Genomic DNA, 115343 nt, shown 5'->3' with positions numbered 1-115343 from the left:
CCTCTCGCGAGGCCGCCATCGCCGCCGCGCGGGAGCAGTACGGGTCCGCCGTCCGCATCATCGGCATCCGCCGGGTGCGCAGCGGCGGGGTCATGGGCTTCTTCACCACCGAGCGCTTCGTCGCCGAGGTGGAGGAGCCCCCGCCGGCCCCGGTCGAGCGCCGCCCGGCGTCCCGGGCGGAGTCGATGGCCCGCATCGAGGCCGCGCTGCGCCGCGACCCGGTGCTGCCCGACCCGGTCGACGAGGTCGCCGACCTGCTCGGCGGCGGCACCGCCCGGCCCGCCGCCGGCGTGTACTCGCGGTCCTCCGCCGCGCGCTCGTCCCGGCCGGCCGCCGGCCGGGCCGCCCGCCCCGCAGCGCAGCCGGCGCCTGCCGCGCGCCCCGCCGTGGCCGACCCGGCGCCGGCACCCGCACCGGTCCCGGAGGCGGCCCTGCCCCCGTCGCCGTTCACCGCCGCGCTGGCCGAGATGGTCGCCCGGGACGTCGACGTGCGCGAGGCGGTGGACGAGGCGATCGCCGCCGTCGCCCCCGCGCCCGCCCCGGTGGCGACGGTCGTCCCGGAGCCGGTCGTGCCCGCGGCGCCGGTCGCCGCCGTCCCGGCGCCCGCCCCGGCCCCGCCGCCGGTGGTCGAGCAGCCGGCCCCTGCACCCGTCCCCGCGGCCGCGGTGGCCGCCGGGTCCGAGGCCGGGGACGCCGGGCTGGACATCCTCTGGGCCCCCGCACCCGTCCCCGCACCCGTCCCCGCGCCGGCCCCCGCCGCCGCTCCCGTGTCGCCCCCGACCGTGGCCGCGCCGGCCGTCACCGTCGTCGCCCCCCCGGTGCCGGCTCCCCGTCCGGCCGCCGTCGCGCCGCCGGCTCCGCCGACGCCGCCGGTCCCGGTGCCCGAGTGGGTGCACGAGCCGGACTTCACCACCGGGCCGATCACCTCCCGGGAGGAGGCGATCGCCGAGGTGCTGCGGGCGGCGCTGGCCCACGACACGTCCGACGCGGCGCTCACCCAGCTGCTGCGCGGCGTGCTCGCCGGCTCCACACCGGCCGCGGACACCGCCGACGGGTGGGACGACGCGGACACCGCCGAGATCCCCGTGTGGGTCGACGCGACCGCCGAGGCCGACGAGTGGGAGGTGGCAGCCGACGTCCTGGCGCCGACCGCCAGCGACCCGGCCCCGCTGCCCGCCGACGCCACCACGGTCCTGCCGCCGCTGTCCCTGCTGCCGCCGCCGGCTCCGGGCACCGCGCTGGCCGTGCCGCCGCTGCTGGGCCGCCCGCCGGTGCCGCCGGCCATCGGCCGGGCCCCGGGGCAGTCGGTGGCCCGCCTGGCGTCGCCGGGCGCGCAGCCGCGGCTGGCCACCGTGACCCGCCTGCCGGTCGACAAGCGCGCCGCCGCCTCACGCCGCTCGGCCCCGATGGTGGTGCCGTCGGTCCGCGGGCGGTCGACGTCCGGCGGGGGCGGCGGGCCCCTGCCCGGCGCCGCCGAGGAGGCGCTCATCGACCGGCTGCTCGGGCTCGGCGTGCCCGAGCGGCTGCTGGGCGCGGAGTTCGCCGCCGAGGTCACCCGCCGGGGCGCCTACGCCGCGCTGACCAGCGCGCTGGCGGCCGGCCTGCCGACCGCACCGGCGGTGCCCAGCGGCGCCGGCGAGGTGCTGCTGGTGGTCGGGCCCGGCGTGGAGACCCTCGCCGCCGCCCGCGCGCTGGCCGCCTCGCTGCGGCTGGACGGCGAGCAGCTGCAGTGGGCCTCCCGCGGCGACCTGGCCGCGCTGGCGCCGCGCGGCAACCGGATCACCGGCATCGACACCGCCCTGGAGCGCCGCCAGGACGCCGACCGGTCCAGCGCGCTGACCATCGTGGCCGTCGACGTCCCCCTGCGCGCCGGCGGCGGGGCGTGGTTGGAGCAGATGGTCGCGGTCTTCGCGCCGGTCGGGGTGTGGGCGGTCGTCGAGGCCACCCGCAAGCCGGAGGACGTCGGCCCGTGGCTGGACGCGCTGCCCCGCGTGGACGCGCTGATGGTGCAGGACACCGACCTGACCGCCGACCCGGCCGCCGTCCTCGGCCGTACCGCCACCCCCGTGGCCCTCCTGGACGGCGCGCGGGCCACGGCGCACCGCTGGGCCTCGCTGCTGTGCGAGCGGCTGGAGGGAGCCGGGGCATGAACCCGCTGCGGTGGGACGTGCTGGCGGTGTCGCTGCTCCTGGCGCTGCCGGTGCTCGCGCTCGGGCTGCGCGGCGACCTGTCCACCGAGGACGTCGTCAGCCGGCTGCCCTGGTGCCTGGCGGCCGGCTGGGGCGCGGTGGCGCTGCTGCGCTGGGCCGCCACCCCGCCGCCGCCGGCTCGCCGCACCCGCCCGGCCCACGCCGACGAGGACGCCACGCCGCCCGCCCCCTGACGCGCCCGGGCCGCCGCGCGTGGGGGCCGCCTGACCGCCGCTGGACGCACTGCCGCGCGGTTGCTGCCGCTCCCACGCTGGTGCACCGGCGCCATCGCGCGGACGACAGCGCGGGAGTGGGCGTCGTCCACAGATCCGGTCGCGGACTCCTGCGGCTCCCTGTGCGAGACCACGATCGGCCGGTGACCGCTCCGGAGCCGGACCAGCCCTTCCTCCTCCGCCGCGCCGACGCGCTGGCCGCCGGCCACGACGACGCGGAACTCGCCCGGATGGTGCGTCGGGGCGAGCTCTGCCGCCTCCAGCGGGGGACGTACGCGCACTCGCCGGCGCAGCTGCCCACGGACGGCGCCGCCCGACACCGCCTGGCGGTGCTCGCCACGGCCGCGGACCTGCGCGCCCCGGCGGTCGTCTGCTCCCTGTCCGCTGCCGTGCTGCACGACCTCCCGGTGTGGGGCGCGCCGCTCGACCGGGTCCACGTGCTCCGCCGTCCTCCGGCGAGCGGTACCGGCAGCACCCGGTTGCGACTGCACGTGGGCCAGGTGGCGGACGACCGGCTCACCACGGTGGACGGCGTCCTCGTCACCGACGTCACCCGTACCGTCGTCGACGTCGCCCGGTCGGTGCCCTTCGAGTCCGCCGTCGTGGTGGCCGACCGCGCACTCCGCACCGGTGGCACCAGCCGGGACGAGCTGGAGCAATGCCTGACCCTGATGGAGCGCGTCCCCGGGGTCCGGGCCGCCGCACGCGTCGTCGCCTTCGCCGACCCGCTCAGCGAGAGCGTGGGCGAGAGCCGCAGCCGGGTGCTGATCCACCGCATCGGCCTGGCCGCCCCCGACCTGCAGGTGCGGGTCCTCCGTGCCGACCGGAGCGTCATCGCGCGGTGCGACTTCGGGTGGGAGGAGCACCGCACGCTCGGTGAGTTCGACGGGCGGGTGAAGTACGGCCGGCTGCTGAGGCCGGGCGAGGGGGCCGGCGATGTCGTCTTCAGGGAGAAGCGGCGGGAGGACGAGCTGCGCGACCACCGCTGGCAGGTGGCGCGCTGGACCTGGAGTGACCTGGACCGTCCGCGGGCGGTCGCCGACCGCCTGCTGCGCGCCTTCGCCCGGGGCCGCCGCTGACTCCCGCGCGGTTCCCCGCACTCCCGCGCCGTTGCACCGGCGAGGAGGTGGGGGGAACCGCGCGGGAGTGGGGCCGGGCGCCGGGACCGGCCGCCCGGGCACCCGGGCTCAGCGCGGGAGGTCCTCCAGCATCTCGGTGACCAGCGCGGCGATCGGTGAGCGCTCCGAGCGGGTCAGCGTCACGTGCGCGAACAGCGGGTGGCCCTTGAGCTGCTCGACCACCGCCGCGATGCCGTCGTGCCGGCCGACCCGCAGGTTGTCCCGCTGGGCGACGTCGTGGGTGAGCACCACCCGCGAGCCCGAGCCCAGCCGCGACAGCACGGTCAGCAGCACCCCGCGCTCCAGCGACTGCGCCTCGTCGACGATGACGAACGAGTCGTGCAGCGACCGACCGCGGATGTGGGTCAGCGGCAGCACCTCGATGAGGTCGCGCCCGGCGATCTCCTCGAGCACGTCCTTGGACACCAGCGCGCCGAGGGTGTCGTAGACCGCCTGCGCCCAGGGCGACATCTTCTCGCCCTCGGTGCCCGGCAGGTACCCGAGCTCCTGGCCGCCGACGGCGTAGAGCGGCCGGAAGACGACGACCTTCGCGTGCGCCCGCCGCTCCATCACCGACTCCAGCCCCGCGCACAGCGCCAGCGCGGACTTGCCGGTGCCGGCCCGCCCGCCGAGCGACACGATGCCGACCTCGGGGTCCAGCAGCAGGTCCAGCGCGATCCGCTGCTCCGCCGACCGGCCGTGCAGCCCGAAGGCCTCCCGGTCCCCGCGCACCAGCCGCACCTGCTTGTCCGGCGTCACCCGCCCCAGCGCGGACCCCCGCGAGGAGTGCAGCACCAGGCCGGTGTGCGCGGGCAGCTCGGCGGCGGCCGGCGCGTAGGCCTCCCCCGTCTCGTAGAGGGCGGACAGCTCGGCGTCGTCGAGGTCGACCTCGGCCATCCCGGTCCAGCCGGCGTCGACGGCGTCCAGGGCCCGGTAGTCGTCGGTGTCCAGGCCGACGGCCGCGGCCTTGACGCGCATGGGCACGTCCTTGGTGATGAGGGAGACGTCGGCGCCCTCGGCGCGCAGGTTGAGCGCGACCACCATGATCCGGCTGTCGTTGCTGTCGTTGCGGAAGCCGGCCGGCAGCACCGACGGGTCGCTGTGGTTGAGCTCCACGTGCAGCGTGCCGCCGTCCTCGCCCACGGGCACCGGCGCGTCGAGCCGGCCGTGCGCCACCCGCAGGTCGTCGAGCATCCGCAGCGCCTGCCGGGCGAACCAGCCGAGCTCGGGGTGGTTCCGCTTGTCCTCGAGCTCCCCGATCACGACCAGCGGGAGGACCACGTCGTGGGCACCCATGCGCAGCAGCGCGCCGGGGTCGGAGAGCAGGACGGAGGTGTCGAGGACGAACGTGCGGCGAGTACTCACGAGTCGACTCCCGTGGGGCGCAGGACGCGCCCCGGCTCGAAGGTGGCCGGGCCCCGGCCGGAGGCCGGGCGCCGGCCCCCCTGGTCGACGAGTTCGTCTGACACCGTCCGGGCCTCCCGTGGACGTCGGGGTGAGCCCGGCGTCCACCTCGGACGGTAGGCGCGGGAGGTGACGGGAGCGTGTCTGCGAGGCAGCGTGTCCCCCCTTAGGGGCACCAGCGGCACCAGCGGTCCCAGCGGCGCTCCTCAGCGGCGGCGGGGCCGCACGGCGACCAGCACCCACACCACCGGCACCAGCAGGACCGGCCACTGCAGCCTCAGGTCGCCCAGCCACCACAGGCCGCCGACCAGCAGCACGGCGAGCCAGCCCGCCGTCCACAGGCCCAGGTCCCGGGCCTCCTCCGGATCGCGGCGCGCCATGCCGCTCAGGCGGCCGGCAGCTCGCCGGCGACCGTCGCCGGGGTGAGGGGCTCGTCGAGCAGCCGGACGAACCGGTCGGCGACCGCCTGACCCGCTGGGCGCGCGTCCAGCCACCGGGCCAGCAGCGCGTGACCCTCCACGTAGGTGGTGGTGTAGGCCCGCCACAGCGGGTGGGTGAGGAAGCGCAGCTGCTGGCGGGCCCGGTCCGGGCTGACCAGCGACCAGCGCTGGATGAACGCGGCCACCTCGTCGTCCGGGGCACCCCGGTCGTGCAGCAGGACGGCGGCGTCCTGGCGCACCCGGTTCAGCGGCGCGGCGGCCGCGGCGATGCGCTCGGCGAGGTGCCCGTCCAGGTGCAGCCCGAGGTCGCCGAGCACCTCGGCCGCCCACGGGCCCCAGCCGTCGCCGATCGCGGCCTGCACGCCGAGGTCGGCCAGCCCCTCGGCCATCAGGCACTCGGGGGTGTTGACCAGGAAGACGGTGTGCTCCAGCCGCGAGCCGCGCTCCACCAGGCCGAGCTCCTTGCGGCAGTGCTCGGTGTGGTGCCCGGGGTAGGACTCGTGGGCGACCAGGTGCGGCAGCTGACCCAGCCGGTGCGGCAGGTCGGCGTTGATCGCGACGCGGGAGCGGTAGTCGCCCTCGTAGTAGTTGAACCCCGACCACGGCTGGTCGGTGACCACCTCGTAGCGGACCGTCTCCACCTCCGGCAGCCCGTACTCGGTGCGCACCCGGTCGCGCAGCGCGCTGGACAGCGCCTGCACGGCCTCGGCCAGCCGCTGCGGCGGGCACTCCTCGCGGCGCCGGTGGGCGGCGTACCGCTCGGCCAGCGGGCCGCTGCCCGGCAGCAACGCGTCGAGTTCGGCGTGCGCGGCGGCGTAGGCGGCCGGGTCGCCCAGGGTGAGGTCGACCTGGAAGTAGCTGCGCACCTCCTCGAGGAAGGGCACCGGCTCGCCGGCCATCCTCCGGGCGGTGCACTCCAGCGCGGTCACCTGGCCGCGGATGAAGTCGGAGCGGTCGGCCGGCAGGTCGGCGGCGGCCAGTTCGCCCAGCAGTGCCCGGGCGCGGTCGCGCAGCCCCTGCGGGGTGGGCGCCGGCTCGTCGGCGACCGCGGCCCGGATGCGCCGGTCGCCGGTGTAGGCGTCGACGAAGCCCGGCTCCAGCCGGTCGAAGCGCAGCCCGAGCCGCACGTACTCCAGGGGGACGTCGGGTGAGCGCGCCATGACCGGCAGTTTCTCAGCCCCCGAACCGGCGGTGGCGGGCGGCGTAGGCGCGCAGGGCCCGCAGGAAGTCCACGCGGCGGAAGTCGGGCCAGTAGACGTCGGTGAAGTGGAACTCCGAGTGCGCGGTCTGCCAGAGCAGGAACCCCGACATCCGCTGCTCCCCGCTGGTGCGGATGACCAGGTCCGGGTCGGGCTGCCCGCGGGTGTAGAGGTGCTCGGCGATGTGCTCGATCTCCAGGACGCCGACCAGCTCGTCCAGCGTCGTCCCCCGCGCGGCGTGCTCGGCGAGCAGCGAGCGGACGGCGTCGGCGATCTCCCGCCGCCCGCCGTAGCCGACGGCCAGGTTGACCTGCGCCCCCGGCCGGCCCCGGGTGGTCTCCTCGGCCTCCTTGAGGACGGCGACCGTCTCCGCCGGCAGCAGCTCCAGGGCGCCCACCGGCCGCAGCTGCCAGCGCCGGTCCGCGGCGGCGAGGTCCTCCGCGACGCCCTCGATGATGCGCAGCAGCGGCACCAGCTCCGGCTCGGGGCGGGACAGGTTGTCGGTGGAGAGCAGGAACAGGGTGACCACCCCGACGCCGGCCTCGTCACACCAGCCGAGGAAGTCCGCGATCTTGTCCGCGCCGCGCCGGTGGCCGGCGTTGGGGTCCTCCAGGCCGATGGCCCGCGCCCAGCGCCGGTTGCCGTCGACGATCACCCCGACGTGCCGCGGGGTGTCCGCGCCGTCCAGCGCCCGGGCCAGCCGGCGCTCGTACAGCTGGGTGAGGACCTCACGCACCCAGCGCCGCACGCCCACGGGGGGTGACCCTAGTTGAAGGACCCCCTGCCCCCCGCCGCCCGCGAGCTCGCGGCGGGCCCATGTCGGGGGCCGGCCGGGACGCCGCAGGTCAACCCGCTCCCGTCGCTGCACCCCCCGGCGCTGCGTAACCTCGCGGGGTATGAGCGTCCCCCCGGCAGAGGGAGAGGCCGTCCGCGTCGAGGCCGACGGCGCCCAGATCGACGCACCGTCCGGGCCGGCCGTGGCCGCCGTCCTGGAGGAGGGCGAGCAGGTCGAGCGGGCCTGGGTCGCCGCGGACTTCGCCGACGGCGACTGGGAGCACCCCGACACCCGGCCGCGGATGCGCGGCTGGCTGCACCTGTTCTCCTTCTTCGGCGCCATCGTCGCCGGCGCGGTGCTCGTACCGCTGGGGTCGGTGCTCGGCGCCCGCGCCGGCTGGTCGGTCGCCGTCTACTGCGTGACGATCTGCGGTCTGTTCGGCGTCAGCGCGCTGTACCACCGGCGCCGGTGGTCACCGCGCGGCTGGAAGACGATGAAGCGGCTCGACCACTCCATGATCTTCCTGTTCATCGCCGGCACCTACACGCCGTTCGCCCTGCTGGCCGTCGACCAGCCCACCGGGTACTGGGTGCTGCTCGGCGTGTGGGCCGGCGCGCTGGCCGGCGTGACGCTCAAGCTGACCTGGCCGACGGCACCGCGCTGGGTCGGCGTGCCGCTCTACATCGGGCTGGGCTGGGTCGCCGTCTTCCTGCTCGCCGACATCCTGCAGATCGCCGGGGTGACCTCGCTGGTGCTGCTGGCCGTCGGCGGGGCGCTCTACACCCTCGGCGGGGTGGCCTACGCGGTCAAGCGACCCAACCCGTGGCCGGGCACCTTCGGCTACCACGAGGTCTTCCACGCGATGACCGTCGTGGCCGCCATCTGCCACTACATCGCCGTCTACTTCGCGATGTACAACTCCCCCTTCGTCTGAGACAGGACCCCGTCCAGAGGCGTGCCTGCGCACGACGGCTCACGGCGTGCCGGGCGCGGGCGGCTCGGACGGACCCGGCGTCGGAGCCGCCGGCGTCGGCACCGGCGTGGTGGCCGGGGCGACGACCTGCCGCTGCGGGTAGGCGTTGGCCGGCCTCGGGGGACCGGGCGCCGGCGGGACCTCGGCCCCCTCGGCGTCGTGGGTCGACAGGTCGTCGACGGGCCGGCCGTCCTGGTCGTAGAGCAGCACGCCGGACAGCGGCTCGCCGTCCGAGGAGTACGGGCGGATGTCGGTGATCGGGGTGCCGTCCCCGTGGGTCAGCCCGCCCGTCCCGAACTGCTCGACGTACACCGGCTCGGCCGAGGCGACCTCGGGGCCGTCGGCCACGGCCACGACCGCGACGGCCGTGAGCAGACCGAGTCCGGCGTTCAGCAGGAGTACCCGCCGGTCCGGCTCGCGGCCGGCGGCGCGCGACCGCAGCCCCAGCCGCACCGACCAGGCGACCGCCAGGGCGGTGACCACCCAGCCGACCGGCCCCAGCCCCAGCGTCGGCAGCGGGAAGGAGGTCCCGCCGACGAAGACGACGTCGACGACGGTCACCGCCGCCCACGCCCGCACGACCCACCACGCGGGCCGCAGCTCGGGCAGGAAGCGCAGCGCCTCGTGTACCCCGGGCCAGGCGCGCGCCCGCCCCAGCCGGTCCACCAGCGCCGCCCCGCGGGCCGGGCGTGCGGGTGGGCCGACCGTCAGGCCGGCCGCCGCGCACAGCTCGCGCGCGTAGTCGGCCGGCGAGCCCAGCCGCGCCTCGAGTGAGCGTCCGTCCTCGGCCGCGACCTCGGCGAGGTGGTCCTCGAGGTCGTCGAGCAGCTCGGCGACGCGGTCGGGCGACAGCGCCGCCAGCTCCGCGCGGACCGCCTGGGCGTAGGTCCGCGCCTCCGCACGCGCCCGCGCCCCGGCCAGGACGCCGCTGTCCGTCGGGCTGCTCATGCCGCCACCTCCGGTTCGTCGGGGAGCAGCGCCGACAGCGTGGCGGCGAACCCCTTCCACGTCTTGGTCGAGACCTCGAGCTGGGCCCGCCCGGAGGCGTTGAGCCCGTAGTACTTGCGGTGCGGCCCCTCCGCGGAGGGGACGACGTAGGAGGTCAGGTGACCGGCGGCGTACAGCCGGCGCAGCGTGCCGTAGACCGACGCGTCGCCGACGTCGTCCAGGCCACCGGCGCGCAACCGGCGCACGACGTCGTAGCCGTAGCCGTCCTCGCCCGACAGGACGGCCAGCACGGCCAGGTCGAGCACTCCCTTGAGCAGTTGTGTCGTGTCCACTGCGCCTCCGTTCCTCACCTGTGCGGTGCACACTACCGCGCACCGCGTACTAGTCAGGACAACGGCGTCGGCCTGCGTGTCGGGGCCGTCCTCAGCCGAACGGTGGCCGGTCGTCGGCGCGCACGGACGCCCGGCCGGCGGCGCGCCAGGCACGGGCGACGAGGTCGCGGTCCTCGTCGGTGACCAGGTTGCCCATCACCCGCAGCGCGACGGTCATCAGCGGGCGCGAGCGCATGCCGACCGGGCCGGCCGCGGGCAGGAAGCGCGGCACGGTGAGCAGCCCGGCCAGCCGGCGGGCGATGGAGAACGCCTCGCCGTAGTGCCGGCGCAGGACCGCCGGCCAGGCGGCCGTCCAGTCGTCCTCGCCGAGGAGCCCGACCAGCTCGCGGCCGGTCTCCAGCCCGTAGTCGATGCCCTCGCCGTTGAGCGGGTTGACGCAGCCGGCCGCGTCGCCGACCAGCGCCCAGTTGCGGCCGGCCACCCCCGAGACCGCCCCGCCCATCGGCAGCAGCGCCGACGCCGGGGCCTGCACCGGGCCCTCGAGCCGCCAGTCCTCCCGGCGCGCGTCGGCGTAGACCTCGATGAGCGCCTTGAGCTGCACCCCGGCCGGACGGCGGGCGGTGGCCAGCGTGCCGACGCCGACGTTGACCTGCCCGGAGGCCGCACCCAGCGGGAAGACCCAGCCGTAGCCGGAGAGCAGCTCCCCCTCGGTGCCGCGCAGCTCCAGGTGCGAGGAGATCCACTCGTCGTCCGCCCGCCCGGAGCGCGCGTAGCCGCGGACGGCGACGCCGTAGGCGGTGTCGCGGTGCCACTCCCGGCCGAGCAGCCGGCCCAGCGGGGAGCGCACCCCGTCGGCCACGACCAGCCTCCGGCAGCCGACGGTGACGGTCTCCTCGTCGGCCAGCTCGAACACCACGCCGGTCACCCGGTCGCCGTCGCGCTCGACGTCGACGGCCCGGGCGCCCTCCAGCGGGACGGCGCCGGCGGTCAGTGCCACCTCGCGGATCCGGGCGTCGAGCTCGGTGCGCGGCACCGCGCTGCCGTGGTCGGGGAAGGCCCCACCGGGCCAGGGCAGCTCCCAGGTGCGCCCGAACCCGGCGGCGCGCAGGCCGCGGTTGCGCGCCCGGGAGCGGGCCCACCCGCCCAGCCCGAGGCGGTCCAGCTCGGCGATCGCCCGTGGGGTCAGCCCGTCGCCGCAGGCCTTGTCCCGGGGGAAGACGGCGGCGTCGGCCAGGACGACGTCGTGCCCGGCCCGCGCCGCCCACGCGGCGGCCGCCGACCCCGCCGGGCCGGCACCGACCACGAGGACGTCGGTGGCGGCGGGGACGGCGGCGCTGGCTGGCACGACCCCAGTGTCCCCGTCCCCAGCCGGACGGCGGGGACCGCCCGGCCGGGCAGGACTCAGTCGACCACCGGGCCGCGCGTCCGGACCTCCTCGACCGAGGCCATCGCCGCGCGCAGCTCCCCCAGCCACGCGTCGGTGTTCTGCGCGACCAGCCGGACGGCCCAGGCCAGCGCCTCGGACCGCGACCGGGCGACCCCGGCGTCCACGAGCGTGTCCAGCACCAGCCGCTCGGGCTGGCGCAGCCGGGTCATGACCGGCACCGAGAGGTTGGTGAACACCTCCCGGACGTCGCCGCAGGTCGCACCCCACGCGACCGAGCGGCCGTAGCGGGCCTGTGCGGCGTCGGCGACGGCCATGCGCTGCTCGCGGGTCTCCTCGCGGAACCGCGCGATCCGGCCGGCCCGCGCCGCCGCGGCGTCCCCCGCGCCGGCGTCCGGCTCGGCCAGGGTGCCGACGACGGTGATCTCGTCGCGGTCGACGGTCAGCTCGGCCGGTCCGGTGAACCAGCCGTCGGGCAGCCGCCCGGCGAACCAGCCGGCGACCTCGGCGCGGTCGACCGGTGGCGGCGCGTCGCCGCCGCGACCGCGACCGCCGGGGCCACGGCCCCGGCCGCCGGGGCCGCGCCACCCGCCGCGCATGCCGCCGGAGGTGGTGTCAGAGGAACGATGGTGGTGTGCGTGCACGACGACCTCCCTGAGGGGTTGATTACACGCTTACACGGTACGTCGATGCGTCGGCGTCCGGGAGCGGTCCGCTTGCGCCGACAGCGGACGGGGCACCTCCTCAGGCCGCGCGGGCCTCCGGCGTGCCACCCTCGCCCTCGTCGGGCTCGCGTTCCTTGCGGCGCAGCAGCAGCGAGGTGATCCCGAGCAGGGCGACCAGCACGCCCAGCACGGCGATCTCGACCATCCGGTCGGTGAACACCGCGCCCTCGCCCACCACGCCGGCCGCCTCGACCGACAGCACGACGATCTCCTTGATCGAGGCGATCACGCCGATGACGAGGAACGGCTCGGCGACCAGCTCGCGCTTCTCCACCGTCGTCCGGACGGCGAACAGCAGCTCGACGACGATGAACACCAGGAGCAGCACGTCGAGCAGCTCCAGCAGCGGCTGCTCGGCGAGGTCGCCGGTCAGGGTCCACGCGGTCCGCCCGGCCAGCACCAGCAGCGCCAGTGCTGCCACCACGAGCAGCAGGGCGATGCCGGCGTAGACGACGTTCTCGGCGATCTCCAGGGCGCGCGTGCCGGCCCGCCCGAACCCCGGCGGGGGCACGTCGCGCTCGGGGTCGTGCCGTCGCTGGGCCATCCCGGCATCCTCACCCGCACGGTGGCGGGCGGTGTCCGGTCGAGGTGGGCGCCTCACCCGGAGGGGTCCGGGGACGCCGCGGCCTGCGAGGGGTCAGTCCCGGGTGGCGTCCGGCTCGCCGTCGTCGCGGCGGGGCCCCTCGATGGCTCGCGGCGCCCGCCGCAGCGTGTCCAGCAGGTCCTGCCCGGGCGCGGGAGGGCCGTCGATGAGCTCGGCCGGGGTGTCCGGCACGACGACCTGCGGCCCGTCGTCCTCGGTGTCGAAGCTGCGCGGCACCCGCTTGAGGTGGGTGGTCATCGACCGCACCAGCAGCAGGATGGCGATGAAGATCAGCACGGTCAGGAGCGCACCGATGGGGCCGGACTTGCCGACGTCCTCGGGGAGCTGCTGCTGCTCCGCGGCCAGCAGGACCAGACCGGTCATCGCACACCCACCTCGCTCCGGACGCCGGCGAACAGGTCGTCCTCGGGGACGGTCGAGTCCACGACCGACCGGGCCAGCTCGTAGTCCTCGGTCGGCCAGACGCGCTGCTGGACCTCCAGCGGGCAGGCGAACCAGCGGCCGGCCGGGTCGATCTGGGTGGCGTGCGCGATCAGCGCGGCGTCCCGGACGGCGAAGTACTCCGCGCAGGGCACCTTCGTGGTCACCCGGTGGGAGATGTCGCGCTCCGGGTCCCAGCCCGCCAGCCACTCGGCGTAGGGCGACTCGGCCCCCGAGGCGAGGATCGCCTCGTGCAGCGCCCGCAGCCGGGGCAGCGAGAAGCTCATGTGGTAGTAGAGCTTGAGCGGCTGCCACGGCTCGCCCAGCTCGGGGTGGCGGTCCGGGTCGCCGGCGGCGTCGAAGGCGTGCACCGAGATCTCGTGGGTCTTGATGTGGTCCGGGTGCGGGTAGCCGCCGCGCTCGTCGTAGGTGGTGATGACGTGCGGCCTGAACCGGCGGATCAGCTCGACCAGCGGCGCCGCCGCCTGCTCGGTCGGGACCAGCGCGAAGCAGTCCTCGGGCAGAGGCGGCAGCGGGTCGCCCTCGGGCAGGCCGGAGTCGACGAACCCGAGGAACTCCTGCTCGACACCGAGGATCTCCCGGGCGCGGGCCATCTCGTCGCGGCGGATCTCCGGCAGCCGCTGCCAGACCTCGGGCCGGTCCAGCGCCGGGTTGAGCACCGAGCCACGCTCGCCGCCCGTGCAGGTCGCCACCAGGACCCGGACCCCCTCGGCGACGTACTTGGCCATGGTCGCGGCGCCCTTGCTCGACTCGTCGTCGGGGTGGGCGTGCACGGCGAGCAGGCGCAACGGGTCCGCGTCGGTCACCGGTCCATCATCCACCGGTGACGGCGGGTGCCGCTTCGCCCGCCGACCCGGGGCGCGTGGCGCTCGTCACGCCACCCTGCGGCCCGCACCGCCGGGTGCGCAGGGCACACCGACCCGGCGGGCGGTGTTACGTTGGACCTTCTGAACGCGGCCGCTCCCCACCGGGGGGCGGCCACCGACTTTTCAGGAGCACTGCCGTGTCCACCCCGACCGACGAGCAGCAGCAGGGCGTCTGGCTGACCCAGGAGGCGCACGACCGGCTCAGGGCCGAGCTCGACCAGCTGGTGGCCGGCCGCCCGGCCATGGCCGCGGAGATCAACGCCCGCCGCGAGGAGGGCGACCTCCGCGAGAACGGCGGCTACCACGCGGCCAAGGACGAGCAGGGCAAGCAGGAGGCCCGCATCCGCCAGCTGGAGGACCTGCTGCGCAAGGCGCGGGTCGGCAACGCCCCCACCACCGCGACGCACGCCGCCACCGGCACCGTGATCACCATCCGGTTCCAGGGCGAGGAGGAGACCGAGAAGTTCCTCCTCGGCTCCCGCGAGATCGCCGGGACGACGGGGCTGCAGGTCTACTCACCGGAGTCGGCGCTGGGCTCGGCCATCCTCGGTGCCGCGCCGGGCTCCACGGTCACCTACCAGGCGCCGAACGGCCGCGACATCACCGTCGACGTCGTCGCCGTCGAGCCGTTCGTCCCCTGACGCGGGCGCGCACGTGACCGAGCGTGCGAGGTCACACCAGAACACAGCACCCTGGGGCACCGGGCCGACGAGCGCCAACGAGGAGGACCGGTGACCCGGCCCGCGCGGTCCCGGCGGGCGGAGAACACCGGCTTCGCCTGCGTGCACTGCGGCTCGGCGGTGCCGGCGAACACCGACGGGCACTACCGCAACCACTGCCCGGTGTGCCTGTGGTCGCTGCACGTCGACGACCTGCCCGGCGACCGGGCCAGCGAGTGCCGGGCGCCGATGGAGCCGGTCGGGCTGGTGGAGAAGTCCGGCAAGGGCTGGCAGGTGGTGCACCGCTGCACGGCCTGCGGCCACCGCCAGCCCAACCGGCTGGTCCGCGAGGGTGAGGCCCCCGACGACCTCGACGCCGTGCTGGGCCTGCCCTGGCTGTGACACTGCGGTCCTACCGGACCGCACCGCGGCCACGTGCCCAGAAGGACCCCCTGCCCCCCGCCACTCGCACGCTCGCCGCGGGACCCTGCAGGGGGCCGACGCAGCGCTGAGCTCACCCGCGGCTCACCGTCCGGAGGCCTCCGGCCCCCACCCGGTGGCCGCATCAGCTGGCGCCGAGCAGCCCGCGGCGGCGCAGCAGCGGGGTCGGGTCGGCGTCGCGGCCGCGGACGGCGCGGAAGGCGGCCAGCGGGTCGACCGAGCCGCCGACGGCGAGCAGTCGGGAGCGGAAGACCTCGCCGTTCTCCCGGCGCAGGCCGCCGTTCTCCCGGAACCACTCCACGGTGTCCGCGTCGAGCACCTCCGACCAGATGTAGGAGTAGTAGCCGGCCGCGTACCCCCCGGCGAAGACGTGCTGGAAGTACGTCGTCCGGTACCGCGGCGGCACCAGGTGGTGGGCGACCCCGGCCGCCTCCAGGGCGGCCCGCTCGAACTCCTGCGCGTCCCCGACCTCGGTCTCCGGGGTGATCCGGTGCCAGGCCTGGTCGAGCAGGGTGGCCGCCAGGTACTCCAGCGTGCCGAACCCCTCGCCCCACAGCTGCGCGCCCTCGATGGCCTCCACCACGGACGCCGGCAGCGGCTCGCCGGTGTCCACGTGACGGGCATAGCCGGCCAGCACCTCCGGCCAGAGCATCCACATCTCGTTGACCTGGCTGGGGAACTCGACGAAGTCGCGGGGCACGCTGGTGCCGGCGAACCGGGGGTAGGTCACCGCGGAGCTCAGGCCGTGCAGCGTGTGACCGAACTCGTGGAACAGGGTGGTGACCTCGTCGAGGGTGAGCAGCGTGGGCTGCCCGTCGGCTCCCCGGGCGACGTTGAGGTTGTTGACCACCACCGGCCGGGTGTCCAGCAGCCGGGACTGGGTGACGAACGAGCTCATCCAGGCACCGCCGCGCTTGCCCTCCCGGGCGAAGAAGTCGCCGAGGTAGAGGCCGATGGTCGCGCCGGCGGCGTCGGTGACCTCCCAGACGCGGACGTCGGGGTGGTAGCCGACCAGGTCCGGCCGCGCGGTGAAGCGGTAGCCGTAGAGCCGCTCGGCGGCGGCGAAGACGCCGTCGACCAGGACCCGGTCCAGCTCGAACCACGGTTTGAGCGCCGCGGTGTCGACGGAGTACCGCTCGGCGCGCACCCGCTCGCTGTAGAAGGCCCAGTCCCAGGGGGCGAGCTCGCCGACGCCGTCGCGGGCGGCCACCTCGCCGAGCGCCGCGGCCTCGGCCTGCGCGTTGGCCACCGACGGCCCCACCATCCGGGCCAGCATCGCGTCGACGGCCTGCGTGCTGCCGGCGGTCTGGTCGGCGAGCACCAGGTCGGCGTGGGTGGCGAAGCCCAGCAACCGGGCCCGCTCGGCACGGACCCGGGCGATGCGCACCGCGACCGGGCCGTTGTCGTGCGCGCCGCCGGACGCCCGGCCCACCGAGGCCTCGAACACCCGCCGCCGCAGCCGCCGGTCGCGCAGCTTGGCCAGCACCGGCTGCCCGGTGGGCAGCAGCAGCGGGAGCAGGAAGCCGTCCACGCCACGGTCGGCGGCGGCGCGGGCCGCCGCGGCGACCTCGGCCTCGGTGAGGCCGTCGAGCTCGGCGGCGTCGCCAACCAGCACGGCCGCCGCCTCGCTGGCCAGCTGCAGGTTCTGCCCGAAGGTCGTCGACAGCTCCGACAGCTCCCGGTTCAGCCCGGTGAGCCGGTCGCGGCCGTCGGCGTCCAGCCGGGCACCGGAGAGCACGAAGTCCAGGTGGTAGCGCTCCACCAGCCGGACGGCCTCCGCGTCGAGGGTCCGGCCCTCTCCGTCGACTCCGTGCCGCTGGGCGTGCACGGCGTCGATGCGGGCGAACAGCTCGGGGTCCAGGCGCAGCGCGTCGGCGTGCGCGGACTCCAGCGGGGCGAGCTCGCGCTCGATCTCCCGCAGCCGGTCGGTGGCGACGGAGGAGGCCAGGTTGTGGAACACCGCGCCGGCGCGGCGGTACAGCCGGCCCGAGCGCTCCAGTGCCACGACGGTGTTCTCGAACGTCGGCACGTCCGGTGCGGTGACGATCGCAGCGACCTCGGCCCGCTGCTCGGCCATCCCGGCCAGCACCGCCTCGCGGCAGTGCTCGAGGGTCAGGTCGGCGAACGGCGGCAGCTGCAGGGGCAGCGGGGACGGCGCGGACAGCGGGTTGTCGGCGGACAGGGCGGCGGAGGCGGGGACGGCGCTCATCGCCGCCCACTGTGTCACTGAGGTGTCGTGCCCGTCGGCGGGCCCAGGCCCCCTGCAGGGGCCCACCGTGAGCGTGCGAGCGGTGGGGGGCAGGGGGTCCTTCTGCCGGCGGGTGCGACGGTGGGGCTCAACGCGCGCCGGGGACAGGTCCTGGCCGCGGTGTCGGCCGGTAGGCCGACGATGTCATCGCGTCGTGGTCCGCTGGTAGAGGCGCACCGACAGCGGCACGAAGACGGCGAGGATGAGCGCGGTCCACAGCAGCGTGTAGAGGACCGGGTTCTGCAGCGCCCACACGTCGGGCACCGGGTAGCCGGGCGGCACGTTGCCGAACAGCTCCCGCGAGGCCAGCGTCACCGCGGACACCGGGTTCCACTCGGCGAACGTGCGCAGCACCGACGGGAAGGTCTCCAGTGGCACGAAGGTGTTGGCCACGAAGGTCAGCGGGAAGATCACGATGAAGCTGGCGTTGTTGACCACCTCCGGCGTCCGGACGAGCAGCCCGACCACCGCCATCAGCCACGAGACGGCGTAGGCGAACACCAGCAGCACCAGGAAGCCGCCGACGGCCTCGCCGAACGACGAGTTGATCCGCCACCCGACCACCAGGCCGGTCAGCGCCATGACCGCGATGGAGATGGCGTTGAGCCCCAGGTCGGCGACCGTGCGCCCCACCAGGACCGCCGAGCGGGCCATCGGCAGGGACCGGAACCGGTCGACGAGCCCCTTCTGCAGGTCCTCCGCGATGCTCGCGCCGGTCGTGGTCGACCCGAAGACGACCGTCTGGGCGAAGATGCCCGGGAGCAGGAACTCCGCGTAGGAGACGCCGGGCGGCAGGCCGCCGATGGCGCCGCCGAACACGTAGCGGAACAGCAGCACGAACATGATCGGCGACAGCGTCGCGAAGACGATCAGGTCGGGCACCCGCCGCACCTTGATCAGGTTGCGCTTGGTGATGACCGCGCTGTCGGCCAGCGTCGCCGCCAGCGAGCTCACCGGGCACCTCCCGCGGGGACCGTCTCGGTGGACGCGCCGGCGGCCGTCCCGTCGTCGTCCTCGGCGGCGTGGCCGGTGAGGGTGAGGAACACGTCGTCCAGGTCGGGGCGGCGCAACCCGACGTCGAGCACCTCGACGCCGGCCGCGGCCAGCTCCCGGAGGGCCTCGGCGAGGGCGTCGGTGCCGCCGCTGACCGGCAGGGACAGCCGCCGCGTCGACCCGTCCCAGCGCGGCTCGTCGACCCCGAGCGGGCGCAGCCGGCGCGCGGCCTCGGCCAGGTCGGCGGCGTCGCGCACGGTGAGCTCCAGCCGTTGGCCGCCCACCTGGTCCTTGAGCTCGTCGGCGGTGCCGCGGGCGATCACCCGGCCCCGGTCGATCACGACCATCCGGTCGGCCAGCCGGTCGGCCTCCTCCAGGTACTGGGTGGTGAGCAGGATCGTCGTCCCGCCGTCGGTGAGGTCGGCGATGAACTCCCACATGCCCAGCCGGCTGCGCGGGTCCAGGCCGGTGGTCGGCTCGTCGAGGAAGAGGATCCGGGGCCGGGCGATGAGTGAGGCGGCGATGTCCAGTCGCCGGCGCATGCCCCCGGAGTAGGTCCTGGCCGGCCGGTCGGCCGCCCCGGTGAGGTCGAAGCGCTCCAGGAGCTCGCCGGCCCGCGTCCGCGCCTCGCGCCGGCCCAGCCGGTAGAGCCGGCCCACCATCTCCAGGTTCTCGGACCCGGTGAGGTACTCGTCGACCGCGGCGTACTGGCCGGTCAGCCCGATGGCGGCGCGCACCGCGTCGGCGTCGGCCACCACGTCGAGGCCGGCGACCTCCGCCCGTCCCGCGTCGGCCCGCAGCAGGGTGGTGAGGATGCGCACCACCGTCGTCTTGCCGGCACCGTTGGGACCGAGCAGCCCGAGGACGGAGCCCTCCGGCACGGTCAGGTCCACCCCGTCCAGGGCCGTGGTCGCGCCGAAGCGCTTCACCAGGCCCTCGACGACCACCGCGTCTCCCATGGCCGGGAAGCTATCGCCCCGGGAGGACACTCCCCGGCCGACCGCCCGGCCCCTCTGCAGGGGCCCGCCGCGAGCATGTGAGCGGTGGGGGGCAGAGGGGTCCTCTCTCAGCCGGCGCTGACCGTGTACCCGGCCCGGTCCAGCCGGGCGAGCAGTTCCTCGGCGTGCTGCGGGCCGCGGGTCTCCAGGACGACGAACACCTCCACCTCGCCCAGGCCCAGGCGGGTGCCGGTGCGCTCGTGCTCGACCTCCAGCACGTTGGCCCCGGCCGCGGCCAGCTCGGCCAGCACCGCGGCCAGCGACCCCGGCCGGTCGGGGACCCGCAGCCGCAGCGACAGGTAGCGCCCGGCCGCGGCCATGCCGTGCTGCACGACCTTGAGCAGCAGCACGGGGTCGATGTTCCCGCCGGACACCACGGCCACCACGGGCGGCGGGAACGCGGCCGGGTCGGCGAGCACGGCGGCGACCGCGGCCACCCCGGCCGGCTCGACGACGAGCTTGGCCCGCTCCAGGCACAACAGCAGCGCCCGGGAGAGGTCCTCCTCGCTGACCGTGCGCACCTCGTCGACCAGGTCGCGGACGTGGCCGAGGGTCAGCTCCCCCGGCGCCCCCACGGCGATCCCGTCGGCCATCGTCGTCATCGCCGCCAGCGGCACGGGCCGCCCGGCGGCCAACGACCCGGGGAAGGCCGCGGCGGCGGCGGCCTGCACGGCGACCACCCGGGCGTGCGGACGGCGGGCCTTGACCGCCGCCGCGACGCCGGACACCAGGCCCCCGCCGCCGGTGCACACGACCACGGTGGCCACGTCGGGGCACTGCTCGACGACCTCCAGCCCGACCGTCCCCTGCCCGGCGATGACGTCCGGGTGGTCGAACGGGTGGATGAACACCGCGCCGGTGCGCTGCGCGTGCTCCGCGGCCGCGGCCAGGGCGTCGGTGAGCGAGTCGCCGCCGAGCAGCGCCTCGGCGCCGTAGCCGCGGGTGGCGGCCACCTTGGGCAGCGGCGCGCTCTCCGGCATGAACACCGTCGCCCGGATGCCGAGCAGCTGCGCGGCCAGGGCCACCCCCTGCGCGTGGTTGCCGGCGCTGGCCGCGACCACGCCCTGCTCCCGCTCGGCCGCCGACAGCCGCGCCAGCCGGGTGTAGGCGCCGCGGATCTTGAACGAGCCGGTGCGCTGCAGGTTCTCGCACTTGAGCCAGACCGGCCCGCCGACCCGGTCGGCCAGCGCGCGGGAGTGCTCCAGCGGCGTGCGGCGGACGACGCCGTCCAGCAGCGCCGCCGCGGCCTCGACGTCGGATCCGCCCACCAGACCGACGCCGTCCCGACGCACCTCGCCAGCCACCATGCGCCGATCCTCCCAGGAGCGGGCTCCGCGCGGCAGCGACCGACGGGTGCCCGCGCGGCCGGTGGCGTCGTACCGTGGCGGGGGTGACGGACCCCGGCGTTCCCGCCTCCGCTCCCCCCGCACCCACGACCCTGGGCGCGCTCCGCGACAGCGGGGCCACCCCCCGGCCGGTCAAGGCCGAGATCCGCGCCAACCTGCTCGCCCGCCTGGCCGCCGGCGAGCCCACCCTCCCCGGCATCGTCGGCTTCGAGGACACCGTCGTCCCGGAGGTCGAGCGCGCCCTCATCGCCGGCCACGACCTGGTGCTGCTCGGCGAGCGCGGCCAGGGCAAGACCCGGCTGATCCGCACCCTGGTCGGCCTGCTCGACGAGTGGACGCCGGTGCTGGTCGGCAGCGAGCTCAACGAGCACCCGCTGGCCCCGATCAGCGTGTGGGCGCACCGGCAGATCGCCGAGCACGGCGACGCCACCCCGGTCGGCTGGCTGCACCGCAGCGAGCGCTTCGGCGAGAAGCTGGCCACCCCGGACACCAGCGTCGGCGACCTGATCGGCGACGTCGACCCGATCAAGGTCGCCGAGGGGCGCACCCTGGGCGACCCCGAGACGGTGCACTACGGCCTGGTGCCGCGCACCAACCGCGGCATCTTCAGCGTCAACGAGCTGCCCGACCTCGCCGAGCGCATCCAGGTGGCGCTGCTGAACGTGCTCGAGGAGCGCGACATCCAGATCCGCGGCTACCGGGTGCGGCTGCCGCTGGACCTGCTGCTGGTCGCCAGCGCCAACCCCGAGGACTACACCAACCGCGGCCGGATCATCACCCCGCTCAAGGACCGCTTCGGCGCCGAGGTGCGCACCCACTACCCGATCGAGCTGGTCGACGAGGTGCGCCTGCTCGACCAGGAGGCCGACACCAGCTGGCTCGGCGACGGCATGGTGGAGCAGCCGCTGGTGCCCGAGCACCTGGTGGAGATCGTCGCCCGGTTCACCCGGCTGGTGCGCGACTCCAGCCACGTCGACCAGCGCTCCGGGGTCAGCGCCCGCTTCGCCATCGCCGGGCTGGAGACGGTGGCCGCCTCCGCCGTCCGCCGGGCCGCCGTGGCCGGGGAGACGCGTCCGGTCGCCCGGGTGGTGGACCTGCCCGGCATCGTCCCGGCCAGCCGCGGCAAGGTCGAGTTCGCCGACTCCGGCTCCGACCCCGACGACGAGCGGGAGACGGAGGTCCTGGAGCACCTGCTGCGCCAGGCGACCGCGCAGACCTTCCGCGCGCGCTGCGCCGGGCTGGACCTGACCGGCCTGCAGGAGCACTTCACCGGCGGGGAGACCGTGGAGTCCGGGGAGCTGGTGCCCGCTGCCGCACTGCTGGGCCAGCTGGGCACCATCCCCAAGCTCGCCGAGCTGCTCGGCCGCCTCGGCGTCCCGGAGGGCGAGCAGTCCGCCGAGCAGGCCGCCGCGGCGGTGGAGTTCGCCCTCGAGGGCCTCTACCTCACCCGCCGGCTGGCCAAGGACACCGACGGCGCCCGCACCGTGTACGGGGCATGACGTGGTGAGGCGGCCCGGGCGGGGCCACCGGTACGGGCGCTGGCGGGGCGGGCCGGACCCGCTCGCCCCGCCCTACGACCTGGGCAGCGCGGTCGACGAGATCGGTGACTCGGTGCTCGGCGGCAGCGGCGTGCGGGAGGCGCTGCGGGAGCTGCTGCGCCGTGGCATGGACGGCCGCCGCGGCCTGGACGAGCTGCGCCGGTCGGTGCGCGAGCGGCTGCGCCAGGCGCGCAACGCGGGGCGGATGGACGGCACGCTGGAGGAGGTCCGCGAGCTGCTGGACCGCGCCGTGGAGGCCGAGCGGCGGGAGCTGTTCCCCGACCCGGACGACATGGCCCGGCTCAAGGAGGCCGAGCTCGACGCGCTGCCGGAGGACACCGCGGGCGCCGTCCGGGCGCTGAAGGAGTACGACTGGCGCTCGGCCGAGGCGCGGGCGGCCTACGAGCAGATCCAGGACCTGCTGCGCCGCGAGGTGCTGGACAGCTCCTTCGCGTCGATGAAGCAGGCCCTGCAGAACGCCGGCGCCGGCGACATGCAGGCCGTCAAGGACATGGTGGCCGACCTGTCCGCGCTCGTGGACGCGCACAACCGCGGCGAGGACACCGACGAGCGGTTCCGCGACTTCATGGAGAAGCACGGGCAGTTCTTCCCGGACGACCCGCAGTCGGTGGAGGAGCTGATCGACTCCCTGGCCCGCCGGGCCGCCGCGCAGGAGCGGATGATGGCCGGCCTGTCGCCCGAGCAGCGCGCGGAGCTCGCCGACCTGATGGCCCAGACGATGCAGGACATGGGGCTGGCCAGCGAGATGGCCCACCTGCAGGACGCCCTGCGTCAGGCCCGGCCGGACCTCCCCTGGGGTCAGCGCGGGCAGGTGCCCGACGGCGAGCAGTCCCTGGGTCTGGGTGACGCCACCAGTGCGGTCGCCGAGCTCGCCGACCTGGAGGCGCTGTCCAACCAGCTCTCCCAGGGCTACGCCGGCGCCTCGATGGCCGACGTGGACGAGGAGCTGCTGGAGCGCGCGCTGGGCCGGCCGGCCGTCGACGACCTGGCCGCGCTGCGCCAGATGGAGCGCGAGCTGGAGCGGCAGGGCTACCTCAACCGCTCCGACGGCCGCCTCGAGCTGTCCCCCAAGGCGGTGCGGCGGCTCGGGGCGACCGCGCTGCGCCGGGTGTTCGCCCAGCTGGACGCGACCGGCCGCGGCGAGCACGACGTCGCCGACGCCGGCGCGGCCGGGGAGCTCACCGGCAGCTCGCGGGAGTGGCGGTTCGGTGACGAGCAGCCGCTGGACGTCGTCCGGACGGTGAAGAACGCCGTCCTGCGCACCGCGCACGTGCCGCGGGCGGACGACGACCACCGGGTGCGGATCGCCGTCGAGGACTTCGAGGTCGTGGAGACCGAGCGGCGCACCGGCGCGGCCGTGGCGCTGCTGGTCGACCTGTCCTACTCGATGGCGCTGCGCGGCACGTGGGGCGCGGCCAAGTCGACGGCGATGGCGCTGCACTCGCTGGTCACCACCCGCTTCCCCCAGGACGCCATCCAGATCATCGGGTTCTCCTCCACCGCCCAGGTGCTGCGCCCGGAGACCCTCGCGGAGCTCAGCGTGGACACGCTGCAGGGCACCAACCTGCAGCACGGGCTGATCCTGGCCCGCCGGTTCCTCGCCCGGCACCACGACGCCGAGCCGGTGGTGCTGGTGGTCACCGACGGCGAGCCGACCGCCCACCTGGAGGACGACGGGACGCCGTTCTTCTGCTGGCCGCCGATGCCGGAGACGATCGCCCGCACCGTCGCGGAGGTGGAGCGCGTCGCGCGCACGGGCGCGACGGTCAACGTGTTCGCCCTGGACCCCGAGCCCGGGCTGGTGCACTTCGTGCACGACATCACCCAGCGGGCCGGCGGGCGGGTGTTCCAGCCCGACGCCGACCGGCTGGGTGAGTACGTGGTGGCCGATTACCTGCGCACCCGGAGGGGGCGGCGTAGCCGTTGAGGCCTGCTCCCGGGGCCCGGCCCGAGCCTGCGAGGGCCGGGGAGGAGCAGGTCCTTCCCCTGCGCACCCGGAGGGGGCGGCGTAGCCGTTGAGGCCTGCTCCCGGGCCCCGGCCCGAGCCCGCGAGGGCCGGGGAGGAGCAGGTCCTTCCCCTGCGCACCCGGAGGGGGCGGCGGGCCCGCTGACCCGGACGGGGTCGCGGAGACTGGTCGGGTGAGCACTCCCGTCACGGTCGCGGAGGTCCCGGCCGACGTCACCCACGACCTGCGCCGCGCCGTACTGCGGCCCGGTGCTGGGGACGTCGCGTGGCCGGGGGACGACGACCCGGACACCGTGCACCTGGCCGCGCGGGCGCCCGACGGCCGGGTGCTCGGCGTCGTCCGCCTCTCCCCCGCCCCCTGCCCGTGGCGGGCGGCCCGCGCCCCGTGGCAGCTGCGCGGCATGGCGACCGACCCCGCGGCCCGGGGCACCGGGGTCGGCCGGTTGCTGCTGGACGCCTGCCTCGCGGCGGTCGCGGAGCGCGGCGGGGACCTGCTGTGGTGCCACGCCCGCACCACGGCGGCCGGCTTCTACGAGCGGTTCGGCCTCACGGTGGTCACCGCCCCCTACGACAAGCCCGGCATCGGCCCGCACGTCGGCATGGTCAGGGAGCTGCGAGAGTCACGGTCCTGACGTGCCGGACGCCGACCCGCCAGTCCCCCGGGAGGAAACCGTGAGCGAGAGACCGACCGTCCCCGGCCCCGCGGAGAGCACCCCCGCCCCCGATCCGCGCCGGGGAGGGACCGACCACCGGTCCCCGGGCGAGCAGGCGCCGGCGGACAGCCCGCGCACCCACCGGATCAGGTGGGCCGGGTTCGCCGGGGGCCTGGTCCTGGCGCTGCTCGTCTACCTGGTCATGCCGCAGGACCTCGCCCACGGCGCCCGGCTGACCGCCGCGACGGCCGTGCTCATGGGCGTGTGGTGGATGACCGAGACCATCCCGATCCCGGCCACCGCCCTGCTGCCACTGGTCGTCTTCCCCGTCCTGGGCGACGCCCCCATCGAGGACGTCGGTGCGCAGTACGGCAACGACATCATCTTCCTGTTCCTGGGCGGGTTCTTCCTGGCCCTGGCCATGCAGCGCTGGGACCTGCACCGCCGCATCGCCCTGCGCACCGTCGGGGTCATGGGGACCAGGCCGGTGCGCATGGTCGCCGGCTTCATGCTCGCCACCGGCTTCCTCAGCATGTGGGTCTCCAACACCGCGACGGCCGTGATGATGCTGCCCATCGGCGTCTCGGTGCTCCTCCTGGCGACCACCATGGGCGAGGACGCACCGCGGACGGGCGGCGGGCCGGCGGGAGGGCCGGTCCAGGACGTCGACCCGGAGAGCGCCGAGGCGAAGGACGCCGTGATCAAATCGGACTTCGGCACCTGCCTGATGCTCGGCATCGCCTACGCCGCCTCGATCGGGTCCCTGGCCACCCTGATCGGCACCCCACCCAACGCGCTGCTCGCCGGCTACCTCGAGGAGGCGCACGGGATCACCATCGGGTTCGGGCAGTGGATGCTCGTCGGCGTGCCGGTCGCCACGGTGATGATGGTGGCCGCCTGGTTCCTGCTGACGAAGGTGCTGTTCAAGCCGGAGATCGCCGAGCTCCCCGGCGGGCGGAGGCTGATCCGCGACCAGCTCGACGCGCTCGGGCCGATGTCGGCCGGCGAGAAGCGCGTCCTCGCGGTCTTCGTCCTCACCGCGGCCAGCTGGGTGTTCCTGCCCGCCCTCGTGGAGACCCCGCCGATCAGTGACGCCGGCATCGCCCTGCTCGCCGGCCTGCTGCTGTTCACGCTCCCCTCCGGCGCCGGGCGGGGGGTGCGGCTGCTGGACTGGGACTCGGCGGTGAAGCTGCCGTGGGGCGTGCTGCTCCTCTTCGGCGGAGGCCTGGCGCTGTCCTCGCAGTTCTCCGACTCGGGTCTGACGGACTGGATCGGCACCCAGGTCGAGGCCCTGGGGACCGTGCCCGTCCTGGTCCTCGTGGCGGCCGTGGCCGGCGGGGTGATCTTCCTGACCGAGCTCACGAGCAACACCGCGACAGCGGCCACCTTCCTGCCCGTCGCCGGTGGTGTCGCCCTCGGTCTCGGGCTGAGCCCCCTGCTGCTCGCCATCCCCGTGGCCCTGGCGGCCACCTGCGCGTTCATGCTCCCGGTGGCCACGCCGCCGAACGCCATCGCCTTCGGCTCCGGCTACGTGACCATCCCGCAGATGGTGAGGGGCGGGCTGTGGCTGAACCTCCTCGGCATCGTCCTGATCACCTCGGCGACCATGACGCTGGCGGTGTGGGTGTTCGGGATCGCCTACTGACGTGCCCAGGCCGGAGCGGGGGTCACCGCCGCTCCGGGTGCGAGCCGCTCGAGCTGATTCCCGGGATCGCCCCGGCGCGGAAGGCGTCCACGAAGAGGCGGAAGTCGGCCTGGGTGCGCCGGGCGTAGGAGTGCGCGAAGTCGACCATGTCGGCGAGGAACTCCTCCTGGCGGTCGCCGACCACCGCCACGACCGCCTCCTCGGTCTGGAAGGGCACCAGCGTGTGGTCGCTGTCGGCGTCCCCGACGCAGTGCACCTTCGCCGTCGCCCGCCCGAGCTGGACCATCACCGGCGCGATCTCCTCCGGCTCGGTGAGGTCCTCCCAGTCCAGGTCCACCTCGTAGGGCGACAGCTCCTGGACGACGAAACCGACCCCGTCGATCTCGGTGTGGCCGAGGAACTGCGAGGCGTTGGCCTGCAGCGCCCGCTGGGAGACCGCCGTCCGGTGCCCCTCGTGCTCGAAGGACGCCCGGATCGCCGGGTCGCGCACCACCCGGCTGGGCGCGGCCACGTTACCCTGCTTGAGGGAGAGGACGACGTCGTTCTCCAGCGCCTAGTCGTAGCCCTCGATCAGCACGGTGTAGGCGGGCAGTCCGGCGCTGCCGATGCCGAAGCCGCCGGTGGCCACCACGTCCTTGACGTCGTAGGCGACGTCGCGGCGGCGCCGGGGCGGGTGCACGGTCTCCCGCCAGCGGTCGAGGGCGGCCAGCACCCGCTCGTGCTCCTCGGCCGCCAGCCGCCGGGTGCGCCGGCCGTCGGCGAAGCGCCGCCGGTGGTCCTCGACCACGGTGATCCGGTCCAGCAGGGCCGCCCGGCTGCGGGAGCTGGTGCGCAGCACCGCGTCGTGCACCGCGCCCTCGGTGTTCTCCCGGACGAGGGCGAAGGAGCGGTCGTCGTCGAGGCGGGTGAAGGCGCGGACCTGGTCCAGGTAGCCGGTGAGGTAGCCGCGCAGCAGGTCGGCGATGACCTCGTCACCGAACGCCTTGCGCCAGGACAGCAGCGCGAAGCTGGCGCAGAACCGGCGCAGGTCCCAGCTGACGTGCCCGACGTAGGCCTCGTCGAAGTCGTTGACGTCGAAGACGATCCGCCCAGCGCCGTCCATGTAGGTGCCGAAGTTCTCCGCGTGCAGGTCACCCTGGATCCACACCCGGCTGGTCCGCTCGTCGCTCCAGCGGTCCTCCATCGCGGCGACGTCGGCGTAGAACAGGCACGCCGTGCCCCGGTAGAAGGCGAACGGGTCGGCCGCCATCTTGCGGAACTTGGTCCGGAAGGCGTCCGCGTCCGCAGTCATCAGCTCGGAGAACGCGTCGACCAGCACGTCGACGATCTGCTGGGTGCGGTCACCGTCAGTGACCCCTGCGAGGGATGAGGACACGGGAGGACGGTAAACGGCGATTAGCCTGCCAGGACAGGTCCACCCACACGACCGACGGGACGGGGCGGCGGTGACTCGAGCGACCACGACGTGGCGGCTGGCGACCGGAGCTGCGTACGGCGGCGGCGGGCTCGGCCTGGCCGGCGCGGGGGTGCTCGCCGTGCTCCGCCAGCAGGCCCGGTCGGCGCGGCGGCACGTGGAGTCGCGCACCGTCCGCGTCCCCCCGCCCGGGGGCGCCGGTGTGTACGGCCGGTGGCAGCGGGGGCGCCGGCGGCCCATCGTGCTCGCCGTCCTCGGCGACTCCACGGCCGCAGGGCTCGGCGTCGAGCGGGCCGCCCAGACCCCCGGGGTGCTGCTGGCCGCCGCGCTCTCCGAACTGGCCGAGCGCCCCGTGCGCCTGGTGCCGCTGGCGGTCTCCGGCGCCCGCTCCAGCCAGCTGGACGCCCAGGTCGAGCAGGCACTGCCCCAGCACCCGGACGTCGCGCTGGTGATGATCGGCGCGAACGACGTGGTCAGCCGCACGTCGCCGACCGTCTCGGTGCGGCACCTGCAGGACGCGGTCGCGCGGCTCACCGAGGCCGGCACGCGGGTCGTCGTGGGCACCTGCCCGGACCTCGGCACCGTGCGCCCGATCGGGCGGCCGCTGCGCTGGCTGGCCCGGCGGTGGAGCCGGCAGCTGGCCGCGGCGCAGACCATCGCCGTCGTCGAGGCCGGCGGGCGCACCGTGTCCCTCGGGTCGGTGCTCGGCCCGTCGTTCGCCGAGGACTCCGACCTGTTCAGCGCCGACGAGTTCCACCCGAGCGCGGCCGGGTACGCCGCCGCGGCCGCCGTCCTGCTGCCCTCGATCGCCGACTCGCTGGGCGTCTGGCCGGCCGCGGCCGACCGGGGGCTGCGCAACCTGCGCCGCGACACCGTCCGCCCGGTGGCCCGGGCCGCGGCCCGCGCGGCCGGCAAGCCCGGCACCGAGGTGCTGCCCACCGAGGTGCGCGGCTCGGACACCGGGCCCCGTGGCCCGTGGGCCCGGCTGCGCCGCCGCCGCCCGCCGGACCTCCCGACCCCCGAGCAGGCCGAGCACGTGGCCGCGGGACCGCCCCTCGGGTGAGCGCGGGGCCCGGACCTACCGGAGAGTAGGTTCCCCGGTGTCCCGACGTCCGGCGACAGGGTCGCCGGATCCCCTCATCGTGGAGGACCCATGCCCGAAGCCGTCATCGTCGCGACCGCACGCTCCCCCATCGGCCGCGCGTTCAAGGGCTCGCTCAAGGAACTGCGGCCCGACGACCTCACCGCCACCATCGTCCGCGCAGCCCTGGACCAGGTGCCCGCCCTGGACCCGACCGACATCGACGACCTGGTGCTCGGCTGCGGCCTGCCCGGCGGGGAGCAGGGCTTCAACATGGCCCGCGTCGTCGCCGTCCTGCTCGGCATGGACCACCTGCCGGGGACGACGATCACCCGCTACTGCTCCTCCTCGCTGCAGAGCACCCGGATGGCGATGCACGCCATCCGGGCCGGGGAGGGCGACGTGTTCGTCTCCGCCGGCGTGGAGATGGTGTCCCGCTTCGTCAAGGGCAACAGCGACTCGCTGCCGGAGACGAAGAACCCGGTCTTCGACGACGCCGAGGCCCGGGTGGCCAAGACCGCCGAGAGCGGCGCGGACTCCTGGACCGACCCGCGCGAGCACGGCGACGTCCCCGACGTCTACGTCGCCATGGGCCAGACCGCGGAGAACCTGGCGCTGCTCAAGGACGTGTCCCGCCAGGAGATGGACGAGTTCGCCGTCCGCAGCCAGAACCTCGCCGAGAAGGCGATCGCCGAGGGCTTCTGGGAGCGGGAGATCACCCCGGTCACCACCCCCGACGGCACCGTGGTCAGCGCCGACGACACCCCGCGGGCGGGCACCACGCTGGAGGCGGTCGCCGGCCTCAAGCCGGTCTTCCGCCCCGACGGCCGGGTCACCGCGGGCAACGCCTGCCCGCTGAACGACGGCGCCGCCGCGGTGGTCGTGATGAGCGACACCAAGGCCCGCGACCTCGGCCTGACGCCGCTGGCCCGCATCGTCTCCACCGCGGTCACCGGCCTGTCGCCGGAGATCATGGGCTACGGCCCGGTGGACGCCTCCAAGCTCGCGCTGCAGCGGGCCGGGATGGCCATCGGCGACATCGACCTGGTCGAGATCAACGAGGCCTTCGCCGCGCAGGTCATCCCCAGCTACCGCGACCTGGGCATCGACATCGACCGGCTCAACGTGCACGGCGGGGCGATCGCGGTCGGCCACCCGTTCGGCATGACCGGCGCCCGCATCACCGGGACCCTGATCAACGGCCTGCAGACCCGGGACCAGACGTTCGGCCTGGAGACCATGTGCGTCGGCGGCGGCATGGGCATGGCGATGGTGCTCGAGCGCCTCTCCTGAACGCACGCCGGCCGTGATCATCGGCAGGTGGTCGCTCGACACGCCGCGAGCCCCAGCGACCTGCCGATGGTCACGGCGACGGAACGGCTCCTGAACAGGCCAGTGGCCCGGCCCCCTCGCGGGGACCGGGCCACCGGTGTGTGGTGCTGTGGTGTGGCCTCGCTGTAGGGGCCCTCCGCCTGCGCGTGCGAGGCGTGGGGGGCAGCGAGGTCCTTCGTCACTCGTCCTGGAAGTAGGACAGCAGCCGCAGGATCTCCAGGTACAGCCAGACGACCGTGACGAGCAGGCCGAAGGCGACGTACCAGGCGAACTTCGCCGGGGCGCCGCGGCGGATGGCCTCGTCGGCCATGTCGAAGTCGAGCAGCAGCGAGAACGCCGCCACACCGATCACGACCAGGCTGAACACGATCGCCAGGGGGCCGCCGTCACGCAGGCCCAGGCCGCCGGGGGTGAAGAAGCTCGCCACCAGGTTGACCAGGACCAGCGCCAGGATCCCGAACATCGCGCCGACGATCCAGCGGGTCAGCTTGGGGGTGACCCGGATGGCGCCGGTCTTGTAGATGACCAGCATGCCGGCGAAGACACCGAAGGTGCCGATCAGCGCCTGCGTGACGATGCCGCTGCCGAACTGCTGGGCGAACACCTCGCTGATGGCGCCGAGCGCGACGCCGTACAGCGCGCCGTAGGACAGCGTGGCGACCGGGTTCGCGATCTGCTTGAACGCGATGACCAGGCCGAGCACGAAGGCGACGAGCACTGCGGGCAGGGCCAGCCCCAGCGCGAGCGACTGCGGGAACACCGCCCAGGTGACGGCGGCCGAGAGGACGGTGACCAGGAAGGACAGGCCCGTCTTCTGGACGACGTCGTCCATCGTCATGTAGCGGGTGGTGGCCGGCGCGTACGGCGACTGCGCGTACGGCGCGGGCGCGGCGTAGGGGTCCTGCGTCCCGTAGCCGTACTGCGGGGCCCCGTACTGCTGCGGCGCGCCGCCCCAGGGGGCGGACTGCTGGCCGGAGCCGGCGCTGGGGATCCCCCGGCCGAACACGGGGTTGTGGCTGGGCATCGTCATCTCCTCGAGGTGACCGGTCGTCGTGGGGCCCACGGTCCTGCACCCCACTCGTCTGAGTCAACGCTCCTGGTGGCCTGCGCGTTCCTGGACGCCGCCGCCACCCCCGGACGGGGGGTGTGACGACCCGCACGGGCGTGCGGACGGTGCCCCCGGTCGGGTTCGAACCGACACTGGGACCCTTTTAAGGGGCCTGCCTCTGCCAGTTGGGCCACGGGGGCGGTGGTCAGCTCGCCCGGAGCCGACCCGACTGCGCCTTGTCCTCCGCCGAGGGCGGCGGCAGCGAGCCGGTGCGGCCGGTGTTCGCCGCCTCCACGAACTCCCGGCGCGGGTCCTGCAGCTGGCCCAGCGAGATGACCTCGCGGCGGAACACCGTGGCCAGCGTCCAGTCCGCGACCACCCGCGCCTTGCGGTTGAAGGTGGGCACCCGGCTGACGTGGTAGGTGCGGTGCATGAACCAGGCCGGCCAGCCCTTGAGCTTGACGCCGTAGACCTGCGCCACCCCCTTGTGCAGGCCGAGGCTGGCCACCGACCCGGCGTAGGCGTGCCGGTAGGGCACCGGCTCCTGCCCGCGCAGGGTCAGCACGATGTTGTCGGCCAGCCGCTTGGCCTGGCGGACGGCGTGCTGGGCGTTCGGGGCGGTGGTGGCGCCGGGGGTCTCCTTGGTGAGGTCCGGGACGGCGGCCAGGTCACCGGCCGACCAGGCGTCGGGCAGCCCGCGCACCTGCAGGGTGGCCTCGCAGACGACCCGGCCGCGCTCGTCGACCGGCAGGTCGGTCTCCTTGAGCATCGGGTTGGGCTTGGTGCCCGCCGTCCACACCAGGGTGTCGCTGGCGAACTCGTCGCCGTCGGAGAGGTGCACCACGCACCCCTCGGTGACCGACTCCAGGCGGGTGTTCAGCCGCACGTCCATCCCGCGCGCGGTCAGCTCCCGGACCGTCCAGGCGGCCATGTCCAGGTCGACCTCGGGCAGGATCCGGCCCATCGCCTCGACCAGCACCCAGCGCATGTCGGACCTCGACAGCCGCGGGTAGTAGTGCGTGATCGCGTAGCGGGCCATGTCCTCCAGCTCGGCGAAGGCCTCCACGCCCGCGTACCCGCCGCCGACGAAGGTGAAGGTCAGCGCGCGGCGGCGGACCTCCGGGTCGTCGGTGGAGCTCGCCGCGTCCAGCCGGGCCAGCACGTGGTTGCGCAGGTAGATGGCCTCGCCGACGTTCTTGAACCCGATGCCGTGCTCGGCCAGCCCGGGGATCGGCAGCGTGCGGGCCACCGAGCCCGCGGCCATGACCAGCACGTCGTAGCCGAGCTCGTAGGGCTCCCCCTCGATCGGGGCGATCCGGGCCCGCCGGCTGGCGTGGTCCACGCCGGTGACCGCGCCGGTGACCACCCGGCAGCGCGGCAGCGTCCGGCGCAGCGGGACCACGACGTGCCGGGGCTCCACCGAGCCGGCCGCCGCCTCGGGCAGGAACGGCTGGTAGGTCATGTGCGGCTGCGGGTCGACGATGACGACCTCCGCCCGGCCGTGCGAGAGGCGCTTCTGCAGCCGCAGCGCGGTGTAGAGCCCGACGTAACCGCCGCCGACGATGAGGACCACGGGTCGCTCTGCCATGGGGAGAGCCTAGAGCCGGGGGCCCGGTCCCGGCACGGTCGCGGCCAGGGCGGTGGCCCGCCCGACGACGGCGTCGAGCATCGGCTCGGTCAGCCGCCCGGTGAAGGTGTTCTGCTGGCTGACGTGGTAGCTGCCCAGCAGGGTGAGCGGACCGCGCGGCCCGCTGAGGTCCACCTCGACGCCGTGCCCGAACGCCGGCCGCGGCCGGGGCAGGGCGTACCCCGCCCGGGCGAGCACGGGCAGCAGCGCCGACCAGCCGAACCCGCCGAGGACGACGGCCACCCGCAGCCGGGGCAGCAGCGCGAGCTCGCGCGCCAGCCACGGCGAGCAGGTGTCCCGCTCCGCGGGCGTCGGGGCGTTGTCCGGCGGGGCGCAGCGGACGGCGGCGCACACGCGCACGTCGGTCAGCTCCAGGCCGTCACCGACGTGCGTGGACGTCGGCTGGCTGGCCAGCCCCGCCCGCCACAGCGCGGCGAAGACCCAGTCACCGCTGCGGTCGCCGGTGAACACCCGGCCGGTGCGGTTGCCGCCGTGCGCGGCCGGGGCCAGGCCGACGACGGCGATGCGGGCGTCGGCCGGGCCGAGCCCGGGCACCGGGCGGCCCCAGTACTCCTGGTCGCGGAAGGCGGCCCGCCGCACCCGGGCCACCTCCTCCCGCCAGGCGACCAGCCGTGGGCAGGCGCGGCAGCCGGACAGCCGCGCGTCGAGCACCGCCAGGTCGCGGGCGCCCCGGGCGGAGCGCACCACCCCGGCCGGGCTCCGGGTGATCGGGAAACCAGCCGCGTCGGTCGCCACGTCTCCAGCAGACCATCCGCCGCGCGCCGCTCCACCGGGGGGCGGGATGATCCCCCGGTGGCACGGACGAAGAAGCAGAAGCCGCCGCTGACCTGGAAGCTGCTCAGCAGCGGCACGGCGATCCCCGCGGGGATCGCCGTCCGCAAGCTCAGCGACGCCGCCTGGTACGCCGTGCGCGGCACCACCCCGCCGAAGAACCCGGCCGCGCCGGGCGTGGGCTGGGGAGAGGCGCTGGCCTGGGCCGCGGTGTCGGGCGTGGCGGTGGCGGCCGGCCGACTGGTGGCCGCCCGCGGGGCCGCCGAGGCCTACCAGCGGCTCACCGGCAAGCTGCCGCCCGGCCTGAACGAGTCCTCACCCTGACCCGCGTCCACGGCTGCGCGCACCTCCCCCCTCCGGGTGTCGTCCGGGCTGCGTCGCCGACCTAGCCTCGGACCCCGGCCAGCGACCCGGGCGCCCGTGCCCCCGCGGCCGACGGGGGAGGGGTGTGCACGTGGACGTGACGACGCCACTGTCCGGAGCCGGTGCCGGCGTCCCGGTCGGCGCGGGTCGCACCGCGCCGCCCGCCTGCACCCGCGACCACGCCGGGTTCGACGCCCTGGCCGACGCCTGGGACGACCTGTGGCGCCGCTCGCCGACGGCGACCGGCTTCCTGACGCACGCCTGGACCAGCGCCTGGGCCCGCGGCTACGTCCCGGACGGGCGGCTGGCCGTCGTCACGGTGTGGGACGGCGACCGGCTGGTCGCCGCCGCGCCGCTGTACCGCCGCCGGCGCGGCCCGGTGCCGGTCCTCGCCCCACTGGGTGGCCCGCTGAGCGACCACACCGACGTCCTGCTGGACCCACGGGTGCCCGACGCCGGGCCGCGGCTGGTCGAGGCGCTCCTGCAGGTACCCGGGTGGCGGGTCCTCGACCTGCCCGAGGTGCTCCCCGGCTCCGCGGCCGCCGCGTGGACACGGACCTGGCCGGGCCGGACCCGCCGGGTCCCCTCCTCGCTGAACCTGCACCTGCCGGTGCTGCCGGTCGCCGACGTCCTGGCGCGGATCCCGGCGAAGACGGCCGGGAAGATCCGCTGGAAGCTGACCAAGATCGACCGGCTGGGCATCGAGCGCACCGAGCTGCTCCCGGTCGCCGTGCCGGCCGCCGTCCGGGAGCTGGTCCGGCTGCACGCGGCCCAGTGGGCCGGCCGGCGGGGGAACCCGGAGCACCTGACCGAGCGGTTCCGGACGTTCTTCGCCGCGGCCCTCGGGCCGATGGTCGACCGCGGGCAGGCCGCCGTCGTCGAGTACCGCCTGGACGGCCGGCTGGTGGCCAGCGAGGTGCACCTCGTCGGTCACCGGCAGCTGTCCTACTACCTCCCGGGGATCGACCCGGAGCTGCGCCAGCACATCGACACCTCGGTGCTGCTGGTCAGCCGCGGCCTGGAGCTCGCCGCCCGGCTGGGCCTCACGGAGTACTCCTTCCTCCGCGGCGGCGAGGACTACAAGCTGCACTGGCGCCCGGAGCACGTCACCGCCGAGCGGGTCCTGCTGGCCCGGCCGGGGCCGCTGGGGTCGGGCGGCTACGTCACCGCCTCGGGCGTCTCGGCCGCCGTCCTGTCCCTGGCCCGGCGGGCGCTGCGCGGACGGGCGCGGGAGGTCGCCCGCACCGTCATGCAGGGGGTCCGCACCCTGCGCGCCCGGGGCTGACCGCTCAGGGGCGCGCGAGCTGCAGGGCGATGCCGTCGAGGATGTCGTGCTCGCTGACGACCACGTCGTCCAGGGCGAACGCGTCCATGAGCACCCGCAGCACCAGCGCGCCGGCGCCGATGACGTCGACCCGCCCCGGGTGCACGACCGCGTACCCGGCCCGCCGCTGCCGGGTGGCGGTGAGCAGCCCGGCGGTCACCGACCGGACGGCGGACACCGGGATGCGCGACCCGTGGATGGCCACCGGGTCGTAGACCGGCAGCCCGAGCGCGAGCGCGGCCACCGTGGTGACCGAGCCGGCCAGGCCCACCAGTGTCGCCGCCTCCCCCACCGGGACCGCGGCGGCGACGTCGGCCAACGCGGCCCGGACGTCGGCCTCGGCGCGCTGGATCTCGTCAGCCGACGGCGGGTCGCCGTGCAGGTGCCGCTCGGTGAGCCGCACGCAGCCCACGTCGACCGAGCGGGCCGCCCGCACGCCACCGGCGTCGCCGAGCACGAACTCCGTCGACCCGCCGCCGATGTCGACGACCAGGTACGGCGGGCGCGGGGCGGGCTGCCCGTGCGCGGCGACCGCGGCGTCCAGCGAGGCGGTGGCGCCGAGGGCGGACAGCCGGGCCTCCTCGTCGCCGGCGACGACGTCCGGCAGCTGCCCCAGGGTGGTGAGCACCATCGACTCGAAGTCGGCGCGGTTGGCGGCGTCCCGGCTGGCGCTGGTGGCCACCATGCGCACCCGGGTGGCGCCCAGCTCGCGGGCCTGGGCGGCGTACTGGGCCAGCACGACGCGGGTGCGCTCGATCGCCTCCGGCGCCAGCCGGCCGGTGGCGTCCACTCCCTGGCCGAGCCGGACGACCTCCATCCGGCGCAGCAGGTCGGTGTGCGGCCCCTCCGGCGGGACGTCGGCGACCAGCAGGCGGATCGAGTTGGTGCCGCAGTCGATGGCGGCGACGCGGGTCACCGGCCCTCCTCCGGGAGCGCGCAGGGGCCGCTCGCCCACCACTCCCCCATCCCGGCCACCGCGCGGTCGCCGAGCGGGTTGACGCCCGGGCCGGCGGCCAGGGCGTGCGCGGCCAGCGCGTGCAGGCACTTGACCCGGTCGGGCATCCCGCCGGCGGTGGTGCGGTTGGGCAGCACGCCGAGGGCGTCCCGCTCGGCCAGGTATGCCTCGTGGGCGGCGCGGTACCCGGCGGCCAGCTCCGGGTCGGTGCCGAGCTCGGCCTGCCACTCGCGCATCCGGCCGGCCGACTCCAGCCGGCTGGCCGCGGCGCTGGCGCGCGGGCAGGTCAGGTACCAGGTCGTGGGGAACGGCGTGCCGTCCTCCAGCCGCGGGGAGGTCTGCACGACGTCGGGCTGGCCGCAGGGGCAGCGGTGCGCGACCGCGCGCAGCGCCCGCGGCGGCCGGCCGAGCTGGCGGGCGACGACCTCGCGGTCGGCGGGGCTCACCTCGGAGCTCACGGACCCTGGCGAGGGACTGGAACGGCCCTGCTGCAGGGGCTCGTCCCGAGCTTGGTGAGGTGCTGGAACGGCCCCTGGCGAGGGACTGGAACGGCCCCGCTGCAGGGGCCCGGGCCGAGCGTGCGAGGGCTGGGGGGCAGCGGGGTCCTTCATCCGTCGGCCACCGCCACCGACTGCAGCAGCGCCTCGTACCAGGGCAGCTCGCCGACCACCGGCTCCGGCACGGTGCCGGCGTCGCCCTCGACCGCCTCGCCGTCGACGACGACCACCAGCCGGTCGCCGGGCAGCACGTAGGCCAGCCGCTCGCGGGCCTGCCGGGCGGTGTAGGCCGGGTCGGCCTGCCGCTCCAGCTGCTGCTGCAGCTGCTCGACCCGCTGGTCGAGCGCGGTGCCCTCGGCGGCCAGCCGGGTCAGCTCCGCGCGACCGGCCAGGAACTGGCGGACCGGGCCGGCCAGCGTCAGCAGCAGGACGAGGACCAGCCCGGCGAGCAGCACCGCCCGGCCGGTGACCAGCGGCCGGCGCGGGGCCCCGCCGGGGGCCGACGGTCGCGGGGGACGGCGGACGGCGCGCCGCGGCTCGGGACGGATGCCGGCGCCCGACCGCGTCCCGGCCGGCACCGGCCGCGACGCGGCGTGCGACAACGGTCGGCCGGTCGATCGCCGCCGGCCCGAGGGTGCCGCGCCCGACCCGCCGCGGCGGCCGCGCGCCGCGCTCATCGGCGGGCGCGGCCGGTCACTCGCCGGCCGCGCTGTCCGTCGCCACGCTGTCCGTTGCCGCAGTGCCCAGCCGCGGGAAGGCGGCCGCACCGGCGTACCGGGCGGCGTCGTCCAGCTCCTCCTCGATGCGCAGCAGCTGGTTGTACTTGGCCACCCGCTCGCTGCGGGCCGGCGCGCCGGTCTTGATCTGCCCGCAGTCGGTGGCCACGGCCAGGTCGGCGATGGTGGTGTCCTCGGTCTCGCCGGAGCGGTGGCTCATCATGGCGCGGTAGCCGGAGCGGTGCGCCAGGTTGACCGCGTCCAGCGTCTCGGTGAGCGTGCCGATCTGGTTGACCTTGACCAGCAGCGCGTTGGCCGCCCCGCGGGCGATGCCGTCGGCCAGCCGGACCGGGTTGGTGACGAACAGGTCGTCGCCGACGATCTGCACCCGGTCGCCGAGTGCGGCGGTCATGGCGACCCAGCCGTCCCAGTCCTCCTCCGACAGCGGGTCCTCGATGGACACGACCGGGTAGGCGTCGACCAGGCCGCGGTAGTAGTCGACGAGGTAGTCCGCCGAGCGGCTCTGCCCCTCGAAGTCGTAGCCGCCGTCGGAGTGGAACTCGGTGGCCGCCACGTCGAGGGCGAAGGCGATGTCCGTGCCGAGGGCGTAGCCGGCCTTCTCCACGGCCTCGGCGATGAGGTCCAGCGCGTCGCGGTTGCTCGGCAGGTCCGGGGCGAAGCCGCCCTCGTCGCCCAGGCCGGTGGACAGCCCGCGGCCCTTGAGCACCGACTTGAGCGCGTGGTAGGTCTCGGTGCCCATGGCCAGCGCCTCGGCATAGGTCGGCGCGCCGATCGGGGCGATCATGAACTCCTGCACGTCGACGTTGCTGTCGGCGTGGGCGCCCCCGTTGAGGATGTTCATCATCGGCACCGGCAGCAGGTGGCTCGCCGGCCCGCCGACGTAGCGGAACAGCGGCAGCCCCGCGGACTCCGCGGCGGCCTTGGCCACCGCCAGGCTCACCCCGAGGATCGCGTTGGCGCCCAGGCGGGACTTGTCCGGCGTCCCGTCGAGGTCCAGCAGCCGCTGGTCGACCAGGCGCTGCTCGCTGGCGTCGAAGCCGACCAGCTCGGGGCCGATGACGTCCAGGACGCCGTCGACGGCCCGGGTCACCCCCTTGCCTCCGTAGCGCTCACCGCCGTCGCGCAGCTCCACCGCCTCGAAGGCACCGGTGGAGGCGCCGCTGGGCACGGCGGCCCGGGTGATCGTCCCGTCGTCGAGGGCGACCTCGACCTCCACGGTGGGGTTCCCGCGCGAGTCGAGGATCTCCCGCGCGCCTACGGCGTCGATGCTGGGCACGGGGGCAGCCTAGCCAGCCCACCCGGTCCGGCTCAGCCGGCCGCGCGGGCTTCCGCCGCGGCGTCCAGCTCGCCGGCGTAGCGGCGCACCGCCTCGCGCAGCGCGTCCTCGGCGTCCCACCCCCGCTGCTCCGCGGCGGCGACGACGGCGAGCAGCCGCTCCCCCAGCTCCTCGGGGGCGGCCGAGGCGAGCTCCGCCGGCTCGGGGGTGGGCAGCCCCGACCGCGCGGCCCGGCGGACCAGCGCCGCGCCCCACGACGCGGCGGGCTGCGACCGGGACACCCCCTCGGTCGGCGAGCGGCGCTGCTTCTCGGCCTTCTTGATCTGCTCCCAGCCGGCCTCCACCTGGGCCACGTCGCGCGGCCCGGCGTCGCCGAAGACGTGCGGGTGCCGCCGGACCAGCTTGTCGACCAGGTCGCCGGCGACGTCGTCCACGGTGAACCGGCGGTCCGGCCCGGCCTCGGCGGCCACGCGGGCGTGGAAGACGACCTGCAGCAGCACGTCGCCGAGCTCCTCGCGCATGGCGACCGGGTCGTCGTCGACGATCGCGTCGTAGGCCTCGTGCGCCTCCTCGAGCAGGTAGCCGCGCAGCGAGGCGTGCGTCTGCCCGGCGTCCCACGGGCAGCCGCCCGGCGAGCGCAGCACGTCCATCACCCGGACGACGTCCAGCAGCCGCGCGCCCGGCGGCGCGGCCGGCTCGACGACCTCGCCGGCGTCGACGTCGGTGCCGGCCGGCACGAGGGCCACCACGCTGTCCGGGCGGGCGGCGGCGGCCGCGGCGTCCGGGACGTCGTCCACCGGCCGGCCCACGGCGCGCAGTGCCTCGGCCACCGCCGCGGCCCCGGGCAGCGCGACGACCGGGCGGCGCCCGGAGACCGCCTGCCACGCGGCCGGGTCGAGCAGGCCGCCGAGGGCGGGGTGGACGACGACGGCGAGGGCGACGGGCACCCGGTCAGTCTCCGGCAGCCGCCGACGCGCTGCCGCCGGCGTCCTCCAGGAGCTCCACCACCCCGTCGTCGGCGGGGACGATCGCCCCCTCCTCCACGGTGCCGAAGCGGGGGTTGACCGTGACGTCCACGCCGGCGCGCACCTCGGCGACCAGCTCCTGCGCGGCCGTGTCGGCCTCGCCGCGGGCGGTCTCCTCCAGCTGCGGGCGGGCCTCTTCGAAGGTCGGCACGACCGGCTGGCCGACGAACACCACGAGGACGCCGGGCAGCTCGGGCGCGGTGAGGGAGGTGGCCGTGTCCGGCGCGGCGGCCGCGACCGTGTCGGCCAGCTGCGGGGGCAGGTCCGCCGGCGCCACCGGGGTCACCTCGGCGAGGGTGGCGTCTCCGGGGTACTGCGCCGCGATCGCGGGGTAGGCGGCGGGGTCGGCCTGCAGCGCGGCGACGGCGGCGTCGGCGGCGGCCTGGTCGGGCACGTTGACGTAGCCCACCCGGGCCTGCGACAGGGAGGGCAGCGCCTCGTCGTACGCGGCGCGCAGCTGCTCCTCGGTGACGCCCTCGACCAGCCCCTCGGACTCGGCCAGCCGCTGGCGCAGCAGCTGCTGGCGGATGGTCTCGAACACGTCGGCCCGGGCCACCCCCTGCGACGCGGCCTGGGCGTAGACGGCCTCGGGGTCCTCCCCTGCCAGGAGCTCGTCCAGCCGCGCCCGCACGTCGGCGTCGTCCGCGGTGACGCCGTAGCGCTGCGCGACCAGGTCGTACACCTCGGCGTTGACCAGCCGGGTCAGCACCAGGCGGGTGAACTCGTCCTCCCGGCCGGCGGCGGCCTGGGCGAGGGCCGGGTCCTCGAGGCGTGAGTCGAGGGCGGTCTGCAGCTCGCCGACGGTCACCTGCTCCTCGCCGACGTAGGCCGCGACGCCCGGGTCGCTGCGGCAGCCGGCCACCCCGGCCAGCGCGACCAGGCCCACGGCCAGGGATGCGGTCAGACGAGGCGTGTGCACGGCTGGCAGCGTGTCACACGGAGCAGCCCACCCCGCGCACCACTCGCGAGCTCGCGGTGGGCCTCCCGGCCGGGCCGGACTACGACGCAGCCGCGGCGACGGGCTGGTCCAGCAGCGCCCGCAGCAGGGAGTGCAGGTGGTCCAGCAGCGCCCCGTCGCGCAGCGGCGTGCGGCGGTCCGGGCCGACCGGCACCTTGAGCGAGACGGTGTCGGCCGCGGCCTTGTAGGTGGCCCCGTCGGCCAGCCGCGCCAGCCGCAGCTGCTTGGACTCCGGCAGCGGGACCGGGCTGATCCGGATCGCCCGGCCCTGCAGGGACACCTCGGTGATGCCCAGGCGCCGCACCGCGGCACGGAAGCGGGCCACGGCCAGCAGGTTGAGCACCGGCGCCGGCGGGGCGCCGTAGCGGTCGGTGAGCTCGTCGAGCACGGCCTGCGCCTGCTCGTCGGACTGCACCGAGGCCACCTTGCGGTAGGCCTCCATCCGCAGCCGCTCGCCGGGCACGTAGTCGTGCGGCAGGTGCGCGTCGACCGGCAGGTCCACCCGGACGTCGGCCGGCTCGGCGGGGGGCTCCTCGCCGGACAGCTGCGCCCGGTAGTCGGTGACCGCCTCGCCGACCAGCCGCACGTACAGGTCGAACCCGACCCCGGCGATGTGCCCGGACTGCTCGCCGCCGAGCAGGTTGCCCGAGCCGCGGATCTCCAGGTCCTTCATCGCCACCGCCATCCCGGCGCCCAGGTCGGTGTTGTGCGCGATGGTGGTCAACCGGTCCACCGAGGTCTCGGTCAGCGGCCGGGACGGGTCGTAGGTGAAGTAGGCGTAGGCCCGCTCCCGGCCGCGGCCGACGCGCCCGCGGATCTGGTGCAGCTGGGACAGCCCGAAGGTGTCCGCGCGGTCGACGACCAGGGTGTTGGCGTTGGGGATGTCCAGGCCGGACTCGACGATCGTGGTGGCGACCAGGACGTCGTACTCCTTCTCCCAGAAGCCCACCATGATCCGCTCGAGCTCGTGCTCCTTCATCTGGCCGTGGCCGACGGCGACGCGGGCCTCGGGCACCAGGCCGCGGATCTTGGCCGCCGCCTTGTCGATGGACTGCACCCGGTTGTGGATGACGAAGACCTGCCCGTCGCGCAGCAGCTCGCGGCGGATGGCGGCGGCCATCTGCTTGTCGTCCCACGCGCCGACGTAGGTCAACACCGGGTGCCGCTCCTCGGGCGGGGTGAGGATGGTCGACATCTCCCGGATGCCGGTCAGGCTCATCTCCAGCGTCCGCGGGATCGGGGTGGCCGACATCGACAGCACGTCGACCGCCGTCCGCATGGTCTTGAGGTACTCCTTGTGCTCGACGCCGAAGCGCTGCTCCTCGTCGACGATGACCAGGCCGAGCTCCTTGAACCGGGTGGTCGGCTGCAGCAGCCGGTGCGTGCCGACCAGGACGTCGACCTCCCCGGCGGCCAGCGCCCGCAGCGTCTCCGCGCTCTCCGCGTCGGACTGGAACCGGGACAGCACCCGCACCGTCACCGGGAACTGGGCGAACCGCTCGGAGAACGTCTTGAAGTGCTGGTTGGCCAGCAGCGTCGTCGGCACCAGGACGGCGACCTGCTTGCCGTCCTGCACCGCCTTGAACGCCGCGCGGACGGCGATCTCGGTCTTGCCGTAGCCGACGTCGCCGCAGATGATCCGGTCCATCGGCACCGGGTTCTGCATGTCGGCCTTGACCTCGTCGATCGCGGCCAGCTGGTCGGGGGTCTCGGTGAACGGGAAGGCGTCCTCCAGCTCGCGCTGCCAGACGGTGTCCGGGCCGAAGGCGTGTCCCTTCGTCGCCATCCGCGCGGAGTACAGCCGGATCAGCTCGGCGGCGATCTGCTTGACCGCCTTGCGCGCCTGCCCCTTGGTCTTCTGCCAGTCCGCGCCGCCCAGCTTGGACAGCGCCGGGGCCTCGCCGCCCACGTAGCGGGTCAGCTGGTCCAGCGCGTCGGTGGGCACGAACAGCCGGTCCGGCGGCTGGTTCCGCTTGCCGGGGGCGTACTCGACGATCAGGTAGTCCCGCTGCCCGCCGTGCACGGTGCGGCTGACCATCTCCACGTAGCGGCCGATGCCGTGGTGCTCGTGGACGACGAGGTCGCCGGGCTGCAGCTGCACCAGGTCGACGGCGTTGCGCCGCCGGGCCGGCATCTTGACCGCGTCGCGCATCGTCGTCCCGCGCGAGCCGGTGAGGTCGTGCTCGGTGAGCAGCGCCAGGCCCACGCCGGGCAGCGCGAAGCCGGCCTCCAGGTCGCCCTGGGTCACGTGGGTCAGCCGCGGCTCCGGCGCGGTCGCGACGTCGGGCACCAGCCGGGCGCCGAGGTCGGCCTCGGTGAACTGGTCGGCGGCGCGCTGCGCGGGTCCGGGGCCGGCGAAGGTGACCACCACCCGCCAGCCGTCGCGGGACCAGGCGCGCAGCTGCTCGATCGCGCGGGGGACGTCCCCGGCGAAGCGCTCGACGGTCGTCGCCGCCAGGGTGACGTGGGTGTCGTCGTCCTCGCTGCTCAGGGTGAACGCGCCGGTGGTCCACCACGGCAGGCCGCGGCCGCGGGCGGCGGCCTCGACGTCGGCGAGGTCGCGGTAGGAGGTCCCCCCGAGGTCGATGGGCGCCTCGCCGGCCTCCGCCGCGGTGGCCCACGAGGCGGCGAGGAACTCCTCGGCGGTGCGCACCAGGTCCGCCGCGCGGCTGCGCACCCGCTCGGGGTCGAGCACCAGCACGTGCGTGCCGGCCGGCACCAGGTCGGTGAGCAGCTGCAGCTCACCATCGACCAGCGCGGGGGTCAGCGACTCCATGCCCTCCACCGCGATGCCCTCGGCCAGCTTGCCGAGCACCTCGAGCAGGCCCGGGTGCGTCCCGGCCAGCTCCGCGGCGCGGGCGCGGACGGCGTCGGTGAGCAGCAGCTCGCGGCACGGCGGGGCCCACAGCCGCTCGGGCCGCTCGTCGAGCGAGCGCTGGTCGGCGGCGGAGAAGTAGCGCAGCTCGTCGACCTCGTCGCCCCAGAACTCCACCCGCACCGGGTGCGGCTCGGTGGGCGGGAAGACGTCGAGCAGGCCACCGCGGACGGCGAACTCCCCGCGCTTCTCCACCAGCTCCACGCGGGTGTAGGCGGCGTCGGCCAGCGCGCGGGCCACGTCGTCGAGCTCGGCGGTGTCCCCGGGGCGCAGCTCCACCGGCACCAGGTCGCCGAGCCCGGGCGCCAGCGGCTGCAGCACGCTGCGCACCGGCGCGACCAGGACGTCGACCGTCCCGTTGGCGCCCGGGTGGGTGAGGTCGCGCAGCACGGCCAGCCGCCGGCCGACGGTGTCCGCGCGCGGGGACAGCCGCTCGTGCGGCAGGGTCTCCCACGCCGGGAAGACCTCGGTGCGCCGGCCGGGCAGGAAGCAGCGCAGCGCCCCGGCGACCGCGTCGGCGTCGCGCTCCCCCGCCGTCACGACGAGGACCGGCACCCCTGCGCCGCCGTGCTGCGCCGCCAGGGCGGCGGCCACCAGCGGCTGGACGGACGGCGGCGCGGTGACCGCCAGCTCCGCGTTCCCGGCCGCGGCGACGACACGGGCCATGCCGGGGTCGGTGAGGACGACGTCGAGCACGCCGCGCAGGGTCACGAACCGGTCTCCTGAGGTCTGCGGCCGCACACGTCGCGCCGGGTGCGCGGGGGGCCCGCCGTCCAGGTTAGTCCGGCGGGACGGGCGCCGCCGCCGGCGTGACGGCGCAGCCGCGCCGTCGCACCACCTCCTTGGGGGGACGGCGTCCGGACGAGCACCTCCCGCGAGCCGGGCTGCTCCCTACTCTCACGAGGTGAAGCGCCGCCACCTCACCGCAGCCGCACTCCTGTCGGGCGCCGCGGTCATGGTCGGCACCGTGCTGGCCGCCGACCTCATCGGCGTCCCGGTCGGCGTGCTCACCCGTGACGCGGTCACGACAGCGGACCTGCCCCCCTACACCGGGGCGGTCAGCGCCTTCACCGCGATGGTCTGGTTCGCCGCCGGGAGCCTCTGCGCACTGGTCGCCTGGCAGCAGGGGCGGGAACGACGCCGACTCGGCCCGCTGGCCGCGCTGCTCTTCGTGCTGGCCGCCGACGACGCCCTGCTGCTGCACGACGTGGTCGGACCTCGGGTGGGCGTGCACGAGGTGGTCTTCTACGTGGTCTACGCGGTGGCCGGACTCGCTGTCGCGAGGTCGATGCGCACGGCGGAGCGGGTGGTCGCCCGCGCGTTCTGGCTCGGTGCTGCCCTGCTCGCCACCTCCGTCGCCGTCGACGTCGGGTTCGTGGGCGCCCACCTCCTCGAGGACGGCGCCAAGCTGCTCGGCGCCCTGGTCTGGGCCACCGTCCCCGTGCTGACCCAGGGCGCACGGCCCCCGGAGCCCGGCGGCCGGGTGCCGGGGACGCAGGCGGAGGTCATGCGCAGCTGAGCCCGCCGTCCCGGCCCGGCCCGGGACCGACCCGCGAGGCGCGGAGCGCGCCTCCCCACCGACCGACCTCCCCGCACCTCCGCACCGGCGGTGGGGCGGGGCCAGCAGAGGAGCCCCAGTCATGTACCACCGGATCGGCTACACCGCGGGCGTGTTCGACCTGTTCCACATCGGGCACCTGAACCTGTTGCAGCAGGCCAGGCGGGAGTGCAGTCACCTCATCGTCGGCGTGACGACCGACGAGCTCTCCCGACGGGCCAAGGGGAAGACCCCGGTCATCCCCTTCGCCGAGCGGGTGCGGGTCGTGGAGAGCATCAAGTACGTGGACGAGGTCGTGGCCCAGGACTCCATGGACAAGATGGCCGCCTGGCGCGACCTCCGGTTCGACGCGGTGTTCGTCGGGGACGACTGGCAGGGCTCCGCCTCGTGGGACCGCCTCGAGCAGGACTTCGCCACCGTCGACGTCGCCATCCGGTACTTCCCGTACACCGGGCACACGTCGAGCACGATGCTGCGGGACGTCCTGCAGCGCCTCTGACCCGAGGCGCCGTCCCCCTCCCCGCAGCGGTGCACGCCACCGCGGGGCCCGCGGCCGCGCGCGTCCGGCGACACCGTGCACGCCGGCAGGCCCGACCCCGCAGCGGTCCCGGTCCGGACATCGACGGCGCTGCGCGCACCTGCCGGACGCGACGGACGGTGCGGCCGGGCGGAGGGTCGTACCGGTGCAGCCGGGCTGGGTGGGCGGCCTCGCGTCCCGCGTCGTCGGCGTAGGGGCGGGCGGAGGCCCATGCCTCGAGCAGGGTGCGGTGGCAGCGTCCGACCTCGCCGTTGGTGGCCGCCGGTCGGGCCGGGTTCGCTCGTGCGCGGTGCCGGCCAGGGCGGCGGCGAAGACGCGGGAGCAGTGGCAGTTGCCGTTGTCGGTCAGCACCCGGGTGACGGTGGTGCCACAGCCGGCGACGTGGGCGTTCGCGCGGGTCCGGAGCGGTTCCCGGACGGCTCCACACCCCACCCGGGGGTCGTCCTCGTGTCACCAGACGCCGTCACCGACGTCCCGTGGTCGGTACAGCTAGGACGTCAGCGCCCCGCGGCGCGCGGCGTGACCGTCCAGCGCGTCCAGCGCCCGGCGCAGCTGGGTGCTGGAGGTGTGCATCGTGTACGGGAAGTAGTGCACCCGGACGCCGACGGCGCCGAGGTCGCGCTCCAGCCGGTCGCCCTTGGGGGTGCCCCGCCAGTCGTCGCCCTTGAAGATGACGTCGAAGCCGACCTGGCGCCAGGTGTCGATCTTCTCCGGCACCGTCTCGGCGTGCACCTCGTCGACGAAGCGCAGGTTGCGGACGATCTCCATCCGCTCGGCGAGCGGCACGACCGGGAGCCGTCCCTTGGTCAGCAGCAGCACCTCGTCGGAGACCACCCCGGCGATCAGCCGGTCGCAGTGCTCGGCCGCGAGCCTGAGCACGTTGAGGTGCCCGATGTGGAACAGGTCGTAGGCCCCTGGCGCGTAACCGACCACCGTCATTGCGAATCCCCCGATTCATCCGTCGAGACGACGTCCAGCCGGCCGTCCGGTGACTCAGCGCGAGGAGCGTGGCCGCCGGACGGCGCGTGGTTGGTGCGTTCTCGGCCGAAGCTAATCGAGCACCGTCACGGACGGTGACATCCGGGCCGGTCTTCACCCGTTTGTGGGGGCCCGCTGCGGCGTCCCGGCGGCGGCGTCCGGAGCGGCTGCCCCGGACGGGTGAGCAGACCCTCGGCGCGGGCCTGGAGTGCCCTCGCGCGCCCCTAGCATCGACCGGTGAGAGGGTCCCCGGCCACCGGCCGGGCCCACGCCCCACCCGCCCGGGCGTGGGCACGAGCAGGGGGAGAGCACCATGGAGCTGCGCGACTACGTGTCCGTGCTGCGCCGGCACTGGGCGGTGTGGGTCGGTTCGACCCTCCTCGGCCTGGCCGCCGCCGTCCTGCTGACCGTCCTGACGCCGCCCACGTACGAGGCCACCGCGCACGTGTTCGTCACCAGCACCGCGGAGGGGACCAGCGGCTCGCAGTTCGTCAACCAGCGGGTGCGCAGCTATCCCGACGTGGCACGCAGCGCCTCGGTGCTGCAGCCGGTCACCGAGGAGCTCGGCCTCACCCGGCCGCTGAACGAGCTGCGGGAGTCGGTGACGGCCAGCAACCCGGTGGACACCTCGCAGGTCGACATCACCGTCACCTCCGGGTCGGCGCAGGAGGCGGCGGACGTGGCCAACGCCGTCGCCGTCCGCTTCGGCGAGGTGGTGGAGGACCTGGAGTCCCCGGGCACGCAGCCCTCCCCGGTGAGCCTGACGGTGACCGATCCGGCCATCGTCCCGCCGGCACCCGTGGCACCGTCCCCGCTGCTGCTCGTCCCCCTCGGCCTGGTCGTCGGCCTGGGTCTCGGACTGGCCCTGGCCATCGCCCGCGGCCGGACGGCCGTCACCCTGGCCGGCGCGGACGACGTCCGCTCGTCCTGGCCGGCCGCGGACGGCGGTGCAGCACTGCCGGTGCTCCACTCCTCGTCCGGCCGCCGGTCGGCCGTCCAGCCGGCGACCCTGCTGGCCCGGCGCCTGGAGCTGCTCGCCGAGGACGGCCCGACGCGCGTCGCGCTCCTCACCCCGGCCGGCGGCTCGCGGCGCACGCTGCACCGGTTCGGGAGGGGCGTCGCCCAGGCCCTCCGGGCGTGGGACCTGCCGACCTCGGTCGTCGACGGCCCGGCCGAGCCCGCGCCCACCGCAGACGGCGCGCGGGTCCGCGTGCGCCTGGAGGTGTGGCCGTCCTCCGTGCCGCTCCAGCGGTGGCGGGACGCGGCCGAGAGCGGGCAGGTCGTCGTCGTCGTGGTCGAGTCGGGCAGGGTGCACGACGCCGAGCTGCAGGAGCTGGCCACCGTCCTGGCCTCGGTGGGCCTCGACCCGGTCGCGGTGGTCGTCGGCCAGCGCCGGGCGCTGACCGCCCGCGGCCGGGTCACCGGCCGCCCGGCGCCCACCCCGCCGGGGGCGCGCACCGTGGCACCGTCGCCGGACGGACCCGAGGCGTCGCGGCGGGGCCCGACCCCGCCGGGACGGGTCGAGCTCCCGACCGGGACCGTCACCACGCGCTGAGCCCGCGCCGGGTGACCCGTCGACGCCGTCACCGGAGGTCGCCCACCCGGTGCCCGGCCCGCCCCGGACGGACCGCCCGGTACCGCGCCGCCGTACCGGCGGCTCCGGCCGGCCCCACGCGCCCGACCGGGCGCCACCCGCCGCCGCACCGACGGGTCGGAGCGACCACCACCGCGGTGCCCGACCCCGGAGGTCGCCGGCACGGCCACGGCCGGGCCCGCCCGGCACCCGGCGCCGTGCGCGGTCCGGACCGGTGCCGGGAGGACCGGTCAGTGCGCGGGCGCGGGAGTCCGGGTCGGGCCGGCGACCGGCGGGACGAGGAGGCCCACCCCGTGACCGGGGATCGCCGCGGCCTCGGCGTGCACGCGCGACCGGGAACCGCCCTCGACCAGCAGGGAGACGGCGATGAAGCACAGGAAGGCGGGGGTGGCGTCGAACAGGCCGCTCTCGAGGACGCTGCGGCCGAGCAGGAAGACGACCAGCCCGGAGAACAGGACGCGGTGCTCGCGGGGGGCGCGCAGCACGCCGCGCAGCACCCACAGCGCCCAGCCGACACAGGTGCCCAGCCCGACCAGTCCCGCCTGCACGAGTGCGGACACCCAGCTGCTGTCGAGCAGCTGCTCGTTCCACCACTGGCCCTCGACCGGGATCAGCTTGACCGACAGCCCGCCGCCGAAGGCCCACTGCCAGGCGGACTCCGCCCACGACCGGGCGGCCGACCAGGCGATGAACCGCGACTCCAGCGTGCTGGTCCCCGCGCCGTCGCGGGACAGGAACCCGGCGACGGCCCCGGTGAGGACCGCGCCCAGCGACCCGAGGGCACCCACGACGAGGGCACCGACGACGAGGCCCACCCGCGCCCGGCGCAGCTGCAGGGCCATCACGGCGACCCCGGCCAGCACGGTGAGCAGCGCCGTGCGCGACTCGGTGAGCCACAGCACGCCGAGGGAGGCGCCGGCCACCAGCGCGTTGCGCCAACGGGCCTCCCCCAGCACGGTGCGCCACGCCGTCCAGAGCAGGACGATCCCGGCGAGCAGCGCCAGCTCGTTGGGGTTCAGCGGCGGCACGCCCCCGAAGAGCCGGCCACCGCTGGAGGAGGGCAGCCCGGTGACGGCCGCGACGGCCGCCACCACGGCGCAGGCCCAGACGATCGAGGCGAGGAACTGCAGGGCCGGGACGACGCGGAGCACGAGCACGACCGTCGCCGTCAGGATCACCAGCCGGACGACGATGACGCCGGTGGCCACCAGGGTGCCGTGACCGAGCGCGCCCAGCAGCGAGGCGGTCAGCAGGACGACCAGGACCCAGAGGGTCCCGGTCCCCAGCCGTCGGGACGACGAGCGCCGGGAGGCCACCATCAGCCAGGCCAGGCCCAGGGCCAGCACGCTCAGGGCGCCCTTGCTGACCACGACCGGGTCCAGGGAGCCGGAGAAGATGTCGCCGCGGCGCCACACCACGGTGGTGACCACCAGGAGCAGGCTGACCAGGCCGGTCCGGACCCTCGGCACGGTCACGCCGCCTCCTGCTCCCCCGGTCGACGGCGCGGTCGACGCCGGGTCGATCCTAGGGACGCCCGGGGGCACGGGCGGTGCTCCCGACCGGGGGCCTCGCCCGAACGGGGGAGGGACGTCGGCACGTCGCGCTGCCCGGTCAGCCGGTCGCCACGAGGGCGCGGGGCCCGGCACCGTCGGCCCGCACCACCGGCAGCAGCACACCCGCCCGCACGGCGACCGCGACCAGGACCGGCCCGAGGGTGAGCGCCAGCGGCGCCCAGCTCGCGCCGCCCTCGACCAGGAGCACCAGGACCAGGACGACGGCCAGCGAGAGGAGCTCCAGCGACCGGAGGGCCAGCACCCGGCGGTGCCGCCGGTGCACCGTCGCCAGCGCCGAGTAGGGCAGCAGCAGCGCGCCCCCGACCGCGTAGGCCGACCAGCCGACCACCGCGCCGACGGGGATGGCGTAGGCGTTCCCGGTGACCACGGGACCGACGAGCGGGAGGGCCAGGACGGTGAGCGCACCGGTGCCCGCCACGGCGAGGGCGAGACCCACAGCGGCGCGGTCGGCGGTCCGCAGCGCGGCCGCGGCCGGTTGCCGGCGCATGGCCACGAAGCGCGGCAGCAGGAAGGACCCGAGGCCGGTGACGAGCACCAGGGTCGGCGCGGTGAGCACCCGGGCGGCCTCGACCGGGCCGTAGGCGGCCGCTCCGGCCACGGCCACGACCAGGAGGCGCAGCGCGGTGAGCAGGGTCGGCCGGATGGTCTGGGCCAGGGCCCGCCAGACCCCGAAGTCGAAGACCGTCCGCCAGGCCGCGGGCCGCCACGGGCCGCGTGGCCGCTCGTCGGCGGGGAGCCGCCACCAGGCGACCAGCGCGGCTCCGGTCTGCCCGACCAGCAGCGCCACCACGAACGACCCGAGGGTGAGGCCGCCCATCGCGCCCACCGCGGCGAGGACGCCCAGGGCCAGCACCAGGCTCGTGCCGTCCACGGCCGGCAGGGACCAGAACCGGCCGGTGGCCATGAGCAGCCGCCGCAGGGTGTCCTCGACGACGAAGGCGGCGGTGGCCAGGCCCGCGAGCAGGCCGGCCCACAGCGGCAGGGCACCGGACAGGGACGCCACGGCCGCACCCAGGAGTGCGGCCGCTCCGGACACCGACGCCGTCCAGCCGAGCAGGGCGGCCCGGACCGGCGGGTCGGTGCGGTCCAGCACGGTCAGCGAGTCACCGACCATGCCGCTGCACACCGCGGTCGCGAGGACCAGCAGCCCGTAGCCCACGGCGAAGACCGCCAGGCCGGCGGCACCCAGGTACCGGGCCGCGGCGACCTGGAGGACCAGTCCCGCGAGGGCCTGGGTGCCCTGACCGAGGACCGCTCCGGCCGCGGGCGTGCGCACCGACGACAGCAGCCTCACCGGACCATCCTCCCCACGGGAACGCCCGGTCCGGCCGCAGCCGGACCGGGCGTCACCCGATCTGAGGTGCTGGAGGTCAGCGCCGGACCTGCACGCCGAACTCGCTCACCCGGAGCGCGACCGGGGAGGTCGCGCTGCCGGAGAGGTAGGCGCCGACGCCCACCCCGCCCGGTGCCTGCAGCGACGCGGTGGCGTCGGTGCGGGTCACCGTGGCCGCCGCCGGCTCCGCGGTGCCGGCGGCCCACACCGTGGCCGCCAGCTCGGTGGTGCCGCTGCCGGAGATCTGCAGCCGCACGTGCAGCGGGGCACCCGCGGTGGAGCTGACCCCCGGGACCACGACCTCCCGGCCGACGAGGACCTCGGTGGAGGACCCGCTGAGCCGGGTGACCGCCAGCCGGACGGTGCCGTCGGTGAGGTACCGCAGACGGGCCCGGTAGAGGTCCGTGGCGCTGATCCGGCGACCGGACACGTAGGCGTACACCCCACCACCGGAGACGGTCCCCTCGAGGGTCAGGGTGGTCCGCAGGTCGATGTCGGCCTGCGACACCTGGCCCAGGTGCGACGCGGTGCTGTTGGACGGCGCGTCCAGGCGCAGCGTGGCCGCCCCGGGGGTGACCGACTGCCTGCTGGCCCCGTACTGCGCCGTCCAGGGCCCGCCCACGTCCGCGGTGCCGAGGCCGCCGGTGACCGTCCGGCCGAAGGCGTCCGCGGCGACCGGCGCACCCGGGTCCACCGGGTCCACCGGGTCCACCGGGTCGGCGGGCTCGGTGACCGTGACCCCGCGGGACGAGGTCGCGGTCGCACCGCCGTCGTCGGTCACCGTGAGGGTCACCGTGTACTCACCCGCGGCGGCGTAGGTGTGCTGCGCGGTCGCCCCGGTGCCGGTCGTGCCGTCGCCGAAGTCCCAGGCGTACCCGGTCACCGTGCCGTCGGGGTCGGTGGAGCCCGACGCGTCGAAGGAGGCACCCAGGTCGGCCACCGAGGACGTGAACGACGCCGTGGGCGCCGCGTTCGGCTCCGGCTCCGGCTGCGGTGCCGGGGCTCCGTTGGGGACGGCGGTGAACGAGTCCACGCTCAGCGCCACGGCCCGCGCGCTGCCGGACAGGTAGGCGAACAGGCCCACCGCACCCGGCGCCTGCGGCGCTGCGGTGCTGTCGGAGCGGGTCACCGTCGCCGTCGCCGGCTCCGCCGTGCCCGCCGCCCACACCGTGGCCGCCAGCTCGGTCGTGCCCACCCCCTCGGCCTGCACGCGCACCTGCAGCGCGGTGCCGGCCGTGTAGGTCAGCCCGGCCACCCGCTGCTCGCCGCCGACGAGCGTGTCGGTCCCCGCACCGGTCACCCGGATGAAGGCGACCCGGACGCTGCCGTCGGCCAGGACCCGCACCCGGGCCCGGTACTCCTGGTTGGCGGCCAGCCGCCGGACCGGGACGTAGAGGTACGCGCCGCCACCGGAGGGCACCTGGGCCAGCGCCATCGTGGTCCGCACGTCCACGCTGGTCTGCGCGACCTCACCCAGGTGCGAACCGGTGTTCGTCCCCGGGGCCAGGGCCAGCACGGCGGCACCCGCCGAGACCGACTGGCGGGTCGCACCCGCCGAGGCCGTCCACGGCCCGCCCACCTCGGCGGTCCCCAGACCGCGGGTCACCGAGCGGTCGAAGGTGTCGGTCACCAGCGGCTCGCCCGTGCCGCCGCCGTCACCGGGGTCGGCCGGGTCGGTCGCCGCGACCACCCGCGAGGAGCTCGCGGTGGCACCGTCGTCGTCCGTGACCGTGAGGGTCACCGTGTACTCACCCGCGGCGGCGTAGGTGTGCTGCGCGGTCGCCCCGGTGCCGGTCGCGCCGTCACCGAAGTCCCAGGCGTACCCGGCCACCGTGCCGTCGGGGTCGGTGGACCCCGACGCGTCGAAGGAGGCCTCCAGGTCGGCCACCGACGCGGTGAACGACGCGGTGGGGACGGCGTTCGGCGGGTCGGTGACGGTCACCGTGCCGGTCTGCTGCGCGGTCGCCCCGGCGTCGTCGGTCACCGTCAGCGTCACGGTGTACGTGCCGGCGGCGGCGTAGGTGTGCTGCGCGGTCGCCCCGGTGCCGGTCGTGCCGTCACCGAAGTCCCAGGCGTACCCGGCCACCGTGCCGTCGGAGTCGGCGGACCCGGAGGCGTCGAAGGACGCGCCCAGGTCGGCCACCGAGGAGGTGAAGGCGGCCGTCGGGGCGGCGTTCACCGGCTGACCGGTCGTCCCGATGCTGAAGTGGTCGGCGACCTGGTCGGCCGACACGGCCGTGGGGTAGACCGCGACCTCGTCGACCTGGCCGGTCCAGTAGTCGGCGCCGACCCAGCCGCGGTCCCCACCGATGCGCCAGTGACCGGTGTAGCTCTGCCCGGTGGTCACGTCGGCGCGGGAGCCGGCGAGGGCCCCGTCGACGTACAGCGCCATGCCGGCCGGGCTGAGGGTGGCCACGACGTGGTGCCACTGACCGTCGTTGTAGCTGCCGGGGGCGCTGACCGACTGGCGGGTACCGGTGTACACGCCGAAGTGCAGGCTGCCGTCGACGTCCATGTAGACGTGCCGGTCGCGGTTGCGGCTGATCCCGTCCTTCGCACTGCCGAAGCCGATGATCTTGCCACCGAGCGTCGTCGTGGTCCTGACCCAGGTCTCGAGGGTGAAGGTGTTCGGCGCGGGGACCGCGGTCTGCGTCGCGAGCAGACCGGCGCTGGTGCCGTCGAACCCGTAGGCGGTGTCCGGGTCGCCGCTGACGGCGCCGGCCTCGCCGGGGGTCACGCCACCGCCCAGCGGCAGGTCGGCCGCCCCGGCGTGGTCGTAGGCCGTCCCACCGGAACGCTCACCGAGCGGCCAGTAGTGCTGCGGACGGTCGGCGCGCACGGCGTCGGAGTAGGTGCGCTGCACGACCGTGCCCTCGGCCACGTCCACCGAGACCCACGGCGAGTTGGCCCGGTTGCCGGCGGCGTCCACCGCGCTCACCCGGTAGGTGTGCGTGCCGGCCGGGACGCCGACGTCCACGAAGCCCATCGACTGGGGCCGCCACCAGAGGGAGGACTGGGTCACCTCGTGGACCGGCGTCCTGGTGTCGCCGTCCCGGAACACCTGGTAGGTGAGGTGCTCGTCGTCCCGGTCGTTGGTCGAGGTCCAGGTGACCCGGGCCATGCCGCCCTGCGGGGAGGCGGCCGCCGGGCGCAGGCCGGCCGCGTCGGGGCCGATCCGGTCGGGGGCGATCGCGGACACCGCGTAGCGCACGAGCCCCTGCTGGCCGGTGCCGTTGACCCGCGGGAACTCGCCGCCGTAGACGAGGTACTGGTCGTTGCCGGTGACGCTCCACCCGGCCTGACCCTGACCGGTGAAGCCGCCCGGGGTCATGGTGGGGAACCAGTTGAGCAGGGACGGGGCGGGCTTGCCCTGCAGCAGGGTCCCGCTGGAGGGGTACCCGGCGGTCTTGTCGTCCTTGTGCACGACGGTCCCGTCGGGCGCCACGCGGCTGTTGAACAGGGTCTCGCGGCCGACCGTGCCGGTGGCCGACAGGCTCAGCGCGGTGCCGTACCGGTGCACCCGCGGGTTGTGCTCGTGGTAGCCACCGATGTTGCTGCAGACGTGCGGGTGACCGGCCATGTACAGCGCACCGTTCATCGGGTGGCTGGAGTAGCTGTCGCCGTGGCAGTCGTTGACCCAGTTCACCGCACCGCCGTCGGCGGACACCGAGAAGGACCCCTCGATGTTGCCGGGGCCGTAGAAGTCGTAGGCGGTGCCGTAGACGTTGGTGCCGTCGGTGGTGAGGCTGAACACGCCGCTGTTGATGCCCTGGTTGGTGATCGAGCGGTTGACCTCGAACGGCCGGGTCTCCCCGGTCACCGCGTCGAGCGCACCGACGCCGGTCGCCTTCACGCCGTTGAGCGTGTCGAAGTGACCGCCGACGACGACCTGCGCACCCCCACTGGTGACCACCAGGGCACGGACGACGTCGCTCGTCGCGGTGCTGCCGTTGCGGTTGAGCAGGGGGCCGGTGCCGGGGACCGGGTTCCACGGCAGCAGCGCGCCGTTCGACGCGGACACCGCGGCCAGGCGGTGCCGGCTCTGCGAGCCGACGGAGGTGAAGGCGCCGCCGAGGTAGACGGTGCTGTCGGTGGCGGCGATGGCCCGCACCGAGCTGGTCACGTTGGGCCGGAAGTCGGCGAGGAGCTGTCCCGTCGCCGTGCTGTAGGCCGCGATCCGGTTGCGGGTCTGGCCGTCCGCCCGGGTGAAGTCACCGCCGACGTAGACCCGGGAGCCGTCCGGGGACGCGGTCACGACCAGCGCCTGGGCGTTCAGGTCGGGCGCGAACGAGGTGATCAGCGCGCCGGTCCGGATGTCGTAGGCGAGCAGGTTGTTCCGCACGGTCTCCTGGGTGCCGGCGGCCGCGCCGGCCGGACGCGCCCGGGTGAACTTGCCGGCGACGTACACCGTGTTGCCCACGACCACCTGCGACCAGACGACGCCGTCGATCTGCACGGTCGGCAGGGCGTCGGCGGTGACGGTGGCCGGCGTCGCCGGGTTGGCCGGGTCCAGCGGTGCGGCGTCGGCCTGCGCGGTCCCGACCAGCAAACCGCCGCAGGCGCCGGCGACCATCAGCGGGCTCAACAGCCCAGCCACGACCGCGCGGACGGCGGCCTTGCGTGCAACCATGTTCGTTCCCCCGTGGTGAGTGCACCGGTCCGCACGTCGGACCGGCCGCAAACACTAAGCGTGACGACGACGCCCGGGGCATCCCCTGATCCGGTGACCCACCGTAGGCAAAGTGCCCCCACGGAGTCGATCGATCACTCTGTGCAACGAGACGAGGCAACTCCGGTCACCGGAGCTGCCCCGTGGACGAGCGGTCGTGTCAGCCGCGCGCGCGACGACGCACGCGGACGTGGTGGCGGGTCAGGCGGGCCACCACGTGCGCCCACCCGTCACGGGGGGCCACGTAGCAGCGCGGCAGGGTGAAGCGGTCCCCCGGGTCGTAGTCACCGGTCACGCAGGCGTGGTCGTACCCCGCCGCGCGGACCGCGTCGGCCGCCGCGCGGTCGAAGCTGCCGTACGGGTAGCAGAAGCCGCGGACCTCCTCCTGGAGCACCTCCTCGAGGACCTGCCGGCTGTCGCGCACCTCGGTGGCGAGCACGGACGCGTCGGCGCCGGCCAGGCGGGCATGGGTCACCGTGTGGCTGCCGACCTCCTGGCCGGTGGCCGCCACGGCACGGACCTGGTCGGCGTCCAGGATGTCGAAGCGGGGCCCGGTGTCCCACTCGTTCTGGCCGCCCAGCCGACCGGCCACCACGTAGACCGTGCCGGTCATGCCGTGCCGCTGGAGCACCGGGACGGCGTGCTCGAGGAAGTCGGTGTAGCCGTCGTCGAAGGTGAGCCCGACCAGGCCGGCGTCCTGCCCCCGGTCGTGGGCGCGGACCAGCTCCCCGAGCGACACGCCCCGCAGACCCAGCCGGCGGAGCAGCTGCAGGTGCTGCGCCAACCGCCGCGGGTGCACCCGCAGCCGGTGCGGGTCGGGCACCGTCGAGGGGCTGATCGAGTGGTACATGAGGACCGGCGGGAGCAGCACCCGTGGCCGGTCGGTCTCCACGGCGGTCACCGGGCGCCCACCCCCTGCGCGACCGGTGCCCCGGTCCGGCCGCTGGCCGACGGGCCCGCGCCGAGGGTCGCCACCTCGGCCACGAGCCGGTCGCGGAACCGCTCGGGCGCGTGCCGCCGCCGGGCCTCGGCCGCGTCCTCGAGCGCGGCGCCGCGGAAGGTCGGCCAGTCCGCGCGGACCCGCTGCACCGCGTCCACCCAGTCGGCCGGTCGCCGCGGGTCGGCGACCTGGGCGCTGGAGTACCCCTCGACGGCCTCCAGCAGGCCGCTGGTCGCGCTGGCCACCACGGGCCGGGCACCGAGCACCGCCTCGACCGCGGTGTTGCCGAAGGACTCCTCGCCCACGGAGGGGACCAGCACGACGTCGGCGTCGGCCAGCAGGGGCCACACGTCGGCCTGGAAGCCCACCAGACGCACCCGGTCGTCCAGTCCGGCGGCCGTCACCTGCTCGCGCAGCTCGGCCTCGAACCACTCGTACCCGGGGAACACCGACCCGGCGACGGTCAGCCGGGCGTCCACCCCCCGGGCGACCAGCCCCGCCAGCGTGGCCACGGCGACCTGGGGCCCCTTCCGGGGCGAGAGACGGCCGACGTAGAGCAGCCGCAGCGGCCCGTGCAGCCGGGCACGGGCGGGCACGGCCTCGGCCGGGCCGCGGACGGCGTTGTGCACCACCGCGGCGCGGCGGCGCACCCGGGGTGCCACCTCGGTCAGGACCTCGAGGGTGAACCGGCTGTTGGCCACCACGCGGTCGCTGAGGGCCGGACACAGCGCCATCCCGAGGCGCAGCAGCCGGGGTGCGGACTGCTCGGCCTCGTGCACGTGGCACAGCGACCGGCGGCCGGCCACGCGCGCGAGCAGCGGCCAGGACGGGAGGGTGAGGGTGTTGACGTAGACGCCGGCCGTCGCGTGCCGGCGCAGGAGCCGCAGCGCCGGCAGCACGCCGCGCACCGCGTCACCGACCAGCCGCAGCGCCCCGCGTGGACGCAGCGCGGAGTTGCGCAGCACCGGCATCGGGCAGGACCGGACCCGGACACCGAGCCGCTCCAACTCGGTGACCAGCGGACCCGGTCCGGGGACGGCGACCGTGACGTCGTGGGACCCGGCCAGCGCCGTCACGGACTCCAGGAGCACCCGGTCGGCGCCGTAGAGCTCGGCCCCCGGGTGGACGACCAGGACGGCGGGCCGCGGTCCGGGGTGGGCGTGCCGCTCGGCCGCGCCGGCGGAGCCGCGGGGTGGGGAGACGGTCACGGCGGTCAGTCGACCGGGCCGGAGAACAGCACCCGCGGCGCGTCCGCCCGTGCGGCGAGCTCCACCGTCACCGCACCCATCGCCTCGCGCGGGACGCTGAACACGTACACGCCCTCGGCCGCCTCGCCCTCGGGCAGCTCGCCGACGAGGGGCTGCCGGGACGGGTCCTCCAACGGCGAGGCGGGGGTGAGCTCGCCCCCGTGGTAGGCGTTCACGGTGACGCCGTCCAGCGGCAGCGGCGCCGGCGAGGTGTTCTGGATCCGGACGGTCACCCGCAGGGCGGGACCGGACACGTTGCCGGGGCCCTGGCCCGTCCCCTCGATCGCCTCGATGCGGGACAGCTCGACGACCAGTCCGTCCTCGACCGTGACGGGGGCGTCCAGCGGCACCTCCGGCAACGCCGGCGGCAGGTCGGCGGAGACCGGCGTCCCCTCCCCCGGGACCGGGGCGGGCGCCGACTCGACGGCTGCCGGTGCCGGTGCCGGTGCCGCCGACGGCTCGCCGGTCGGGGTGGTGGGATCGGCCGTGCCGCCCGCGTCGGTGGCCTCCGCCGGGGTCGACGGCGCGGCCGCGGGGGCGGTGCCGCCGTCCGCGTCGTCGCCCAGCAGCAGCACCAGCGCCACGACGCCGGCGACCACGAGGCCCGCGACGGCGGCCAGCAGGGTCCGGCGGCGGGCGGTGGGGGCGCCGTCGTCGGCACCCCCGGCCGGTCGCCGGGTGTCGGTGTCGTCGGTCGTCATCGGGGCAGCCTGCCGATCTCTCGATACCACTTGATCGAGGCGATGGCGAGGAAGGCCGCCGCCGCCAGGAAGAGGACGGTGTAGGTCGGGACGAACAGCGCGGGCGCCCCGACGAGGACGAAGACGCAGGCCAGCAGGCCGTAGTCGGTGGGGAGGGTGAGCACCGAGCGCCCCACGCCGGGGGGCCGGGCGGTGGGCTGGGACCGGGTGGGGACGCCGTGCTGGGCCCGCAGCGCCTCGTTGAGCATCGTGCCGAAGTAGGTGACGGCGTCGACGAGGCAGTAGCCGATCGGCACCAGCAGCCAGGCGTCCTGGACCACGTCGAACCGGTACCAGCCGACCAGCACGGCCAGGTGCAGGCCGGAGGCCTTGGCGGCGTCCACCATGTGGTCCAGCCACTCCCCGGCCGGGGACCCGCCGCCGCGCAGCCGGGCCAGCTGCCCGTCGGCGGCGTCCAGGCCGTAGCCGAGCAGCAGGCAGCCGGCGACGGCCAGGCCCATCGGCACCGACGGCGGGACGAGGGCGAGCAGCGCGATCCCGGTGGTGGTGAACACCGCGCTGGTCGCGGTGACCGCGTTCGGGGTCAGGCCGGCGTGGAAGGCCAGCGCGGCGAACAGCCGACCCAGGGGCCGGTTGACGAACCGGGAGTACGCCGGCGCGCCGGTGGACCCCTTCTGGGCGACGGCCAGCCGGCGCAGCGTCGTCCGCAGGTCCTCCACGGGCGGGCGCTCCACGGTCGCGGTCACTGCTGGACCGCCCGGAGTCGCTCCTCCGCGGGGACCGCCGCGGGGGCGGGCACCGGGACGGCCGGTCGGGGCGCGAGCGGAGGGCCGTCGGCCGCGGTCGGCCGGCGCCGTCCCGAGGGCCGGCGGGGGGCGAAGCGGCGCCCGGCGAGCACGCGCGCGAGCTCCTCGTACCCGGCCGCAACGGCGTCCCAGTCGTAGCCGCCGGCCCGCTCCCGGGCACGCGCTCCGGCGCGGGTGACCCAGTCCGGGTCGGCCTCCACGGCGGCGACCTCGCGAGCCACGTCGGCGGGGGTGCGGAAGAACCGGCCGGCGTCGGCGACGACCTCGCGGTTGAAGTCGACGTCGAAGGCGGTGACCGCCGCGCCGGCACCGATGGCGCGCAGCAGCGAGGGGTTGGTGCCGCCCACGGAGTGCCCGTGCAGGTAGGTCGTGCAGTTGGCGTAGAGCTGGTCGAGCAGCTCCTGGTCCCAGACCCCGCCCAGGAAGCGCACCCGGTCGTCGGCCAGCGCGTGCACCCGGGCGGTGTACTCGTCGGCGTAGGGCGCCGAGCCGACGACGACCAGCGGCTGGGCGGCGGTGCTGGCCGCGTAGCCCTCGACGATCACGTCGACGTGGTTCTCCGGCTCGAAGCGGGCCACGACCAGGTGGTAGCCGCGCGGCTCCAGGCCGAGCTCCGCGAGGCGGTCGGTCCCGGGCCGGATGAGCGGGGCGCCGTAGGTGAGCAGCGTGGTCGGGGCGGCGAAGGCGTCGCGGTAGTAGTCGGCGATGCCCTGCGCGTCGGCGATGAGCACGTCGGACCAGCGCACGGCCAGCGCCTCGGCCGCGCGGTAGTAGCGCCGGCCCGTGCCGCCCCACTTGGCACGCTTCCACTCCAGCCCGTCCACGTGGGTGGCGACGGGGATGCGGGCGGCGCGCAGTGCCGGGAGCAGCGGCGCGTTGGCCGCGTTGAACACCATCGCCACGTCGGTGCGGTGGGTCAGCAGGTGCCCGAACGACAGGGCGGTGTGGCTCAGCGTCTCCAGCGACCGCCGACGGGTGGCCGGCAGGTGCACCAGCTCCATGCCCAGGTGCGTGGCCGGCGGCTCCTCGACGGTCCCCGGCACGGTGCGGCAGTAGACGACGACCCGGTGTCCGGCGTCGGCCAGCCGGCGCCCGATCTCCTCGACGGCGGTCTCGAAGCCGCCGTACCGGGCCGGCACGCCGCGCGTGCCGACCATCGCGATGCTCAAGCGGTCCATCGGGGCCTCCGTCTCGCGTCCGAACAGGCGGACGAGGTGTCCGTACCGGACGTACGTGTCTCGTCGCCCCGGGTGAGCTTCGAACGGCCGGGGCCCGACAGGGGAGGTCTGCGCGGGCGACGTCACCCGCACGGGGCACCGGCGCACTGGTGAGGTGCTGGAACGGCCCCGTCCCGGGTCCCGCGCCGAGCCCGGTGACGTGCTGGAACGGCCACCCCTCAGGAGCCCGCGCCGAGCCTGCGAGGCGTGGGGGGAGGGGTGGTCCTTGCTCAGTACGCCCCGGAGCTGGTGAGCACGGCGCGCACCGTCTTGGCGAGGATCAGCGCGTCCAGCGCGAGCGACCAGTTCTCGACGTAGCGCAGGTCTAGGCGCACGGCCTCCTCCCACGGCAGGTCGCTGCGGCCGGAGATCTGCCACAGGCCGGTCAGCCCGGGCTTGACCAGCAGCCGGCGGCTGACCGAGGTGTCGTAGCGGGCGACCTCACCGGGCAGCGGCGGGCGCGGACCGACCAGCGACATCGAGCCGCCGAGGACGTTGAGCAGCTGCGGCAGCTCGTCCAGCGACAGCCGGCGCATCACCCGGCCGACCGGGGTGACCCGCGGGTCGACCCGCATCTTGAACAGCAGCCCGTCGGCCGTGCTCTGCGCGCGCAGGGCGTCGAGCTGGCGCTCGGCGTCCATCACCATGCTGCGGAACTTGAGCATGGTGAAGGCCTGACCGTTCAGCCCGACCCGCTCCTGGCGGTAGAGCACCGGGCCGGGGCTGGTGACCTTCACGGTGACGGCGATGGCCAGCAGCGCCGGGGCGAGCACGAGCAGGGCCAGCGCGGCGACGGCGCGGTCCAGGCCGCCCTTGACGACGCGCTGCCAGCCCTCGAAGCGCGGCTGCTCCACCGACAGCAGCGGCAGCCCCTCGAACGGGCGGATGTGCAGCCGTGGGCCGGCCACCTCGACCAGACCGGGGGCCACGAGCAGCTCGATGCCGGTGCCCTCCAGCTGCCAGGACAGCGAGCGCAGGTACTGCGCCGCGGTCTCGCTGGCCGACGTCACCGCGATGGTGTCCGCGCCGAGCGTGCCGACCAGCGACAGCACGTCGTCCAGCCCGCCGACGGGGACGCCGGCCACCCGGGTCACCCGGTCGCGGTCGGCGGAGGTCACGCAGGCGGCGACGACCTCCAGCCCGGCGAACCGCTCCCGGCGCAGCCGGTCGACCAGCTCGAGGACCGCGGTCCCCCGGCCCACGACGACGACCCGCTTGGCGCAGTGGCCCTGCGCGCGCAGCCGGCGCAGCGCGCAGCGGGCGGCGAAGCGCCCCAGCAGGGTGCCCAGCGTCAGCGCCGGGACGGCGCCGACCACCAGCGCCCGGCTCAGGTCCAGCTCGGCGGCGTAGGAGACGAACCCGGCGACGGCGAGCAGCCCGAACCCGGCCCTGCCCACCGCGCGGTACTCGTCGCTGCCGGAGCCGAAGACCCGCTCGGCGTGGGCGCCGGTGGCGTGCAGCAGCACCGGCCAGACGACGACGAGGGCGACGCTGGCCCAGAACAGCGAGGTGCCCGGCGAGGCGCCGGGGTGCGTGCCCAGCACGGCCACCGCGGCCACCGTGGCGGCCGTGAGCTCGAAGCCGGTGAGCGTGCGGGAGTACCGGGCCACCCAGGGCGCCCGCCCGGCCCGCGGGCGGGGCCGGCGCTGCACGCTCGGCGTCCCCCGGAGCGCGCGGGACGCCGTCCCGAGACGGGCGGTGGAGTGGTCGAGCAGCACGGTTTCCCCCGGACGCACGTGACGACGTGTGGTCGGCACCACGCGTGCACGGGACGACTGTTCGCCTGTGAGCAGGGCGTTCGTCCGGGCACGGTGTCCGACGTCGGACGACCATCACACTGCGTCACGGGCGGGTCAACGCGCGGCGGGCCCCTTCACCCGTTGGTGACGGCGACTCACCCACCCGGGGACGCCCGTCAGGTTCGGGGGTGGACCACGTTCTGCGCGGCCTCGAGCCCGCGGGCGAGCAGCTCCTCGGCGGCGTCGGCGGCCTCGGCGACGAGCAGGTCGAGCTCCTTGCGCTCGGTGGCCGAGAAGTCCCGGAGCACGAAGTCGGCCGGGTCCTGGCGGCCCGGCGGGCGGCCGATGCCGACGCGCACCCGCAGGTAGTCCCTCGTCCCGGTGGACCGGGAGATCGACCGCAGGCCGTTGTGCCCGCCCTCCCCGCCGCCGCGCTTGAGCCGCACCGTGCCGAAGGGGACGTCGAGCTCGTCGTGCAGCACCACCAGGTCGGTGGCCGGGATGGAGTGGTAGTCCAGCAGGCCGCGGACCGGGCCGCCGGACTCGTTCATGTAGGTGGTGGGCCGGGCCAGCACGACGCGGCGGCCGGCCAGCCGGCCCTCGCCGACCTGCGTGCGGGCCCGCTTGCCCTTGCCCGGGGAGAGCCGGGTGCCGGCCCGGGCGGCGAGCTCGTCGAGCACCACCACGCCGACGTTGTGCCGGTTGCCGGCGTAGGAGGGACCGGGGTTGCCCAGCCCGACCACCAGGAAGGGCCCCTCGGACACGGCCGCGGGGGCGCCGACGTCGTCGGCGCCCCCGCGGGTCGAGCCCTGGGTCAGGACGCTCAGCCCTTCTCGGCGGAGTCCATCGACTCGCCGCTGCCCTGGTCCTGCGGCTCGGAGACGACGTCGCCCTGGCCGACGCCCTCCTCGGCGGCTGCGGACTCCTCGCGCTCGATGCCGGCCTCGGCCTCGGCCTCGGCGAGCTCGGCCTCCAGCGCCTCGGCGGTCGGGGCCCCGATGAAGCCGATGACGAGCGCCTCGGGGTCGGTGACCAGCACGGCGCCGGCCGGCAGGGTGATGTCGCCGGCGTTGATGCCCTGGCCGGCCGTGCGGCCGGTCACGTCGACCTCGATGGTCTCGGGCAGGTTCGTGGCGTCGGCCTCGATGGACAGGGTGTTCAGCTGGTGGTTCGGGATCGAGTCGATGCCCGGCTCACCGACGACGAGGACCGGGATCTCCACCGTCGTCCGCTCGCCACGGCGCACGACGAGCAGGTCGACGTGCTCGTGGGCGCGGGTCAGCGGGTCGCGCTGCACCGCCTTGGTGAGGGCGAGCTGCTCCCGGCCGTCCAGGACGACGGTGAGCAGCACGGTGCTGCCGCCGTTGCGCAGCGCCGCGGCGAACTCGCGGGCCGGCAGCGACAGGTGCACGACGTCCTGGCCGTGCCCGTAGAGGACGGCGGGGACGCGGCCGGCCCGGCGGGTGCGGCGGGCGCTGCCCTTGCCGAACTCGGTGCGGGTCTCGGCGGCGAGGCGGAAGTCGGCCACGGTGGTGTGCTCCTCAGCAGGTGGATCGGGTCGGTGGCCGGCGGACGGCGCGGCACGCCCGGCCGGGGGGGCAGACCCCCGCGAGGAGCGCAGCACGTCGATCACGGAGTACGGGCGGGCCGTCTCCCTCGCCGGGCAACTCCTCGAGGATACCCGGTGCCCGGGACGGCTCCCCCGCCGGGCCGGGGCCGTGCCCCCGGCACGCCGACGGCGTCCTACGCGGGTCCCGCGCCGGCCGGCCCCGGGGCGGCGAGGACGGCGTCGAGCACCAGGCGGGCGCACGCGTCGACGTCCCTGCCCGTCGTGTCGACGCGGACCTCGGCGTCGGTGGGGACCTCGTAGGGGTCGCTGATCCCGGTGAACGCCGGGATCTCGCCCCGCCGGGCCCGCGCGTACAGCCCCTTGCGGTCACGGGCCTCGCACTCGGCGAGCGGGGTGGCCACGTGCACCAGCACGAAGCCACCGGGCCCCGCCTGCTCCTCGGCCTCCCGGCGCACGTCGGCGCGGACGGCGGCGTAGGGGGCGATGGGTGCGCACACGGCGGTGCCGCCGTGCTTGGCGATCTGCGCGGCGACCCAGCCGATCCGGCGGACGTTGGTGTCCCGGTCGGCCCGGGAGAAGCCCAGCCCGGCGGACAGGTGGGAGCGGACCTCGTCGCCGTCGAGCAGGGTCACGCTGCGGCCGGTCTCCAGCAGCAGCTCGACGACCCGGGCGGCGATGGTCGACTTGCCGGCGCCGGACAGCCCGGTGAAGAACAGCACCCGCCCGCCGGTGCGCGCCGTCCCCGGGTCGACGCGGCTGCCGGCCAGGGTCGCGCCGTAGACGGCCGCCAGCCGCGGCCAGCCCACCTCCGGCGCGGCCGCGGTCACCGGGACGCACACCAGCTCCACCTCGCGGCCGCCGGACCGGACGCCGGCCCACGCGGCCGCGGCGGAGGAGACCACCGCCGCGTCGACGGGCGCCCCGGCCACGGGCAGGAGCACGAGGACCCGCGGCGGCAGGTCCTCGACCGCGGCCGGCGGCCACCCCACCCAGGCGGCGGGGTCGGACCACCCGCGCTCCCGCAGCCGGCGGGCCACGTCGGCCGGCGGGCGCCAGCGTGGGACCTCGACCACCCGGAGCCCCTCGGCCTCGCGCACCGCCACGAGGACCCCCTGGGCGTCCTCGAACCCCTCGGCCGGCGGGAGGTCGGGGACGGCACCCAGTCCGAACCGGTGGCGGGCCAGGGCGGCGACCTGGGCGTCGGTCAGTCGGGTGCGGGCGGCCACCCGGTCAGGAGGCCCCGTCGAACAGGCTGGTCACCGAGCCGTCCTCGAAGACCTCCTTGATCGCCCGGGCGAGCAGCGGGGCGATGGAGAGCACGGTCAGCTTGTCGAACCGGCGGGCCGGCTCGATGGGCAGCGTGTTGGTGACGATGACCTCGCTGACCCGGCTGTTCTTCAGCCGGTCGACCGCGGGGCCGGAGAGGACGGCGTGGGTGGCGCAGACGATGACGTCGGCCGCGCCGGCCTCGAACAGCGTCTCGGTGGCCTTCACGATCGTCCCGCCGGTGTCGATCATGTCGTCGACGAGGATGCAGGTCCGCCCCTCGACCTCGCCGACGACGGCGTTGGCGACGACCTCGTTGGGCCGCAGGGGGTCGCGGGTCTTGTGGATGAAGGCCAGCGGGGTGCCGCCGAGCTTGTCGGTCCACCGCTCGGCGACCCGCACCCGGCCGGAGTCCGGCGACACGACGGTGATGTCCCGGTCGCCCCACCGCTCGCAGACGTGCGCCACGAGCAGGTCGAGGGCGAAGAGGTGGTCGACCGGGCCGTCGAAGAAGCCCTGGATCTGCGCGGTGTGCAGGTCGACGGTCATCAGCCGGTTGGCGCCGGCGGTCTTGAACAGGTCGGCGACCAGGCGGGCGGAGATGGGCTCGCGGCCGCGGTGCTTCTTGTCCTGCCGGGCGTAGGGGAAGAACGGGGCGACCACGGTGATCCGCTTGGCCGACGCCCGCTTGAGCGCGTCCACCATGATCAGCTGCTCCATGAGCCAGGTGTTCAGCGGCGCGGTGTGGCTCTGCACCACGAAGGCGTCGCAGCCGCGGACGGACTCCTCGAAGCGGACGAACAGCTCGCCGTTGGCGAACTCGTAGGCCGCCGTCGGCGTCGGGGTGACCCCGAGGTGCCCGGCGATCTCGTCGGTGAGCTCCGGGAAGGCCCGGCCGGAGAACAGCATCAGGCTCTTGCTCGGTGTCTGCCGGATGGCGCTCATCGGCTGGTCAACCCCTGGTCCTCGCGTCGTCGGGCCGACTCACCGCCTACCCGGAAGCCTCCGGGCGGGTGTCGGCCGCCGACTCGGCCCCTGGATCCCCGGCCGCCTCGGCGGCCTGCGCGGCGGCCGTCCCGGGACGGCGGCGCCGCACCCAGCCTGCCACATTGCGCTGGCGGGCCCGCGCGACGGCCATCGCCCCCGGGGGGACGTCGGTGGTGATGACCGAGCCGGCCGCGGTGTAGGCGCCGTCCCCGACGGTGACCGGGGCCACCAGCATGGTGTCCGAGCCGATCCGCACGTGGTCACCGACCTCGGTGTGGTGCTTCTGGACCCCGTCGTAGTTCACGAACACCGTGGCCGCCCCGACGTTGGAGCCGCGGCCGATGGTGGCGTCGCCGACGTAGGACAGGTGCGGCACCTTGGAGTCCTCGCCGACCTGCACGTTCTTGGTCTCGACGAAGGCGCCGACCTTGGCGCCGGCGGCCAGTCGGGTGCCCGGCCGCAGGTAGCTGAACGGGCCGACGGTGGCGCGCGGGCCGACGTCGGCGCCGAGGACGTGCGAGCGCAGCACGCTGGCGCCCTCCCCCACCGCGGTGTCGACCAGGGTGGTGTCCGGGCCGACGACGGCGCCGGTGGCCACCGACGTCGTCCCCCGCAGGTGCACGCCGGGCTCGAGCAGCGCGTCGGCCGCGACGGTGACGGTCACGTCGACCCAGGTGGTGGCCGGGTCCACGACGGTGACGCCGGCGCGCATGAGGTCGTCGAGCACCCGGTCGTTGAGCGTGCGCCGGCGAGCGGCGAGCTCCCGGCGGTCGTTGCAGCCCAGGACGTCGTCGGGGTCCCCGGCCCGGACGGCGGCGACCGGCGCCCCGCCCTCGGCCAGCGGGGCGAGGGCGTCGGTCAGGTACTGCTCGCCCTGGGCGTTGTCGGTCGCCAGGCCGCCCAGCACCCGGCGCAAGGTGGCGGCGTGCGCCACGTAGACCCCGGCGTTGACCTCGCGGATCGCCCGCTGCTGGTCGGTGGCGTCCCGCTCCTCGACGATGGCGCGCACCTCGCCGCCGGCGCCGCGGACGATCCGCCCGAGCCCCGTCGGGTCCTGCACCTCGGAGGTGAGGACGGTGAACACGCTGCCCGCCTCGCGGTGGCCGTCGACGAGCGCGGCCAGCGTGCCGGCGGTCAGCAGCGGGGCGTCGCCGTTGACGACCAGCACCGGGCCGTCGAGGTCGGGGACGGCGGCCAGCGCGACCGCCGCCGCGTGCCCGGAGCCGCGCTGCTCGGCCTGCAGCACCGGCCGCGCGCCCGGGGCCTCCCGGGCCAGGTGCTCCTCGACGGCCTCCCGGCCCGCGCCGACGACCACGAGGGTGTGCCGCGCGGCCAGCGGGTCGGCCGCGGCCAGGACGTGGCCGAGCATGCTGCGCCCGCCGAGGGGGTGCAGCACCTTGGGCAGCGCGGACCTCATGCGGGTGCCCTGGCCGGCGGCGAGGACGACGACGGCGGCGACCCCGCCCTCGGGGACGGCACCGGGCTGGCGCGGTTCGGACACGGGTCTCCTCGACCTCGGCGGCAACGGCCTGCTGGGGGACAACGGCTGCTGGGGACAACGGCTGCTGGGGGACTCGGACTCGAACCGAGACTTCCCGGCTCCAAAGGCCGGCGGGCTGCCGATTACCCCATCCCCCACTGCGGGCGCCGCCGGAGGACGGCGCGGACGCCGCGCGGACGTCCCCCGGCAGCCTAGGCGCCCGCCCGGCCGGTGCCGCGGTGCCGCCCCAGGACCCGTCGGGCGGTGCCCTGCGCGGTGACGTAGCTTACGGACCCGTAGGGGTGCGGCGGTCAGACCGGACCGCACCGCGCCCCACGGAGCGCCCTGGAGGCCGCTTGTCCGCTCCCGCCCCGACGCGCCCCACGGCCCCGGCCCCCCGGCCGGCCGACCCGGACGCCGGGCTCCCGCCCACCGCCTTCGGCAAGGAGAAGGGGCTGGTCGAGCAGGTCACGCTCTACGTCTTCGTCGTCGTGCCCTTCCTGGCCCTCGCCGCCGTCGTCCCCGCCGTGTGGGGGTGGGGGCTGTCCTGGCTCGACGTCGGGCTGGCGGTCGGCCTCTACTCCCTCACGCTGCTGGGCATCACCGTCGGCTACCACCGGCACTTCACGCACGGCTCGTTCAAGGCCGCCCGCCCGCTGCGCATCGCGTTGGCCGTGGTCGGCTGCATGGCCGTCCAGGGGCCGGTGGTGCAGTGGGTGGCCGACCACCGCCGGCACCACGCGTTCTCCGACCGCGAGGGCGACCCGCACTCGCCGTGGCGCTACGGCACCGATGCCCGCGCGCTGCTCCGGGGGATGTGGCACGCGCACCTGGGCTGGTTGTTCGACCGGCGGCAGACCAACGCCGAGCGGTACGCCCCCGACCTGCTCAAGGACGCCACGCTGCGGCGCACCAGCCGGCTGTTCGTGGTCTGGGCCTTCCTCAGCCTCGCCCTTCCGGCAGTCGTGGGCGGCCTGGTGACGGGCAGCTGGGTCGGCGCCTGGACGGCGTTCTTCTGGGCCGGGCTGGTGCGGGTAGCCCTGCTGCACCACGTGACCTGGTCGATCAACTCTGTGTGCCACGTCGTGGGCGACCGGCCCTTCGTCTCCCGGGACCGCGCCACCAACTTCTGGCCGCTGGCGATCCTGAGCGCCGGGGAGTCGTGGCACAACCTGCACCACGCCGACCCGACCTGCGCCCGGCACGGCGTGCTGCGCGGGCAGGTCGACATCAGCGCCCGGGTGATCTGGGTGTTCGAGAAGCTGGGCTGGGCGCACTCGGTGAAGTGGCCGGACCCCGTGCGGCTGGCCGCCAAGCGCCGCCCACCGGCCACTGCTGTCTAGGCCCCTCGCAGGGTCCCGCCGCGAGCTTGCGAGCGGTGGGGGGCGAGGGGGTCCTCTTTCAGCCGACCAGGCGGGCGCCGGGGACCGGGCCGTGCACGGCGCGGACGGTGCGGTAGACGCCCTCCCCGGCCAGCGTCGCGGCCATCCGCACCGCCGCGTCCTCGTCCGTGGCGAGCGCGGCCACCGTCGGGCCGGAGCCGCTGACGATCGCTGCGGCGGCCCCGGCACCCCTCGCGGCCCGCAGCGCGCGGCGCAGGTCGGGCCGCAGGGACAGCGCCGGTGGCTGCAGGTCGTTGGCCAGCGCGGTGGCCAGTGCCGGCACCGGCCCGCTGCGCAGCGCCGCGATCACCGGGTCCGACGAGGCGTGCACCTCGCCGTTGGGCACCCGGCCCTCGGCCCGCAGCCGGTCCAGCTCGGCGTAGACGGCGGGGGTGGACAACCCCTCGCCGGCGATGCCGAGCACCCAGTCCCAGCGGCGGCGGGCCAGCACCGGGGACAGCTGCTCGCCGCGGCCGGAGCCCAGGGCCACCCCGCCCACCAGGCTGAACGGGACGTCGCTGCCCAGCCGGGCGGCGAGTGCGGTGAGCTCGCCCCGGGTGGCGTGGGTGCCCCACAACGCGTCGAGGGCGACCAGCGCGGCCGCGGCGTCCGCGCTGCCCCCGGCCAGCCCCGCCGCCGCGGGGATCGACTTGTCGATGGTGATGGCGGCGTCGGCGGGCACCCGGGCCCGCTCGGCCAGCAGCTCGGCGGCCTGCCACACCAGGTTGCGCCGGTCGGTCGGGACGGCGTCGGGCCCGCTGCCCGTCGTCCCCTCGCCGGTCACGGTGAGGGTCAGCCCGGTGCCCGGGCGCACCGTGACCGTGTCGAACAGCGACACGGCCAGGTAGACGGTGCGCAGCTCGTGGTACCCGTCCGGGCGCAGCGGCCCGACGGCGAGGTGCAGGTTGACCTTGGCGGGGGCCCGGGCCACGACCGCGCCGCCCCCTGCCAGCCGGCCGGGCCCGCCGGAGGAGGCCCAGCTCACGGCCGGGGCTCCGTCGCCGCCAGCCGGGCGAAGTCGGCGACCGAGAGCTGCTCGCCGCGGGTGGCCGGGTCGATGCCCGCGTCCCGCAGCCGGGCCTCCGCGGCGGCCGGGCCGCCGGCCCACCGGGCCAGCGCGGCCCGCAGCCCCTTGCGGCGGGTGGCGAAGGCGGCGTCCACGACGGCGAAGGTGGCGGCGCGGTCGCCCGGCGGCGGGGGACGGCGGTCGAGGGCGACCAGGCCGGAGTCCACGTTGGGCTCGGGCCAGAACACCCGGCGGCCGATGCTGCCGGACCGGCGGACCTCGCCGTACCAGGCGGCCTTGACCGACGGGACGCCGTAGGCCGGCGCGCCCGGGGCGGCGGCCAGCCGCTCGGCGACCTCGGCCTGCACGAGGACCAGCCCGCGGCGCAGGGTCGGCAGCAGCTCCAGCAGGTGCAGCAGGACGGGCACCGCCACGTTGTACGGCAGGTTGGCCACCAGCGCCGTGGGGGCCGGCCCGGGCAGCTCGCGCACCCGGAGCGCGTCGGCCTCGACCACGGTGAGCCGGCCGGCGAGGCCGGGCGCGCGCCCGGCCACCGTGCGGGGCAGCAGCTCGGCCAGCCGGGGGTCGATCTCGACGGCGGTGACGTGCGCGGCGACCGGGAGCAGCCCGAGGGTGAGCGAGCCGAGCCCGGGCCCCACCTCCAGGACGACGTCGTCGGGGTCCAGCTCGGCGGTGCGCACGATCCGCCGGATGGTGTTGGCGTCGTGCAGGAAGTTCTGCCCGAGGCTCTTGGTCGGGCGCAGCCCGAGCTGCCGGGCCAGGTCGCGGATGGCGGCCGGGCCCAGCAGCCCGTCGGTCTGTCCGGGTGGGGTGCTCAGGGGGCTCCGTTCAGAGGAGCTTGCCGCAGTGCGGCCACTGGCCGGCACCGGAGCGGGCGTAGAGCATCTGCGCCCGCTTGGTCTGCTCCTCGGCCGAGGCGGCGGCCGGGTCGCCGCTGCCACCGACAGCGTTCCAGGTCGACTGGGAGAACTGGTACATGCCCCGGTACTTGCCGGTGCCGCTCACCGCGTCGGGTCGGCCACCCGACTCGCACCTGGCCAGCGCGGCCCAGTCCAGCCCGTCGGCCGTGGCGGGGACGGCGCTCGAGGCGGCCGGGCGGGGCTTGGTGCCGACGGTGACCAGCTCGTCGACCGGCGCCCGGGTGACGGTGGTGGCCAGCTGCTCGCGGCCGGTCTCCACGCCGTCGGTGACGGTGACGCGGAAGGTGGTCACCTGCTCACCCACGACGCCCTCCTGGGTGACGGTGTCGTCGCCCGCGAAGGCGGTGGGGTCCCCGGTCTCGACGGTCCCGTGCTCCAGCGGCGAGGCGACGGGCACCTCGCTGACCTGCACGCGGAAGACCTGCAGCCGCATCTGCGACAGCAGCGCCTGGTCGGGGTAGAGGCTGGTGCGGTCGGCCGGGCCGAGCGCGACGCCCTGCTCGGCCAGGAGGTCACTCGCGGTGGCCGCGGTGGTGGTGACCACGCGCTGCTGCCCGTCGACGACGAGGGTGACGTCCTTGGGCGTGCTGATCGACAGCGCCATGCCGTCCAGCGGGAGGCGCTCGCTGCGGCTGGCGGAGACGACGAGGTCCTCGGCGCGGTACCCGAGCTGGGCCAGTGCCTCGTCGACCGACAGCGCGGTCACGTACACCTCGCTGCTCACGCCGTCCACGGTGAGGGTGAGCGGGCGCGCCCGGTTGAGCACCACGGTGTCGCCGTCGGCGACCGGGGCGGCGGCGTCCGGGAGGACGACGTCGTGCGACTGCGGCCGCAGACCCTCCCCCTCGAGCACCTCGCCGACGGTGTCGGCGTAGGTGCGCAGCTCGCGGGCCTGCCCGTCGACGGTCAGCGTCACGGACTTCTGCGCGACGAAGAAGGCCAGGGAGCCGCCCACGAGTCCGATCAGGACGAGGGCGAGGAGGACGGACTTCAGCGGTCGGGGCACGGCTCTTCCAGAGTGAGGAGATCCCGGGTGGAGGCGCGCGCGGGCACTCGCCGGCAGGGCGGGTACCGAGCGCGACCCGGCTCGGACGGCAGGCGACGGGGAGGCGGAGCCCCTGGTCGCGGTGCCGTCCGGGTCGGTCCCCACCCCGGCTGGTCACGACACGATAACGAGGACGGTGCGTCTGGCAACGGTGCGCGTCGAGTAGACCAGCGGGGCGACGTGTCGACCTGTGGACGCGCCGACACGGTGAGTGAGCGACGCGCCGGGCGGGACGGGTGTGACGGGTGCGCAGCGTGAGCTCGGTGGGGTGATCAAGACCACGGCCCCGCGCCCAGGCGAGCCGCCCCGCGAGGCGGTCGCGAGGAGCGGGACCGGGAGGGTCCCCGACGAGTGGCCGGGTGGGGCTCAGCGCCCGCCGGGTACGGCGCCTGGTCGCGGTGCGGTCCGGAGGACCGCGATGTCCTGGATCACACCGTCAGCGCACGGTCGTCGACCCGGACTGGCCGCAGCCAGGTGACCAGGAAGACGGCGAGGGCCAGCCCCGCGGCCAGCCCGGCGAAGCCACCGGCGACCAGGGCCACCGGCAGCAGGTCGATCCCGTCGGTGACGCGGCCGCCGAGGTCGATGCCGGCGGTCAGCAGCAGCGCTCCCAGCGGCAGCAGGGCGAGCACGCTCACCGCGGCGGCGACGAGGTGCGCCGTCCAGGTGCGCAGCGCCTCGTCGACCGGCACGTCGGCGCCCTCGGCGGGCAGCGGGCGCAGCAGCGCGCGCAGCAGCGCGGCCTCGGCGAGCACCCAGGCGAGCAGCGGGACGGCGAGGGCGACGGCGCCGACGCTGTCGGGCAGCTCGCCGCGCCGCCACATGAGGACGGCGGTGAGCAGCTCGGCGGCGACGACGGCGCGGGTGGCCCACAGCAGCCCGAGGGAGATCAGCTCCGACTGCCGGGGCCGGCGGGCCGGGGAGCTGGTGCGCCAGCGCGGCCGCGGGCGGGTCGCCTCGGCGAGCACGATCCCCAGCAGCAGCCCGATGACCAGGGCCGGCAGCCAGAGGAACACCGACGCCTCGGCGAACACCGCGATGCTGACGGCGATGGCGACCACGCCGAGCAGGAAGCCCAGCTGCCGGACGCGCCGTCCGTGCTGGGCCTGCCGGCGCAGCACGGCGAGCCCCTCGGGGGTGGGGGTGGTGAAGCCGACGGCCGCGGCGGCGACGGCGCGGCGGCCCGCGGCCAGGGCCCACGCGCGGGCGAGCAGGACACCGGGGACCAGGACGGCGATGAACAGGACGACGGCGATGAGGCGGCCCACGCGGCCAGTGTCCCCCGGAATCCCGCGCGGAGGGGCGGCCGGTCCAGCCCGTCCGCGACGATCACGCGATCCGGGGACCGACACGCCGCGGCCCGTCGGCGCGTCGCTCCCCGGACGTCATGATCGCGGAGGAGGGGGCGCGTCCCAGGGGCCGAAGACGCGCTCGGCGGTGGCGGTGAGGTGGGCGCCGAGCTCGGCGAGCGGCACGCCGGTGACCTCGGCCAGCGCACGCACCGTGTGCGGCACCAGCCGGGAGCCGTTGGGCCGGCCGCGGTGCGGGACGGGGGTGAGGAACGGCGCGTCGGTCTCCACCAGCAGCTGGTCGACCGGGGTCAGCGCGGCGGCCTCGCGCAGGTAGCCGGCGTTGGCGAAGGTGAGCGTGCCGGCGAAGGACAGCACCCAGCCCCGCTCGACGCAGGCCCGGGCGAACGCGGCGTCGCCGGAGAAGCAGTGCATCACCACGTGCTCGGGGGCGCCCTCGTCGTCGAGCACCCGGAGCACCTCGGCGTGCGCGTCGCGGTCGTGGACGACCAGCGCCACCCTGTGCTCGGCCGCGATGCGGGCGTGTGCCCGGAAGGACGCCTCCTGCGCCGCCCAGCCGTCGGGGCCGGTGCGGTAGCGGTCCAGGCCGGTCTCCCCCACCGCCCGCACCCGCGGCAGGGCGGCCAGCCGGTCGATCTCGGCCAGGGCGTCGTCCGTCGCCGCGCCGGCGCCGGCCTCGTTGGGGTGTACGGCGACGGCGGCCAGCACGCGCGGGTGCCGGGCCGCGAGCTCCGCCGACCACCGCGAGGAAGGCACGTCGACGCCCACCTGCACCAGCCGGGTCACGCCGACGGCGACGGCGGCCGCGACCTCGTCGTCCACGGCCGCGTCGTCCGGCCGGCGGTCCCCGTCGAGGGTGATGTCCAGGTGGGTGTGGCTGTCGACCGCGGGCGACGGCAGCGGCTCCGGGGACGGCGGCGGCTCCCCCCTCCGGTTGGCGCGCGAGGCGGCCGACCGGCTCACGCGCCGCCCCGTCCCGCCAATATCGCGGTATCGGCGGTCACGGGGCGCCGTCCTCGAGCCGGGCCAGCTCCTCGGCGACGATCGACTCGTCGAGCTTGCGGAACACCGGGGTGGGCGGTGCCAGCGGCGTCCCCGGCGGCAGGGGGCGGGAGGCCCACACCGCCTGCCCGTCGCCGTGGTCGCCGGTGATGATCGGGTAGGGCGAGCCGTCGTCGAGGTCGGTGACCTCCTCGATCCGCGGCGCCGGTGACCACACCCCGGTGCCGCCGAGCAGCTCGTGCACCTTCTGCGCGGAGTGCGGGAGGAACGGGGTGAGCAGCGCGTTGCAGTCGCTGACCGCCTGCAGCGCGGTGTGCAGCACGGTGTCCCGGCGGGCCGGGTCCTCCTTGAGCTTCCACGGCGCCTGGTCGGACAGGTACTTGTTCGCCTCGCCCACCACCCGCATCGCCTCCGCGGCCGCGGCCTTCTGCCGGTTGCGGGCCAGCAGCTCCCCGACGGGGGCGAACGCGCCGCCCGTCGTCCCCAGCAGCGCCCGGTCGGCGTCGGTCAGCTGCCCGGGCGTCGGGACGGCGCCGACGTTCTTGGCCGCCATCGACACCGTGCGGTTGACCAGGTTGCCCCAGCCGGCGACCAGCTCGTCGTTGTTGCGGCGCAGGAACTCCGCCCAGGTGAAGTCGGTGTCCTGGCTCTCCGGGCCGGCCGCGGCGATGAAGTAGCGCAGCGCGTCGGCGTCGTAGCGGGCCAGGAAGTCGCGCACGTAGATGACCACCTGGCGGGAGGAGGAGAACTTGCGCCCCTCCATGGTGAGGAACTCGCTCGAGACCACCTCGGTGGGCAGGTTGAGCCGGCCCAGCGACCCCGGCGTCCCCCCCTTGTCGCCCTCGCCGTCGTAGCCGAGCAGCTGGGCCGGCCAGATCTCGGCGTGGAAGACGATGTTGTCCTTGCCCATGAAGTAGTAGGCCTCGGAGTCCGGCGTCTGCCACCACTGCCGCCAGGCCTCGGGGTCGCCGCTGCGGCGGGCCCACTCGATGGACGCGGACAGGTAGCCCACGACGGCGTCGAACCACACGTAGATGCGCTTGTCGGGGCGGTCCCGCCAGCCGTCCAGCGGCACCGGCACGCCCCAGTCGATGTCGCGGGTGTAGCTGCGCGGCTTGAGGTCGGTGAGCAGGTTCCGGGCGAAGTTCAGCACGTTGGGGCGCCAGCCGTTGCGCGTGGCCAGCCAGTCGCCGAGGGCCCGGGTGAACGCCGGCAGGTCGAGGAAGTAGTGCTCCTCCTCGACGAACTTCGGGGTCTCGCCGTTGATCCGGCTCCGCGGGCCGATCAGGTCGACCGGGTCGAGCTGGTTGCCGCAGTTGTCGCACTGGTCGCCGCGGGCGCCGTCGTAGCCGCAGATCGGGCAGGTGCCCTCGATGTAGCGGTCGGGCAGCGTGCGCCCGGTCGACGGGCTGATCGCGCCGAGCGTCGTCTTCGGGAACACGTAGCCGTTCTTCAGCAGGCCCAGGAAGATCTCCTGGCTGACCGCCGCGTGGTTGGCCGTCGTGGTGCGGGTGAACAGGTCGTAGGACAGCCCGAGGGACTGCAGGTCGCCGACGATGACGCGGTTGTTGCGGTCGGCGATCTCCCGCGGGCTGACGCCCTCGGCGTCGGCGGCGACGGTGATCGGCGTCCCGTGCTCGTCGGTGCCGCTGACCATCAGCACCCGGTCGCCCACCATGCGGTGGTAGCGGCTGAAGACGTCGGAGGGGACGCCGAAGCCGGAGACGTGGCCGATGTGCCGCGGGCCGTTGGCGTAGGGCCAGGCCACGGCGGTCAGGATGTGCCGGTCAGTCACGGGCTCACCCTACGGAGCGCCGTCCAGCGGGTTCAGTGCTGGCCGGTGCCCGCCGTGGCCGGGACGTCGGGGGCCGCGCCGGGTGCCGGGACGGCCAGCGCGACGGCGACCAGGGCCAGCCCGATGACGGCGAGGGTGGCCGCGCGGGTCCACGGGCCGGCCGCGGCCGGCTGCGGACGGCGCTGCGGCGTGCGCGGCCCCTGGGCGACCCAGGCCAGGACGGACGGCGCGCCGACCAGCAGCAGCTTGCCCACGGGCAAGCCGAGCACCAGCAGCGCCAGGGCCGGCAGCGGCAGGCCGACCGGCAGCGCGTCGACCAGCGGGGAGGTCAGCGCCACCGCGAACAGTGCCCCGACGAGGGCGACCTCGGCGGTGGCCACGGCGGTGTAGAGGCGCCGTCCCGACCGGTCCAGCAGCGCGACCCCGCCACCGGCGCAGAGCACCACCCAGCCGGCGAGGAGCAGCAGCAGGCCGGCCACGACCGGGCCGGCCGGGCGCAGCGGCGACAGCAGCAGGCCGTCCAGTCCGGTCAGCCCGCCGGCCAGCAGTGCCACGGCCTGGAGGACGCCGGTGCCCGCGGCGGCCAGCACGGCGGCCGGCGGGACGCGCCGTGGCGGGGACGCCGGACGCGCGGCCACGGGGGCGTCGAGGACGGTGCTCGCCACGGTGCTGCTCTCCCTGACCGGGGACGACGGTCACCGGTCGGGTCGGCGGGGGCAGCGGGCGCCTGGAGAGGCCGCGGGTGCGGCCTCACCCCTGCGAGGGGTCAGCCGGCGGGACGGCGCTCCCCGGTGGCCATCCGGCTGTGCCGGTGGCTGTAGACGAAGTACAGGCCCACACCGAGCGCCATCCAGAGGCCGAAGCGGAGCCAGGCCTCGGTGGGCAGGTTGGCCATCAGCCACAGGCAGGCCGCCGCGGACACCCACGGCAGCACGTTGATGAACGGCACCCGGAAGGACCGCTGCAGGTCCGGACGGGTGCGCCGCAGCCACCAGACGCCGATCGACACGAGGAAGAAGGCGAACAGCGTGCCGATGTTGACCAGCACGGCCAGCTCCTCCAGCGGCACGACGGCGGCGAGGAACGCGACGAAGACGCCGGTGCCGATGGTGATCCGGTAGGGCGTGCCGTAGCGGGGGTGCACCTTGGCCAGGGCCGGGGGCAGCAGGTGGTCGCGGCTCATCGCGAACAGCACCCGGGACTGGCCGAGCATCAGGATCATCACCACCGAGGTGAGCCCGGCCAGCGCGCCGAGGGAGATGACGGTGGAGAAGAAGGTCAGCCCGTTGGCGGCGAAGGCCCCGGCCAGCGGGGCGCTCTCGCTGAGCTCGGTGTAGGGCTGCATGCCGACGACGACCAGCGAGACGGCGACGTAGAGCCCGGTGCAGATGACCAGCGAGCCGATGATGCCGCGCGGCAGGTCGCGGGCCGGGTTGCGGGTCTCCTCCGCGGCGGTGGCCACGATGTCGAAGCCGATGAAGGCGAAGAACACGACGGCGGCGCCGGCGAGGACCCCGCCCCAGCCGAAGGTGCCGGGGCTGAATCCGGTGAGCAGCGAGATCAGCGGGGTGTCCAGCCAGCCGCCCTCGCCCTCGGCCGGGGGCTCGGCCGGCGGAACGAACGGCGAGTAGTTCTCCGCGGCAACGTAGAACAGGCCGACCACGATGACGAGCGCGACGACGGCCAGCTTGATCGCCACGATGACCGCGGTGACCCGCGAGGACAGCTTGATGCCCAGAACCAGCACGGCGGTCATCGCCAGCGCGATCAGCACCGCCGGGATGTTGAACCTCGCAGTCTCCCCCGCGATGGACGTCGGCAGCGCCAAGCCGACGTCGTCCAGCAGCTGGTTGAGGTAGCCCGACCAGCCGACCGACACCGTGGCCGCGCCGAGCGCCAGCTCCAGGACGAGGTCCCAGCCGATGATCCAGGCGACGAACTCGCCGAAGGTCGCGTAGGAGAACGTGTACGCCGACCCGGCGACCGGCACGGTCGAGGCGAACTCGGCGTAGCAGAGCGCGGCCAGCCCGCAGACCACGCCGGCGACCACGAAAGACAGCGCCACCGCCGGCCCGGCCTGGTTGCGCGCCACCACGCCGGTCAGCACGAAGATCCCGGTGCCGATGATCACGCCGACGCCGAACACCGTGAGGTCCAGGCCGGACAGGTTCTTCTTGAGCCGGTGCTCCGGTTCGTCGGTGTCGCGAATGGAGTCCTCGACGGACTTCACCCGGCGGGTGTTGGCGGCCACGACGTCCTCGCTGTCGGCAGGGTCCGGACCCGGGCAGCGTGGCACGGGACCGCTCGCACCGCACGCCTACGCTGTCGCGTCGAGTCGTTCGGGAGAGGAGTGCAGATGCCCGGCACGGAGGTCCCCCGCAGGGGGTCACGCGGGCTCCCGGCGGAACTCCCGTCGACCCGCCCCCGGCCCGAGGGCCGCCCGCGCACGACGCCGTCCCGGCCCGAGGGCGTCGGGCCGATCGTGGACTGCGCCGTCTACGTCGACGGGCGCCGCGAGCCCCCGGTCGAGCCGCACGAGGCGCTGCAGGCGGCGGTGTCCCGCGGCGGCTTCGTCTGGCTCGGGCTCTACGCGCCGACCGAGGAGGAGCTGGGCACCATCGCGGGGCACTACGGGCTGCACCCGCTGGCCGTCGAGGACGCCGTCTACGCCCACCAGCGGCCCAAGCTCGAGCGCTACGGCGACGCGCTGTTCATGGTCCTGACCACCGCGCGGTACGTGAGGCACGACAGGCTCACCGCGACCAGCGAGGTCGTGGACACCGGGGAGGTCATGGTCTTCGTCGGCCCGAACTACGTGATCACCGTGCGGCACGGCGAGCACGGGGCGCTGGCCGACCTGCGGCAGGGCCTGGAGGAGCAGACGGACCTGCTGTGCCTGGGCCCGGCCGCGGTGCTCTACGCGGTGGCCGACCACGTGGTCGACGACTTCGTCGACGTCGCCGCCGCCGTCGAGGAGGACGTCGAGGAGCTGGAGGCCTCGGTGTTCAGCCCGGAGCGCACCGACGACATCGGCCGGCTCTACCAGCTCAAGCGGGAGCTGCTGTCGCTGCGGCGGGCGGTGTCCCCGCTGGAGGTGCCGCTGCAGAAGCTGGCCGAGCGGCAGATCGACCCCGTCCCGGAGGCGATGCGCTCCTACTTCCGGGACGTCGAGGACCACGCCATCCGGGTGCGCGAGCAGGTCGCCGGCCTCGACGAGCTGCTGAGCTCCATCCTGCAGGCGTCGCTGGCGCGAGCCACCCAGGCCGACAACCAGGACATGCGCAAGATCAGCGCCTACGCCGGCATCATCGCCGTCCCCACGGCCATCGCCGGGATCTACGGGATGAACTTCGAGTTCATGCCCGAGCTGACCTGGCGCTACGGCTACTTCACGGTGCTGCTGGTGATCGTGACCGTCTGCTCGCTGCTCTACCGCGGCTTCAAGCGCAACGGCTGGCTCTGAGGCCCGCCCGGTGTGCGCTGGGTGTGGTCTCCCGCCGACCGGAGACGACACTCAGCGCACACCCGCCAGGGCGGCGGCGATGCGCCTCACCAACTCGTCGGCCCGGTGCAGGTCCGCGGCCGTCACGAACACCACTCGCCACCCCGCCGCCTGCAGGCGGTTGAGCCGCTGACGGTCGCGAGCGAACTGCCCGGGCTCGGCGTGCCACGCCCCGTCGTACTCGACCGCGACCCGGAGCCCGGGCCAGGCGAAGTCCACCCGCGCCACGAAGCCACGCGGATCCCGGACGACGTGCTGGGCCACCGGCACCGGGAGGCCACCCCGCCCCATCAGCAGCCGCAGCCGCGTCTCCTGCGGCGACCCGGCGAGCCCGTCGGCCAGCCGGCAGGCCTGACGCGCCCGTGCCGCGCCGGGTCCGCACCCGGTCGTCGCCAGCGCGCGCACCGACGCCAGGTCGGTGAGGCCGGACGTGACGATCCGGTCGACCGCCACGACCGCGTCGTCCCCTGGCAGAGCAGCGGCGACCCGGACCGCTGTCGCCTCGGGCGTCGTCACGGCCACCCGGTGCCGGCGGGCCACCCACCCGTCGGGCAGCCGACTCCGGCGCACGCGCAACCCGGGGACACGCACCGGGTGGTGCCCCGGCGGCACGGTGAGCTCGACGTCGTCATCCCGGCCGGCCAGTTCCAGACCCCACAGCACCGCAGCGCTGCAGCCGGTCACCACGGCCCCCGGAACGAGGAGCGGGCCGGCCGTACGGGCGCGGAGAGCGTGCGTGACCGGGACGTCGCGGTGCACGTACAGATCCGGCCACAGCCTCCGCCACGTCGGGCCGCGCAGCTGGTTGCGGGTCAACAGGCCGCGGCTGACGACCACGGAGCCACGGAAGACGCGGCCCCGGAGCACGTCGGGCACGGAGGGCGGCACGGGCACCGGCGAACCGTGCCGCACGGGACGGCGGGGCCGCGGATCGTCGTCCACAGGGCCACCGCTGTGCACCGATGGTGCCCTCCGGCTGTCGCGAGACCACCGGACGTGCACACCGGGGCCGGGTCAGTCGCCCTTCGCGGCGACGACGGCGTCGTAGACGGTCCGGCGGGGCAGCCCGGTGCGGACGACGACGGCGCGGATGGCGTCCTTGCGGGTGGCACCCGCGGCCTCCTCGCCGGCCACGAGCGCGGCCAGCTCGGCCGGTGACAGCGCCACCGGCTCGACCGGCGCCCCGCCGACCACCAGGGTGATCTCCCCGCGCACCCCGTCGGCGGCCCAGGCGGCCAGCTCCGCGAGGCCCCCGCGCCGCACCTCCTCGTGCGTCTTGGTCAGCTCCCGGCACACCGCGGCCGGCCGGTCCTCCCCCATCGCCGCCGCCGCGTCGGTCAGCGCGTCGGCCAGCCGGTGCGGCGACTCGAAGAAGACCATCGTGCGGCGCTCGCCGGCCAGCCCGGACAGCCGGGACCGGCGCTCGCCGGGCTTGCGCGGCAGGAAGCCCTCGAAGCAGAACCGGTCGACCGGCAGGCCCGAGACCGCCAGGGCGGTGGTCACCGCCGACGGGCCGGGCACGGAGGTCACCTCGACCCCGGCGTCGATCGCCGCGCGCACCAGCGTGTACCCGGGGTCGGACACCGAGGGCATCCCGGCGTCGGTCAGCAGCAGCACGGTGCGCCCCTCGGCGAGGGCGGCCAGCAGCCCGGGCAGCCGGGCGCGCTCGACGGACTCGTGGAAGGTCACCACCTTCCCGGCCGGGCGGACCTCCAGGTCGGCGGCCAGCCGGTGCAGCCGACGGGTGTCCTCGACCGCCAGGACGTCGGCGGTCGCCATCGCCGCGCGCAGCCGCGGGCCGACGTCACCGGGCTGTCCCAGCGGCGCCCCACCCAGCACGAGCCGTCCGACCACCCCGGGAGCCTGTCACGGCGGCCGGCCCGCCACGCGCACATACCCTGGCCGCATGGCGGTGCTGGCTCCCGAGCGCACGGAGCGGGAGCCCGGGAGGCCCGGCCCCGCCCGCACCCGCCGCCTCCCGTTCCCCCGGCCGCGTCGCGACACCACCCCGCCACTGCCCGCCGACGAGCGCACCGCCTGGCTGCTCACCGCCCTGCTGGGCCTGGGCGCCTTCGCCGTGCGGGTGTGGGACCTCGGCTACCCGCCGGAGCTGCTCTTCGACGAGGCGTACTACCCGCCCGAGGCGCGCGAGCTGCTCGAGTGGGGCCACGAGTACAACCGCGGCTACACGTTCATCGTCCACCCGCCGCTGGGCAAGTGGCTGATCGCCGCCGGCATCGGGCTGTTCGGCTACGACTCCTTCGGCTGGCGCCTGCCGAGTGCGGTCGCCGGGACGATCGCCGTCGTCGTCCTCACCCGGCTGGCCCGGCGGCTGACCGGCTCCACGCTGCTCGGCCTGGTCGCCGGGCTGCTGCTGGCGCTGGACGGCCTGGCCTTCACCCTGTCGCGCATCGGGCTGCTCGACGTCTTCCTGCAGGTCTTCGTGCTGTCCGCGGTGGCCTGCCTGGTGGTCGACCGGGACCGGGTGCGCGCGCGGATCCGGGACGGGGTGACCGGGCCGCTCGGCCCGCGGGGGTGGCGGCTGGCGGCCGGGTTGCTCTTCGGCTGCGCGTGCGCGGTGAAGTGGAGCGGGGTGTGGTTCCTCGCCGCCTTCGCGCTGCTGAGCCTGTTCTGGGACCGCGCCGCCTGGCGGGACGCCGGCGCACCCCGCCCGACGCTGGTCACGGCCCGCCGCGGCCTGCCGGGGGCGGTCTGGGCGCTGGCCGCCGTCCCGGTGCTGACCTACCTGGCCAGCTTCACCGGCTGGTTCCTCGGCGAGACCTCGCAGGGCAAGGCGTGGGCGCAGCAGAACCCGGAGACGGCGTTCCCCTGGGTGCCCGACGCGCTGCGCTCGCTGTGGCACCAGCACGCCGAGTGGCTGGAGTTCCACACCGGGCTGTCCACGCCGCACCCGTGGGAGTCCGGGCCGTGGAGCTGGCTGGTCAACGGCCGGCCGATCCTGCTGTGGAACCCGCAGGGGCTCACCGACGCCGCCGGGGAGCAGGTGGTCCGCTACACCCTCATGGTGGGGACGCCGACCCTCTGGTCAGCCTTCGCGCCGGCGCTGGTGTGGCTGGCCTGGCGGGTGGCCGCCCGCCGGGACCCGGCCGCGCTGACCGTCGCCGTCGCGGTGGTCGCCGGCTGGGGCACCTGGCTGCTCAACCCCGAGCGCACGATGTTCGCCTTCTACACCGCTCCGGTGCTGCCGTTCTTCGTGCTCGCCGTCGTCCTGGTGCTCCAGGACGTGCTGGGCCCCCCGGGCGCCTCCCGGTCGCGCCGGCAGGTGGGCCTGGGCGTGGTCGCCCTCTACGTCGGGGTGGTCGCGGCGACGTTCGTGTTCTTCCTCCCCGTCCTCACCGGGCAGCCGCTGTCGCGTGCGGAGTGGCTGGACCGGATGTGGTTCCCGTCCTGGTTCTGACCCGACCCCGACCACGCGGAGGACGACGATGAGCGACCGGCCGGTGCACAGCGACCTCGACGGCGACGTGTGGCGGGTGACCCTGGCCTCGCCGGACACCGGCAACGCCGTCGACCCCGCGATGGCCACGGCGCTGGCCGAGGCACTCCGGCTCCGGCCCCCGGCCGCCCGGGCGGTGCTGCTGCTCGCCGACGGCCCGCGGTTCTGCGTCGGCGGCGACGTGCGCGGCTTCGCGGCGGCGGAGGACCCCGGCGCCGAGGTGGGCCGGCTGGCCGCCGACTGGCACGAGGTGGTGCGCGCGCTGCTGGCCGCCCCGGTGCCGGTCGTCGCCGGCGTGCACGGCGCCGTGGCCGGTGCCGGCGTCGGCCTGCTCGGGGCGGTGGACGTCGTCGTCTGCGCCCGCTCCACGAGGATCCGGCCCGCCTACGCGGCGATCGGCTTCTCCCCGGACGGCGGCACCTCCTGGACCCTGGCGCACGCCCTCGGCCCGGCCCGCGCGCTGGACCTGGTGCTGACCGACGGCACGCTGGACACCGCGGCGGCGCAGGCGTGCGGCCTGGTCGCCCGGGTGGTCGCCGACGACGAGCTGCGCGAGGCCGCGGTCGCGCTGGCGCACACGCTGGCCGCCGGGCCGGTGCGGGCGCTGGTGCGCACCCGCGCCCTGGTCCGCGGCGCCGCCGTCCGCACGCCGGAGGAGCAGCTGGACCACGAGGCGGGGCTGATCGCGGAGTCCGCCGCGGACGCCGAGGGGCGGGAGGGCGTGCGGGCGTTCGTCGAGAAGCGGCCGCCGGACTTCCGCGCGGCGCGCTGAACCGGCCCGCTACCGACGGGCGGTGAAGGCGGCCCGCCACGCCGCGGTGGCCCGCTCGTCGTGCTCGATGCGCCAGTCCACACCGTGCCGGGTGTCCAGGTGGTCGAACCACACCAGGCCGGCGATCTCCTGCCGGCGGACGACCTCCGCCGCCGTCTGCGCCAGCCACTCGCCCTTGCTGCCGCCGAGGTCGGAGCTGCCGATCTCGGTGATCCAGATGGGACGGTCGGTGAGGGCGGCCAGCTCGGCGATGCTCTCGTCGAACAGCGACCCGAAGCTGCGCCACCGCGTGGCGAACCCGTCGTGGGACCGCTCACCCCAGTTGTAGTTGCTGACGCCGACCAGGTCCACGTACTCGTCGCCCGGGTAGAGCGGCGCCAGCGGCGCGCTGCCGGGATAGACCGCGTTCGGGGCCCACAGCCACGCGACCTCGGTGGCGCCCAGCGCCGTGAACCGGTCGTGCACGTGGCGCCAGGCAGCGACGAAGTCCTCCGGGCGGTTGCCGTTCGCCGTCGCGCCCCAGGGGTACCAGTCGCCGTTCATCTCGTGCATCAGGCGGATGGTCACGGGGTGCCCGTGGTCCCGGACGGACGCGGCGAACAGGTCGATGTAGGCGTCGTGCCGGCCGTCGGCGATCGAGGCGAGCGTGTAGTCCGGTTGCCGGTCCCGCGGGCCGTCGCTGGCCCACGGCTCCCAGGTCACCGACAGCCGCGCCCCCCGCAGGGCCACCCCGTCGGCCAGCTCCCGGTCCAGGGGGCGGTCCCGTGACCACGCCTCGAAGGTGTCGAAGACCTCCGGGCGGGTGCCGGTGGCCCGGGTGAAGCGGTCGAGGTCGGCCAGCGTCGGGGCCGAGATGCCCATCACCGGGTCGCCGGCCGGCACCGCCGGAGGGACGGGGGCGGCGGACGGCGGGAGGGCGTCGACCGCCGGGGACGGCGCAGCCGCGGGCGCCGGTGGTCCGGTGGAGTCGGCCGCGAGCACGACGTAGGTGACCAGACCGGCGACGAGCAGCACCGCCACGACCGGGAGGCGCCGCCCCGAGCGCGGCCGTGGCCGGGACGGCGCGTCCGTGGGGGTGTGCACGCTGGCCCATCGGCACGTCCGCCGCTCGACTCAAGCCCACCGTCGACCGGCCGGCAGCCCCGACCCCAAGTGGTGAGACCCGGGCCCCTCGGCTCCACCACCGCCGGTGGCGGCCCGACCTCCCAGGCGTGATGGCCAACGACCGATCCACTCCGACCGCGCGGCACGGTGGGCTGCCCGAGCGGCGGCAGAGCACGCGGCTGTACGGACGCGCGGCCACCGAGGTGACCGGGGTCATGGCGGACCCCACGGAGCGGGTTCGGTACCGCGACGCGCTGAGTCGTGGGCAGCGGTGGAGCGTGCTGGCGCTGGGCTGGTCGCACGTCGCGGCCGCGCTGGCGCTGGCCGTCTTCCTGCTGCTGCCGGCCAACCTCCCGCGGATGACGCCCGAGCCGGCGGTCAACGCGCTCGCCGTCGGCGGACTCGTCGTGATGGTGCTGCTGCAACTCATCGCCGGCCTGCGCACCTGGACCGTCACCTACCACGCGGGGCAGGCCCGGGACCCGGTCGCCATGCGGGCCCAGCCCGGCCTGCGGGTCGCCGTCCTGACGACCATCGTGCCGGGCAAGGAGCCGGTCGAGCTGGTCATGGCCACCCTGCGGGCGATGAAGCGCATCCGGCACGACGGCGTGCTGGACGTGTGGTTGCTGGACGAGGGCGACGACCCGGAGGTGCGGCGGCGCTGCGCGGAGATCGGCGTGGCGCACTTCAGCCGCAAGGGGCACCCCGAGTGGAACCAGCCCCATGGTCCCTTCCGGGCGCGGACCAAGCACGGCAACCACAACAGCTGGCGAGCCGGTCACGAGCGCCACTACGACGTCGTCGCCCAGATGGACCCCGACCACGTGCCGTTCCCCAACTTCCTCGAACGGACGCTGGGCTACTTCAGCGACCCGGACGTCGCGTTCGTCGTGGCGCCCCAGGTCTACGGCAACCTGGAGGAGTCCTTCGTCGCCCGCGGCGCGGCGGAACTGGCCTACCTGTTCCACGGGATCATCCAGCGGGGCGGCAACGGCCACGAGGCCCCGCTGCTGATCGGCACCAACCACCTGTACCGACCGGCCGCCTTCGCCCAGATCGGCGGCTACCAGGACTGCATCATCGAGGACCACCTGACCGCCATGGTGGTCTACGCATCGGTCAACGAGGTGACCGGACGGCGGTGGAAGGGGGTCTACACGCCCGACGTCCTGGCCGTCGGCGAGGGACCGGCGACCTACTCGGACTTCTTCAGCCAGCAGAAGCGCTGGGCGTACGGCATCTGGGAGATCGCCCGCCGGCACTCCCCCGGGCTCTTCCCGGCGATGGGCGTGTGGCAGCGGCTGTCCTTCTTCGCCCTGCAGACCCACTACCCGACCACGGCGATGGCCTGGGTCGGCGGCGTCGTCCTGTCGGCCACCTACCTGCTGGGCGGCGTCACGGTCACCCACCTGCCGCTGACCCAGTGGGGGCTGCTCTTCGGCGCCAACCTGGGCCTGGGCCTGGTGTTCGCCTTCTGCATGCGCCGCTTCAACCTGGTGGAGCACGAGCGCCGTTCCTGGGGGATCCGGGGCCTGGTGCTGGACCTGGTCACGGCTCCGGTGTACGTCGCCGCGGCCGCCGCTCAGCTGGCCGGCCGCCCGCTGGTGTACGTGGTGACCGCCAAGGGCAGCGCCGCGACCGGCGACACGTGGCGGACCTTCCGTCCCCACCTGCTGTGGCTCGGCGTCGCCGTCGCCTGTGTCCTCGGCGGGCTGGGCCTGGGCCACGACTACCCGACGCTGTACCTCTGGGCCGGCCTCACCGCTCTGGTCTGCGCGGCACCCCTGGTGCACGTGTGGTCCAGCCGGGTCGCCGAGGTGCTACCGGTGCAGCTGGCCCGGGCGCGTTCGGTCCTGGGCAACCGCCGCGTCGGGGACGTCCTGGTGGCTCGGGGCGCGCTGAGTCCGCGCCAGCTCCAGCAGCTGCTGGACCTCCAGGCGACCCGGGAGGAGGCCTGGATGCGTCTGGGCGACCTGGCCGTCGTCGAGGGGTACGTGACCGCCGACGACCTGGCCGACGCGTTGTCCGACGCCACGTCGTCGAGTCGGCCGCGGCCTGCGATGGCCTGAGGGTCCCTCGGACGGCGACGGCCCCCCTCCGGGACCGGAGCGGGGCCGTGCGGTGTCGGAGTGGAGCTGAGGGGATTCGAACCCCTGACCCCCTCGATGCGAACGAGGTGCGCTACCGGACTGCGCCACAGCCCCTGACGGGAGACGAGCTTACCGTCCCTCCCGACGGCCTCCCTGCAGGGGCCCGCGCCGAGCCCGGTGAGGTGCTGGAACCGGCCCCTGTGCAGGGGCCCGCGACGAGCCGGTGACGTACTGGAACGGCCTCCCTGCAGGGTCCCGCGGCGAGCGGAGCGAGGCGCGGGGGGCAGGGAGGTCCTTCATCAACCGTTGGCCACCCGGCGCGGCTGGTAGACGTCGATGTCGGCGAACCCGATGTCGTCGTCGTCCAGGCCGACGACCGCACTGTCCTGCCACCCGGCCGGGGCGGCGGCGCGGGCGGCCACGACGCGGCCGGGGCGCAGCGGGTGCACCGGCGCCAGCGGCAGGCTGGGGTGCACCGGGCCGACGGTGGGGCGGTGCTCGGCGACGGCCGGCTCCGCGACCAGGGGCGCCGGGCGCGGTGCGGGGACCGGACGGGCGGCCGGCCGGCGGGCGGTGCGGGCGGCGGCGCGGGCGGCGCGGCGGGCGGCCAGCCGCTCCCGGCGGGCCACGCCGCGCAGCACCACCAGGTAGGCGACCAGGGCGACGTCGAACAGACCCTGGGCGATCCACAGCCAGGGGCTCCAGACCAGCGCGCCGACCAGCGCCACCAGCACCAGGGTCACCAGCACGGCCAGCGTGCGGCGGCGGGCGGCGTGCACGTCGACCCGCAGCTCGCCGCTGTCGCGCAGCGCGGCGCGGTCGACCGAGACCCGCTCGGTCGCGGCGTGGACCGTGGGGTCCACCGTCCGCCGACGCTGCAGCGTCCGGCCGGAGTCGGCCCCCGGGGCGCCGGTCCCCTGCGCGTCGCCGCGGGTCACCACCATGGGCACCAGCACCACGAACCACAGCACGACCAGAGCGGCCAGCAGCACACCCGAACCCATCTGAGAAACACCACCCGTCACACGAGTCACCTGACGGGGGAAGTTACGGCCTGCACCGGCCGGGTCCAGGGAGGCGCGCGGCGTGTCCTGGTCGTGGTGTGACGGGAGTGCCGGGACGGCGGCGTGTCGGCACGGCGACCCCGCCGGCGCGGTGCTCAGCGTGGTACGCGGGCCCGCCACCGGGCGAGCACGCCGCCGGGCACGTCCTCGGCCAGCAGCGCGAAGGTGTCGTGGTCGCGCCAGTCGCCGTCGATGTCCAGGTACCGGCGCGCCACGCCCTCGTGACGGAAGCCGAGCCGTTCCACCAGCCGCCGGCTGCGCGCGTTCTCCGGCCGCACGTCGGCCTGCAGCCGGTGCAGCCGACCCGGGCCGAACGCGTGGTCGCAGACCAGCGCCACGGCCAGCGAGGCCAGCCCGCGGCCGGCCACCGACCGGTCGACCCAGTAGCCGAGGTTGCCCGAGCGCAGCGCGCCGCGGACGACGTTGTCGATGGTCACCTGCCCGGCCAGCCGGCCCTCGACCCGGACGACGAAGGGCAGCGAGGCCCCCGCCGCGGCCCGGCGCAGCACCGCCCGGCGCATCGCCCGGTACGTGCTGGGGGTGTGCCGCGCGGCCCACGGGCCGGGGGCGGTGGGTTCCCAGGGCGCCAGCCACGCCTCGTTGGCGGTCCGGACCCGGCTCCACTCCTCGGCGTCCCGCCACCGCGGCGGGTGCAGCTCGACCGGGCCCCAGGTCAGGTGCGCCGGCCAGCCCGGCCGCAGCGAGGGGTCGACCACCGTGCCGCTCAGCCGCCCAGCAGCAGGGGCATGACGGTGACCAGCCCGCCGGCGGCCACCTCGGTGACGTCCTCGTCGACCACGATCAGGCAGTTGGCCCGCGCCATCCGGGCCAGCATCGCCTCGCCGCCGTCCCCGAGGGGCTCGACGACGTAGCCGCCGTCGGGGTGGCGCATGACCTGGCCGTAGAGGTACTGCCGGTAGCCCAGCGGGGACAGCAGCTGCTCGGCGGCGATCGCCTGCACGGTGCGGCGGAACAGCTGGCGCTTGCCGAGCATCACCCGGATCGCCGGGCGCACGAACACCTCGAAGGCGACCAGCGCCGCGACCGGTTCGCCGGGCACGCAGATGACCGGCACGCCGTCCCGGCCGAGCCGGCCGAAGGCCTGCACGGGCCCGGGGTGCATGGTCACCTGGGAGAACTGCGTGGGGCCGAGCTCGGCGAGCACGTCGGCCACCAGGTCGCCGTCGGTGGCCAGCGTGCCGGCGATGAGCAGCAGGTCGCTGCGCAGCAGCTGGCTCTCCAGCACCTCGGACAGCCGGCGCCGCTCGCTGGGCAGGATGCCCCAGCGGTAGGCCTCGGCCCCGGCGTCGCGCGCCGCGGCGGCCAGCGCGTAGCTGTTCACGTCGACGACCTGCCCGGGGCCGGGAACCGTGCTGATCTCCACCAGCTCGCCCCCGGCGGACAGCACGGCGACCCGCGGGCGCGGGCGCACCTGCACCCGGTCGCGGCCGACGGCGGCGAGCAGGCTGATCTGCGCGGGGCCGATGGGGGTGCCCACCTGTACCGCGGTGGTGCCCGGCGCGACGTCGTCCCCGGCGCGACGCACGTAGCTGCCCGGCTCCGGGCCGGCGTGCACTGCGACCTCGACCGTGCCGCCGTCGGTCCACACCGCGGGGACGACGACGTCCGCGCCGGCCGGCAGCATCGCGCCGGCGGCGACCTTCTGCGCCATCCCCGGGCCGATGGACGCCGGGCCGCTGAGGCCGGCCGCGGTCTCCCCCACCACCGACAGCCGGGCCGGCTCCTCGGGGGTGGCGCCCTCGACGTCGAGCGCCCGGACGGCGTAGCCGTCGAGCGCGGCCTGGTCGAAGGCCGGCAGCGCGCGCTGGCTGACCACCTCCTCGGCGCACAGCAGGCCTTGCGCGTCGAGGACGGCCAGCTCGATGGGGTCCGGCACGGGCACCGCGGAGAGGATCTCGTCGAGGTGCTGCTCCACGCCGCGCGGCGGCGCCGGCACCGCCGCGGCCGGTGGTGGGGGCACCTGGCCGCGGTCGATCGCGGTCGTCTCGTGCCCGCCCGGGCCGGGCGGGGCGCTGTCGGGGGCCGGCGAGGGCTCCGGCACGTCGCGCAGGGGGGTGCCCCGCCGCAGGTCCAGCGCCGTGGTGTCCCGCCGTCCCGGGACCGCTCCGTCCCCACCGATCCCGGTCATGCGCACCACGGGGGTCGATGCTCCCCCTGCGCGGCCGCGCTCAGGCCTGCGACGCGCCCGGGGCGGGCAGGTCGGCCACGAACTCGGCCAGCCAGGCGCGGAAGCCGGGCCCGAGGTCGTCGCGCTCGGCGGCCAGCTGGACGACGGCCTTGAGGTAGTCCAGCCGGTCGCCGGTGTCGTAGCGGCGCCCGGAGAAGACCACCCCGTGCATCGGCTCGCCCCGCTCGACGAGGGTGGCCAGCGCGTCGGTCAGCTGGATCTCCCCGCCGCGGCCCGGCACGGTGTCGCGGAGGACGTCGAAGACCTCGGGCGCCAGCACGTAGCGGCCGATGATCGCCAGGCTGCTGGGGGCCTCGTCGGCCGGCGGCTTCTCGACCAGGCCGGTGATGGCCACGACGTCCCCGCCGGCCTGCTCCACCGCGACCGCGCCGTACTTGTCGATGTTCTCCCGGCCCACGTCCAGCAGCGCCACCACCGAGCCGCCGTGCTCGGCCTGCACCTGCAGCATCTGCTCCAGCAGGTGGTCGCGGGCGTCGATGATGTCGTCGCCGAGCAGGACGGCGAACGGCTCGTCGCCGACGAAGGCGGCCGCCTGCAGCACCGCGTGGCCCAGCCCGCGGGCCTCGCCCTGGCGGACGAAGTGCACCTGCGCGACGTCGGTCGACTCGTGCACCGCCGCGAGCCGGGCGGCGTCGCCCTTCTTCTCGAGGGCCGCCTCCAGCTCGGGCTGGCGGTCGAAGAAGTCCTCGATCGCGGACTTGCCGCGCCCGGTGACCATGAGCACCTCGCCGAGGCCGGCGCGGGCGGCCTCCTCGACGATGTACTGCAGCGCCGGCCGGTCGACCACCGGCAGCAGCTCCTTGGGCACCGCCTTGGTGGCCGGCAGGAAACGGGTCCCCATCCCGGCGACGGGGATGACGGCCTTCCGCGTCGGGCGGGTGCTCGGAGTCGGCATGGGCGCGAGCCTAGGGCGTGCCCGGGAGCCCGCGCCGACGGTGGCAGGACCGGGTGGTGCACCCCGGGGAGGGACGGGAACGGGATCGGCCGGTACCCAGGGAGGCTGGCTAACCTGCGCCGGTGGACCCCGCGGACGACGTGATCGAGGCCAAGGTCGCCCTCCGCACCCGGTTCCTCGCCCAGCGCGACGCCCGCCCTGCCGGCGAGCGCGCCGCCGCCGGCGCCTCGGTCGCCGCCGCGCTGCTGCGCGGACTGGCCGGCACGCGCACCCTGGCCGCCTTCGTCCCGGACCCCACCGAGCCCGGCGCCGGCCGGCTGCCGGCGGCCTTCACCCAGCTGCGCGCCCGGGTGCTGCTGCCCGTCGTCCCCAGCGGTGGCACCGAGCTGACCTGGGCGGTCGACACCGGCCGGCTGGCCCCCGGCCGCTACGGGCTGCTGGAGCCGGTCGGGCCCCGGCTGGGGCCCACCGCGATCGGCACCGCCGAGGTGGTCGTCGTCCCCGCGGTGGCGGTGGACCGGACCGGGGTGCGGCTGGGCCGCGGTGGCGGTTGGTACGACCGCGCGCTGCGGCACGTGCGGCCCGACGCGAGGCTGGTCGCCCTGGTCTTCGACGACGAGCTGGTCGACGAGCTGCCGGTGGAGCCGCACGACCAGCGGGTGACCGACGTGGTCACCCCCGCTGGGGGATGGCAGGCGCTCCCGGCCGGTCACTGACACAGTGGTCGGGCTCCGCGTTCCCGTCCGCCGCCGCCGCCGAGAGAAGAGGCACCCCGTGTCCGGACCGCTGGACGGCATCCTCGTCGTCGACCTCACCCGCGCCCTCGCCGGCCCGCACGCCGCGATGATGCTCGGCGACCTCGGCGCCCGCGTCATCAAGGTGGAGAGCCCCGGCAGCGGCGACGACAGCCGCGGGTGGGGCCCGCCGTTCGTGCAGCCCGGTGGGGGCGGTGGGGCGGGTGGCAGCACCGCTGCGGACCGGGAGTCGACCTACTTCCTGTCGGCCAACCGCAACAAGGAGTCGGTCACCCTCGACCTCAAGGACGACGGCGACCGCGAGCTGCTGCGCGAGCTGGTGCGCCGCGCGGACGTGCTGCTGGAGAACTTCCGCCCCGGCACGCTGGCCCGCCTCGGCTTCGGCACCGAGGCGCTCGCCGAGCTCAACCCGCGGCTGGTGACCCTGTCGATCAGCGGCTTCGGCCACGACGGCCCCGAGGGCGGCCGGGCCGGCTACGACCAGATCGCCCAGGGCGAGGGTGGGCTGATGTCGCTCACCGGCTCCGGGCCGGACGACCCGCAGAAGGTCGGCGTCCCGATCAGCGACCTGCTGGCCGGCATGTACGGCGCCTACGGCGTCGTGTCGGCCCTGTACGAGCGGGAGCGCACCGGCCGCGGGACGGTCGTGCGCACCTCCCTGCTGTCGGCGGTGGTCGGGGTGCACGCCTACCAGGGCACCGCCTGGACCGTCGGCGGCCAGGTGAACCGCGCGCAGGGCAACCACCACCCCTCGATCACGCCGTACGGGCTGTTCCACTGCGCCGGGGGGACCGTGCAGCTGTCCTGCGGCAGCGAGGGGCTGTGGCGCCGGCTGTGCGCGGAGTTCGGCCTGGACCCCGAGGCGCCGGGCATGGCGACCAACGGCGAGCGGGTCGGCAACCGGGACCAGGTGATCGAGCTGCTGGAACGGTCCTTCGCCGACACCTCCCCCGAGGACCTGCTGGCCCGCCTCGCCGGCGCCGGCGTCCCGGCGGGCAAGGTGCGCTCCATCGACGAGGTCTACGGGTGGGACCAGACGGTGTCCCAGGGGCTGGTGGTCGACGTGGAGCACGAGACGCTGGGCCGGCTGTCGCTGCCCGGCCCGCCGCTGCGCTTCTTCGCCGCGGGGCCGGACGGCGAGACCGAGACCACCCGCCGGGAGCACGCCGCCCCGCCGGTGCTGGGCTCGGCGAACGAGGCGGTGCGCGCCTGGCTGGGCGCCGGCCGCTGACCACCGCCGACACCGCGGACCTCACCTCGGGGTGCCCGTCCTCACGCTGCAGCACGAGGTCGGGCGCCACGAGGTGAGGCCGGCGGGCGAGCCGTGCCAGGGTGCGGCGTGGACCGACGACCCGTCCGGCGGCTGCGCCCCGATCCCGGGGCACCCCGGCCACCGGACGACGTCTGGCCGCTGACGGTGCCGGCCGTCGCCCAGGTGCTGCGGGACGGGCTGGAGCTGCCGGCCGGCGCCACGGTGCTGGTCGGGGAGAACGGCTCGGGGAAGTCGACGGTGCTGGAGGTGCTGGCCGCGGCGGTCGGCCTCAACGCCGAGGGCGGGTCGGCGGGCGCGCGGCACTCCACCCGGCGGAGTGAACCCGGCTCGCTGGACCTGGTCGTCGAGCGCGGCCCCGGTGCGCCGCGCTGGGCCTACTTCCTCCGCGACGAGACGCTGCACGGCCTGTACAGCTACCTGGAGGAGAACGCCGGGGGGCCGGAACCGCGCTTCCACGAGATGTCCCACGGCGAGGGGTTCCTGACGCTGTTCGGGGACCGGGCCACCAGAGCCGGCCTCTACCTGCTCGACGAGCCGGACGCCGCGCTGTCGTTCACGGCGACGCTGTCGCTGGTCCTGCGGCTGACCGAGCTGGTGGCAGACGGCGCGCAGGTCCTGATCGCCACCCACTCCCCCGTGCTGGCCGCCCTGCCCGGCGCGCACCTGCTCGAGGTGGGGACGTGGGGGCTGCGGCCGGCCCGGTGGGCGGACCTGGAGCTCACCGCGAACTAGCGGCAGTTCCTCACCGACCCGGCGTCCTTCCTGCGTCACCTGGACTGAGCACGCCGTGGCGGCCGGCACGTTGGACGCACGCGGCCGCGGCGCGCATCATTGGCAGTCGCCGGGTGGGAGTGCCAGCCCGGCCCGCCTGACGAGGAGTGCCCGCACCGTGCCCACGTACCAGTACGCCTGCACCAACCCGGCCGACAAGCACCAGTTCGAGGTCGTGCAGAGCTTCACCGACGCCCCGGTGAGCGAGTGCCCCGAGTGCGGCAGCCCGGTGCGCAAGGTGTACGGCTCGGTCGGCGTGGTCTTCAAGGGGTCCGGCTTCTACCGCACCGACAGCCGCGCCAAGGCGTCCTCGAGCGAGTCCGGGTCGTCGTCGAACGGCAAGGACGGCGGGACCAAGGACGCCGGGACGAAGGACGCCGCGGCCAAGAAGGACGGCGGGACCAAGCCGGCCGCGGCCAGCACCTCCTCGACCGGCGGGACCAGCTCCTCCCCGAGCAGCAGCGCGGCCGGCAGCTGACCGCGGCGCGGTCCACAGGCGGCCGCGTCCTCCACAGCCCCGCCCGCACGGCCCCACTCCCGGTCCGGGGCGGCCAGCCTGGTTCCGTGATCCGTCTCCGCCGCCCGCGCCGGCCGCTGCACGCGGCCCGGCAGCTGCTCGCCGCGCTCCTGGCCACCGGCGCGCTGGTGCTCGCCCTGCGGCCCGCACCGGCACCGGCCGGCCCGCCGGCCACGGTGCCGGTCGTCGTCGCGGCGGCGGACCTCGCCTCCGGCGCCGTCCTCACCGCCGCCGACCTCGCGGTCGCCCGGTACCCGCCGTCCCTGCGCCCCGCCGGCGCGGCCGAGGCCCCGTCGGCGGTCGTGGGCGAGGTGCTCGCCGGGGCGGTCCGGTCCGGCGAGCCGGTCACCGACGCCGGCCTGGCCGGCACCGCTCTGACCAGCCGGCTCGCCGCCGGTCAGGTGGCCGCGCCGGTGCGCCTCGCCGACCTCGCGGTGACCGCGCTGGTGCGGCCGGGTGACCGGGTGGACGTCCTGGCCACGGCACCGGGCGCGGCACGGGCCGAGACCGTGGCCGCCGCGGCGCCGGTCCTCGCCACCCCGGGTCCGGACGGCGACGGGCTGCTGCTGCTCGCCGTCGACGCCGACACCGCCGCCCGCCTGGCCGCCGCGGCCACCACTGACACCCTGACCCTCAGCCTGCCGCCACGCCCCGCGGTCGGTGCTGGACCGCCTCCCCCGCGTGTGGGTGGATGACGCCCGTGCTCAGAGGCTTCAAGGACTTCCTGCTGCGCGGCAACGTGGTCGAGCTCGCGGTCGCCGTCGTCATCGGCACGGCGTTCACCGCCGTCGTGAACACCTTCGCCGCGGCCTTCCTGACCCCGCTGGTGGGTCTGGTGAGCGGCGGCGGCCAGCTGGGCGGGACCGTCGTGGTCGACGGGCAGGTGTTCGCCTGGGGCGCGTTCGTCAGCCAGCTCGTGACCTTCGTGATGACGGCGGCGGTCATCTACCTCCTGGTGGTGCTGCCGATGAAGGCGCTGGTCGACCGGCGGGCCCGCGGCGAGGAGCCCGGGCCCGCACAGCCGACGCAGACCGAGCTGCTGACCGAGATCCGCGACCTGCTGCGCGCCAGGTGATGCGCTGGAACGGCCACCGTCCAGGGGCCCTCCGCCTGCGCTCGCGAGGCGTGGAGAGGACGGTGGTCCTCCTTCAGTCGGTGCCCCAGTGCGGCGGGCGGTCCTCCTGGTAGCGCCGGTCGTCGGCGGAGGGCTCGTCGGGCCGCTCGCCCCAGCCGACGTCCCGGTCGTCGGGGGCGCGTCCGGTCGGGGCCTCCGATCGGGGCGGGGGCGGTTCGGCCACCGGGCGGCCCAGCCCCTCGACGACCTCCGCCCCGGGCAGCGCGGCCAGCGCGGCCCCGGGAACGGCGAGCTTGCTGCCCCGGGTCCCGGACCCGATGACCACCAGCTCGGCGGCGGCGACGGCGGGGTCCACGAGCACCGGCCAGGACGGCGGCAGGCCGAGGGGGGTGATGCCGCCGTAGGCCATGCCGCTCTCGGCGACGGCGACGTCCTGCGGGGCGAAGGAGACCTTGCGGGCACCGAGCCGGCGGCGCACCAAGCCGTTGACGTCGGCGCGCGCGGTCGCCGGGACCAGGCAGGCGGCCAGCTCGGTCTGCCCGGCCCGGCGGGCGGCGACGACCACGCAGTTGGCCGAGACCTCCAGCGGTACGCCGTAGGCCTCGGTGAAGGCGGCGGTGTCGGCGAGGTCGGCGTCGATCTCGGCCACCCAGGCGGGCCCGGTCAGCGCGCCCAGCGCCGCGGCCACCGGGGCCGCGAGCAGCTCGGGCCGTTCGGCGGCGGGGGTCCAGGTCAGCGAGCCGAGCCGGGGTGCGGTCGAGGGGTCCACACCGACGATCCTGCCCCGGTGGCCCGATCCCCGCGGACGGCGGCCGGGTGCCCGCTGGTCGGGCCCCGCCCCCGCCCGCAGGATGGGCCCATGATCGGCCAGCTGCACTCCGTCGTCATCGACGCGCCCGACGCGCACGCGCTCGCGACCTTCTACGCCGACCTGCTGGGGATGGAGGTGAGCAGGGGGGCGCCGGGCGACGACTGGGTGGTCGTCACCGGGCAGGGGTACCGGCTGGCGTTCCAGCAGGCGCCGGACCTGCAGCCCCCCGACTGGCCCGACCCCGAGCACCCCCAGCAGTTCCACCTCGACATCCGGGTGGCCGACGTCGAGGAGGCCGAGCCCCGGGCGATCGCGCTGGGCGCCCGGAAGCTGCCCGGCGGCGGTGGTGACTTCCGCGTCTACGCCGACCCGGTGGGCCACCCCTTCTGCCTGGTCCGGGACGCGGCGTGAGTGGCGACCTGCCCGGGGTGGACCTGGCGTCGGCCAGCCGGTTCGTCGCCGCGACCGGTCTGGTGGTCGGCGAGGCGAGTGGCACCCGGGTCACCGGCACGGTGGAGGTCGGGCCGGACCAGCACACCCCGTGGGGCGTCGTCCACGGCGGGCTCTACTGCGCCGTCGTGGAGTCCGCAGCCAGCATCGGGGCCAGTGTGGCGGTGGCCGACTCCGGCCAGTTCGCGGTCGGCGTCAACAACAACACCGACTTCCTCCGCTCGATGACCGAGGGCCGGTTGAAGGTCGTCGCCGAGCCGGTGCAGCAGGGCCGCACCCAGCAGCTGTGGCAGGTGCTGCTCACCCGTGCCGATGACGGGAAGCTGGTGGCGCGCGGCCAGGTCCGGCTGCAGAACATCCGGCGGCCCACCGCGTGAACCCCTCCGCCCGGGCGGCGCGGGCGCTGCTCGCCGCCCGGGCGGTCGCGGCGGCGCACGGCGTCCACGCCACCGACCCGCGGGTGCTGCACGACGGGGTCAACGTCGTCGTCCACCTGGCACCGGCACCGGTGGTGGCGCGGGTGGCCACCCTGACGCCGCTGCTGCGGCCGGCACCCCTGCGCTCCCTGGCCCGGGAGGTCGCGCTCGCCGCGGCCCTCGCGGCGGCAGGGGCCGCGGTCGTGCCACCCAGCGACGCGCTGCCGCCCGGGCCGCACCGCCACTCCGGCCTGGAGCTGACCTTCTGGCGGCACGTCACGGTGCTGCCGGTCGCGCCCACTCCGGCCCAGGCCGCCGAGGCCCTCGCCGAGTTGCACGGGCACCTGGCCGGACTCCCCGTGCGCGGAACGGCCCTGGACACGCCGCTGGAGGACCTGACCGGCTTCGTCGTGAGCGGCCGGGCCTGGAGTGCGCCGTCCGGGCAGCTCGACCGGCTCGCCGCCCGGCTGGACCAGCTGGGCCCTCGGCTGGCCGGTGAGGCCACCCGGCTGCACGGCGACGCGACCCCGGGCAACCTGCTGGCCACGCCCGACGGCTGGGCCGCCCTGGATGCGATCGGTGGGCCCTCCGACGCCGAGCTGACCCCGTGGCTGGAACTGCGCCAACTGCACGCCGCCGCGTGGACGCTGGTCGCCGCGGCCGGGCACCCGCGGCTGCGACCGGCGGCGGACGAGCGGCTCGCCGCGGCCCTCGGGACCCCCTAGATGTACTGCCCAGACAGGTTGGTCAGTCGCGTGATCGGTGGGCGGCGTCCGATCGCGGTGTGGGGCCGGTGATGGTTGTACTCGTGCAGCCAGCCGGGCAGGGCCTGGCGGCGGGCGAGTTCGCTGAGGAACATCCGGCGGAAGGCCCAGCCGTCGGCCATGGTGCGGTGGAAGCGTTCGATCTTGCCGTTGGTCTGTGGCCGGTAGGGCCGGGTCCGCTTGGGCGTGATGCCGAGCTCGAGGCAGGCGTCGCGCCAGGCGTGGGAGCGGTAGGCCGAGCCGTTGTCGCTCAGCACCCGCTCGGCGGTGACGGCGCGGGCGGCGAACCAGGCCACCGCGCGGCGCAGCACGCCGATGGCGGTGGCGGCGGTCTCGTCGTCGTGGATCTCGGCGTAGGCGACCCGGCTGTGGTCGTCGAGCACGGTGTGCACGAACGCGGTGCCCAGCAGCGGTTCGCGGCGCTTGCTGCGGGGCTTGCCCGGGGTTGCTGCCCGGTTCTTGCCGCCCTGGGCGCGGCCGACGTAGCGCCAGCCGCCGCCGTCGGGGATGTTGCCCAGCTTCTTGACGTCGACGTGCAGTAGCGAGCCGGGCCGCTCGTGCTCGTAGCGGCGGACGCGCTCGCCGGTGCGCCGGTCGATGTGGGACAGGCGGTTGAGCCGGCAGCGGCGCAACACCGCGTAGACCGTGGAGGCCGGTACCCGCAGCCGGGCGCCGATCTCCACCGGCCCGAGCCGGTGCCGCCAGCGCAGGTGCACGATCCGCCGGACCAGCGGTCGCGGCGTGCGCCGGGGGCTGCGGTGCGGGCGGGAGCTGCGGTCGGCCATGCCGGCCGGCCCGGCCTGGCGGTAGCGCTCCACCCAGCGCTTCGCCGTCGGATAGGCGACCTGGAACACCGCGGCGGCGTAGGAGACCGTCCAGTCGTCCTCCACCACCGCGCGGGCCAGGCGCAGACGCTGGCGTGGAGTCAGAGCGGCATTAGCGTGGGCCACGAGGACCTCCGGGTTTGTGTGGGTGGGTGCCTTCAGCAGCTCCACTCCACGTCCGGAGGTCCTCCCTCCACAAGATCAGTCAGTCAGATCCCGTGATCACATGCCCTCGACCAACGTCTCTGGTCAGTACACCTAGACCAGCGGCAGCGCCGGCTCGCGGTAGGTGACCCCGGCCAGCGACGGGGGGAGGACGTCGGGGTCGATGACGACGGAGAACAGCGCCCGGGGGTCCTGCAGCGTGGCCGGCGGGCGCGCCGCGGCGCGCGGGACGACGCGGTCCCAGCGGGCCGGACGGCGGTGCGGCAGCAGCTCCCGCCCCTGGAACAGGTAGTCCCCCAGCACCTCACCGAGCAGGAGCCCGGCGCCGTGCTCGATGGGCAGCGCGACCGGGTCGCCGGGGCGGATGTCGTCGAGGAAGACCGAGAGCTGGCGCAGGTCCTTGCTGGGACGCCGGCCGGAGAGCTCCTTGGCCAGCGCGCGCAGTTCGACCGGGGACAGGCCGGTGGCGTCGACGTCGACGCCGGACTGAGTGCCCACCCCCACCACACCGGCGGCCAGGCAGGCACCGAGCTCGTTGTGCGCCCGGGGCCGCACCACCCACACCCGCGTGCCCTCCGGCGGCGCCGGTGGCGGCAGGTCGTCGGGCTCGGGCCACACGTAGGGCAGGTCGTCGGGCTCGGGCCCGAAGCGGGGGCCGAACAGCGGCCGGTAGAACCCCGGGTCCTTGGCCAGCAGGTTGGACCGGTGCGACCGGTGCACCGCCTCGTCGCCCACCCAGGACGGCAGCACCCCGGCGCGGGCCAATTCCTCCTGTCCCACGCCGACCACGTCGGGGGCGAACTCCGCGATCAGGGTGTGCGTGCTGTCGGCGAAGCCGCGCTCCTGCCAGGCCCGGACGCTCGCCAGCCCGTAGGCCACCAGCGCCGGGGTCCGGCCGCGCCACATGCGGACGACGGGGTGCGACGTCCAGCCGTAGTCGGGCAGCTCCAGCGCGCGCAGCACCTGCAGCGTCTCGACCCGCTGCTTGCCCAGCCGGGGTGAGTCCAGCATCCGGGCGCTGTCGGTGAAGTCCGGGACGGGCAGGAAGGTCTGCATCGGGACCTTCCTGCCCGTGCCCGCACACGGTCAACCGCCCGCCGTGCGGCCGCCGCGGGCCCGACCTACCGTTCCCGGCACCGGCCGCCGCTGCCCGGCGGCCTGCCGACGTCCTCCCGAGGTGGTCCCGTGCGCCCGTCCCGATCCCGGTCCCGCCGCACCGCGCTGGCCGCCGCGGCCGCCCTCACCGCGACCCTCCTCGGTGCGCCCCCGGCCGGTGCCGCGGTGCCTGGGGTGTCCCCGCCGGGGGCGAACGACTGGTCCTGCCGGCCGTCGGCGGCCCACCCCGAGCCGGTCGTCCTGGTCCCGGGCACCTTCGAGTCGATGGCCAAGAACTGGTCGACCCTCTCGCCGTACCTGGCCGGCGCGGGGTACTGCGTGTTCGCCCTGGACTACGGGGAGACCAACGGAGTGCCGGCCACCGGGCCGGTCGCGGACTCCGCCGCGGAGCTCGCCGTCTTCGTCGACCGGGTGCGCACCGCCACCGGCGCCCGGGAGGTCGACGTCGTCGGGCACAGCCAGGGCGGGATGATGCCGCGGTACTACATGCACCTGCTCGGCGGCGCGGCCGAGGTGGACGACCTCGTCGGCATCGCGCCGTCCAACCACGGCACCGAGGGGCTGATCGTGCCCCCGCCGGAGGCGCTCGGCCCGACGGCACCCGGGCCGGACAACCCGCTGTGCCAGGCGTGCACGGACCAGCAGGCCGGCTCGGCGTTCCTGCAGGAGCTCGACGCCTCCGGCGACACGGTGCGCGGGCCGGACTACACGGTGATCGCGACGGTGTACGACGAGGTGGTCACCCCCTACACCAGCCAGTTCCTCGCCGGCCCGGCCCGGCAGGTCACCAACACCACGATCCAGGACCTGTGCCCGGCCGACCCGGTCGAGCACGACCAGGCCCCCAACGACCCGGTCGTGCACCAGCTGGTGCTCGACGCCCTGGAGCGGAAGGGCCCCGGCGACCCGGCGTACCGGCCCAGCTGCCTGCCGCTGCCCTGACGCGGTCGGACGCGCTCAGGCCCCGTCGTCGAGGGCGGTGAGCGCGGCCTCCCAGCGGGCGCGGCGGGCGGCGTCGTCCTGCTCCCACCAGGCCGGGCCGCGCTCCCCCAGCCCGGTCTTGGCCAGCTGCACCCGGGCGCGGGCGGCGGCCAGCGCGGCGTCGTCCCCGGACCGGCCGGCCGTGCGGACGGCGGAGCGCGCCACGCCGAGGTGGTGCAGCAGCCGGGCGCGGACGTCGTCGGGCAGCGCGGTGTCGGCGGCCCGCCAGCGCCGGCCGTCGACGACCAGCCAGCGCCCGTCGTCGGTCAGGTGGCCTCCCTGCAGGGGCCCGGCGCGAGCTCGCGAGCGCTGGGGGGCAGGGAGGTCCTTCCGCTCGCGCGTCATCCGTCGGCGACGCGGCGCACCAGGTCGGGCAGCACCGCGCCGAGCGGGGCGTCCACCCGGACGTCGACCTTCGCGTCGCCGCGGGTGGGGCCGAGGTTGACCAGCCCGACGGGGACGCCGAGCTTCTCGGCGCGCAGCACGAACCGGTAGCCGCTCATCACGGTCAGGGAGGAGCCGAGCACCAGCAGACAGCCGGCCCGCTCCACCATGGCGAAGCAGGCGTCCACCCGGTCGCGCGGCACCGTCTCGCCGAAGAAGACGACGTCGGGCTTGAGCGGCCCGCGCCCGCAGGCGGTGCAGTCGACCATGACGAACCCGTCGAGCACCTCGTCGGGCAGCTCGGCGTCGCCGTCGGGGTTGACCTCGTCGGCGTGCGGGCCGAAGTGCGGGTTGGCCGCCCGCAGCCGCTCGTGCAGCGCGCCGCGGTCGGCGACGTCCCCGCAGGCCAGGCAGATCGTGCGGTCCAGCCCGCCGTGCAGCTCGAGGACGTCGCGCGCGCCGGCAGCCTGGTGCAGCCCGTCGACGTTCTGCGTGATCAGCCCGCCCACCAGCCCGGCGCGCTGCAGGTCGGCGACCGCCGCGTGCCCCGCGTTCGGCCGGGCCTCGCGGATCTGCGGCCACCCGACGTAGCTGCGGGCCCAGTAGCGGTGCCGGCCGCGGGGGTCGCGCAGGAACGTCTGGTAGGTCATCGGCGTGTGCCGGCGCAGCGACCCGGTGGCCCCGCGGTAGTCGGGGATGCCGGAGTCGGTGGACAGCCCGGCACCGGTCAGCACGACGACGTCGCCGTCGGCCACCAGCCCGGCCAGCGCGTCCAGGGAGCCGGGATCGTCGGTGGCCGGGTGGACGGCGGTGGGGACGGCGGTCACGCCGCCATGGTCCCCCGCGACGTCCACCGGCGCCCGTGGCCTCAGCGGGTGGCGAGCTCGCGGTCCAGGCGGGTGAGCAGCTCTTCCTGGGTCCGGCGCAGCCCGCGGGGGGCGAAGGTCCGCTCGAAGAAGCCGCCGATGCCGCCGGCGCCGTTCCAGGTGGTGCGCACCCGGACGGTGGTCGCCCCGGCGTCGGCGGGGTGCAGCGTCCAGGTGGTGACCATGGAGGAGCGGGTGTCGGTCTCGACCAGGGTGTCCGGGTCGGGCTGGCTGACCTCCACGAGCTGGTCGCGCACCCGCTTGGAGGTGGCGGCGAACCGCCAGGCCACCCGGGTGCCCGCGCCCTGCCCGCCGCTCTGCACCCGGTAGGCGCTGTACTGCTCGGGCAGCACGCGGGGCCGCACCCCCTCGTAGTCGGCGAGAGCGGAACGCACCCGGTCCACGGGGGCTGCGACGACGTGCTCGGCGGTGGCGACGACCTGACCCATGCCCCCATCCTGCCGCCGTCACCAGCGCGGGCGCCGCCAGGGCACCCCAGCGCAGCACGCGTTCGACGTGGCAGAGCACGCACTCGGCCGTCCACAGGTCCGCCGTCCACCCCCTCGGTCCCGCGTCGGGGTGGCGAGCCGGCGCTGGACACCACGCCGGAGCGGCCTGGACGATCCGCAGCGCCGCCGTCCCCCGAGGAGGACCCGTGACCACACCGGCCCCGCCGACCGTCCCGCCCGACCTGACCGCGGAGGAGCGCGACCGCTTCCTCCTCGGCCTGGCCGTCGACCAGGCCCGCACCGGCTGGGAGGAGGGGGGCGTCCCGATCGGGGCGGTCCTGGTGGACGGCGACCGGGTGCTGGCCGTGGGCCGCAACCGCCGCGTGCAGATGGGCAGCGCCATCCGGCACGGGGAGACCGACTGCATCGAGCGGGCGGGTCGGCTGTCCGCGGGGGTCTACCGCCGCAGCACCCTCTACACGACCCTCTCGCCCTGCTTCATGTGCGCGGGGACGGCGCTGCTCTACGAGATCCCGCGCGTCGTCGTCGGGGAGAACCGCAGCTTCCAGGTCTCGGAGGAGCTGCTGCGGTCGCACGGCGTGCAGGTCGACGTCCTCGACGACCCGGACTGCCGGGCGCTCATGGCGCGGATGCTCACCGAACGCCCCGAGCTGTGGGCCGAGGACATCGGCGAGCAGGCGTGACCGCCGCCCGGACCGCGGCGTCCCCGGCCGACGTCGTCGACCCCGACTACCCGGTCACGCCGGTCCCGGCGCACGCGCGGAAGTCGTTCTTCTCGATCGCGGTCGTGCTCCTCGGCTTCACCGTGTTCACCCCGACCATGCTGGCCGGTGCCACGCTGGGGCCGGCGTTCGCCTTCGACGACCTCGTGCTCGTCATCCTCGCCGGGTCGCTGGTCCTCGGCGGCTACGTGGCCGTGATGGGCTGGATCGGCGCGCGCACGGGCCTCACCACCGTGGTCATGGCCCGCTACACGCTGGGCACCCGCGGGGCGAAGCTCGCCTCGATCCTGCTGGGCGGCACGCAGATCGGCTGGTACGGCGTCGTCGTCGGCACCATCGGCGACCTGACCGCGCAGGCGCTGGACTGGCGGTCCTACGGTGCCCGCGCCGCGGTCATGGTCGGCACCAGCGCGCTGATGTGCCTCACCGCCTACTGGGGCTACCGCGGCATGTACTGGGTGTCGCTGGTCTCCACCCCGCTCATCCTCGTGCTGGCGTTCTGGGTGGTCGGCCGGTCGCTGCAGGAGGTCGGCGGCCTGCAGGGGCTGACCGGGGTGCAGCCGACCGGGTCGATGGCCGTCGCCGTGGCGATCACCACCGTCGTCGGCACGTTCGTGTCCGCCGGCACCCAGGCCCCCAACTGGACCCGGTTCGCCCGGCGCGGCTCGCACGCGGTGTGGGCCTGCGTCGTCGGCTTCCTCGTCGGCAACGGGCTCATGGTGTTCTTCGGCGCGATCGGGGCGCTGACCTTCGGCGAGGGCGACTTCGTGCTCGTCCTGTACCAGCTCGGGCTGGTCGGCTGGGGTCTGGTGCTGCTGTTCGGGAACCTGTGGAAGAGCAACGCCGACACCGCCTACGCCTTCGGCGTGGCCGGGGCCGAGCTGTTCGACCGGCCGAGCAAGGGCCCCTTCGTGGTCGGCGGTGCGGTGATCGGCACCGCGCTCGCCCTGACCGGGGTGCAGAACCACCTCGTCGAGTACCTGGGACTGCTCGGGACGTTCATCCCGCCGCTCGGAGGCGTGATCATCGGCGACTTCCTCGCCCGCTGGCGGCGCCGCGGCGTGCCGGCCGGCACCGTGCCGCCGCTGGTGCGCTGGCCCAACCTGCTGGCCTACGCGGTGGCCGCGTCCCTCGCGTGGCTCAGCGCCGAGCTCGGCACCGGCATCCCGCCGGTCATCGGCATCGTGGTCGCCATCGGCCTGTCGATGGGGCTGTCCCGCGTCGGCTCCCCGGCGGGTGCGGATCGCTGACCGCGGGCCCGCCGTGACCGGACTCATGCCACACCCGGGAGGGACCCCGGGTACCGCACAGGGGTGACCGCACCGCTCTCCCTCACCCGGACCGGCATCGGGGAGCCCCTGCTGCTGCTCCACGGCATGGGCAGTTCCCGCCGTGACTTCGCCGCCGTCGTCGAGGACCTCGCGGGGACCTTCGACGTGCTGGACGTCGACCTGCCCGGCGTCGGCGGCTCACCGGCCCTGGACGGCCGGCCCACGGTGGCCGCCATCACCGACGCGGTCGAGCGGACCCTCGACGCGCAGGGCGCCGGCCGGGTGCACGTGCTCGGCGACTCCCTCGGCGCCCGGGTGGCACTGGAGTTGGCCGTGCGCAGGCGGGCGCGGTCGGTGGTCGCGATCGCGCCGTCGGGGCTGAACCTGCCGCGGGAGCGGGTGGTGCAGGGCGGGGGGATGGCGCTGGCGCGGGTCGCCCTGCGCGCCGGGAGGCCACTGGTGACCCGGCTGTCCCGCTCCCCGGCCGGGCGCACCGCGCTGCTGGCGCCGCTCAAGGCGCGCCCGTGGAGCACGTCGGCCGAGGAGGCCGCCGGGGCCCGTGAGGGCTTCGCCGACTCCCGCGCCTTCTGGCGCACCCTGCTGTGGGGGTTGCTGCTGGACGTGCCGAGGGGCCTGCGCCGCATCGACTGCCCGGTCACCCTGGTCCAGGGGGTGGCCGACTGGGTCGCCTCGGGCCAGACGGCGCGCTACCGGCCGCTGGTGCCGCGGTCCCGGTTCGTGCCGCTGGCCTGGGCCGGGCACGCCCCGCAGTCCGACCGGCCACGGACGATCACCCGGCTCGTGCGGGAGACGGTCCGTGCGGCCAACCGGCCGACGCCCGGACCCGCGCACCGGGACGAGGCGCCGGGCGTCGCGACGGCAGCGGACCTGGCGGCCGGCCGGGCCCGGCACCGGCCTCCGGAGCGGACGGCGACGGCCCGCTAACCTCGACCGGTACGCCCCGGCCGGCCCCGCGCCGGCGAGCCCCCGTAGCTCAGGGGATAGAGCATCGGTTTCCTAAACCGTGCGTCGCAGGTTCGAATCCTGCCGGGGGCACCGCAGAAGTGCTGGTCAGCGGCTGGTCCGCGCGCCGGATGCGGGCCACAGGGGCGTCAGGTCGGGGCTCGGTCAGCACCTGGTCAGCACGAGCGGCGTCCAAGCGGTCTGCGACCGCGTCGAGCTCGTCGGGGAACAGGTGGCCGTACCGGTCCAGCGTCATCTGCGCCGAGGCGTGGCCCAGCATCGACTGCACCCCCTTCACCGACGCGCCGAAGGGGACGGCGGCGACGCCGCGGTGTGACGGAGCTCGTGCGATACCAGGCCGGTAGACCGGCGGCGACTGCCGACCGGTGGAACCAGTACCGCCGGGAGTTGCCGACCCGCAGGGGGTCGCGCCACATGCCCGGTCAGCAGCCGGATCTGTGGGGCCCGATGGCTCATGGATGGACGTGGCCGTCGCTGACGTGCTCGCACTCGAGAGCCGGGTGTCCCGGGACCCCTGGTACGGCGTAGCGCCTGGGGGTGCTCCGCCTCGGACGGACCAGTCTTGGTCAGCGACCGGGTCCCAGTGTTGGTCGACGTGAAGTAACACCGCTGGAATTCACGCACAACCCAGCTCAACGTGAAAACCTGTCACACGCATGCACGTCGGCGTGACAAGTGACGGGAGGCATCCGTGCAGGTCGAGCGCTTCGCCGCGTCACCAGTCGGTCACTTGGAGAGGATCCGCGGGACCGACGGACGGACCGGTCGCGAGTACGACCACTTCGCCTTCATCCCCGATCCGCTGGACGACGAGCCGGCGCTATCTGTCCAGACATGGCGGGCCGTGAGCCGTGCCGGCCACGCGCTTGGGCGCCTCCTGCAAGCCGGACGGCAGGTGCCTCAACCGGGGCTGCTCCGGCGCCCAACGCTTCGACGTGAGGCCCAGAGCACCTCAGCACTCGAAGGGACCTTCGCACCTCTGGAGGACGTGCTTGCAGCCGATGCAGCTGATGAGATTCCCCTCTCGGTTGAGCTTGCAGAAGTCCTCAACTACGTACAGACCGCCGAGTACGGCTTTGCCGAGGTCGCAGATGGACGTCCCTTGGGGGTCGCCATGGTGGAAGACATGCAGGGCCGGCTCGCCCGCGGCACGCACGCTGACACCGAACAAGCCGGACACATCCGCACCATCCAAGTGGCCATCGGTGAGACCACCTCATCGAGCTTGGAAAGCGCACGCTATGTCCCGCCTCCGCCTGGAGAGGAGCTGCAACGGTCCCTCCGCGACCTACTTGACTGGACCAACAACTCCCGCACCGAACGCCGTGACCCGGTGGTCTCCGCGGCCATGGCCCACTATCAGTTCGAGGCCCTGCACCCCTTCAATGACGGCAACGGCCGCATCGGCCGCCTGCTCGTCGTCTTACAGCTCATCCAGGACGGTGCGCTCGAGGACCCGCTGTTGAGCATCTCTCCATGGTTCGAGCAGCGTCGCCGGAACTACCAGGACCGCCTCTTCGAGGTCAGCGCCAGCGGTGACTGGGACGGATGGGTGCGATTTTTTGCCGAGGGCATCGAGTTCTCAGCCCTCGACACCGCGGTTCGAGTCGACCGCCTGCTTCGGGTGCAGGAGGCCTATGCCCACAGGCTCCGGGACGTTGGCGCATCCGGGCTGATCCGGGACCTGGCCGAGTCCTTGATCGCCTACCCGTACATCGATGTGTCCCGGACGGCGACCCGCCTCAACAGCACGTTCCAGACAGTGAACAAAGCCGTGGCACGTCTGGTGAGACTCGGCATACTCCGCGAGAGAACTGGTCGCTCCTATGGCCGCCTCTTCGAAGCGCCCGGCGTCCTTGAGGTCCTCACCGCTCGTGAGGTGCTCCGAACAGGAGACATCACACGCTGAGCCCACACCAGAGGACCAGCTCTGGAAAGCCGTCGCATAGGAGTTCAGCCTCGGACGGCATAACCGAGTACGGGTTTGATTCCTGCTGCGACTCCCACGGCACATCGGTCCGGTCCGCTCGACATCCCCGTCAGCCGGATGCTCCGGTCGACCTCCTGCGGATGCTGCACGTGGCGATCACGTCTCGCTCGCCTCAGGCATCGTCGAGTTCACGTCGTCCAGCAGACCAGAGGCCTCTTCGGCCGCTGCCGCACGGCTCTCGACCGCATCGATCCCGTCCTGCGACGACAGCGCGGTACTGATCAGCGCCGCGTCGGCTTCCGGTAGCCCTGCGACCTCACGCATCTTGGGGGGCGCTGCAGTCCATGCCTTGAGGTGCTGGATCACTTCCGCGTAGAAGGTGTCGACCGCGTCGATGACCGAGTCGATGGCACCCCCGCGACCTCGCCCTCTCTTCGGCCCGAGTGGAGTCGTGACGGCGATGCGGAAGCTTCGCAGGTCGCGCTTCGGGTCCTGCACGAGAACCGCCGGGTCTTCGCGGACCTCCTTGAGCAGGCTCGCAGTGCTCAGCCCACGCGCATGAGCCGCGAATGCCTCGACTCTCAACGACTCAGGTGCGGTCTTCAGCTGACGCACCAGCCAGTTGATCCTCGTGGTCGGTCGTCCTTCCCTCGGCGCGTCGATCTCCACGAGGCAGGTCACGCAGCCGGATCGCAGGTCGAGCTCGATGTTGAGGGGTGCGACGGCATTCGGGATGCGGATGGCACCGGAGAGGCGCCCCTCCTTGGTGAGGCCGTCCACCAGTGCAGACGTCCGCAACGCCGGCTCGGCCACCTCCTTCCGCGTCACGGCAGGGACGACCTCCGTGCCAAGCGTGCGGCCGAGACGTAGGGACACGTAACGAAGCAGGGCGTCGAAGCGAGCAGCGACCTCGGCCGCCCCCTTGTCGGAGGCGCGAAGCGTCCCTGTCTTGACGGCATCCCGGACCGCAACCCAAGAACCTCCCATGTCCTCGAACTCGAGGGCCCCGGATCGCGGGTGCTCCAGGTAACGGATCAACTCGCCCAGGATCCACGCCTGGTCGGGATCAGCGACTCCTCGGTGCTCCTTCTGCACCACCGCCTGCGCCAAGATGTGGTTCCACGGCAGATGGTGCAGTGCGACCTTGCGCAATTTGCGCTTGTCGACCTTCGTCGGATGCTGTCCCGCTGCCGGAGGAATCTCGTTGCTGATCGTCAACAGCGCGTCAAACCCGTGATCTCGGGCGACGTCCAGGTAGTTCTCCAATTGCTCGACGCTCAGCTCGTTGTTGCCCGTCTTCACTTCGACGAGGGCGGTCCACGTCCGCTGCCCCCGCGACACCCGGATCAACCCGTCGGGGTACACGCGCTTGTCGCCCAAGGTGAACGGGACCTCGATGAACGCCTGCACGGTCCCGGCTGGCGCCCCGAGAGGTTGCGTCACAGCACGACCGAACTCTCGGACAGCGGTCAACACGGCGAGCAGCGCAGAAGTGGCGCGACGTTCTTGTTCCTCCGAGCCACTGATGCCCGATGTCGGGATCAACCGCGCCTCGTGCCAGCTCTCCTCGGTCATGCTCGCGCCCCCTCGCACCACCCGTCGTCCCGGCGACCCTAACCAGCAACCAAACGGATACGGAGAGTTCCGGGCCGTGTCGGGCAATCCCGCTGCATCAGGAGCGGCGCCGCGCTGCAACTCCGAGGCCGGACGGGTACCTGGCGGACCATGGCAGTGCGCAACGCGGCGGTCGCGGCCGCCGGGCAGTGGGTCGATCCCGAGGACGGCGTCCGCTACCCCGCCGGGGAGGTGCACGGGTGGGAGCGCGGGCGCAACGAGACCGTGTGCGGACTGTCGCTGCACAGGTCGCGGCTGACCCGCTTCCCGCACGTCTCCTGGGCCGACGTGCAGCCGGAGTCCGGCCGGCACGCCGAGGAGGTGCAGGACGTGTGCCGCCGCTGCGCCGCGGCGTTGGGCCGGCGGCGGGACGACCGCGGCTGGACCCGCACGAACCCCCGTCCGTGACCGGTCAGCGGCGCCGCGAGAACACGTAGCGGAACGGGCCGGGCAGCCGGACCGACCAGCGGCGCCCGCGGGGGCTGTAGCCCACCGGACCGGCGTGGAGGCTGTGCGAGATGCCGCGGCGGCCGAGGTGCAGGTGCAGCGGGCCGAGGCGCTTGGTGAGGCGGAAGGAGAAGGGCATGCCCGTCTCCTACCCAGCCGAGCAGGGTTCCCTCAGCGGGGCGACATCCCCCGCCGGCGGCACACTCGGGGGCTGCGAGGCGTTACCGTCTCAGCACGCAGGTCGAGCCCGGCAACGGCGCCGGGGACGAGCGGAGGGACCCAGCATGGACACGAGCGTGGTCGACGTCCCAGAACGTGGACGCTTCGAGATCCGCCTCGGCGACCGGGTCGTGGGCCTGGCCAGCTACCACGTGCAGGACGGCACCATGGCACTGCCGCACACCGAGGTCGACCCCTCCGTCGGCGGCCGCGGGTACGGCTCCCGCCTGGTGACGGGCGTGCTCACCGCCGCCCGCGAGCGGGGGCTGACCGTGCTGCCCTACTGCTCCTTCGTCCGCCACCACATCGAGCAGCACCCCGAGTTCCTCGACCTGGTGGCCGAGGCCGACCGGGCGCAGTTCGGCCTGGCGACGGCCGACCACTGACGGGCGGGGCCGCGCGGCGCTGCCTACCCTCGCGGGGGTGCCCACCGCGCTGCTCTGGTTCCGTCGCGACCTGAGGCTGGGCGACCACCCCGCCCTGCTGGAGGCGGTCGCGGCCGCCGGACGCGGCGGTGCCGTCGTCCCGGTCTTCGTCTTCGACCCCCGGCTGTGGGGTCCCGCCGGCCTGCCGCGGCGCCAGTTCCTCCTCGACTGCCTCGCCGACCTCGACGGGCAGGCCGGCGGCGCCCTGGTGCTGCGGCACGGCGACCCGGTGCGGGTGCTGCCCGACCTCGCCCGGGAGGTCGGCGCGGTGAGCGTGCACGCCTCGGCCGACACCGGCGTCTACGGCCGGGACCGCGACGCCGCCGTCGAGCGGGCCCTCGGCGACGTGCCCCTGGTGCGCACCGGCTCCCCGTACGCGGTGACACCGGGCCGGGTCACCAAGTCCGACGGGACGCCGTTCCGCGTCTTCTCCCCCTTCGCCCGCGCCTGGCAGCAGCACGGTTGGCGGGACCCGGCGCCGCGGCCGGCGTCGGTCCCGTGGGCCACCGGCGTCCCCTCCGAGGCGCCGCCGGAGGTCCCCGGCCTCGACGGCGTCGTGCTGCCCCCGGCCGGGGAGGCCGCCGCGCTCGACGCCTGGGGGCGCTTCCGCGCCGAGCGGCTGGAGGGGTACACGACCACCCGCAACACCCCGGGCACCGACGGCACCAGCCGGCTGTCGGCCTACCTGAAGTACGGCTGCGTGCACCCGCGCACGCTGCTGGCCGACCTGGCCGGCGTGGACTCCGAGTCCGCCGACCGCTTCCGCAACGAGCTGGCCTGGCGGGACTTCTACGCCGACGTCCTGTGGCACCGCCCGGAGTCCGCCCGCGAGCCGCTGGACCAGCGGATGCACGCGATGGCCTACGACACCGGCCCGGAGGCCGACGAGCGCTTCACCGCCTGGGCACAGGGCCGCACCGGCTACCCGATCGTCGACGCCGGGATGCGCCAGATGGCCGGCGAGGCCTACGTGCACAACCGGGTGCGCATGATCGTCGCCTCGTTCCTCGTCAAGGACCTGCACGTGGACTGGCGGCGCGGCGCCCGCCACTTCATGGCCCACCTCGTCGACGGCGACCTGGCCAGCAACAACCACGGTTGGCAGTGGGTCGCCGGCACCGGCACCGACGCCTCCCCCTACTACCGCGTCTTCAACCCCACCCGGCAGGGCAAGGAGTTCGACCCGGCCGGTGACTACGTGCGCCGCTGGGTGCCCGAACTGCGCGACGTCCCGGCGCGGTACCTGCACGAGCCGTGGACGGCGCCCGGCGGCGTCCCCGACGGGTACCCGCTGCCGGTCGTCGACCACGCCGAGGAGCGCCGGGTGGCGCTGGAGCGGTACGAAGAGGTCCGCGGTCGTGCCTGAGGGACACACCCTGTTCCGGCTGGCCCGGGACCAGTCGCTGGCCTTCGCCGGCCGCCCGGTGCACGTGACCAGCCCGCAGGGCCGCTTCGCCGCCGGCGCGGCGCTGCTCGACGGCCGGGTGCTCGAGGAGGTGACCTCCCACGGCAAGCACCTGTTCGCCTGCTTCGGCGCCGACACCCTGCACGTGCACCTGGGCCTCTACGGGAAGTACACCGCCGGCACCGGCCACCCCCCGCCGCCGCGCGGGGCGCTGCGGATGCGCTGGGAGGGCGCGGGTCCCGACGGCCTGGGCGTGTGGACCGACCTGCGCGGGGCCACCGCCTGCGAGGTGCTCACCGTCCCGGAGGTCGACCGCATCCTCGACCGGCTGGGCCCGGACCCGCTGCGCCCGCGCGCCGACGGCACGGTGGCCCACCGGCGGATCGCCGCCAGCCGCACCGCGGTCGGCGCGCTGCTGATGGACCAGTCGGTGCTGGCCGGGGTCGGCAACGTCTACCGCGCCGAGATCCTGTTCCGGCACGGCGTCTCGCCGTTCCGCCCGGGGCGCGACGTGGACGCCGGCACGTGGGCGGCCATGTGGGCCGACCTGGTGGTGCTCATGCGCTCCGGCGCCCGGCTGGGCCGCATCGTCACCACCCGCCCGGAGCACCGCGGCCGCCGCGGCGGCGCCGTCCGGCGGGAGGACGCGCACTACGTGTACCGCCGCACCGGCCTGCCCTGCCGGCTGTGCGGCACGCCGGTGCAGACGCAGGTGATGGTGGCCCGCAACCTCTTCTGGTGCCCGGTCTGCCAGGCCGGTTGAGTCACAGGACGCCCTTCGCGTCCTCCCCCGCCGGGAGGGGGGTGAGCACCCGCAGCTCGGCCGGCCGGGTCATCCGCCCCTCCAGCTGCCGGCCCAGCTCGGCGAAGGCGTCCCCCTCCAGGTGCTCCTGCCGCGCCGCGGCGTCCTCCCACCGCTCCACCACGACCAGCGCGTCCTCGGCCTCGTGCAGCGCGTACAGCAGGCAGCCGCGCTCGCCGTGGACGGCCGGGACGGAGGCGAGCAGCGCCTCGCGGACGGCGTCGGCGTGCTCGGACTCCGGCGCGATGGTGGCGATGACGACGACGGACACGGGCTGCCTCCTGGGGACGGGGTCGGTGAACCTGGTGCTTGCCCACCCGCGCGGGTCAGGATGCGTGGCGTGACGGCCGACGACGAGACCGGTCCCCCGCCCCCCGGCGCCCGGCTGCGGGTGGCCGTCGTGGGGGCCGGCCCGGCGGGCATCTACACCGCCGAGGCGCTGACCCGCCAGCAGGAGGTGCCGGTCGCCGTCGACCTGGTCGACCGGCTGCCCACCCCGTTCGGCCTGGTCCGGCACGGCATCGCCCCCGACCACCCGAAGATGCGCGCCATCCGCGACACCCTGCACCGGGCGCTGGACCACCCCGCGGTGCGCTTCGTCGGCAACGTCGAGATCGGCCGGGACATCTCCTGCCGCGACCTGCACGCGGCCGTCGACGCCGTCGTCTACACCTACGGCGCCGCGCTGGACCGCCGGCTCGGCGTCCCCGGCGAGGAGCTGCCCGGCAGCCTGGCCGCCACCGAGCTGGTCGCCTGGTACACCGGCCACCCCGACGCCGACCGGGCAGGCGTCGAGGCGGCGCTGGCCCGGGCCCGGTCGGTGGTCGTCGTCGGCGTCGGCAACGTCGCGCTCGACGTCGCCCGCGTGCTCGCCCGCACGCCGGAGGAGCTCGAGCCCACCGACATGCCCCAGCACGTGCTGGACGCCCTCGCCGCCGCGCCGGTCGAGGCGGTCACCGTGCTCGGCCGCCGCGGCCCGGCGCAGGCCACCTTCACCACCCAGGAGCTGCGCGAGCTGGCCGAGCTGGCCGGTGCCGACGTGCTGGTCGACCCGGCCGACCTCGAGCTGGACGCCGCCGCCGAGGAGCGGGCGGCCGCCGACCGGGTGGTGTCGCGCAATCTGGCGGTGCTGCGCGAGTGGGCCGGCCACCGGCCCCGCCCGGGCCGGACGGCGCTGACGCTGCGCTTCTTCACCCGCCCGGTGCGCCTGCTCGGCGAGGACCGGGTGACCGGCGTGGAGGTGGAGCGCACCGCGGTCGACGCCGACGGCCGCGCCTCCGGCACCGGGGAGACGGCGGTGCTGCCGGCCGACCTGGTCGTCCGCTCGGTCGGCTACCGGGGCGGGGAGCTGCCCGAGCTGCCGCTGGACCCGCACCGCGGCACGGTGCCCAACGACCTCGGCCGGGTGCTGCGCGGCGGGCAGCCCGCGCCCGGCGAGTACGTGGCCGGGTGGATCAAGCGCGGGCCCACCGGGGTCGTGGGCACCAACAAGCACGACGCCCGGGAGACGGTGACCACCCTGCTGGCCGACGTCACCGCCGGCGTGGTCCGCCCCCGCGGCAGCGCGGACGCCAGCCCGGACGACGACCTGGTGGACGCCCTGCGCGCCCGCGGCGCCGACCCGGTGCTGCTGGAGGACTGGCGGGCCATCGACGCCGCCGAGACCGCGCTCGGCGCCACCCGCGGCCGGGCCCGCACCACGCTGCACGAGTGGGACACCCTGCTGGCCGCGGTGAAGGCGGCCGCCGCCCGCACCCGCTGATCAGGCCAGCTCGCGCAGCAGTTCCCGGGCGCGTTCCTCGGTGCCGGCGGCGACGAAGCGGATCAGCGTCTCGGTGTCCGGGCTCAGCTCCAGCGGCTGCCCGTCCCGGTCGAGGGCCACCCCGCCGGCGGCAGCCAGCAGGGCCAGCCCGCCGGCGACGTCGTGCACGTGGGTGCCGCTGCGGTCCAGGTTCTGCCAGGCACCGGCGGCGCCGTCGGCGACCAGGCAGACGTCGACGGCGGTGCAGCCGGTCACCCGCACCCGGCGCGCGGTCCGCGGCACCTGGACGGCCGACCCCGACGGCGCGGTCGGGGCCACGACGGTGCCGGCGTCCCGCGGCCGGACCGGCACCCCGTCCCGGCGGGCCCCCACGCCCAGCGCCCCGGACCACCGGCGGCCCGACGACAGGTCGGCGACCAGCCCGGCGACCGCGCGGCCGCCCTGCACGAGCGCCGCGGAGAACGCCCAGGGCGCCAGCCCCGCGCGGAAGTTGCCGGTGCCGTCGAGCGGGTCGAGCACCACCCACGGCTCGTCACCGGAGACCGGACGGTCGGAGCGCTCCTCGCTGAGCACGGTCACCCCCAGCGGGCGCAGCGCGTGCGCCGCAGCCAGGTGCGCGGCCTCGTCGGCGCCCAGCGACGGGCTGCCGTCGGACTTCGTGGTGTCCCGGCCGGTGTCGCGGGCCAGCGCGACGGCCACCTCGACCCGGGTGGCCGCGAGCGCGGCCAGGTGCAGGAAGCGCTCGGCCGTCGGGGCGTCGTCCGGCGGTGCGGCGACGGGCGAGACGTCGTCGCGCAGGCCGTCGCGCACCCGCTCGCACCCCCAGCCGGCCGCGGTGGCGGTGACGGCGGGGTGCGTGGTGCGGACGTCGCGCCGCGCGACCAGCACCGCCTCGGCGTGCCCGTCGGCG

106 protein-coding genes, 4 tRNA genes and 1 pseudogene (2 of these 111 running past the window's edge) are annotated in these 115343 nt (G+C 75.5%); 42 read left to right on the top strand and 69 right to left on the bottom strand.

Annotation, left to right across the window (positions count from 1 at the left end):
• The 3 genes from RTG05_RS04050 to RTG05_RS04040 form a co-directional block, all read left to right on the top strand.
• Positions 1 to 2150, top strand: the 3' portion of a protein-coding gene (locus RTG05_RS04050; protein WP_315912307.1) for a hypothetical protein. 19 nt of this gene lie to the left of the window's left edge; 2150 of the gene's 2169 nt are visible here — the last part of the coding sequence; its start codon lies off the left edge, out of view; its stop codon occupies positions 2148 to 2150.
• Positions 2147 to 2383 carry a hypothetical protein gene (locus tag RTG05_RS04045; protein ID WP_166527558.1) on the top strand — a complete coding sequence of 79 codons (237 nt, stop codon included), beginning with the start codon at positions 2147 to 2149 and terminating at the stop codon, positions 2381 to 2383. The genes RTG05_RS04050 and RTG05_RS04045 overlap by 4 nt, the downstream gene beginning before the upstream one ends.
• A 182-nt stretch (positions 2384 to 2565) precedes the next feature.
• A complete protein-coding gene (locus RTG05_RS04040) occupies positions 2566 to 3501 on the top strand; it encodes a type IV toxin-antitoxin system AbiEi family antitoxin domain-containing protein (protein ID WP_166527557.1) in 936 nt (311 codons plus the stop codon).
• Positions 3502 to 3609: 108 nt separating this feature from the next.
• On the opposite strand, the gene RTG05_RS04035 is transcribed toward RTG05_RS04040, so the two are convergent.
• The 4 genes from RTG05_RS04035 to RTG05_RS04020 form a co-directional block, all read right to left on the bottom strand.
• Positions 3610 to 4905 carry an RNA 5'-3' helicase PhoH2 gene (locus RTG05_RS04035; RefSeq protein WP_166527556.1) on the bottom strand — a complete coding sequence of 432 codons (1296 nt, stop codon included), beginning with the start codon at positions 4903 to 4905 and terminating at the stop codon, positions 3610 to 3612.
• 245 nt (positions 4906 to 5150) lie between these two features.
• Positions 5151 to 5324 carry a hypothetical protein gene (locus tag RTG05_RS04030; protein WP_166527555.1) on the bottom strand — a complete coding sequence of 58 codons (174 nt, stop codon included), beginning with the start codon at positions 5322 to 5324 and terminating at the stop codon, positions 5151 to 5153.
• A 5-nt stretch (positions 5325 to 5329) separates the two neighbouring features.
• On the bottom strand, positions 5330 to 6544 hold the full coding sequence (locus tag RTG05_RS04025) for a DUF885 domain-containing protein (RefSeq protein WP_166527554.1): 1215 nt from the start codon (positions 6542 to 6544) through the stop codon (positions 5330 to 5332).
• A 13-nt stretch (positions 6545 to 6557) separates the two neighbouring features.
• Complete coding sequence (locus RTG05_RS04020) at positions 6558 to 7337, bottom strand: isoprenyl transferase (RefSeq protein ID WP_166527553.1); 780 nt, start codon at positions 7335 to 7337, stop codon at positions 6558 to 6560.
• Positions 7338 to 7479: 142 nt separating this feature from the next.
• Between RTG05_RS04020 and RTG05_RS04015 the strand changes: the two genes are divergently transcribed.
• Positions 7480 to 8292 carry a PAQR family membrane homeostasis protein TrhA gene (locus tag RTG05_RS04015; protein ID WP_166527552.1) on the top strand — a complete coding sequence of 271 codons (813 nt, stop codon included), beginning with the start codon at positions 7480 to 7482 and terminating at the stop codon, positions 8290 to 8292.
• Positions 8293 to 8331: 39 nt separating this feature from the next.
• On the opposite strand, the gene RTG05_RS04010 is transcribed toward RTG05_RS04015, so the two are convergent.
• From RTG05_RS04010 to mca, 7 genes are all read right to left on the bottom strand, one after another.
• Complete coding sequence (locus tag RTG05_RS04010; protein ID WP_166527551.1) at positions 8332 to 9279, bottom strand: HAAS signaling domain-containing protein; 948 nt, start codon at positions 9277 to 9279, stop codon at positions 8332 to 8334.
• Positions 9276 to 9611 (bottom strand): PadR family transcriptional regulator, encoded by a 336-nt coding sequence (locus RTG05_RS04005; RefSeq protein WP_166527550.1) that lies wholly within the window; start codon positions 9609 to 9611, stop codon positions 9276 to 9278. Before RTG05_RS04005 ends, RTG05_RS04010 begins: the two co-directional genes overlap by 4 nt.
• Positions 9612 to 9702: 91 nt before the next feature.
• Positions 9703 to 10956, bottom strand: a complete 1254-nt coding sequence (locus tag RTG05_RS04000; protein ID WP_166527549.1) for a geranylgeranyl reductase family protein — start codon at positions 10954 to 10956, stop codon at positions 9703 to 9705.
• Positions 10957 to 11012: 56 nt separating this feature from the next.
• Positions 11013 to 11594: an ATP-binding transcription factor AbmR gene (locus RTG05_RS03995; RefSeq protein WP_315912306.1), complete on the bottom strand. Its 582-nt coding sequence runs from the start codon at positions 11592 to 11594 to the stop codon at positions 11013 to 11015.
• Positions 11595 to 11739: 145 nt separating this feature from the next.
• On the bottom strand, positions 11740 to 12264 hold the full coding sequence (locus RTG05_RS03990) for a phosphate-starvation-inducible PsiE family protein (RefSeq protein ID WP_166527547.1): 525 nt from the start codon (positions 12262 to 12264) through the stop codon (positions 11740 to 11742).
• A gap of 93 nt (positions 12265 to 12357) precedes the next feature.
• Entirely contained in the window at positions 12358 to 12687 is a 330-nt protein-coding gene (locus RTG05_RS03985; RefSeq protein ID WP_166527546.1) for a hypothetical protein, read from the bottom strand.
• Positions 12684 to 13571, bottom strand: coding sequence for a mycothiol conjugate amidase Mca (gene mca, locus RTG05_RS03980; protein WP_166527545.1), 888 nt, complete (start codon positions 13569 to 13571; stop codon positions 12684 to 12686). Before mca ends, RTG05_RS03985 begins: the two co-directional genes overlap by 4 nt.
• A gap of 197 nt (positions 13572 to 13768) precedes the next feature.
• On the opposite strand from mca, the gene greA reads away from it, so the two are divergent.
• Positions 13769 to 14272, top strand: coding sequence for a transcription elongation factor GreA (gene greA, locus RTG05_RS03975; protein WP_089306333.1), 504 nt, complete (start codon positions 13769 to 13771; stop codon positions 14270 to 14272).
• A gap of 90 nt (positions 14273 to 14362) precedes the next feature.
• Positions 14363 to 14692 carry an RNHCP domain-containing protein gene (locus tag RTG05_RS03970; protein ID WP_166527544.1) on the top strand — a complete coding sequence of 110 codons (330 nt, stop codon included), beginning with the start codon at positions 14363 to 14365 and terminating at the stop codon, positions 14690 to 14692.
• A gap of 163 nt (positions 14693 to 14855) precedes the next feature.
• Here RTG05_RS03970 and RTG05_RS03965 read toward each other — a convergent pair whose 3' ends face one another.
• The 4 genes from RTG05_RS03965 to ilvA form a co-directional block, all read right to left on the bottom strand.
• Positions 14856 to 16940, bottom strand: coding sequence for a M3 family metallopeptidase (locus RTG05_RS03965; RefSeq protein ID WP_166527543.1), 2085 nt, complete (start codon positions 16938 to 16940; stop codon positions 14856 to 14858).
• Between the two features lie 183 nt (positions 16941 to 17123).
• Entirely contained in the window at positions 17124 to 17933 is an 810-nt protein-coding gene (locus RTG05_RS03960; RefSeq protein WP_166527542.1) for an ABC transporter permease, read from the bottom strand.
• A complete protein-coding gene (locus tag RTG05_RS03955) occupies positions 17930 to 18931 on the bottom strand; it encodes an ATP-binding cassette domain-containing protein (protein ID WP_166527541.1) in 1002 nt (333 codons plus the stop codon). Before RTG05_RS03955 ends, RTG05_RS03960 begins: the two co-directional genes overlap by 4 nt.
• 107 nt (positions 18932 to 19038) lie before the next feature.
• A complete protein-coding gene (gene ilvA / locus RTG05_RS03950; protein WP_208104783.1) occupies positions 19039 to 20277 on the bottom strand; it encodes a threonine ammonia-lyase in 1239 nt (412 codons plus the stop codon).
• An 83-nt stretch (positions 20278 to 20360) separates the two neighbouring features.
• Here ilvA and RTG05_RS03945 point away from each other — a divergent pair, with 83 nt between their 5' ends.
• The 4 genes from RTG05_RS03945 (at position 20361) to RTG05_RS03930 (ending at position 26139) form a co-directional block, all read left to right on the top strand.
• Positions 20361 to 21815 (top strand): sigma 54-interacting transcriptional regulator, encoded by a 1455-nt coding sequence (locus RTG05_RS03945; RefSeq protein WP_315912305.1) that lies wholly within the window; start codon positions 20361 to 20363, stop codon positions 21813 to 21815.
• Position 21816: 1 nt separating this feature from the next.
• Positions 21817 to 23802 (top strand): VWA domain-containing protein, encoded by a 1986-nt coding sequence (locus tag RTG05_RS03940; protein ID WP_166527539.1) that lies wholly within the window; start codon positions 21817 to 21819, stop codon positions 23800 to 23802.
• A 212-nt stretch (positions 23803 to 24014) separates the two neighbouring features.
• Entirely contained in the window at positions 24015 to 24473 is a 459-nt protein-coding gene (locus tag RTG05_RS03935; RefSeq protein ID WP_315912304.1) for a GNAT family N-acetyltransferase, read from the top strand.
• A gap of 40 nt (positions 24474 to 24513) precedes the next feature.
• On the top strand, positions 24514 to 26139 hold the full coding sequence (locus tag RTG05_RS03930; protein ID WP_166527538.1) for an SLC13 family permease: 1626 nt from the start codon (positions 24514 to 24516) through the stop codon (positions 26137 to 26139).
• A 22-nt stretch (positions 26140 to 26161) separates the two neighbouring features.
• On the opposite strand, the pseudogene RTG05_RS03925 reads toward RTG05_RS03930, so the two are convergent.
• Positions 26162 to 27430 (bottom strand): annotated as a pseudogene (locus RTG05_RS03925) (DUF2252 domain-containing protein).
• Between the two features lie 154 nt (positions 27431 to 27584).
• Here RTG05_RS03925 and RTG05_RS03920 point away from each other — a divergent pair.
• A complete protein-coding gene (locus RTG05_RS03920) occupies positions 27585 to 28616 on the top strand; it encodes an SGNH/GDSL hydrolase family protein (RefSeq protein ID WP_315912303.1) in 1032 nt (343 codons plus the stop codon).
• Between the two features lie 90 nt (positions 28617 to 28706).
• Positions 28707 to 29927, top strand: coding sequence for an acetyl-CoA C-acetyltransferase (locus RTG05_RS03915; protein ID WP_166527537.1), 1221 nt, complete (start codon positions 28707 to 28709; stop codon positions 29925 to 29927).
• Between the two features lie 217 nt (positions 29928 to 30144).
• Here the strand turns inward: RTG05_RS03915 and RTG05_RS03910 are convergent, their stop codons facing one another.
• The 4 genes from RTG05_RS03910 to RTG05_RS03895 all read right to left on the bottom strand — a co-directional run bounded on the left by RTG05_RS03910 (position 30145) and on the right by RTG05_RS03895 (position 33397).
• Positions 30145 to 31029 carry a Bax inhibitor-1/YccA family protein gene (locus RTG05_RS03910; protein ID WP_315912302.1) on the bottom strand — a complete coding sequence of 295 codons (885 nt, stop codon included), beginning with the start codon at positions 31027 to 31029 and terminating at the stop codon, positions 30145 to 30147.
• Positions 31030 to 31140: 111 nt separating this feature from the next.
• Positions 31141 to 31214, bottom strand: a tRNA-Leu gene (locus RTG05_RS03905).
• Positions 31215 to 31219: 5 nt separating this feature from the next.
• A complete protein-coding gene (locus RTG05_RS03900; RefSeq protein WP_166527536.1) occupies positions 31220 to 32602 on the bottom strand; it encodes an NAD(P)/FAD-dependent oxidoreductase in 1383 nt (460 codons plus the stop codon).
• Between the two features lie 9 nt (positions 32603 to 32611).
• Positions 32612 to 33397, bottom strand: coding sequence for a uracil-DNA glycosylase (locus tag RTG05_RS03895; protein ID WP_166527535.1), 786 nt, complete (start codon positions 33395 to 33397; stop codon positions 32612 to 32614).
• A 57-nt stretch (positions 33398 to 33454) separates the two neighbouring features.
• Between RTG05_RS03895 and RTG05_RS03890 the strand changes: the two genes are divergently transcribed.
• Together RTG05_RS03890 and RTG05_RS03885 are read left to right on the top strand one after the other, a co-directional pair.
• A complete protein-coding gene (locus tag RTG05_RS03890; protein WP_166527534.1) occupies positions 33455 to 33757 on the top strand; it encodes a DUF4235 domain-containing protein in 303 nt (100 codons plus the stop codon).
• 130 nt (positions 33758 to 33887) lie between these two features.
• Positions 33888 to 35081, top strand: coding sequence for a GNAT family N-acetyltransferase (locus RTG05_RS03885; protein ID WP_315912301.1), 1194 nt, complete (start codon positions 33888 to 33890; stop codon positions 35079 to 35081).
• Positions 35082 to 35085: 4 nt separating this feature from the next.
• On the opposite strand, the gene RTG05_RS03880 is transcribed toward RTG05_RS03885, so the two are convergent.
• The 7 genes from RTG05_RS03880 to mfd form a co-directional block, all read right to left on the bottom strand.
• Positions 35086 to 36036, bottom strand: a complete 951-nt coding sequence (locus tag RTG05_RS03880) for a Ppx/GppA phosphatase family protein (protein ID WP_166527532.1) — start codon at positions 36034 to 36036, stop codon at positions 35086 to 35088.
• Positions 36033 to 36533, bottom strand: a complete 501-nt coding sequence (locus RTG05_RS03875; RefSeq protein ID WP_208104782.1) for a DUF501 domain-containing protein — start codon at positions 36531 to 36533, stop codon at positions 36033 to 36035. Before RTG05_RS03875 ends, RTG05_RS03880 begins: the two co-directional genes overlap by 4 nt.
• A gap of 149 nt (positions 36534 to 36682) precedes the next feature.
• Entirely contained in the window at positions 36683 to 37150 is a 468-nt protein-coding gene (locus RTG05_RS03870; RefSeq protein ID WP_315912300.1) for a septum formation initiator family protein, read from the bottom strand.
• Positions 37151 to 37265: 115 nt separating this feature from the next.
• A complete protein-coding gene (eno, locus tag RTG05_RS03865; protein WP_166527530.1) occupies positions 37266 to 38585 on the bottom strand; it encodes a phosphopyruvate hydratase in 1320 nt (439 codons plus the stop codon).
• A 32-nt stretch (positions 38586 to 38617) separates the two neighbouring features.
• Positions 38618 to 39532 (bottom strand): nucleoside triphosphate pyrophosphohydrolase, encoded by a 915-nt coding sequence (locus tag RTG05_RS03860; RefSeq protein WP_166527529.1) that lies wholly within the window; start codon positions 39530 to 39532, stop codon positions 38618 to 38620.
• A 4-nt stretch (positions 39533 to 39536) separates the two neighbouring features.
• Positions 39537 to 40529 carry a peptidyl-prolyl cis-trans isomerase gene (locus RTG05_RS03855; RefSeq protein WP_208104781.1) on the bottom strand — a complete coding sequence of 331 codons (993 nt, stop codon included), beginning with the start codon at positions 40527 to 40529 and terminating at the stop codon, positions 39537 to 39539.
• Between the two features lie 79 nt (positions 40530 to 40608).
• Positions 40609 to 44154, bottom strand: a complete 3546-nt coding sequence (gene mfd, locus RTG05_RS03850) for a transcription-repair coupling factor (protein WP_208104780.1) — start codon at positions 44152 to 44154, stop codon at positions 40609 to 40611.
• A 193-nt stretch (positions 44155 to 44347) separates the two neighbouring features.
• Here mfd and RTG05_RS03845 point away from each other — a divergent pair, with 193 nt between their 5' ends.
• Both RTG05_RS03845 and RTG05_RS03840 read left to right on the top strand, forming a co-directional pair.
• A complete protein-coding gene (locus RTG05_RS03845; RefSeq protein WP_315912299.1) occupies positions 44348 to 44962 on the top strand; it encodes a DUF8692 domain-containing protein in 615 nt (204 codons plus the stop codon).
• 121 nt (positions 44963 to 45083) lie between these two features.
• On the top strand, positions 45084 to 45500 hold the full coding sequence (locus RTG05_RS03840; RefSeq protein ID WP_166529490.1) for an FAD synthase family protein: 417 nt from the start codon (positions 45084 to 45086) through the stop codon (positions 45498 to 45500).
• A 528-nt stretch (positions 45501 to 46028) separates the two neighbouring features.
• On the opposite strand, the gene RTG05_RS03830 is transcribed toward RTG05_RS03840, so the two are convergent.
• Positions 46029 to 46478, bottom strand: coding sequence for an FAD synthase family protein (locus RTG05_RS03830; protein WP_166527528.1), 450 nt, complete (start codon positions 46476 to 46478; stop codon positions 46029 to 46031).
• 352 nt (positions 46479 to 46830) lie between these two features.
• Between RTG05_RS03830 and RTG05_RS03825 the strand changes: the two genes are divergently transcribed.
• Entirely contained in the window at positions 46831 to 48072 is a 1242-nt protein-coding gene (locus RTG05_RS03825) for a YveK family protein (RefSeq protein WP_315912298.1), read from the top strand.
• A gap of 269 nt (positions 48073 to 48341) precedes the next feature.
• Here the strand turns inward: RTG05_RS03825 and RTG05_RS03820 are convergent, their stop codons facing one another.
• The 15 genes from RTG05_RS03820 to RTG05_RS03750 form a co-directional block, all read right to left on the bottom strand.
• Complete coding sequence (locus RTG05_RS03820) at positions 48342 to 49586, bottom strand: O-antigen ligase family protein (protein WP_166527526.1); 1245 nt, start codon at positions 49584 to 49586, stop codon at positions 48342 to 48344.
• Between the two features lie 136 nt (positions 49587 to 49722).
• Positions 49723 to 50979 carry an MATE family efflux transporter gene (locus tag RTG05_RS03815; protein ID WP_166527525.1) on the bottom strand — a complete coding sequence of 419 codons (1257 nt, stop codon included), beginning with the start codon at positions 50977 to 50979 and terminating at the stop codon, positions 49723 to 49725.
• 76 nt (positions 50980 to 51055) lie between these two features.
• The gene (locus tag RTG05_RS03810; RefSeq protein ID WP_166527524.1) at positions 51056 to 55648 is read right to left on the bottom strand and encodes a PKD domain-containing protein; all 4593 of its coding nucleotides are present in this window, start codon (positions 55646 to 55648) and stop codon (positions 51056 to 51058) included.
• A 199-nt stretch (positions 55649 to 55847) separates the two neighbouring features.
• A complete protein-coding gene (locus RTG05_RS03805; RefSeq protein WP_208104779.1) occupies positions 55848 to 56588 on the bottom strand; it encodes a polysaccharide deacetylase family protein in 741 nt (246 codons plus the stop codon).
• On the bottom strand, positions 56585 to 57835 hold the full coding sequence (locus RTG05_RS03800) for a glycosyltransferase (protein WP_166527523.1): 1251 nt from the start codon (positions 57833 to 57835) through the stop codon (positions 56585 to 56587). Before RTG05_RS03800 ends, RTG05_RS03805 begins: the two co-directional genes overlap by 4 nt.
• 5 nt (positions 57836 to 57840) lie before the next feature.
• Positions 57841 to 58575 carry a hypothetical protein gene (locus tag RTG05_RS03795; protein WP_166527522.1) on the bottom strand — a complete coding sequence of 245 codons (735 nt, stop codon included), beginning with the start codon at positions 58573 to 58575 and terminating at the stop codon, positions 57841 to 57843.
• Entirely contained in the window at positions 58572 to 59321 is a 750-nt protein-coding gene (locus tag RTG05_RS03790) for a CDP-alcohol phosphatidyltransferase family protein (RefSeq protein WP_166527521.1), read from the bottom strand. Before RTG05_RS03790 ends, RTG05_RS03795 begins: the two co-directional genes overlap by 4 nt.
• Positions 59318 to 60559 carry a DUF1972 domain-containing protein gene (locus RTG05_RS03785; RefSeq protein ID WP_315912297.1) on the bottom strand — a complete coding sequence of 414 codons (1242 nt, stop codon included), beginning with the start codon at positions 60557 to 60559 and terminating at the stop codon, positions 59318 to 59320. Before RTG05_RS03785 ends, RTG05_RS03790 begins: the two co-directional genes overlap by 4 nt.
• 269 nt (positions 60560 to 60828) lie before the next feature.
• Positions 60829 to 62334 (bottom strand): sugar transferase, encoded by a 1506-nt coding sequence (locus tag RTG05_RS03780; RefSeq protein WP_315912296.1) that lies wholly within the window; start codon positions 62332 to 62334, stop codon positions 60829 to 60831.
• A gap of 179 nt (positions 62335 to 62513) precedes the next feature.
• On the bottom strand, positions 62514 to 63101 hold the full coding sequence (pth, locus tag RTG05_RS03775; protein ID WP_166527520.1) for an aminoacyl-tRNA hydrolase: 588 nt from the start codon (positions 63099 to 63101) through the stop codon (positions 62514 to 62516).
• A 59-nt stretch (positions 63102 to 63160) separates the two neighbouring features.
• A complete protein-coding gene (locus tag RTG05_RS03770) occupies positions 63161 to 63865 on the bottom strand; it encodes a 50S ribosomal protein L25/general stress protein Ctc (protein WP_166527519.1) in 705 nt (234 codons plus the stop codon).
• Positions 63866 to 64080: 215 nt separating this feature from the next.
• The gene (gene cysC, locus RTG05_RS03765) at positions 64081 to 65133 is read right to left on the bottom strand and encodes an adenylyl-sulfate kinase (RefSeq protein WP_315912295.1); all 1053 of its coding nucleotides are present in this window, start codon (positions 65131 to 65133) and stop codon (positions 64081 to 64083) included.
• A 4-nt stretch (positions 65134 to 65137) separates the two neighbouring features.
• The gene (locus tag RTG05_RS03760; protein ID WP_166527518.1) at positions 65138 to 66118 is read right to left on the bottom strand and encodes a ribose-phosphate diphosphokinase; all 981 of its coding nucleotides are present in this window, start codon (positions 66116 to 66118) and stop codon (positions 65138 to 65140) included.
• A gap of 46 nt (positions 66119 to 66164) precedes the next feature.
• Positions 66165 to 67661, bottom strand: coding sequence for a bifunctional UDP-N-acetylglucosamine diphosphorylase/glucosamine-1-phosphate N-acetyltransferase GlmU (gene glmU / locus RTG05_RS03755; RefSeq protein ID WP_166527517.1), 1497 nt, complete (start codon positions 67659 to 67661; stop codon positions 66165 to 66167).
• 64 nt (positions 67662 to 67725) lie between these two features.
• Positions 67726 to 67798, bottom strand: a tRNA-Gln gene (locus RTG05_RS03750).
• 198 nt (positions 67799 to 67996) lie between these two features.
• Here RTG05_RS03750 and RTG05_RS03745 point away from each other — a divergent pair.
• Positions 67997 to 68983 (top strand): acyl-CoA desaturase, encoded by a 987-nt coding sequence (locus tag RTG05_RS03745; protein WP_315912294.1) that lies wholly within the window; start codon positions 67997 to 67999, stop codon positions 68981 to 68983.
• Positions 68984 to 69041: 58 nt separating this feature from the next.
• Here RTG05_RS03745 and RTG05_RS03740 read toward each other — a convergent pair whose 3' ends face one another.
• The 8 genes from RTG05_RS03740 to RTG05_RS03705 form a co-directional block, all read right to left on the bottom strand.
• The gene (locus RTG05_RS03740) at positions 69042 to 70007 is read right to left on the bottom strand and encodes a 4-(cytidine 5'-diphospho)-2-C-methyl-D-erythritol kinase (RefSeq protein WP_315912293.1); all 966 of its coding nucleotides are present in this window, start codon (positions 70005 to 70007) and stop codon (positions 69042 to 69044) included.
• Complete coding sequence (gene rsmA / locus RTG05_RS03735; RefSeq protein ID WP_315912292.1) at positions 70004 to 70915, bottom strand: 16S rRNA (adenine(1518)-N(6)/adenine(1519)-N(6))-dimethyltransferase RsmA; 912 nt, start codon at positions 70913 to 70915, stop codon at positions 70004 to 70006. The genes RTG05_RS03740 and rsmA overlap by 4 nt, the downstream gene beginning before the upstream one ends.
• Entirely contained in the window at positions 70878 to 71975 is a 1098-nt protein-coding gene (locus RTG05_RS03730) for a resuscitation-promoting factor (protein ID WP_166527516.1), read from the bottom strand. Before RTG05_RS03730 ends, rsmA begins: the two co-directional genes overlap by 38 nt.
• 467 nt (positions 71976 to 72442) lie before the next feature.
• Entirely contained in the window at positions 72443 to 73282 is an 840-nt protein-coding gene (locus RTG05_RS03725) for a hypothetical protein (RefSeq protein ID WP_166527515.1), read from the bottom strand.
• 117 nt (positions 73283 to 73399) lie between these two features.
• Positions 73400 to 74287 carry a TatD family hydrolase gene (locus RTG05_RS03720; RefSeq protein WP_166527514.1) on the bottom strand — a complete coding sequence of 296 codons (888 nt, stop codon included), beginning with the start codon at positions 74285 to 74287 and terminating at the stop codon, positions 73400 to 73402.
• A 37-nt stretch (positions 74288 to 74324) separates the two neighbouring features.
• A complete protein-coding gene (gene metG, locus RTG05_RS03715) occupies positions 74325 to 76121 on the bottom strand; it encodes a methionine--tRNA ligase (protein WP_166527513.1) in 1797 nt (598 codons plus the stop codon).
• A gap of 32 nt (positions 76122 to 76153) precedes the next feature.
• Positions 76154 to 76786: a hypothetical protein gene (locus RTG05_RS03710; protein WP_166527512.1), complete on the bottom strand. Its 633-nt coding sequence runs from the start codon at positions 76784 to 76786 to the stop codon at positions 76154 to 76156.
• A gap of 101 nt (positions 76787 to 76887) precedes the next feature.
• Positions 76888 to 78372 (bottom strand): amino acid permease, encoded by a 1485-nt coding sequence (locus RTG05_RS03705; RefSeq protein WP_166527511.1) that lies wholly within the window; start codon positions 78370 to 78372, stop codon positions 76888 to 76890.
• A gap of 105 nt (positions 78373 to 78477) precedes the next feature.
• On the opposite strand from RTG05_RS03705, the gene RTG05_RS03700 reads away from it, so the two are divergent.
• Positions 78478 to 79584 (top strand): magnesium and cobalt transport protein CorA, encoded by a 1107-nt coding sequence (locus tag RTG05_RS03700; protein WP_166527510.1) that lies wholly within the window; start codon positions 78478 to 78480, stop codon positions 79582 to 79584.
• Positions 79585 to 79635: 51 nt separating this feature from the next.
• On the opposite strand, the gene RTG05_RS03695 is transcribed toward RTG05_RS03700, so the two are convergent.
• Complete coding sequence (locus RTG05_RS03695; RefSeq protein WP_315912291.1) at positions 79636 to 80517, bottom strand: DUF559 domain-containing protein; 882 nt, start codon at positions 80515 to 80517, stop codon at positions 79636 to 79638.
• Between the two features lie 120 nt (positions 80518 to 80637).
• Positions 80638 to 81477: a 16S rRNA (cytidine(1402)-2'-O)-methyltransferase gene (gene rsmI, locus RTG05_RS03690; protein ID WP_166527509.1), complete on the bottom strand. Its 840-nt coding sequence runs from the start codon at positions 81475 to 81477 to the stop codon at positions 80638 to 80640.
• A gap of 52 nt (positions 81478 to 81529) precedes the next feature.
• Between rsmI and RTG05_RS03685 the strand changes: the two genes are divergently transcribed.
• Both RTG05_RS03685 and RTG05_RS03680 read left to right on the top strand, forming a co-directional pair.
• Positions 81530 to 83041, top strand: a complete 1512-nt coding sequence (locus RTG05_RS03685; RefSeq protein WP_166527508.1) for a dolichyl-phosphate-mannose--protein mannosyltransferase — start codon at positions 81530 to 81532, stop codon at positions 83039 to 83041.
• 28 nt (positions 83042 to 83069) lie between these two features.
• Complete coding sequence (locus RTG05_RS03680; RefSeq protein WP_166527507.1) at positions 83070 to 83852, top strand: enoyl-CoA hydratase/isomerase family protein; 783 nt, start codon at positions 83070 to 83072, stop codon at positions 83850 to 83852.
• Positions 83853 to 83861: 9 nt separating this feature from the next.
• Here RTG05_RS03680 and RTG05_RS03675 read toward each other — a convergent pair whose 3' ends face one another.
• Positions 83862 to 84872 carry a glycoside hydrolase family 26 protein gene (locus RTG05_RS03675; protein WP_166527506.1) on the bottom strand — a complete coding sequence of 337 codons (1011 nt, stop codon included), beginning with the start codon at positions 84870 to 84872 and terminating at the stop codon, positions 83862 to 83864.
• A gap of 299 nt (positions 84873 to 85171) precedes the next feature.
• On the opposite strand from RTG05_RS03675, the gene RTG05_RS03670 reads away from it, so the two are divergent.
• Positions 85172 to 87025: a glycosyltransferase family 2 protein gene (locus RTG05_RS03670; RefSeq protein ID WP_166527505.1), complete on the top strand. Its 1854-nt coding sequence runs from the start codon at positions 85172 to 85174 to the stop codon at positions 87023 to 87025.
• Between the two features lie 61 nt (positions 87026 to 87086).
• Here RTG05_RS03670 and RTG05_RS03665 read toward each other — a convergent pair.
• From RTG05_RS03665 to galU, 5 genes are all read right to left on the bottom strand, one after another.
• A tRNA-Ala gene (locus tag RTG05_RS03665) sits at positions 87087 to 87160 on the bottom strand.
• A gap of 185 nt (positions 87161 to 87345) precedes the next feature.
• Positions 87346 to 88050 (bottom strand): divisome protein SepX/GlpR, encoded by a 705-nt coding sequence (locus tag RTG05_RS03660; protein ID WP_166527504.1) that lies wholly within the window; start codon positions 88048 to 88050, stop codon positions 87346 to 87348.
• Between the two features lie 155 nt (positions 88051 to 88205).
• The gene (locus RTG05_RS03655) at positions 88206 to 88826 is read right to left on the bottom strand and encodes a GNAT family N-acetyltransferase (RefSeq protein WP_208104776.1); all 621 of its coding nucleotides are present in this window, start codon (positions 88824 to 88826) and stop codon (positions 88206 to 88208) included.
• Between the two features lie 8 nt (positions 88827 to 88834).
• The gene (glp, locus tag RTG05_RS03650) at positions 88835 to 90259 is read right to left on the bottom strand and encodes a molybdotransferase-like divisome protein Glp (RefSeq protein WP_315912290.1); all 1425 of its coding nucleotides are present in this window, start codon (positions 90257 to 90259) and stop codon (positions 88835 to 88837) included.
• A gap of 40 nt (positions 90260 to 90299) precedes the next feature.
• The gene (galU, locus tag RTG05_RS03645) at positions 90300 to 91214 is read right to left on the bottom strand and encodes a UTP--glucose-1-phosphate uridylyltransferase GalU (RefSeq protein ID WP_166527503.1); all 915 of its coding nucleotides are present in this window, start codon (positions 91212 to 91214) and stop codon (positions 90300 to 90302) included.
• 122 nt (positions 91215 to 91336) lie between these two features.
• Here galU and RTG05_RS03640 point away from each other — a divergent pair, with 122 nt between their 5' ends.
• The 6 genes from RTG05_RS03640 to mscL all read left to right on the top strand — a co-directional run bounded on the left by RTG05_RS03640 (position 91337) and on the right by mscL (position 95605).
• Positions 91337 to 91930, top strand: coding sequence for a 5-formyltetrahydrofolate cyclo-ligase (locus RTG05_RS03640; protein ID WP_166527502.1), 594 nt, complete (start codon positions 91337 to 91339; stop codon positions 91928 to 91930).
• A gap of 58 nt (positions 91931 to 91988) precedes the next feature.
• The gene (locus tag RTG05_RS03635) at positions 91989 to 93200 is read left to right on the top strand and encodes a CaiB/BaiF CoA transferase family protein (protein WP_166527501.1); all 1212 of its coding nucleotides are present in this window, start codon (positions 91989 to 91991) and stop codon (positions 93198 to 93200) included.
• A 108-nt stretch (positions 93201 to 93308) separates the two neighbouring features.
• Entirely contained in the window at positions 93309 to 93974 is a 666-nt protein-coding gene (locus RTG05_RS03630; protein WP_166527500.1) for an AAA family ATPase, read from the top strand.
• A gap of 157 nt (positions 93975 to 94131) precedes the next feature.
• Positions 94132 to 94491, top strand: coding sequence for an FmdB family zinc ribbon protein (locus RTG05_RS03625; RefSeq protein WP_166527499.1), 360 nt, complete (start codon positions 94132 to 94134; stop codon positions 94489 to 94491).
• Between the two features lie 86 nt (positions 94492 to 94577).
• Positions 94578 to 95225, top strand: a complete 648-nt coding sequence (gene cpaB / locus RTG05_RS03620; RefSeq protein ID WP_166527498.1) for a Flp pilus assembly protein CpaB — start codon at positions 94578 to 94580, stop codon at positions 95223 to 95225.
• A gap of 5 nt (positions 95226 to 95230) precedes the next feature.
• The gene (gene mscL, locus RTG05_RS03615) at positions 95231 to 95605 is read left to right on the top strand and encodes a large conductance mechanosensitive channel protein MscL (RefSeq protein WP_166527497.1); all 375 of its coding nucleotides are present in this window, start codon (positions 95231 to 95233) and stop codon (positions 95603 to 95605) included.
• Between the two features lie 73 nt (positions 95606 to 95678).
• Here the strand turns inward: mscL and RTG05_RS03610 are convergent, their stop codons facing one another.
• Entirely contained in the window at positions 95679 to 96374 is a 696-nt protein-coding gene (locus RTG05_RS03610) for a YbaK/EbsC family protein (protein WP_166527496.1), read from the bottom strand.
• Between the two features lie 90 nt (positions 96375 to 96464).
• Between RTG05_RS03610 and RTG05_RS03605 the strand changes: the two genes are divergently transcribed.
• From RTG05_RS03605 to RTG05_RS03595, 3 genes are read left to right on the top strand one after another with little or no spacing between them, the layout of a single operon-like run.
• Positions 96465 to 96827: a VOC family protein gene (locus RTG05_RS03605; RefSeq protein WP_166527495.1), complete on the top strand. Its 363-nt coding sequence runs from the start codon at positions 96465 to 96467 to the stop codon at positions 96825 to 96827.
• Complete coding sequence (locus RTG05_RS03600; protein WP_166527494.1) at positions 96824 to 97243, top strand: PaaI family thioesterase; 420 nt, start codon at positions 96824 to 96826, stop codon at positions 97241 to 97243. Before RTG05_RS03605 ends, RTG05_RS03600 begins: the two co-directional genes overlap by 4 nt.
• Positions 97240 to 98007, top strand: a complete 768-nt coding sequence (locus RTG05_RS03595; RefSeq protein WP_166527493.1) for a phosphotransferase — start codon at positions 97240 to 97242, stop codon at positions 98005 to 98007. Before RTG05_RS03600 ends, RTG05_RS03595 begins: the two co-directional genes overlap by 4 nt.
• On the opposite strand, the gene RTG05_RS03590 is transcribed toward RTG05_RS03595, so the two are convergent.
• Positions 98004 to 98996: an IS481 family transposase gene (locus RTG05_RS03590; protein ID WP_166529479.1), complete on the bottom strand. Its 993-nt coding sequence runs from the start codon at positions 98994 to 98996 to the stop codon at positions 98004 to 98006. The two genes, RTG05_RS03595 and RTG05_RS03590, sit on opposite strands and share 4 nt — an antisense overlap.
• Positions 98997 to 99128: 132 nt before the next feature.
• On the bottom strand, positions 99129 to 100091 hold the full coding sequence (locus tag RTG05_RS03585) for an MSMEG_6728 family protein (RefSeq protein ID WP_166527492.1): 963 nt from the start codon (positions 100089 to 100091) through the stop codon (positions 99129 to 99131).
• A gap of 129 nt (positions 100092 to 100220) precedes the next feature.
• Here RTG05_RS03585 and RTG05_RS03580 point away from each other — a divergent pair, with 129 nt between their 5' ends.
• Entirely contained in the window at positions 100221 to 101093 is an 873-nt protein-coding gene (locus RTG05_RS03580; RefSeq protein ID WP_315912289.1) for an esterase/lipase family protein, read from the top strand.
• A gap of 15 nt (positions 101094 to 101108) precedes the next feature.
• Here RTG05_RS03580 and RTG05_RS03575 read toward each other — a convergent pair whose 3' ends face one another.
• Genes RTG05_RS03575 through RTG05_RS03565 form a run of 3 tightly spaced genes read right to left on the bottom strand, consistent with a single transcriptional unit; the run spans position 101109 to position 102831 of the window.
• Positions 101109 to 101477: a biopolymer transporter Tol gene (locus RTG05_RS03575; RefSeq protein WP_315912288.1), complete on the bottom strand. Its 369-nt coding sequence runs from the start codon at positions 101475 to 101477 to the stop codon at positions 101109 to 101111.
• Positions 101474 to 102343 carry an NAD-dependent protein deacetylase gene (locus RTG05_RS03570; protein ID WP_315912287.1) on the bottom strand — a complete coding sequence of 290 codons (870 nt, stop codon included), beginning with the start codon at positions 102341 to 102343 and terminating at the stop codon, positions 101474 to 101476. The genes RTG05_RS03575 and RTG05_RS03570 overlap by 4 nt, the downstream gene beginning before the upstream one ends.
• 41 nt (positions 102344 to 102384) lie before the next feature.
• A complete protein-coding gene (locus RTG05_RS03565) occupies positions 102385 to 102831 on the bottom strand; it encodes an SRPBCC family protein (RefSeq protein WP_166527491.1) in 447 nt (148 codons plus the stop codon).
• Positions 102832 to 103037: 206 nt separating this feature from the next.
• Here RTG05_RS03565 and RTG05_RS03560 point away from each other — a divergent pair, with 206 nt between their 5' ends.
• From RTG05_RS03560 to RTG05_RS03540, 5 genes are all read left to right on the top strand, one after another.
• Positions 103038 to 103535 carry a nucleoside deaminase gene (locus tag RTG05_RS03560; protein ID WP_208104771.1) on the top strand — a complete coding sequence of 166 codons (498 nt, stop codon included), beginning with the start codon at positions 103038 to 103040 and terminating at the stop codon, positions 103533 to 103535.
• Positions 103532 to 104824, top strand: coding sequence for a cytosine permease (gene codB / locus RTG05_RS03555; protein ID WP_166527490.1), 1293 nt, complete (start codon positions 103532 to 103534; stop codon positions 104822 to 104824). Before RTG05_RS03560 ends, codB begins: the two co-directional genes overlap by 4 nt.
• Before the next feature lie 63 nt (positions 104825 to 104887).
• On the top strand, positions 104888 to 105790 hold the full coding sequence (locus tag RTG05_RS03550; RefSeq protein WP_166527489.1) for an alpha/beta fold hydrolase: 903 nt from the start codon (positions 104888 to 104890) through the stop codon (positions 105788 to 105790).
• Positions 105791 to 105828: 38 nt separating this feature from the next.
• Positions 105829 to 105901, top strand: a tRNA-Arg gene (locus tag RTG05_RS03545).
• Positions 105902 to 106520: 619 nt separating this feature from the next.
• Positions 106521 to 107738, top strand: a complete 1218-nt coding sequence (locus RTG05_RS03540; protein WP_166527488.1) for a Fic family protein — start codon at positions 106521 to 106523, stop codon at positions 107736 to 107738.
• A gap of 177 nt (positions 107739 to 107915) precedes the next feature.
• Here the strand turns inward: RTG05_RS03540 and RTG05_RS03535 are convergent, their stop codons facing one another.
• The gene (locus tag RTG05_RS03535; RefSeq protein ID WP_208104770.1) at positions 107916 to 109334 is read right to left on the bottom strand and encodes a hypothetical protein; all 1419 of its coding nucleotides are present in this window, start codon (positions 109332 to 109334) and stop codon (positions 107916 to 107918) included.
• Positions 109335 to 109484: 150 nt separating this feature from the next.
• Here RTG05_RS03535 and RTG05_RS03530 point away from each other — a divergent pair, with 150 nt between their 5' ends.
• Entirely contained in the window at positions 109485 to 109781 is a 297-nt protein-coding gene (locus RTG05_RS03530) for a hypothetical protein (RefSeq protein ID WP_166527487.1), read from the top strand.
• Between the two features lie 4 nt (positions 109782 to 109785).
• Here the strand turns inward: RTG05_RS03530 and RTG05_RS03525 are convergent, their stop codons facing one another.
• Entirely contained in the window at positions 109786 to 109959 is a 174-nt protein-coding gene (locus tag RTG05_RS03525) for a DUF4236 domain-containing protein (protein WP_166527486.1), read from the bottom strand.
• Positions 109960 to 110104: 145 nt separating this feature from the next.
• Here RTG05_RS03525 and RTG05_RS03520 point away from each other — a divergent pair, with 145 nt between their 5' ends.
• From RTG05_RS03520 to RTG05_RS03510, 3 genes are read left to right on the top strand one after another with little or no spacing between them, the layout of a single operon-like run.
• Entirely contained in the window at positions 110105 to 110425 is a 321-nt protein-coding gene (locus tag RTG05_RS03520; protein WP_166527485.1) for a GNAT family N-acetyltransferase, read from the top strand.
• A gap of 37 nt (positions 110426 to 110462) precedes the next feature.
• Positions 110463 to 111830: a cryptochrome/photolyase family protein gene (locus tag RTG05_RS03515; protein ID WP_166527484.1), complete on the top strand. Its 1368-nt coding sequence runs from the start codon at positions 110463 to 110465 to the stop codon at positions 111828 to 111830.
• The gene (locus tag RTG05_RS03510) at positions 111823 to 112632 is read left to right on the top strand and encodes an Fpg/Nei family DNA glycosylase (protein ID WP_166527483.1); all 810 of its coding nucleotides are present in this window, start codon (positions 111823 to 111825) and stop codon (positions 112630 to 112632) included. Before RTG05_RS03515 ends, RTG05_RS03510 begins: the two co-directional genes overlap by 8 nt.
• 1 nt (position 112633) lies before the next feature.
• Here the strand turns inward: RTG05_RS03510 and RTG05_RS03505 are convergent, their stop codons facing one another.
• The gene (locus RTG05_RS03505) at positions 112634 to 112942 is read right to left on the bottom strand and encodes a putative quinol monooxygenase (protein WP_166527482.1); all 309 of its coding nucleotides are present in this window, start codon (positions 112940 to 112942) and stop codon (positions 112634 to 112636) included.
• Between the two features lie 69 nt (positions 112943 to 113011).
• Here RTG05_RS03505 and RTG05_RS03500 point away from each other — a divergent pair, with 69 nt between their 5' ends.
• Entirely contained in the window at positions 113012 to 114433 is a 1422-nt protein-coding gene (locus RTG05_RS03500) for an FAD-dependent oxidoreductase (RefSeq protein WP_315912286.1), read from the top strand.
• Here RTG05_RS03500 and RTG05_RS03495 read toward each other — a convergent pair whose 3' ends face one another.
• Positions 114434 to 115343 carry the 3' portion of an inositol monophosphatase family protein gene (locus tag RTG05_RS03495; protein ID WP_315912285.1) on the bottom strand. Its footprint extends 173 nt past the window's final position, so 910 of the gene's 1083 nt are visible here — the last part of the coding sequence; the start codon falls outside the window, past its right edge; its stop codon occupies positions 114434 to 114436.

The sequence above is a fragment of the Geodermatophilus sp. DSM 44513 genome (genome assembly GCF_032460525.1).
Classification (GTDB): Bacteria; Actinomycetota; Actinomycetes; order Mycobacteriales; family Geodermatophilaceae; genus Geodermatophilus.
The sequence above is the reverse complement of the archived record's forward strand: the minus strand, read 5'-3'. Positions and strand labels throughout refer to the sequence as shown.

Bases quoted from the DNA above. Each gene is read 5' to 3' on its own strand.
- RTG05_RS04045 (WP_166527558.1), top strand. From the start codon at position 2,147: ATGAACCCGCTGCGGTGGGACGTGCTGGCGGTGTCGCTGCTCCTGGCG.
- RTG05_RS04030 (WP_166527555.1), bottom strand. From the start codon at position 5,324: ATGGCGCGCCGCGATCCGGAGGAGGCCCGGGACCTGGGCCTGTGGACG.
- RTG05_RS04025 (WP_166527554.1), bottom strand. From the start codon at position 6,544: ATGGCGCGCTCACCCGACGTCCCCCTGGAGTACGTGCGGCTCGGGCTG.
- RTG05_RS04015 (WP_166527552.1), top strand. From the start codon at position 7,480: ATGAGCGTCCCCCCGGCAGAGGGAGAGGCCGTCCGCGTCGAGGCCGAC.
- RTG05_RS04010 (WP_166527551.1), bottom strand. From the start codon at position 9,279: ATGAGCAGCCCGACGGACAGCGGCGTCCTGGCCGGGGCGCGGGCGCGT.
- RTG05_RS03995 (WP_315912306.1), bottom strand. From the start codon at position 11,594: ATGCGCGGCGGGTGGCGCGGCCCCGGCGGCCGGGGCCGTGGCCCCGGC.
- RTG05_RS03990 (WP_166527547.1), bottom strand. From the start codon at position 12,264: ATGGCCCAGCGACGGCACGACCCCGAGCGCGACGTGCCCCCGCCGGGG.
- RTG05_RS03985 (WP_166527546.1), bottom strand. From the start codon at position 12,687: ATGACCGGTCTGGTCCTGCTGGCCGCGGAGCAGCAGCAGCTCCCCGAG.
- RTG05_RS03965 (WP_166527543.1), bottom strand. From the start codon at position 16,940: ATGAGCGCCGTCCCCGCCTCCGCCGCCCTGTCCGCCGACAACCCGCTG.
- RTG05_RS03955 (WP_166527541.1), bottom strand. From the start codon at position 18,931: ATGGGAGACGCGGTGGTCGTCGAGGGCCTGGTGAAGCGCTTCGGCGCG.
- ilvA (WP_208104783.1), bottom strand. From the start codon at position 20,277: ATGGTGGCTGGCGAGGTGCGTCGGGACGGCGTCGGTCTGGTGGGCGGA.
- RTG05_RS03915 (WP_166527537.1), top strand. From the start codon at position 28,707: ATGCCCGAAGCCGTCATCGTCGCGACCGCACGCTCCCCCATCGGCCGC.
- RTG05_RS03900 (WP_166527536.1), bottom strand. From the start codon at position 32,602: ATGGCAGAGCGACCCGTGGTCCTCATCGTCGGCGGCGGTTACGTCGGG.
- RTG05_RS03840 (WP_166529490.1), top strand. From the start codon at position 45,084: ATGTACCACCGGATCGGCTACACCGCGGGCGTGTTCGACCTGTTCCAC.
- RTG05_RS03830 (WP_166527528.1), bottom strand. From the start codon at position 46,478: ATGACGGTGGTCGGTTACGCGCCAGGGGCCTACGACCTGTTCCACATC.
- RTG05_RS03825 (WP_315912298.1), top strand. From the start codon at position 46,831: ATGGAGCTGCGCGACTACGTGTCCGTGCTGCGCCGGCACTGGGCGGTG.
- RTG05_RS03810 (WP_166527524.1), bottom strand. From the start codon at position 55,648: ATGGTTGCACGCAAGGCCGCCGTCCGCGCGGTCGTGGCTGGGCTGTTG.
- RTG05_RS03795 (WP_166527522.1), bottom strand. From the start codon at position 58,575: ATGACGACCGACGACACCGACACCCGGCGACCGGCCGGGGGTGCCGAC.
- RTG05_RS03785 (WP_315912297.1), bottom strand. From the start codon at position 60,559: ATGGACCGCTTGAGCATCGCGATGGTCGGCACGCGCGGCGTGCCGGCC.
- RTG05_RS03760 (WP_166527518.1), bottom strand. From the start codon at position 66,118: ATGAGCGCCATCCGGCAGACACCGAGCAAGAGCCTGATGCTGTTCTCC.
- RTG05_RS03700 (WP_166527510.1), top strand. From the start codon at position 78,478: ATGCCCGGCACGGAGGTCCCCCGCAGGGGGTCACGCGGGCTCCCGGCG.
- RTG05_RS03685 (WP_166527508.1), top strand. From the start codon at position 81,530: ATGGCGGTGCTGGCTCCCGAGCGCACGGAGCGGGAGCCCGGGAGGCCC.
- RTG05_RS03680 (WP_166527507.1), top strand. From the start codon at position 83,070: ATGAGCGACCGGCCGGTGCACAGCGACCTCGACGGCGACGTGTGGCGG.
- RTG05_RS03670 (WP_166527505.1), top strand. From the start codon at position 85,172: ATGGCGGACCCCACGGAGCGGGTTCGGTACCGCGACGCGCTGAGTCGT.
- RTG05_RS03660 (WP_166527504.1), bottom strand. From the start codon at position 88,050: ATGGGTTCGGGTGTGCTGCTGGCCGCTCTGGTCGTGCTGTGGTTCGTG.
- glp (WP_315912290.1), bottom strand. From the start codon at position 90,259: ATGACCGGGATCGGTGGGGACGGAGCGGTCCCGGGACGGCGGGACACC.
- galU (WP_166527503.1), bottom strand. From the start codon at position 91,214: ATGCCGACTCCGAGCACCCGCCCGACGCGGAAGGCCGTCATCCCCGTC.
- RTG05_RS03605 (WP_166527495.1), top strand. From the start codon at position 96,465: ATGATCGGCCAGCTGCACTCCGTCGTCATCGACGCGCCCGACGCGCAC.
- RTG05_RS03585 (WP_166527492.1), bottom strand. From the start codon at position 100,091: ATGCAGACCTTCCTGCCCGTCCCGGACTTCACCGACAGCGCCCGGATG.
- RTG05_RS03575 (WP_315912288.1), bottom strand. From the start codon at position 101,477: ATGACGCGCGAGCGGAAGGACCTCCCTGCCCCCCAGCGCTCGCGAGCT.
- RTG05_RS03565 (WP_166527491.1), bottom strand. From the start codon at position 102,831: ATGGGTCAGGTCGTCGCCACCGCCGAGCACGTCGTCGCAGCCCCCGTG.
- RTG05_RS03535 (WP_208104770.1), bottom strand. From the start codon at position 109,334: ATGACCGAGGAGAGCTGGCACGAGGCGCGGTTGATCCCGACATCGGGC.
- RTG05_RS03530 (WP_166527487.1), top strand. From the start codon at position 109,485: ATGGCAGTGCGCAACGCGGCGGTCGCGGCCGCCGGGCAGTGGGTCGAT.
- RTG05_RS03525 (WP_166527486.1), bottom strand. From the start codon at position 109,959: ATGCCCTTCTCCTTCCGCCTCACCAAGCGCCTCGGCCCGCTGCACCTG.
- RTG05_RS03520 (WP_166527485.1), top strand. From the start codon at position 110,105: ATGGACACGAGCGTGGTCGACGTCCCAGAACGTGGACGCTTCGAGATC.